The following is a 115,343-nucleotide window of genomic DNA, read 5'->3' as shown; positions in this document are numbered from 1 at the left end:
GAAACGACACCGGATACGTCGTTCGCCGTTGTCGAATGCCTCGGTATCGGGAGAATGCCGGACCCGGAACTGTGCGCCGACCGCGCTGTCGAGTTGATTGCCCAGGCGGGTAGTTAAGGAACTCGTCGCGCGGCGCGCAATCAAGCGGGCATAAGATCGAGCGCGAGTTTCGCACGCCCGACGAAAGAGAGCCCGACATGGACCCGGTGAACAGGCCTGCCGGTCAGCTGGCTCTCGAGAACGAACCGGACGGCAGGGCGACTTTGCGGGCGCGTCAGACGCCCCGCAGTGAGCGTCGCAAAATCGGGAAGGGCCTGCGCAAGCGAGTAGCACGATCGTCGCTCGGTGATTGGACGCCCCCGCCCAACCGACGCGATCCGGTCGATCAGGTCAACACGGCACACGAGGGAAGACTCGACTGGTTGGTTCCGATTCGTGTGGGACGCATGGTCGCTTCACCGTACGGTTTCCTGCGCGGTACCGCCGGCTTGATGGCAGAGGACATGGCGCAGCTCCCGTCCACCGGCATCACTCCCGTCATCTGCGGGGATGCGCACGTCGGAAACTTCGGGTTCTACGGGTCCCCGGAACGTGAACTTGTCATAGACCTCAACGATTTCGACGAAGCACATCCGGGCCCCTGGGAATGGGACCTGAGAAGGTTGGCTGCGAGCATCTGGGTGGCCGGGCGGCAGAACGGTCTCACCGAAGCTCAATGCGAAACAGCGACAACCTCGTGTGTGTCCGCATATCGCCTCCACTTGGCAAAGCTTTCCGAGCGTCCACTGTTCGATCGCTCCTTCGACCGGGTCGATCTCGACGGACTGACCGACCACGTCACTGATCCCGGGTTGCTGGCCGAGATCCGCCGCGCCGCGGAGCGGGCACGACGGCGTACGAGCGATCACGCGGTTCCTCGGTTCACTGTCGAGGATCACGGACGGCGCCAGTTGGTCGAAAACCCGCCGCTCACAACACGACTCACGCCGCAGGACACCGACTTCCTCCTGGAGGGTCTGGACGAGTATCTCGAAACCCTTGCACCACACTGGCGCCGAGTCGTCTCGGGATACAACGTCATCGACGTTGCGCACCGGGTTGTCGGAGTCGGAAGCGTCGCTCTGCGTGCGTATGTCGCCCTGTGCGAAGGGAGCATCCCGGACGACGTCATCTTCTTGCAGCTCAAGCAGGCTCGCCGATCCGTCGTTGCCCCCTTCGTGCACGGCGACTCGGCCTGGCACGACCATCAAGGACGACGCGTCGCGGAATACCAGCAGGCTCTCCAGACAGTCAGCGATCCACTGCTCGGGTGGTGCACCGTGGACGACCGCCAGTACTACGTCCGTCAGTTCCGGAACATGAAAGGTTCTGTGGACCTGAACAATATCGATGCAGCAGCCTTGACCGATTATGTCGCGATCTGCGGTCGCCTACTGGCCAAGGGACATGCACGAACCAGTGGCGCGTCACTGATTTCCGGTTACCTGGGAACCTCGGACACGGTCGACACCGCCCTCACTCGGTTTGCTCGGCTCTACGCCGATCAAACCGAACGTGACCACGACGCTCTGTGCCGGGCGGTATCGGCCGGTACGATCGCCGCGGAGCCGGGAATCTGATCCCTCACGCCGCGACGATCCTGCCCTGCTCGAACTTCACTCCACCCCAGATTCCGGTCTGACCAGTGGCAGAGGCGAATTCACGACACGATTCCGCAATCGGGCACCTGTTGCACACGTCGGTCGCGTAGTCGTATCCCTCGGACGGGAAGGGAAACCAGCGGTCCGGCTCGGGGTCTCCTCGACATTCCGCCTGCCACCAGGTTCGGTCGTCCGAGATCGGCAGAAGCTCAGCCAGATTCGAGATTTCGTCAGCGCACATCACTTACTCCTTTCGACCGTCACGTCCGACTCAATTCACGCCAGATCTTCTGCTGCACTTTCTCGATGCGTCGAGGTGCCTTCGGTTCCCACAGCAGCCGCATGCCGGCCTCAGCCGGTGTGCGATCCGCTTTGCGCTGATTGCAGGAACTGCAGCACGCCACCAGATTCCCCCACGTATTGGGCCCGTTGCGGCTTCGCGGCTGGACGTGGTCGATGGTCGTTGCTCTGGCGGCGCAGTACGCACATTGACGACCGTCCCGGTCGAAGATGCCGGCGAAGGTCGCTCGGCTGGAATCGGTGACCGTAACCCGGTGGGCGACATACACGTACTCGGCAAGCAGGATCGTCCGAGGCAGTGGGATCTCGACGTGCTTGGAGCGCACCGGAAATATCGGGATCACGTCTTCGGTGGACTGCGCAGAACCGGTGGCGATCAGGACGACCGCACGATCGGCGCTCACTTCACCGAGGTACTCGTACGTTGCGTTGAGTACCCGGACGGACCGGTTCATCCAGCTGTGAGAAGCGGCGGTAGATGCGCGGTTCGGGTTCCGCATGAGACGTCTCAGTTCATGTCGAGGAGTGGAACTCCTGGACACGAGGACGGGTCAGGAGCAAATACAAGAAACAGGGAACGGCATATATCCAGCGCCACTCTGTTCCCCGAATGCAGGAAGGGAAATGCCGCGGGGTGAGTGCCCGCGCAGGTGCAACGCTTGCTTCGAGTCGCGCATGCCTGTCCCCTTCCACTTCTTGTTCTCTTCACCGACGATTGCCGGCGCCCATCATCACACGGAAGGCATCCTCAGCGATATTGATTTATCAGGCCGGAATAGCCGTCCAGCAAAGGCCGCGGTTTGACGCCGGAACACGCGGCTTGATCGAATGAGCCATGACTTCGTCGTACATCGACCTACGCTCGGACACCGTCACCAAGCCTGATGCGGAGATGCGGAAGGCGATGGCTGACGCCGAGGTCGGTGACGACGTCCTCGATCACGACCCGACCATGGCGGCGCTCGAGGAAGAGGTCGCACATACTCTGGGCTTTCCGGCGGCCATGTGGGTACCGAGCGGATCGATGGGCAACCTGATTGCGCTGATGCTGCACCTTCGCCGCGGCGATCAGTTCCTCGCACCGGAACACTCTCACGTCTTGGGGTCAGAGTTGGGCACCGCTGCTTGGCTCGCACAGGGAATGCCGATGGCGCTGCCGCACGACGGCGGACCCGGACGTCCCAGTCCCGAGACCGTCGTGAAGGCGGCGGGCTCCCCCGGCCCGTACTTCACGTTGAACACCACGCTGCTCTGTCTCGAGAACACCCACAATTTCGCCGGCGGCGCCGTCATGAATCCGACGGAGTGGACGAAACTGGTCGACGCGGCGAGATCACGCGGCTTGAAGATTCACCTCGACGGCGCCCGCCTCTGGAATGCCGCTGCTGCACTCGATGTTTCGCCCACCGAATTGACTTCCGGCGCCGATACCGTCCAGGTGTGCCTGAGCAAGGGACTCGGTGCGCCGGTCGGCTCGATTCTGGCCGCATCACCTGAATTGATCACCGAAGCCCGAAGGATCCGTAAGATGCTCGGCGGCGGCGTTCGTCAGGGCGGGGTGCTTGCCGCAGCCGGCATCGTCGCGCTTCGCTCACAAGCTCGCCTGTCCGACGATCACGACAATGCGCAACGCCTGGCGTCGGGCCTTCGTGAACGCGGTTGGGCTGTCGACGAACCCGCAACCAACATCGTTCTCGCCGCCACAGCCGATCCGTCGGCCACCGTTGCTCAGCTCGCCGCTGTCGACGTCGGTGCAGTCACCGTCGCCGGGAAGGTTCGGTTCGTGACACATCGAGACGTGAGCACTGCCGACATCGACGAAGTTCTGTCCCGACTAGCCGCCTGAGCTACACCATCAGCGGTTGAACCTCCTGCGCGACAAGGCGAATGAACTCGCGAACGTCCGGCTCGTCAACGGTCGGTTGGAGTACCACGGTGGTTGCACCCGCGTCCACCCATCGCACTGCTGCGGCCGCAACGTCGGCCGCGGTCCCCACGGCAATCGCTTCCTCCGGCGACTCGCACCCTGACGCTGCGGCCTCGGCAAGGGCGCGCTCACGACCGCTGGAACCAAATGCACAGATGACGTAAACGACCACCTCGAGATCCTGCGCTCCGATATGAGCGATCGCCCGGCGAACGCCTTCCGGGGTCGTCCCACCCGAGAGCACGGTGCCCTGCGCCAACTCACCACTGAGCGCCAAAGTCTTTGGCCCCGTGGCACCGACGAGCAACTGCGGCACCTTCTCGGGCGGCCACGCCAGCTTGACGTCCGTGAGATTCACGTATCGACCGGATACCGTCACCGACTCACCGCGCAGTAATCGCTCGAGTGCTCCGAACTGCTCCCGGAGGAGGGTCAACGGCGATTCGACCTTGGCGCCGATCTGCCGCATCCAACTCTGAACGCCGTGACCGAAGCCAACCCGCAGTCGATCCGGATGAACTCTGGCCAGCGCCGAAATCTCCATCGCCGTGATCGCGGTGTTGCGCATCGGAGTCGGCAGCACACCGATCGCTACTCCCAGGCGCGTGGTTTCGGCCAATACAGTTGCAGCAGTGGCTATTCCTCCGCCGAAGAAGCAGTCCTCCCACAGCCAGACCTCGTCGATACCGACTTCGTCGGCATACCCCGCATGCCGAACCAGATCTTCCGGGGATTGCTCCGGGCGCAGGACCACGGCAATCCGTGCGGCGCTCATGCCGTCACCAGAAACGCAGCGATCTCGTCAGCTGTTCGGCGACCCTGTTCGCGTCCCAGTTCGGCTGCCGGGCGCCTTGTCGCCGGCGAGAGAGAGTTGGTTCCGATCGCTTCCACGACGGCGTCGTCGGCGAAGATCGCCAGTACCCGTGACTGCGTCATCGCGTCGATTTCCTCTCGTAGGCTGCCGCCCAGCAGATTCGGGGCGGGATCGGCAGCAGGTGAAAGAACCACGACCACATCGCAGTCGGCAGCCAAATGAACATTCGAGCCACTTGCCATTCCGCCGTCCATGTACCGGTCGCCCTCGATCATGACTACCGGCCACACCCCTGGTACGGCGCAACTTGCTCCGACTGCGTCGATCAGTTCTACGCCGTCAGCACTGCCGAACACCCTCACCTCACCGGTTTGTGCGTTGATCGCCGGGATGCGCAACTCCCGCTCGGGCCACAACCGATTGGGCAGCCTTGCCTCGATGACCGCACGACGCACGGCGGGTTCGACGGTGTCGGCGGCCATCGCTGCCTCGCCGAGCGCACGAAGTTGTTCGGACCGATCCGCGGAGCCCGCGATCGCGTCGACGAACATCTGACCGAGGACCTCGACATCTACCTCCGGATCGATCTCACCGGTCGCAGCGGCCGTTTGTGCGTCGAAAAGCTCCTGAAGTGTCGCGCCGCCCGCAATCTGAGCAGTCACGGTGGAACCTGCAGAAGTGCCGATCAATACGTCCGCTGCCAGCAGCGCTGCGGCAGCGTCCGGCGATTTGTCCTGAACGCCCAACAGAAAACCGGTTTCCCAGGCGATTCCCGCAACGCCGCCACCGGCAAGTACCAACCCCAATTTCACGCCGTCCACCTCTCGTCGATCACGATCCGTGCCCGAAGTCGACGTTAGACCTACTCTGAAGTGATGTTCATGCGCAGCGCAAAGACATTTGTTCCCGACGCACTCCGCGGGTTGATCGCATCCACCGACGACATCGCGTGGAACCCCGATCCCGGATACCTCACTCGTGCACAGCCCCTTCCACGCGGGCGAGTCGCGCTCGTCTCCGGCGGCGGCTCGGGTCACGAACCCATGCACGCCGGATTCATCGGCGAAGGAATGCTCACGGCCGTCTGTCCCGGGTTGATCTTCAGCTCACCCAACGCACTGCAGATCCATGAAGGATCCAAAGCTGCCGACGCCGGTGGCGGCGTCCTGCACATCGTGAAGAACTACACCGGCGACGTGATGAATTTCGGTATCGCACGGGAACTACTCCGCGAGGACAAGATCGACACGGACGTCGTCTTGGTCGACGACGACGTCGCGACCGAACGCGCAGACGGTAGCGGCCCGGGGCGACGCGGCACTGCGGCAACGATCGTGGTGGAGAAGGTCTGCGGCGCGTCGGCCGCCCGCGGTGACGACCTGGCCGAGGTGACCCGGATCGGACAACACGTCGCGCACTCGGCTCGCAGCATGGCCGTCGCTCTTCGCCCATGCACCTTGCCGGGGGCTGACGAGCCGTCGTTCGACCTACCGGACGGGCAGATGGAACTTGGTATCGGAATCCACGGCGAACGCGGCACAGAACGCGTGGACGCCCTGCCCGCACCGGAATTGGTGCGACGGCTGACGGATCCGATCATCGAGTCCCTGAGTCTCGCCGAAGGTGATCACGTCATTGCGGTCGTCAACGGGCTGGGAGCCACCCACCCAATGGAGCTGCAACTACTGTTCGCCGAACTCGGAGATTATCTGGCCGACCAGGGAATTCACATCGAGCGGACGCTGATCGGAACGTTCGTCACTGCATTGAACATGGCCGGAGCATCCATCACCCTTGTTCGCACAAACAAAGAAATCCTCGAATTATGGGACGCGCCAACAAAAGCGCCCGCCTGGCCGAATGCTATGGCACGTGAGTACAGCGGCATGGGCAAGCGTGAGTCATTCGGTCCCACATTCACACCCGACACCTCACGCACTGCCGAAAGCAGCTTCGTCGGCGGCTGGATTGCGGACTGGGCCGCGAAGGTACTGGAGCAGGAACCTGCCCTGACCGATCTCGACCGACGAGCAGGAGACGGCGACTTCGGGACCAACATGGTGGCCGCACTGGATCAGCTCGACATCTCGGCGATCCGTGACACCTATTCCACTGCAACGATATTCGATGCAGTCTCCCAGGCGTACCTCGGTCACGCCGGCGGTACGTCCGGCGCGTTGTTCGGCATCTGGTTCCGGCATTTCTTCCGCGTCGCCGCAGAATCAGCGGACTCCGAACTCGACCTCGGTGCGATCGCGACTGCAGCACGGGCGGGGCTCGACAACATCACCTCACTCGGCGGCGCACGCGTCGGCGACAAGACGATGGTCGACGCGATAGTTCCGGCGGTCGAGTCGTTGGAGCAATCCGTGAACTCGGGAGCCGATCGGGACGCCGCTCTGGCCAGCGCAGCGGCAGCGGCGGCGGCCGGCGCGGAGTCGACCGAAACCATGCTCGCGAACCGCGGACGTGCAAGTTATGTGGGCGAAGCCGCTCGCGGAGTGGTCGATCCGGGAGCGCTACTCATAGCGTGGTTCTTCGCTAGTGCAGTGGGTCACTAGCGAGCACTTCGCAGCTGTGACTAATCTGGCAGCCACAGCACATCGTTTGTGAGGGCCCGTGGGCAAAAGCACCGGTCTCACACACCACACAGGAGCAGCCCATGCTGAGCACCATGCAAGACGCCCCCCTCTCCATTGCTCAACTTCTCCGCCACGGTGCCTCCGTTCACGGCGCTTCCGAGGTTGTCACGTGGACCGAGTCCGGCCCGCGCCGTGTGTCATACGCAGACGTCGGCAAGCGCTGCGCACAGCTTGCGCACGCCCTGCGCGGACTCGGTGTCGAGGGTGACGAGCGAGTCGCCACGTTCATGTGGAACAACTCCGAGCACCTCGAGGCGTACCTGACGATCCCCTCGATGGGTGCTGTGCTCCACACGCTGAACATTCGCCTGTTCCCCGAGCAGTTGATCCACGTCGCCAATCACGCCGAGGACCGCGTGATCATCGTCGATCCGTCCCTGATTCCGCTTCTCTCTCCGCAGCTTCCGTCGCTGACAACCGTCAAGCACATCATCGTCACCGGTTCCTCCACTGCGGGACTCGAAGCTCCCGAGGGCGTGCAGGTTCACACATACGAGGGCTTGATCGCCGATCAGCCAACCGAGTTCGACTGGCCCGAGGTCGACGAACTCAGCGCTGCCGCAATGTGTTACACGTCCGGCACCACGGGCGACCCCAAGGGCGTCGTCTACTCCCACCGTTCGATCTACCTGCACTCCATGCAGGTCTGCATGAGCGACGGCCCCAACCTCGCGCAGGGCGATCGTGCACTCGCCGTAGTGCCTCAGTTCCACGCCATGTCGTGGGGACTTCCCTACGCCGCGTTCATGATCGGCGCCTCGCTGATCATGCCCGATCGCTTCCTCCAGCCTGCTCCGTTGGCTGCGATCATCGCCAGCGAGAAGCCGACGTTCGCCGCGGCCGTACCCACCATCTGGCAGGGCCTGCACCTCTACCTCGAGCAGAACCCACAGGACATCTCCTCGATGCGTGAGGTTCTGATCGGCGGCTCCGCGGTACCGCCCGCCCTCATGCACGCATTCGAAGCCGACCACAACGTCTCCGTCCTGCACGCCTGGGGCATGACCGAAACCTCCCCACTCGGATCCGTTGCCCGCCCGCCGGCCGGTGTCACCGGCGACGCGATGTGGAAGTACCGCTACTCTCAGGGCCGCTTCCCGGCATCCGTCGAGGCACGTCTCATCGACGATGACGGCAAAGTTGTTGCACACGACGGCGTTTCCGTCGGCGAGCTCGAAGTGCGCGGCCCCTGGATCACCGGGTCGTACTACGGCGTCGATGCGGAAGACAAGTTCAACGACGGCTGGCTCAAGACCGGTGACGTCGGATCCATCACGGCCGACGGCTTCCTGAGCCTGTCCGACCGCTCCAAGGACATCATCAAGTCCGGCGGCGAATGGATCTCATCGGTCGACCTCGAGAATGCCGTCATGGGTCACCCCGACGTCACCGAAGCTGCCGTCATCGGCGTGCCGGACGAGAAGTGGGACGAGCGCCCGTTGGTCGCGGTTGTTCTGCGCGCCGGTTCCGAGACCACGATGTCCGAACTCCAGCAATATCTTTCGGACAAGGTCGCCAAGTGGCAGCTCCCCGAGAACTGGGCTGTGGTTCAGGAAGTTCCGAAGACGAGCGTCGGCAAGTTCGACAAGAAGCGCCTGAGGGCCGACTACCACGAAGGCGGACTCGAAGTCACTCGCCTCTGACACGGAGTGAATGCTGAAGCATGAATACTGAAGGTGGGCAACAGGTTTTCACTCTGTTGCCCACCTTCGTTTAACGAGCAATGCACTTTACGGACGATAACCGACCGTGCGAAAAGCGATGTCGACGTACTTCTGCGCCAATTGCGTCGGCGACATCGGCCCGCCGGTCTGGAACCAACGCGGCAGTGACTGCGCCATACCGAGTATGGCCCGGACGGTCTCTTCGGTGTCGGTGACCGCGAAATCTCCCGATGCCACACCGTCGTCGACGATCCTGCGCATGAGCAACTCGAGCCGCTTACGACTGGCGGCGTATCGACTTCGGCTTTCCGGTGAGACATGCCGAATCTCGGTGTCCAACGCAGCATGCCGCGACCGGTGGGTCATGTAGAGAACAATCGCCTCCACCACCAAGGCGAAGCGTCGTACCGGATCTTCGCCGGCTTCCACCTCTGCCGCTTCGGTTCTGGTATTCAGCTCACTCATCGAGATCTCGAACAGAGCGACGAGGACTGCCTCTTTGTTCGCGTGGTGATAGTAGAGCGCGGGAACGGTTACCCCGACACGGTTGGCAATCTGCCGCACCGTCGTGCCGTGGTAACCGTTCTCGTCGAACAGCTCGAGCGAAGCCATCAGGATGTCGGTCATCACCAGCGGCGGGAAAGTCCTCCAGTCCACTGCCACCGAATTCACCGGCTCCACCTCGCGAGTCATGAATAGCCGAAATTACCGCGGTGCCATACGGATTGCACCGTCGAGGCGGATCGTCTCACCGTTGAGCATAGGGTTGGAGACGATATGCGCAGCAAGCGCGCCGTACTCGCTGGGATCGCCCAGGCGAGAGGGGTGAGGCACCTGCTGACCCAGCGACGCCTGAGCGGCTTCAGGCAGTCCGGCCAGCAACGGGGTCTTGAACAGGCCGGGAGCGATGGTGTTGACGCGGATCAGCAGCGACGCGAGGTCACGGGCGATGGGGAGCGTCATACCGACGACGCCACCCTTCGACGCGGAGTACGCAGCCTGCCCGATCTGACCGTCATAGGCTGCGACGGAGGCGGTGTTGATGATGACGCCGCGTTCACCGTCGATGGGTTCGGTCTTCGAAATACGTTCCGCAGCAAGACGAAGAACGTTGAAGGTGCCGATCAGGTTGACGTCGATGACCTTCTTGAATGCGTCGAGCGGGAAAGCACCCTTCTTGCTGACCGTCTTGACTGCGTTGCCGATTCCGGCGCAGTTGACTGCCACGCGCAGGGGTCCGAGGGACTCGGCCACGTCGAGTGCCGCGGTGACCGCAGCCTCGTCGGTGACGTCTGCAGCCGCGAAGCGGACCCGGTCGCCAAGTTCCTTGGCGATGGCTTCACCGTTGGACGACGGAAGGTCGATGATGACGACGCTGGCACCGTCGGCAAGAAGGGCTTTGGTCGTAGCTAGGCCGAGGCCGGATGCTCCACCGGTGACGACGGCGACGCTGTCGTTGACGATCATGAGAGTTCCTTTCGAAAGGTTATGTGTTTCAGATGCGTTCGATGATGGTGGCGTTGGCCATGCCGGCGCCCTCGCACATGGTCTGCAATCCGTAGCGTCCGCCGGTGGCCTCGAGGTGGTTGACCATCGTGGTCAACAGTCGAGTACCCGAGGACCCCAGGGCATGGCCGAGTGCAATCGCGCCGCCCCACGGGTTGAGCTTTGCCGGATCGGCGCCGAACTCATGAGCCCAGGCGAGTGGAACGGGAGCGAAGGCTTCGTTGACCTCGTAGGTGTCGATGTCGTCGATGCTCAAACCCGCGCGAGCGAGCACCTTGTGGGTGGCTGGGATGGGTGCGGTGAGCATGAAGATCGGGTCGTCGCCCGCAACGGAGAAGGAATGGAAACGAGCTCGCGGGGTCAGCCCCAGCTTCGACGCCATTTCTTCGCTCATGATCAGTGCTGCGGACGCGCCATCGGTGAGCGGCGACGAGTTACCGGGAGTGATCGACCACTGCGCTTCGGGGAAGCGCTGCGCGTACTTCTCCGAGTAGAACGACGGCTTCAAGCCGGCGAGTCCCTCGGCGGTAGTAGACGCGCGAACCGTCTCGTCGACGGTATGCGAGACGATCTCACCGGCGGCGTTGGTCACCGAGATCGGCAGAATCTCCTTGTCGAAGAGCCCCTGCGCCGCTGCCTCTGCTGCCCGCTGGTGGGACTGCGCAGCGAATGCGTCGAGAGCCTCGCGGTCAAGCTTCCACTTCGCGGTGATCAACTCCGCGGAGATGCCCTGATTGACCAGGCCTTCGGGGTAGCGAGCCGCGATGCCCGGACCGGAAGCATCCTTCCCCATCGTCGCGGTACCCATCGGGACACGACTCATGGATTCGACGCCTGCCGCGATAACGATGTCGTAGGCCCCGGCGATCACGCCTTGAGCCGCAAAGTGCGCAGCTTGCTGACTTGATCCGCACTGGCGATCGATCGTGGTGGCGGGTACCGACTCGGGGAACCCTGCCGACAGGACCGCGCTGCGGGTGATGTTGAGCGCCTGCTCACCGGCCTGGCCGACGCAACCGCCGATCACGTCGTCCACCAAGGCGGGGTCGAGGCCGTTTCGATCGACGATGGAACGTAGAACGTGCGCCATCAGTTCGACAGGGTGCGTCCCGGACAGTGCTCCGCCCGGCTTTCCCTTGCCAGACGCGATCCGGACTACATCGACGATCACTGCCTTGGTCATCTTCGTTCCCTTCGAGGACGTGCATTGCTGGGGCGGTCCGGCACCCGAGTTCGTGGCACCGGATGCCGAACCGAGATCGTGAGAGCACCCTGACTTAGCGCTCGCTAAACAATTACCACCGAGTCGGACCGTCCGTCAAGAGAGGGCTACCGAACTCGAAGCCGATGTGGGCAGATGAAAAGTTGGGCGATCAGGAACCCCTGACCCACGCCCTTCATTAGTACTTTCGAATGATAGGTTTTCAATCTTCGCCCGAAATGTCCGGAATCGGATAACCTTCCGCCACAAGCAATCCAAGCCACAGGGGATTCGGGGCGTGGCACCAATCGATGACAAACCGCAGGGGGACTGACCCGGAGGTAGAGCGTGGACCTGCGATACGTTGCATTCACACGTGCCGACTCGCATTTCTACGACCGAATCAGAACGGTCACTCGACCTGACGCACCGACTGACCAGCACTTTAAGCCTGCAAAGTCGGTGGACTGGTCACTCTGGCGACGCGGTCCCCAAAGCGGACCGTGGAACTACTTCCAACCGCCTGACAGCGTGCTGCCAGAACAGGGATGGAAGATTCACTGCTCCGCTACCCAAGCCAACGCGCAGGAGCTGCTCGATACCGTCTCCGCGTATTGCGGCCACAATCTGGTGCCTTTCAAATTTCTTCGGACGGCAGCAGACCTCATGTTCTCCAACAGCAAGCAGGCCAATCGAACATCCAGCGGAAAATTCATCACGATCTATCCGGCGGATAGCGTTGCCACACAACGTGTCATCACCGAACTGGACGAGCTTGTCACGGCTGCCGACGGGCCATACATCCTCAGCGATGTGCGATGGAACCGGGGACCACTGTACTTACGGTACGGCGCGTACCTGCCCATGCACACCAACGATTCATTCGGCGATCGCGTCCCGGCAATACGGCGCCCTGACGGATCGCTCGAACCCGATCTGCGCGGCACTTCCTTCAGAACTCCAGACTGGGCACAAATCCCGGACTTCGTTCGCGCGCAGCAAGACAAGCTGAAATCACGCGACGCCTTCCCCTATTCGATCACTGAAGCCCTGCACTTCAGCAACAGCGGGGGGATCTACTCCGCGCTGGACGACGCCGGCATCAATCTGGTCATCAAAGAGGGTCGGCCCTTCACCGCCCCGGACGCCAACGGCCGGTACGCAATCGACCGCATCCGCAACGAGTACGACACGCTGACTCACCTTGCCGACAACCCGTACTCACCTTCCGCGCTCAACTTGTTCGAGCGCGAAGGACACCACTTTCTTGTCACCGAGCGCGCTCCCGGCGCTCCCCTGAATCAGGAGATTGCGCTCCGCTATCCGCTGATACGCGCGGATCAGACACTCAGCTCCCGAACGGAATACAGAACCTGGGCGCTCGGTATTGCACAACAGCTGACTACCGCAGTCGAGAGCTTCCACAACGCCGGAATCGTTCATGCCGATCTTCACCCCGGCAACGTGATGTGCTCACCGTCGGGTATTCGGATCATCGATTTCGAGATGGCCCACAACATCGACGAGCAACCGCCCCGGTCCACCGGGGCTCCCGGGTACACCGCACCGCAACAGTTGACAGGAATCGAGGCAGATCGATACTCCTTGGGATGCATCGAGCTGGGACTCTTTGTCCCACTTACTACATTGCTCCCCCTCGACCGCAACAAGATTCCCGAACTCATCGGCTACGCGGTGTCTCGATTCGATCTTCCTCGTGCCTTCTGTGCCTCGCTCTATTCGATGCTCGACGCACAGCCGCCGGAACCGGAGGATCACCCGCATCGTTGGGACACGTCGTCGAGGGAAACCTTGCAACGTATGGACGCTCGATTGCGCTGCGGCATCCTCACCACACTTGATCTCTCCCGCGCTGATCGACTCTTTCCCGGTGACATCGCCCAGTTCGAAGTGAACGGTTACGGCATTGCTCACGGCTCGTGCGGAAACCTACTCGCCGATGATCTTCCCACCGACACCTTGGAGACAGTTCTGGAATGGACTGAACATCAAGTTGATTCGGATACGCAACCACGGTTCGGTTTCTTCGACGGGCTCGCGGGTGCGGTGCATACCTTTCGGCAACTAGGACGACACTCGACTGCCGACAGGTGGGCCGAGACTTTGCGTCGAGCCCCACTCGACGATCTCGACTCCAGCCTCTTCGGCGGCCTTTCCGGAATCGGGTGCCTTCTACTCGAGGAATTGGAGTCGTGTCCGGCGGCATCGTCAACTCTCGCTCTCGTCACCGAAACTCTGCGGGATCGCCTTCCGGCTGCTCGCGCACACGTCCGCTTCACCGACGGAACATCTTGGGCGACAACGGGTCGCGGAGGCTTGATGAGAGGGCCGAGCGGGCAAGCGCTGTTCTGGACTCGCCACTACGAACGGACCGGTGATCCTCGATCGCTGGAACACGCGCGACAGCTTGTCGACATCGACCTGTCCGTGATGCAGATGTGCCCTGACGGTTCGATGCAGCTGAGAGAGGAGCGCCGGACAATGCCGTACCTCGGATCGGGATCCGTCGGCGTGGGCCTGGTACTTCTTCAACTTGTTCGACATGTCGACGAGCCGCGCTACGCGTCTGCGCTACTTGCCATATCCCGCGCTGCCGCCGTCGAATTCACTGCCCAAGCCGGACTACTAAACGGGCGAGCCGGGCTGATTCTCTTCCTCGGCGAACTCTCCAAGAGTCCATATGCCGGCGCCGATTGTGAGCAGACGCTTGCCCAGCAGTTGCAGCTTCTGGGCTTACACAGCCTCAATCACGCAGGAGGACTGCACTTTCCAGGTGAACTGAACCTGAGACTCTCGACAGACTGGGCAACCGGATCTGCAGGAATACTGGCGTTGCTCCGACATACCGGATCGGCAACTGCCCGACAGTCGTTTCCACTGATGTGCGCGTCGAACTGCCACATCGCCTAATTGTTCGGAAGTTATCACCCACGGCAGATTGGAGCACAGAAGTACCAGGCGAAAAACCTGGAATGAAATCAACACCGCAAGCAAACTCGATCGATCAAATCCATCGGCAAGAACGCCGATCAACAAAGGAAATGACAATGGACGCTATTCTCTCCCTTCAAGATCTGTCAGTCGCCGCCGGCAACGTCGGAGACGCAGGCCAGCTCGAGCAGAACGCGGCAATCAGTTCGCTCAGTTTCTTCTGCCTCTGACCTCAGGCCGATACCTCGGAGAAGGTCCGGGGTATCGGCTTTGGGAATCCGTGCGGATCACCAGACGAACAGTATTGTTTCATCATGAGACGCATCCGCACTTCACCGAGCTGTATTTGCCGATGATGTGCGCGACCTGGCGGCAATGCCGAGGGCAGATCGGGCGGCCAGCGGCGGTGATATTCCTCCTGATCCTGACAGCCGCGTTTTCAGGTTGGTTCGTTCAGCGTTCGGCGAGAGTTGGGACTTCGGGGACATCTGCTCACGCTGGTACGACGGAGGTGGCAGTTGCCGCACCGACACCGCCTTGACCTTCACGACGCTTTTCGTACTCCTACTTCCCTTCGCCTCCGGAATGCTGGTCGGGTGGTTTGAGTTTCAATAGCTGTCAACGACAAGATGAGGGAATCGGTACCATCCGCCCCCGATGTCTTCCAACTGGAGCTGATTGAAGGTCTTGTCGGACACGCCATCGGGTGCGTACACCCAGCCTGGATTGTCCAAGATGTCCAATCCATCTCGTGCGTCATAGAAATAGACGTGGCCTTCACTGCTGACGTTGGCATAGGAGATATCGAATCTGCCGATTCGTAGATCACGATGATACCCATCGGAATAGGGATCGTCAGGTTCTTGAAGTAGTTGCTGTGCAACGGTTTCGAAGTCTGCCCGATACTGATCGAAATGTGGCTGCCCCGCGGCCGCGATCCCGAGCGCGATCACCACGAGAACCGGAACAGCGACAACGGACCACAACCATCGGCGTCGCTGCCACCAGCACACTCCGAGCAGCACGATTGCAACAGTCGCGGTGAGGACCCAGAGAACGATCGCACCGGCGATCGAGAGTGCACTATCCCCAGGTTCGGGCCAGGTGAGATGGCATTTCGCTGCGACATACATCGCCGACGCCGACGCTGCGATAAGTGCGTTTACCAAACCAACCCAACGAAGAGCACCGGACCTTCTCGTTGCCTGCGAGTTCGACACTGCCTGATCCATTCGATGAGAATAGCGAGCTGTTTGTCGCGGACTAGCAGTAACCACTTCCCCGATCTCACGATCGATTGTTTCTCGGCACGGAGAAAGTGTCCACGGTGCTATCTTTGCTGACTATGGGAGGCAGGGCTGCGAGGATGGTCGATTTGAACTACCGATGTCAGGAGAGTTCGGCGACTCCCAAAGTCGACAGGTCAATTTTGAGCACGGCCGGATTCGGTGGATCGCAGCAACGAACACCATCGTCACCTCATGATGACGTGACTGTTGGGGGAAAGTCGTGAAAATGCGATTATTACGAGTGAGTCAAGCGGCTATGGCGGTATCACTGATCGCAGTAGCCATTGTCTACTTGTTGGACGTATTTTCTTTGCGACTCCAACATCAACCCAGTTGGTGCATCGATCATTATGGAATCCCGTCACGATTCAATTATCTCCTTCCTGAGCGTGCAGAGAGGGTGGGGGTAGGAATTACAGACTTCTGGGGATGGTTCCCTCCAGGTATGAGCTGTACATTCACCGACGGAGTGACCAAAGAAAGCGAAACGGTAGCGCCGGCCGCGGACAGGTCGTACATCGTCGTCGTTCTTGTGGTGCTGATCGTCATCTCGGCTGCCGGCATATTTTTCGGCCGCCGGAAGCGCTGAACACTGGCGCTGACTCGGGACAACAGCGGCGCACTCGACACCAGACCGACGAGTAACAAATCGGTGTCCGTCGTGTCCGGCGCTTCCACTACTCGTCGATCTTCGCGAATCCACCGGCCGTGTTCGAGGGTATTTCTTGCGGGTCCTGGTGGTCTTCGTTCCCATCACGCTGGCGATGACACTCCTGGGCCTGGTGCTCGGCTGGACCCATACGCTTGCCGGGGACAGGCGGCAACATGATCGACGCCGATTACACAATGTGCTGGGGCTCAGACAATTCCGACGTGATGCTGTTGTGCTCCGGGTTGATGGTGGCGCTCGCACTCGTCGGCGCACGTGGACTACGTCGGCGACCCGCCTATAACCGACTGTCCGAAATGTCGAAATCGATTTGATAGCAGCAATTTTCGATCCACATTCTCTTGTGTTCGAAACTTTGTTCGATTAAGCTTTCGGCATGGACAGTCGGGATGCGTGGCAACTGGATGGCGAGGGCCTCAAGAGTGAGGTTCTGGATCTGGTGCGTGCCCGACACGAGTTGCAGTCGCGGATGGTGTTGCTGATCGTCGAAATGTTTTCCCGTGACGTTCTCGGGGGGAAGGGTTTTCGGGCGATCGCACAGTGGTTGCACGGTTCGACGAATCTGGAGATCGGCGAGTGCAGTCTGCTGGTCGGGTTGGCGCGGTTGTTGATGCTCGAACCCGTTGTGGGCGATGCGTTTCACCGGGGTGATGTGGATGCGTTGAAAGCCCGGCAGGTGGCGTCGTTTTGTCAGCATCCACCGAAGAACATGACCCCGGCGGAGGTGGACAAGGCCCGCGGGATCTTGTTGTCGTTGGCGGTGAAGAACATTGCCGATTGTGATGCGGTGCGGGCAGCGATTCGGCGGATCGAGAAGCAGTACGGAAAACGCGAGGATGGCGTCCCGGTCGGCGAGGATTCCGAACGCAACGAGTTCTACGCCTCGAAAGGCTTGTACGGGCGTGTCACGGTGAAGGGCGATTTAGATGCTGTGAACGGGGACCGTCTGATCACCTTGTTGTCGAGGCTGTCGGCGCCGACGCCGGAGAAGGACGGTGTCAAGGACACGCGTACTCCGGCACTACGACGTGCGGACGGGTTCTGCGAACTGTTGCGCCGGTATGAGCGGGCGGGGTTGGGTCCGATCGAGGGCGGGGTGAAACCACACATCACGGTCACCGCGTCGGCCAAGGACATGACGGACCTGAAAGCTTTGAAAGACCTCCTGCCGTCGACCGATGAACTGGGGTTCGCGTGGACGGATTGGGTGGGCCCGATCAGTATCGACACTGCCCGGATGCTGGCGTGCGACTGCACCGTGACGCGGATCTTGTTGGATGAGAATGGTGTTCCGCTCGAGTGCGGTAAGGAAGCGAGAACAGCGACGGTGCCGCAGCGGCGGGCGTTGGCGGTTCGGGATGGTGGGTGTGCGTTTCCGGGGTGCGGGACTCCGTCGGGGTGGTGCGATGCTCACCATATTGTTCACTGGAATGATGGTGGCCCAACGGATCTCGACAATCTGATCTTGTTGTGCGGTCATCATCATCGGACGCTGCACCACACCGAATGGCGGGTCGAGATCGGCCCGGATCGGAAGACGGTGTTCTATCCACCGATGTCGATCGATCCGTATCAACAGCCGATCGGCGGGAACAGCCCACCCACAGCGGCGTGAATCGCGACAATCGAATACATCAGCACCGGGGACGAACCATGCCCCGGTGCTGGCGCACGTTTCTGGTCAGATCCCAACCCCTCAAATCCCAGCCCCTCAGATCCCAGCCCCTCAGATCCCGGCCCTTCGCACGAGAGCGTCAGTGGCAGAAGGGGATACAACGTCAATCGCTCGTAACAGCCCCGCGTACCGCGGATACAGCTCGACGGGACGCGTATTGATCGCCCTCAAGATCCACGATGCAGCTTGATCGGCCGTCAGCGCCGGCTGGCTCACGTAATCCGCCGTCGGCGCGATCATCGGTGTTCGTATGAGTGGGAATTGCACTGTGGTGACATCGACACCGGTGCCGTGACATTCCGCGCCGAGGCTTCGGCCGAAGGCACTGAGAGCAGACTTCGACGCGTGGTAGGCACTGAACCTCGGCATCACGCCGGCAGTGACTCCCCAGGTTCCGACGTTGATGATGTGTCCGGACTTCGCCTCGAGCATCGCGGGCAGCAGACGCAACGTCAGTCGTGTAGGTCCGAAGTAGTTGAGTGCCATGGTGCGCTCGTAGTCGTGGTATCGGTCGACCGAATCCAACGCGGTACGCCGGATCGAGCGACCCGCATTGTTGACGAGGATGTCGACCGACCCGAATCGATCCGCGATCGTCTCCGCGAGTTCGTCGACGGCTTCACCGCGGGAGAGGTCCGCAGGCACGATGTGCGCCCACCCTCCCCTGCGGTGGATCTCGTCCCGTACGTGTTCGAGGTTTTCCTCACCGCGCGCGATCAGGATCATCTCGGCTCCCCGACGAGCCAAGAGATGAGCTGTCGCCTCGCCGATCCCCGAGGAAGCTCCTGTCAGAACGATCGTCTTGTCGGAGAGCGTGACACCGCGTGACGGAACAAGAGAGCGCAGTCGCGTCGGCGGGCTCAAGGCAATATTGCTGAGCAGCGTTCTGATCACATCGGCCTCGGTTCGATCTTCGCGTGCGTTTCGGTGCGAACCCATCCCTGAACAGCCAACTTCGAGCGCACCGCGGAAATTACTCAAAAGTAAGTTATGGCGCCGTTTCGACCGTGTCAAGAATTCGTCGAGATCCAGGAGTATCTGCCACTAGCTTTTCCTGATACCTCGGGTTACATTAAACCCAGACCGAGTGCCAGCGATCACACAACCGGCCCTCGATTCCACCGAACACCGCGAGAAATACCAGCGGTGACCGAAACGAAGAGGAGACGCCATGACGCTCACATCGCCGCTCGACAAGCGCGGAGAAGCATCCGACGACTCGTACAACGAGACGCTTCGACTCCTGTCCGAGGGCTCGGTGCACAAGCACTTCGACCCGTACCTCGACATCGACTGGGACTCCCCCGAGTTTGCCGTCGTCCCGAACGATCGCCGCTGGATCCTCCCGGCCGAGACAGATCCGCTGGGTGCTCACCCGTGGTACCAGTCGCAGTCCGAGGCCAGGCAGATCGAAATCGGCATGTGGCGCCAGGCCAATGTCGCGAAGGTCGGTCTCCAGTTCGAGAACATTCTGATCCGCGGCATGATGCAGTACGTCTTCTCGCTGCCCAACGATTCGGCCGAGGCGCGCTACTGCACGCACGAGTCGGTCGAAGAGTGCAACCACACGATGATGTTCCAGGAGATGGTCAACCGCATCGGTGCCGACGCTCCCGGCATGAGCCGTCCGATGAAGATGCTTGCACCCTTCATCCCCCTCGCTGCGGGTCCGTTCCCCGAACTGTTCTTTGTCGGTGTCCTCGCCGGTGAAGAGCCGATCGACCACATTCAGAAGAGCATCCTGCGCGCCGGCGGCCAGATCCACCCGATCATGCAGTCGGTCATGGCCATCCACGTAGCCGAGGAAGCGCGTCACATCTCGTTCGCGCACAAGCTTCTGAGCCGTCGCATCCCGCTGATGTCACGCCCGAACCGGTTCGTCCTCTCGCTGCTGTTCCCGATCGTCATGCGCATTCTCTGTGACGCCATCGTCATCCCGCCGAAGTCCTTCTGGAAGCAGTTCGACATCCCGAAGTCCGTGAAGAAGGACCTGTTCTGGGATCTGCCCGAGTCGCGCCAGACCCTGCGCAACTACTTCGGTGACGTCCGCATGCTGGCCACCGACACCGGCCTGATGAACCGTGCCTCGCGCCTGGTGTGGAAGGCCTGCAAGATGGACGGCCGCGCATCACGCTTCCGTAGCGAACCTCACCGCAGCTCGCACAACGCCGCCGCGTAGCTCCCGGACAGTCGAGATCGGACTCATAGCGCCATGCCACACGTAGTCACGCAGTCCTGTTGCAGCGACGCCTCGTGCGTCTACGCCTGCCCGGTCAACTGCATCCATCCGACGCCGGACGAGCCGGACTTCCTCACCGCCGAGATGCTGCACATCGATCCGCAGGCCTGCGTCGACTGCGGCGCATGTGTCTCGGCCTGCCCGGTCGACGCCATCGTCCCCGAGTCGAAGCTGACCGACCCGCAGCGAGTCTTCCTGTCCATCAATGCGGACTTCTACAAGGAAGAGCGGCCCAGGCCGCTTCTCGCCAAGGTCATCCCGGCAGCCCACGTCGACAAGGGCCGACCGCCGTTGCGCGTTGCGATCGTCGGTTCCGGACCGTCGGCGATGTACGCCGCGGACGAGTTACTGACTCAGCCTGACGTGCAGGTCAACGTCTTCGATCGCCTTCCTGTGCCTTACGGCTTGGTTCGCGCCGGCGTTGCTCCGGACCATCAGAAGACCAAGCAGGTCACTCGCTTGTTCGACAAGATCGCCGCACAAAAGGGTTTCGAGTTCTACCTCAACGTCGAGATCGGCAAGCACATCTCGCACAGCGAACTGCTCGAAAATCACCATGCGGTGCTCTACGCAGTCGGCGCTTCGTCCGACCGTGGTCTCGGCATTCCGGGTGCTGATCTGCCTGGCACGGCATCGGCCACCGACTTCGTGGCCTGGTACAACGGCCACCCCGATCACGCCGACGACGTCTTCGACCTCTCGCATCGCCGCGCGGTCATCATCGGAAACGGAAACGTCGCGCTCGACGTCGCTCGCATTCTCACGGCCGATCCCGAGAAGTTGGCGGGCACTGACATCTCCGCTCACGCACTCGCCGCTCTGCGGAAGAGTCGCGTCGAAGAAGTTGTCATCGTGGGTCGACGCGGAATCGCGCAGTCCGCGTTCACAGTCCCCGAGTTCACCGGCCTGATGGCACTGCCGGACATCGAACTCTCTGTCGGACCCGACGACATGGTTCTCGACTCGGCCACCGAAGAACTGGCAAAACGCGGCGAGCTTCCGCATGCCGTCGAGCAGAAGTTGCGTCTACTCGAAGCCCTGAAGAACCGCGATCACGTCGACGTCGGCAACAAGCGCATCACGTTGCGCTACCTGCTCACGCCGACGTCGATCACCGGCGACGATCAGGTCAGTGGAATCGAGTTCGCTCGCAACGCCCTGGTCGACGCCAACGGAACCGTGCAGATCGAGGCGACGGGCGATACCGAGACCATCGATGCCGGCTTGGTCCTCACCTCGATCGGCTACCGCGGAGTGCCCATCACCGGCGTCCCGTTCGACGAGCGTGCTTCGGTCATTCCGAATGAGAACGGCCGCGTCCTCGAGGCTCCGAACGGCGATCCCGCAACCGGCGTCTACGTGACCGGTTGGATCAAGCGCGGACCGAGTGGGTTCATCGGCACCAACAAGTCCTGCGCGCAGGAAACGATCAGGATGCTCGTCGACGACTTCAACGACGGACGTCTGACCAACCCGGTCGCCGACGACTCCGCAGTCGATCGTCTGGTCCGGGCGCGACAGTCCGACGTAGTCGACCGCGAGGGCTGGCACGCCATCGACAAGGCGGAACTGGAACGCGGCGCTGCGCACGACCGTGTCCGCGAAAAGGTTCTGGATCAGGTCGAGATCACCTCCATCCTCGACGCTGCGGCCCGGGTGAAACCGGCGCGTCGATTCGGTCGACCCGTTCGCGCTCGCTGATCCGCTACAGGTAAACAGCTACTTTCACGCACACGGCCCCGCCTGCAGACTCGTCTGCCCGGCGGGGCCGTCTGCGTTCCGGCAGCGTCCCACTCAGCGAAAATTTTTGCCCGTCAGCGGCCGAAATCGTGTAATACTGCAACCTGTTCCAGTAAGCGGCACAGCGGGCCCACGATCCCCCGGATCAGGCTCGCCAACCAGATGAGGATTGCATGAGCGAGACTGCAACGCCGGCGCCGAACGGGAGTGTGACACCTGCAGTAGAGGGTTGGTTCACCACCGGCGACGAACCTGCTCTGATCGGCACGAAGTGCCAATCCTGCGGCACCATTTCCTTCCCTCGTGAGGCGACGTTCTGCAAGAACCCGAGCTGCTTCAGCGAGGAGTTCGACGACGTGGAACTCTCCCGCCGCGGCACTGTCTGGTCGTACACCGACGCGCAGTACCAGCCCCCGCCGCCGTACATCCCGCGCTCGGATCCGTACGAACCTTTTGCTCTTGCAGCAGTCGAACTGCCCGAGGGGATCGTCATCCTCGGCCAGGTGGCCGACGGATTCGGCGTCGACGATCTCAAGGTCGGCAATACCGTCGAATTGGTTGTCGAGCCGCTGTACACCGACGAAACCGGAGTACGTACGACGTGGCGCTGGAAGCCTGTCGCCGCAGCTGATCAGGAGTCGCAGTCATGAGCAAGGACGTCGCAGTACTCGGTGTCGGTATGCACCCCTGGGGCAAGTGGGGCCAGTCGTTCGTGAAATACGGCGTTGCCGCCGCTCGCGCCGCGCTCGCCGATTCGGGCGTGAATTGGCAGGACGTCGACTTCATCGTCGGCGGCGAGACAGTCCGCAACGGTTACGGCGGATACGTCGCCGGAGCCACCTTCGCACAGGCACTCGGCTGGAACGGCGCTCGCGTCGCCACGTCGTACGCAGCGTGCGCGACGGGAGCCCAGGCACTCGACACCGCTCGCGCACGAATCCTGGCCGGCCTCAGCGAAGTTGCCCTGGTCGTCGGCGCGGACACCACCCCCAAGGGTTTCCTCGCTCCCGTCGCAGGTGAGCGTTGGGACGACCCGGACTGGCTGCGCTTCCGCCTCATGGGTATGACCAACCCGGCGTACTTCGCGCTCAACGCGCGTCGTCGCATCGACCTCTACGGCGCCACCGCGGAGGACTTCGCCAACGTGAAGGTCAAGAACGCCAAGCACGGGCTCAATAATCCGAATGCGCGCTACCGCAAGGAAGTCACCGTCGAGAACGTGTTGGCATCCCCCGTGGTGTCCAATCCCCTGCATTTGCTCGACATCTGCGCGACGTCCGACGGCGGCGCCGCAATCTTGCTGACGTCGATGGAATACGCCCGCAAGATGGGCATCGCGGAACCTGTTCGCATCAAGGCTATTTCGACGGTCACGCCGACGTTCCCGCAGACGATCATGGATATGCCGAACTTCTCCACCGATTCCAGCTCCGCCGTCCCGGCTCCGGAGCGCACGTTCAAGGAATCCATCGGCTACGCCGCGTACGAGGAAGCCGGGATCTCTCCCGAAGACGTCGACGTCGCCGAGGTCTACGACCTCGCTACCTCGGTGGAACTGGACTGGATCGAAGACCTCGCGCTGTGCAAGCGGGGCGAGGCCGAGCACCTTCTGCGTGCGGGTGACACCAGCATCGGGGGCCGCATCCCGGTCAATCCGTCCGGCGGTCTCGCGTGCTTCGGCGAAGCCGTTCCCGCACAGGCACTTGCGCAGGTGTGCGAGCTCACCTGGCAGCTGCGCGGACAAGCCGAAGGCCGTCAGGTCGAAGGAGCTCGCATCGGTATCACCGCCAACCAAGGTCTGTTCGGACACGGCTCCTCGGTAATCGTTTCCGCCTGACCCCGTTCTACTTTCGTGGCGGTCGCACACTCACCCGTGAGCGGCCGCCACGATCACGTCTGCCACTGCCCCTGGCTGTGAAACCAGCGAGGCATGGGAGGTCGGGAGTTCGCTGGTGTTCGCGCCCATCCGGTTTGCCATGAACCGCTGCGCCGAAGCTGGGATCACGCGATCCTCACCGGCGACCAGATACCAGCTCGGTGTGTTCGCCCACGACGGCGGCCCGCCGAGTTCGAGGTTCGCCCACAAAGCGGCGGACTTCTGATGAGCCAACATCGTTGCCGCCGTCTCGTCGGAAACGTCCTGAGCGAAGACGGAATGGAAATACTCGTCCGTGACGTAGCCGTCGACGTTCTTCCCGCCGATCGCGTGAGGATCGTCGACGATCTTCAATCCCAGAGCGGGAGGAAGCAATTGGCTGCCAGGGAATCGAATCGGGTCGATCGTGATCTGTACCGGCTCACCCTCCACCGGACCGAACGCCGCGATGTAGACCAGCGACTGGACTTTCGGATCGTGGACATTGGTGATCACCGCGCCGCCGTACGAGTGCCCGACGAGAACGACGGGGCCGTCGATGTCCGCAACCGTCTTCTCGATCACGGACGCGTCGTAAGCCGGCCCGCGCAAAGGATTGTCCGGCGTCACGACGCGATAGCCACGCGAGCGTAGGTCGGCGGCAACTCCGTCCCAACTGGTGGCGTCGGCAAAGGCGCCGTGAACCAGAACGACAGTTGGCTTGGGGCTTGCCACCGCAGCACCGGAACCGAAGATCAGTCCGGCCGCGACTGTCATGAGCATTGCCAGAACTGCTGTGAATACACGTGAGATCTTCATGCGTTTCCTTCACTCTCGTAGGCAAGCGAGAAACTGCGGTAGGCCGGGACACGCCCGTTTCGATCCTAGAAATACCTGCTGCGACGGACGTGACTGTCCGTGCAGACTTCTGGGCTCACGGTGCACAAATTCTGGTTGAGCGTCCACATCCCGGGGTATCAAGGCTGCATGGCTTTGCTCCTGGATACTTCCGTGCTGGAGCCTGAGCAACGCACGGACGCCTTCGTCGACGCGATGGGACGCGCATCGGTTCCCTGTGCGATCCACTTGGAGGATCCGGCGGGCGTGAGCGCCCGGATGAACGTGTGGAATCTGGGCGCAGCATCACTGTTCCGCTCCGAGTCGACGGGGATGCGATTGACCAGAACACCGCGGCACGTGCGATCAGCGTCGATGCCGGTTCTCGCGATTGCCCTGCAGGAGAGCGGAATCGGCCATCTAGATCAGCACGATGAGCAACGCAGAGTCCCGGCCGGTGAACTACTCATGACGGACCTGACGTCGACCTACGATTTTTCCTGGACGGGAACGGGTGCTTCCCAGTGCCTCTACGTTCCGATGGATCGGCTGGGACTACCGATCGACACCGTGCGAGACGCTGCCACGCGACCTCACCACAGCAACCTGTACCCCTTGATGATCGCGCACGTTCGTGAATTGTTCCGCAGCGCCGATCAGTTGGAGACCGATCCTGCCGCCGAACAATTGGGCGAGGCCTCGATCGAACTGGCGCGCGCTTTGGTCGCTTCGATCACGCATGCAAATCCCGACGCCTCCGCTCCGATATCGGCACTCACGTTGACATCGGTCCGCCGATACATCCGCGAACACCTTCACGATCCGGCGCTACATCCTGCACGAATTGCCCACGCCCACAGCATCTCACTGCGTCAGCTGTACAAGATCTGTTCGGACAACGAATTCCGGCTCGAGCAGTGGATCATCACCCAGCGCCTGCAGAAGGCTCGGGATGAACTGACTCGACCGGCTACCGTCGACCTGCCGATCGCCACCATTGCGCGCCGTGCGGGATTTGTCGACGCCGGACACTTCAGCCGACGGTTTCGGCAGGCCTACGGAGTCAGCCCGACTCGTTGGCGTCAGCTCCGCGATTGCAGCAGCGCCACAACGTCTGACTGACCACGGCTTTCGGCATTGTCCAATGCGGTCTTTCCCGACGCATCCCGGATCGAGGGATCTGCCCCGGCGTCGAGAAGCTGAGTGATCACGTCGACGTAGCGCGCCGAGCCGTCACCGTACACAACGGCCTCGAGAAGCGCCGTCCACCCCGGATCATTGACGTGATTGACCGGTACCCCGGCAGCAATCAGCATCCGGACGGTCTCGACATGCGCGTGTTCACTCGCGGGAATCAGAGCCGTACCGCCGTAACGGTTCACGCTGTCGACATCCGCGCCATGGCTGAGCGTCAATGCCAGAATCTCGTTCAATCCCTCGGCTCCGGAATACAGGAAGGCCGAATCCTGCATGGAATCCTTCGCGTTCACGTCAGCTCCGGCAAGAATCAACGTAGAAGCCGCAGCGACGGCGTTGTTCTTGGTGGCCTCGACGAGTGGAGTCCGTTCGCCCTCGCCGCGCGCTTCGATGTTCGCGCCGGCAGTCAGGGCAGCGGTAACAGCTGCGGGATCATTGCGGTCCACAGCATCGAAGAGCGTGCGTTCGGATTCCGGCGTCGACGATGGCTTTACACCCGCAGGTGGTACAGCTGCCGTTGTTGTCGCTGACGCCGCGGTTGTCGGCGTCAGCGGGGTGTCGGACGAACTGCAGCCGGCCAACGCTCCGGTCACCGATGCCGCGAAGATTGCGCAGGCGAGGACAGACCTGCGCGGCCGCGCCGTCACAGCGAATCACTTTCTTGGACAAGTGTTTCGAGCGTCATCCTGACGGCGTCCAGGTGTTCGGCCATCGCCCTGGAGGCGTGGTCGTAACTCCCGGATGCAATTCCTTCGACTATTCGTTCGTGTTCCTCGTTCGACTTCTCCTGGCGACCGGCAACAAGATTGAGTGTCTCGGATTGCCTTGTCAGCGCTTCACGGATATCGACGATTACCGACTCGAAGACACGATTCCTACTGGCTTTTGCTATCAGTCCGTGAAATTGGGCGTCGAGTGCAACCCATACGAGCGGATCGTCCTCGTCACGCATGTGCTGAACCAGTCCGCGGAGTGCTGCCAGTTCCTCCGCGGTGTGCCGTTGCGCAGCCCATCCCGCGGCCGGAATTTCGACATGAGGCCGTGCTTCGACCAATTCGTTGGCCGCGTAACTGCCGAAATCGAGGTCTCGCGCTATCGAATCACTGACGACAAACGTGCCGAGCCCGGATTTTGTCTCGGTGAGCCCGAGAGCGTGGCACGAGCGCAGGGCTTCACGGATGACCGATCGACTGACCCCGTGCCTTTCGGCCAGGGACGCTTCGGACGGGAGACGCTCTCCGACTGCCAGATCGCCGGAGGCTATTGCGGCACGAAGGTCTGCGAGGACTGCCTCGGCAGCACTCACCCGCGCGGCGACTGGTCGCCTGGTGGCCCAGCTGTCTGACAGGTTCATGCCGTCATTGTTGCGACTGCCGAAGTCCCGCGTCAAACATCGCACCTGGTGACGGGTTGACGTGCAGGAGTGAGCGAGGTAACAATTAGACCTGTCAGACAGCCTGATAGCCCGATAGCTGGGCGGGTCTACTACTTGTCCGTCAGCGCTGCGATCCCGAAATACACCCACCGCGCAGAGTGATGCTTGCGCGAAGAGACACGAGGAATTGATCAAGTGCTCGAAACGCGAACAGAACACGATCTGCTCGGCGATCGCGAAGTTCCAGCCGATTCGTACTGGGGAATCCACACCTTGCGCGCGATGGAGAACTTCCCGATCACTGGTCGAACAATTGCCACGAACCCGCATCTGATCCGCGGCATCGCTTACGTCAAATGGGCCGCAGCCAGCGCAAACGAGAAGCTGGGCATCCTCGACGGCCCGCGAGCCGAGGCCATCTCACAGGCATGCAAGGAAATCGTGGACGGCCGGTGGCACGAACAGTTCGTAGTGGACGTCATCCAGGGTGGTGCCGGAACGTCGACGAACATGAATGCCAACGAGGTAATCGCCAATCGCGCATTGGAAATCCTCGGCCACCAGCGCGGCGACTACGAACGACTTCACCCCAATGAGCACGTGAACCTGAGCCAATCGACCAACGACGTCTACCCCACGGCCGTCAACATCTCGACGATCTTCGCGATCGAGGACCTGCTGGATGCACTTCGTGTACTCCAGAATGCGTTCACGACCAAGTCTCTCGAGTTCGCCGACACAGTGAAGATGGGACGCACCCAACTGCAGGACGCCGTGCCGATGACGCTGGGTCAGGAATTCGGCACCTACGCGGTCATGATCGAGGAGGATCGAGCGCGCCTGGCTGAGGCCGCTCTTCTCGTTCACGAGATCAACCTCGGCGCCACTGCTATCGGCACCGGTCTCAACGCACCTGCCGGCTACGCCGAGGTGGCCTGTTCCGACCTGGGCGCACTAACCGGGCTGCCGCTGGTGTTGGCAACGGATCTGGTCGAAGCAACCCAAGACGTGGGCCAGTTCGTCCACCTCTCCGGCGTACTCAAGCGGGTCGCTGTGAAGTTGTCCAAGGTGTGCAACGATCTTCGGCTGCTCTCTTCTGGTCCGCGAGCCGGATTGAACGAGATCAATCTGCCTCCGGTGCAGGCAGGTTCGTCGATCATGCCGGGCAAGGTCAATCCGGTAATTCCCGAGGTCCTCAATCAGGTCGCGTACGAAGTCATCGGCAATGACGTGACGATTACGATGGCTGCGGAATCCGGGCAACTCCAACTCAACGCTTTCGAGCCGATCATCGTGCACTCACTGTCCGAAGGAATGCGACACCTCGGTGCGGCTTGCCGCATTCTGGCGGACCGGTGCGTACTCGGTATCACGGCCAACACCGAACTGTTGCGCGCGCGAGTCGAAGACTCCATCGGCCTCGTCACCGCGCTCAACCCCTACATCGGATATACCGCGTCCACCCGGATTGCGCAGGAGGCGTTGATTTCCGGGCGTCGCGTCGCCGATCTCGTGATCGAAGCGGGCCTACTCGACCGCGAGGAACTCGATCGGTTGCTCAGCCCCGAACATCTCGCCAATCTCCGCGTTGCGGGCGAGAAGCCTCATGCTACCGCCGTTGCGGAGGAGGTTTGATGACCGTCGAACGGGAAGAGACACCCCACGCCGAGGTTGCCGCTGAAGAGGATCTCGGGTATCAGAAGGCGCTCGGCCCCAGACAGATTCAGATGATCGCGATCGGTGGTGCGATCGGAACAGGCCTTTTCATGGGTGCGGGAGGGCGACTCCAACAGGCGGGCCCGGCCTTGGTTCTCGTGTACGCGCTGTGCGGGTTCTTCGCGTTCCTGATCCTGAGGGCACTCGGCGAACTGGTGATGCACCGACCGACTTCGGGATCCTTCGTTTCCTACGCACGCGAATTCTTCGGCGAGAAGATGGCTTTCGCCGCGGGTTGGCTGTACTGGATGAACTGGGCAATGACTGCCGTGGTCGATGTCACGGCTGTGGCGTTGTACATGAACTTCTTCAAGAAGTACTGGGCGCCACTGGGGCACATCGATCAGTGGATGTTCGCTCTGATCGCGGTGGTGTTGGTTCTCGGACTGAATCTGGTGTCCGTGAAAGTCTTCGGAGAGCTGGAGTTCTGGTTCGCGTTGATCAAGGTCGTTGCGTTGACCGCGTTCCTCGGGTTCGGTGTCTATTTCGTACTCTTCGGCACGCCCATCGAAGGGCATTCCTCCGGATTCAGCCTGATCACCGACAATGGTGGGCTGTTCCCCAACGGAATACTGCCGGCAGTCGTGGTGATTCAAGGCGTCGTGTTCGCTTACGCTTCAATTGAACTCGTGGGAACCACGGCCGGAGAGACCGAAAATCCCCGGAGGGTGATACCCAAGGCAATCAACACAGTGATCATTCGGATCCTCGTCTTCTACGTGGGATCGGTACTACTGCTCTCGCTGTTGCTCCCGTACACGGAGTACCACGCCGGTGAAAGTCCATTCGTCACATTCTTCGGTTCGATCAACATCCAAGGCGCGGATGCGATCATGAATCTGGTCGTTCTCACGGCAGCCTTGTCTTCCCTCAACGCCGGATTGTATTCGACCGGACGAATACTCCATTCGATGGCGATGGCAGGCTCGGCGCCTGCCTTCGCTGCCAAAATGAACAAAGCCGGAGTGCCGTACGGGGGAATCGCACTCACCGGCGTGGTCATCCTGTTCGGCGTCGGGCTCAATGCTGTTGTCCCAGCGCAAGCCTTCGAAATAGTCCTCAATCTTGCGGCCCTCGGCATCATCAGTGCGTGGGCAGTCATAGTGTTGTGCCAGTTGAAGCTCTGGCAACTTGCGAAACAAGGCAAAGTCACCCGCCCTCCCTTCCGCATATTCGGCGCACCGTACACCGGGATCGCGACACTGGTTTTTCTTGCGGTCGTTATCGTATTGATGGCATTCGACAACCCTGTTGGAACATGGACCGTCGGCTCCATCGCGATCATCGCACCGCTGTTGATGATTGGTTGGTACGGCGCCAGGAATCGCATTCGCGAGTTGGCCATCCATCGCCCCACAGCTTGACGTGAAAGGACCTCAGTGTCGAAAGTCGCAGTCGTCACCACTGGTGGCACCATCGCCAGCACCCGAGATGCGCACGGAATCAGTCGGCCCGCAATCACCGGTGCAGATCTGCTCGGCAATGAGCAGACCGACATCGATCTTCGAGTCGTGGACGTGATGTCGAAGGACAGCTCGAGCATGACCTTCGCGGACATGGATCGTGTTCGCGACGCCGTAGCCGACGAATTGAAGGATCCTGGACTCGACGCGGTGGTCGTGCTTCACGGCACCGACACGATGGAGGAAACTGCGTTCTTGTTGGACCTGCACCACGACGACCGACGTCCGGTGGTCTTCACCGGGGCGCAGCGCACTTTCGACCATCCCGAGTCCGACGCTCGTTCGAATCTGGCCGCGGCGATCGCGGCCGGACTCGACATCTCGTCGCAGGGGCGTGGTGTCCTCATCGCCTTCGGCGGTTCGGTCCACCCGGCCGCAGGTACGCGAAAGGCCGACACGACGGCACTTGATGCCTTCCGCTCCTTGCGCATCGATCCGGCCCTGCTGCGTACTCCCGAACCATTGCCGTGGCATCCGATTTCGAACACCCGCGTCGACATCATCGCCGTGTATCCCGGGGCAGACCGCGTACAGATCGACGCTTGCGTGAGCGCCGGGGCAAATGGACTTGTTCTCGACGGACTCGGTTCGGGAAATGCCAATCCGACGATCGTCGAGGCCGTCCGAGACTGCGTAGGCGCTCACATTCCGGTGGTCGTGACAACTCGTGTGCCCTCGGGGCCAATCTCCCCGGTTTACGGTGGTGGCGGCGGCGGCCACGACTTGATCGCCGCAGGCGCTGTATTTTCCACCGATCTTCGGGCCGGGCAGGCACGTGTACTTCTGGCGGCCTTGTTGTCAGATCCGGATCTCGTGGGCCTGGAAAAGGCATTCGACCGATATTCGAGGTTTGCTCGCACCCCGCCGTTCAGGCGGTAGCACTGGCGACGCCGTTCGTAGTTCGAACGCACCCCTTGCCAAATCAGGGACTTTGGTCCGAATCTTTTGATTTGGACGCTTAACAAGTGTCCGAATTGGGTAGTTTCACATCATCTAACTCGTTACGCATGTCGATCCAGCGGTCACGTCCAGTGCAGCCAGTCGAACAGGAGTCGGATGAGCAGCCCATTTCGTGATGCCGCTGCAGTGACGCTCGACGCGTGTCACCGCGTCGGGCACACTCACGCGTCGGACGTGCCTGTCAGCGGGCGCTTTCACCCGCCCTCTGCAATCAAGGGACTGGTTCCACGTCCCCGGTTGCACCAGAAACTCACCGCGTCCACCACTACCGAGGGCTCGGGACCCGGGTCCGTCGGGCTGCTTTCTGCACCGGCCGGAGCGGGAAAGACCCTGCTGCTGGCGAATTGGGCTCGTGAGTATTCGCGGGCGTCCCCTGACGTGGACCTGGCCTGGCTGACGTTGGCCGAGCGCGACAACAACGTGTCGGTGCTGTGCGAATCCCTCGCCGAGGCCATCTCGACGCCTCTCGACCCGGCCGGTCGCGCGCCCACCGGCCAAGGGTTCCCGGCACAGGCGGGATCGAGACGACCCGTCGAACAGTGGCTCGCGCACTTCGCGGAAACCGTCGAAGCTCACGATCGCCGAACGACGCTGATCCTCGACGACGTTCACACACTTCACGATCCGATGTCGATCGGTCTTCTCGACCAGATACTCACGCACACCCCGGACAATCTGTCGATCATCGTCGCTGCTCGATACGAACCTCCGCTCACCTGGCATCGTCTCGCTCTCGATGGCCGACTCACTCGCTTCGCATCCACCGATCTCGCCTTCGACCGCACCGAGATCACTGCGATGTTCGGCGAATACGACATCGCCCTCGGCGACGACGAGCTCGCAATCGTCGAGAACTTCACCAAGGGGTGGGGCGCTGTTGTTCGCCTGACCGCAGCGTTCCTGGCAGGCCGGAGCGACATCGGTGATGCATTGAACGAGTTCACCCATACGCCCCGCCCGATCGCCGACTTCCTCGTCGACGAGGTCCTGACATCCTTGCCCGAGCATGTCACGACATTCATGTTGCGGACATCCGTCGTCGATTCGTTCTCTGCTCAACTCGCAGAAACGTTGACCGATTCGAATGCTCGGTCCGAGATCGACGCTCTGATTCAATACAACTTCCCCGTGACGCGGACCGACTCCGCTGACCACACCACGTGGTTCAGCTACCACCCCCTTCTCCTCGAACACCTCCGCGCAGAGTTCCGTCGGGTCGATCACGAGGAGAGAAATCGCGCGCACCTTCGAGCAGCAACCTGGTTCGAGAGTCATCACTTCGAACTCGAGGCGCTCGAACTCGAGGTGTCGATCGGCGACCCGTGCCGCATCCTCGCTTTTCTCGAGCGCTGCGGACTGGGCCTCGTACTCGACGGGCACAGCGGAGACGTCGTCCGAGTGCTCGAATCCGCACCGACGCAGGTCTCCGAATCTCCGATCACCCGCCTGGTCCTGGCTGCGGCCGCCCTCCATTCCGGTGACATGACCTCTGCGACAACGTGCCTCGATCTCCTCGAGGCAACTCATCCGCCTATTGCGGACGAGCCACTGTTCCTGGCGATGAGTCTGGAAATCTCCTGTGCTTCGCCAACTTCCGACAACAAACCATTGGTTTCGCGCCTGGTGCGGCGCCAGAACAGCACTCACTCGGACGTCGAAGCCTACGCTCACCTCGAGATAGCGACGGCCCTCCTACTCAAACGCGAGTTCGACAGGGCAACTGTCGAATACACCCAGGCGGTCGCGCTCGGAACACTACGAGGCAGGTCGCGATTCGTACTGAAGGCACTGACCGGGCTGGGATTTGTCGCCTCACTCAGCGGGGACATCGAGGCGATGAGGGCACACTCCACCTACGCCATCGACTACGCGGTCGAACACCGAATCACAACGACGGCGGAGTACGAGTTGTCCGCGTCCGTGGTGGCCTTCGCTGCATATCTCTGCGCCACCAGCGAACTTCCGTACCGCATACCGACTATCGGAAACTACCGGAGCACAGATGTTCTCGGCGCCAGCGTCCCGGCATTCGGGTGGCACACCGTCGTCACGTTCGGGCTCCACAGTCTCGGCGACGCGGCCGATCGACGGTCGACCGCTGCCGACGTCCGCGATGCGATGCTCAGCGCGATCGCACTGCGCACCTTCTCATTGGCGACTCTTGCCCTACTCCCACCGGTCGTGAACGCATGCCTGTCGGTCGGCGAAGTGGAATGGGCCGGCCGACTCGTGCGCGATGCGGCTGATCAGTTCGGCGTGACTTCCGAGATACACCTGGCGCGAGCTGCCGTGGCTTTCTCGTCCAACAAGTTCGCAGAAGCACTCGTCGAGGTTTCCGAAGCCCTCGGATCCACCGAAGAGCCTGTGCTCGCCCACACCGTCTACGCCTGGACACTCGAGGCTGGGATCCACGCTGCCACCGGTCACGAGCGCAAGTCGTTTCGTTCGCTGCAGAAAGCCCTGCGAGCCGCAGAAACCGGTGGGCTGTTGCGACCTTTCCTCGACTACGGCGCGTCACTGCGTCCGATCTTCGACGAGTTCAGTGGGCACTTCGGCGATCAGGAGGCTTTTGCCGAACAGGTACGCAACCGCATTCGTCCACAAGAGCTGGTGAGTGCACCGATCCTCACACCGGGCGAATACACCGTGCTGCGCGAACTGGCCTCGGGAGACACCACCGAGTCGATCGCCGACACGATGTTCCTGTCCGTCAACACCATCAAGACGCATCTACGCGGGATCTATCGGAAGTTGGAAGTAAGTAACCGACGCGACGCACTCAAGGCTGCGCGTCGCGGCGGACTCATCTGAGCAAGACTGCTTCCATGCCCCCGAAGCTGTACTCCGATACGCGCGATCGAATGACCGTCTGGGCGAGACGCACACCAAGCCGACGGTTGGCTACCGACGCGACGATCGACGTCTTCGAAGTCGGACTCGTCGACAGCGCCATGACTTTGGCAGCCCAGGCGTTCACGTCCTTGCTGCCGGTGATGATCGCAGCGTCCACCCTGGAAAAGCTGAAGCCCTTGGCCGATGTCGCCAGAGACGACCTCGGGGTGCAGCTTCCCGACGCCGTGATGACCGACACCTCCACTGCGGCCGCGTTCGGCATTGTCGGCTTGCTCATGCTGTTGATCAGTTCCACGTCCTACGCTCGCGCCCTTGGCCGGATGTACGGACGAATCTGGAGTGTGCCGACAGCGACACTTCGCCAGGCATGGCGGTGGATCGCGGTCGTGTTCGTCGTCGCCGCGTCAGTGGTCGGTGCTGCGCTGTGCCGCGAACTGAATGCCGTTCCGAGAGTGGGCAGTCTCCTGGAATTTGTTGCGGTCTACGCAGTGTGGGCACTGGTCTGGACTGCCGTGCCCATGCTGTTGACCGCCAATCGCATGACCACTCGTATGTGTGTCGGGTCCGGCTTGCTCACTGCGACGGGTCTGACCGGACTGCACGTGGCCGGCACTCTTTTCCTGCCGCGGATGACCAAGACGTCTCAGGACGAGTTCGGCCTTCTCGGCGTGATGTTCACCGTGATCGGGTGGCTGTTCATCTTCTCCGCCATCGTGGTGGTCGCGTCGTCGATCGTCGGATCGGTCGCAAAAGACGCGGGACCACTGGGAATCTGGCTGCGGACGTCACGCTGAAGTGTTGTCCCGGCCCTCGAGTGCCTGCGAGACGGTCGGATAGACGTCGACCTTCAGCGCACCCTCGTCAGCCCCGGACAAGACATCGCGGAACTGACCGATGTCGCGGGCCACCCGGAAGCTCACATTCTTGCGAGCCAACGAATCTCGAAGCTGAGCCAACATCTGGGCCGCGCTGACGTCGATGAACGGTGAAGTCTCGGCGTCGAGAATGACCGTTGTGGTCCCGGTAGTCACCATGCCGGTGATCTGATCACGCACGTGATCGGCATTCGCGAAGAAGAGTCCGGATTCGACCCTGACCACCACGACGCCGTCGAGTGTCCTCAGATCAGGATGGCTGCTGGTGTCGACCCAGCGCGTGCCGTCCTTGGCCAGAGCGGCCACGTGCGGTTTGGAGACTCGATACAGGAGCAGCAGCATCGAGACGACAATTCCGATGATCAGACCGGGCAAGGTATCGAACAGGAGAACTCCGAACATCGCCGCGACAGCGGCGGCGAAATCGGCCCGAGCGGCGTGCCCGTAGATGCTGCCCAATCGCTTCGTCCAGACCCGGTAGAGCGCTGTGAGAGAAGAGAAATCCACTAGTTCGATCACTGCGGCGATCACCACCGCCGATAGTGTCGCTTCCGGTAGTTTCTCGAACAACCCAGTCAGGAACAGCAGTGTCAGCAGCGTCAATGCGGCGACCACCAACCCGCTGACCTGTGATTTGGCACCCGCTCCCCCGTTGACAGCCGTCTTCGAGAGGCTGCCGTTGACCACCATTCCCGAGCAGATGCCCGATCCGAGATTGGCGGCCCCCAGACCTACCAGTTCCCGATTGGCGTCGATCGTGTATCCGGCCTTCGCCGCGTATGTCTTTGCAGCGCCGAGACCTTCGGCGAAACCGATGAGTAGAACACCGACGGCCGGCCCCACGAGGTCGAGGTAGTCCTCGGCTCCTACTCCACTCGGCAGGCCCATAGTCGGCAAGCCCGAATCGATGTGTCCGACGATGTCGATGCCACGGTCATCGAGTCCGAACAGCGCCACTGCGGTAATCCCCAGTAACACAACCAGAAGCGAACCTGGCACGAGCGGGAGCCATCGCTTGACTCCCAGAACCATTGCCAAGCTGAGTAATCCGATGACCACCGTCGGACCGTCGACCTCGCCAAGTTCCTTGATCACCGTCCACGCCTGGACGAAGAAGTTCCCCTCGCCCTTGTCCACGCCCAGGAGTTTGGGTACTTGACCGATGATGATCGTGAGCGCCAAACCGACTATGAATCCCTTGAGAACCGGCTCGGAGATGAAGGATGCGATGAATCCGAGGCGCATGAATCCTGCGAGCAATCCGACGAGTCCGGTCACGATCGCGAGCCCAACCGACAACGCGACAAATCTGGTGTCGTCTCCCGACGCCAGTGGCGCGATCATCGCCGCGGACAACGCGGCAGTGGCCGACATCGGTCCGACGATCAGATGCCGCGAACTACCTGCTGCTGCATACAGAATCAGTGACGGAACTGCAGCATAGAGCCCGACCACCGGCGGAACTCCGGCGATGGTGGCGTACGCGAGCGCTTCCGGGACAAGGACAGCCCACACCGTGAGGCCCGCGATGATGTCTGGGCGAAGCCAGCCTCGCTGATAGTCGGACAGTGATCCGAAGACCCACCACGTCCGTGTGTGCGGAGCACTCATAGCCCTTGCACCCCTTTACTGATCTGCATCGCCGCGATCAGGACGAGGAGCCCGACGTTCAGCAAGTGCGTGTTGGTGGCTATCCAGGTACGGATCTTCTGCAGCGGTTCGGTGGCCTCCTCCTTCTTGATCAGGAGAAGGGCGACAGGCACGGCGACCGAGGTCACGGACACCAGAGAAAAGATCACGGCCGAGACGATCTGCGACGTCGGCGCCACGGTGCTGAGGCGAAAGTTCATGGCAGCGGCAATCGCACAGGACATGTCGATGGGATTGAGAACGAACAGCGCGAACCCGAGCACACCCGATCGCATCGGCTGGAAGTGTTCTACCGACTGGAGCATTTCCGGCAGTTGAGGGGCCGCCGCGACAACATCTCCCGGAGCCACTGCAGCCGCCATCGCCTGTACTCCGCGCCGACTACGCGTGTAGACGAACCAGGCACCCGCGAGCAACGTCACGCCGAGAACGAGGTGGAGGATGGGCACCCACAGGGGTGGGTGTGTTCTCTGATGAACTTGGAGTGCGGTCAAGATGATGTACGACCCGGCCAGGGCGACAACTATTCCGAGATACCACCCGATCAGATACGCGATGCTGTTGAGACGCGCTCGTTCGGAAAAGAGCACGGCGACAACGGCGACAACCGCCAGCGGGCTCATGATGATACCGAGTGCCAGCGGGATCTGTTGCAGTAGCAGCGATCCCATAACTACCTCCCGTTGTCAGAGACCGCCGATGCCCTTACCGATGAGAACAACACCGATAACCAGGATCAACACACTCATCACAGTGGCGTTGTTGTCCTGCAACCACACCTTCAGCTTGGCCAGCGGACCGCGCAGTCGCTCCGCGGCAACGAGGTAACCGATCACGGGCACGCACACTGTCGAGGCAGCGATGACGGTGAAAACCAGAACCGCGACGACTACTTCGCCGGAGCCCAATGACGCAGAGCCGATCGAGATTCCAGCCGCGATACACATCATCAGATTCTTCGGATTGATCGCTGCCAGCGCGAAGCCCAAGCCGAGGCCCTTGGCAGCGGTCATGTCGTCGATAGCTTGCATCCACTTCGGGGTTTCATGCTCGCCAGCGCGCCCACGCCATTGCTTCACTCCGAACGCAAGCAGCAACACACCCAACGCCAGCTTGATCCACGACACCGTCGCAGAGGGATCGCCTTCGGAGTCGCCGAGCTTGCTGGACAGGAGCACGAAGATCACTGTGGCGACAACTATTCCGAGTATCCAGCCCAGGGCGAAGCCGACGCTGGTGCTACCGGCTCGCTTGGACAACAACATCAAGATCGCCGCGATGATCGGGATGGGCGATACCGCAACACCGACCGCTAAGGGTAGAAGATCCCCGATGACAGATCCCATGCCGACCTCTTCTCTCTCCCGGTCGACACTAGGGGTGACGTTCCTTCGCAGCCTCACACAAAAGGGATGAACGGAGCCGCGATGACATTCACCCGTTGGGGATGACGCCTCGGGAGCGTGTGGGAGCAAGACTGGATCTCACGGATACGGAGTCCTGGATCGAGCGGCGACACCGATTGCCCCTGACGACACGTGATTTCGAGGCTCGACGCGGTACTGACCGAACCTCATGGCCCTACGAAATGGAGCGGACACTGATGAATGCTCCCACTCGGTATCAATTCCTCATCGACGGCGAAGTGTCGGACCGCGTCAAAGCGGCGTTTCCCGAACTCAGCGTTGCCAGTGCCGCCGGCGGATTCACCAGTTTGTACGGGCCCGTCGCGGATCACACTGCTATGCGAAGCATCATGGCTCGCCTCGATTCCCTCGGCTTGACCGTAGCCGAACTACGAAGGCTCCCAGACTGATCCGAGCCGACTGATCCGAGCCGGCCCTCCGTCGGGTCGTCCCCCGCGCACGAGCGATGGTCCCGACCGAGTCGATTCGGTCGGGACCAACTGCTCTCGAGTTGTTCGGCGCCTAGACTCTGTCTGTGTCCCAGGTCGCGACGGCCCAGATCACAACGACGTCGAGCGCGATGACCAGGATCGACCACAGCGGGTAGTACGGCATCCACAAGAAGTTGGCGATGATCGAGAGCGACGCAATAACTATTGCCGCCGCCCTGGCCCACACTGCACCGGTGAAGAGGCCGAGAGCCACCACGATTCCGATGATGCCCAAGATGATGTGGATCCAGCCCCACGTCGTGATGTCGAACTTGTACGTGTAGTTGATACCCACGACAAACAGATTGTTGTCGGCGACCGCCGCAATGCCCTGAAGCAGAGCGACAATGCCTGCGGTGAGCAGCAGAATTGCTGCTGCAAACGTCGTACCTACCGCGAAACCCTGCCGGACAGGGTGATTCGCGGGTTCCCGCGGTGGAGCAGTCATCAGCGTTCCTTTCGACAGAATGCACTTCCCATACTCAGTCTCGAGGGGCTGGGAAGCGAAAACATCACCCGTCGCGGATGAACCGCAGGTCACCGACCCGTACCCGCTTGCCGGCATCGCAAACCAACATTGGCAGACTGGCACTGTGCAACACACCGTGGTCGTGATCACCGATATCTACGCTCCACCGGCAGTGATCTTCGATCTCGAACTCGACATGGACGAACACTCCGCCTCGCTCCACGCAACAGATGAGGTGGCAGTCACGAGTATGGGTAGATCGACGCTGGGAGAGGGCGACGAGGTGTCGTTCACTGCTCGGCATTTCGGGTGGAGATTCTCGATGACAAGCCGAATCACGCAGTACAACCGTCCATACTCGTTCACAGACGAGCAGGTCCGCGGCCCGTTTGCCGCAATGCAACATGAGCACGTCTTCGACGATCAGCCGGGTGGGTGGACGCGGATGCATGACCGCTTCACGGTTACGGCCCCTTTCGGCGTGCTCGGACACCTGGCACTGAGGTTGGCTGTCGGCCCGTATCTGCGCCGTCTTCTCGAGCAACGCGCCGCGCACATCAAGACCCGCGCAGAAGGTGGCACCCCTTTCATCGAGTGAGCACCCTCTCCGACGCGCTGCAGACGGTGTTCACTCAACTGAACCTGTGCTCACTCAGCAGCAGTCGCACTCGTCACCGCTCTCGGGCACCGCCACAACCGGGCAGCACGGATCACCCTTCCACGCGTTGATGCCTTCCTTCACGGCGATGACGGCGATCACCAGTGCCGCAATCGGGTCCGCCCACGACCAGCCGAGCACCGAGTTGAGCAGCAAACCGACCAGCAAGACCGCAGAAAGGTAGGTGCAGAGCAGCGTCTGCTTCGAATCCGCGACCGCCGAAAGCGAACCCAACTCCCGACCTGCTCGGCGTTGCGCATAGGACAGAGCCGGCATGATCGCCAAACTCACTGCAGCCAATACTATTCCGACGCTCGTGTGCTGCGCTTCACCCAGACCGAACAGCGACCGAATCGCGTCGAACGAGACGTACGCAGCGAGCCCGAAGAACGAGAATGCGATCACTCGCAGTGCCGTCTTCTCACGGCTCGTCGGATCCGGGGCGGAGAACTGCCAGGCAACCGCTGCCGCCGAGGACACTTCGATCACGGAATCGAGGCCGAAACCGAACAGTGCTGCGGACGACACCCGTGTGCCCTCCGCCAGCGCGATGATCGCTTCGACGACGTTGTAGCTGATCGTGATCGCCACGAAGATGCGAATTCGTCTCGACAAGAGCGCACGCCGGGCAGTCGAGAGGCCGCCACCGTCAACGGGCGCAACCATCAGCAGCATCCTTCTGATTCACTGTCCGGGCAGTACGACGGATCCACCGCGAGTACGACCCCGAGCAGGTCGTCGAGGGCCTGACCGATATGTGCGTCGGCGAGTTCGTATCTGGTCCGGCGCCCTTCCGGGACGGCCACTACCAAGCCACAACCGCGCAGACAAGCCAGATGATTGGACAGCTTCTGCCTGGTCACAGCCAGTGTCTCAGCGAGGTCGGACGGGTACCGAGGGGCGGTTTTCAGTTCGAGCAGTATCCGTGTCCGAGTCTCGTCGGACAAGGCATGCCCGAACCTCGCAAGCACCGCCACGTTGGTCACCACATCTACGCCCTCGACATCCATACGTACGACAGTACATCGAAATCTGTATTCAGAAAACACTGAACTTAGATGGTTCAAGATCCCTCCATCGGGTAACGCAAGCGTGAAGCCACCCGACCGGATAAGCGAACACCGGGAGTCCACATCCGATGAACCGTACAAAAGTCGACGATCACGTAGCGATGGCCGAACTACCGACAACCGGCAGCATCTTCCAGGTCTCCTGGCCGGTGCGTACGGGCGACATCCACACCGACAAGCAACTGCGCCTCGACGCGATCGCGCGCTACCTCCAAGACGCGGGCTTCGACAATCTCGTCGACCGCGGCGCCATGGATACACACCCGCTGTGGATGGTGCGAAGGACGGTGATCGACGTACTCGAACCCGTCGTCTGGCCGGATCGAGTTCATCTGCAGCGCTGGTGTTCCGGACTCTCCAGCAAGTGGTGTTCGATGCGGGTTCGGATCAGGTCCGACAGCGGTGGATTGATCGAGACCGAGGCATTCTGGATCAACATCGACCCGAAAACCGGAATGCCGGCAACCATCAGTGAAAAGTTCACCGCTGCCCTGGCATCGACGGCCGTGGACGAGCATCTTCACTGGCGTCGGTGGATCGACCCCGACACCGACGATTACGCGGATTCTCCATTCCCGTTGCGCTCGAGCGATTTCGACCCTTTCGATCACGTGAACAACGCAATCTACTGGCAACCCGTGGAAGATGCACTGCCCGAAAAATTACGAAGCGAACCCTTTCGCGCGATCCTCGAGTACACCCAGCCCATCAAGAGAGGTGAGCAGGTGAGCGTGCGAACCGGCACGAACACGCTGCACATCGACGCCGGCGGCGAGGCACGTGCATGCGCTCGATGGTTTGCCCTGACCTCGAACCACAGCGATCAGGGGTGAAGTTTTCCGAACCCCACGACGGCGGAGTCGGATTGCCAGTGAAGATCATGGACTCGCACCTTGCCGAACTCGTTGCCGCCGACCGTGATCGCCGAGTCACCGTCCACTGCCACAACGATGTTGGTGTGCTGACCTACCCATCTCGAACTGTCGTAGATCACCACATCACCCACGCTCGGGATGTACCCGCTGCCGTTCTCGGCGTACGCGCCGATCCCCTGGTAGTACTCCTGCAAGGTGTACACCCCCGGGATACGCCAGCTTCCGGAGTTCGGGTTCGACAACGGTCGACCCGCTTCCCTCATTATCCAGCTGACAAAATCGGCGCACCATTCTTCGTCGATACCGTCGGAATAGAAAGTGCCCGGACGGTCCCGCTCATGCTCGGATTGCAGCAGTTCGAGCACTCGAGTCTGGTCCGCAGTCACCGAACTGGCGTCGACCGTCGGGAACTCGGCAGTGTCCCAGGGCAGATACCGCGAAGGCGCGACCGCGACGACAACCGCCCCGACCACGATCACGACGCCGAGCACCCCGGCAATCCAGAGCAAGATACGGCGGCGACGGTTGGGTTCGGCAGGACTCACCCTTACGAGTGTGCCAGCCTGCCGAGAATCGAAGCGCCAACCACCCCGATGACCTGGCACTTCTCATCAAACTCACACGAATGTGCCACCAAACTATTGCTATGGCACCAAAGTGGTGCCATAGTGGTGCCATGGACTTGACACCGTACGTAGACAACCTTCGCCACGAACTCGCGGTGGCGGCCGAAGCAGGCGGAGAAGACGCAAAGGCCCTCGCCGATCGTTTGACCGCACCGCTGGAATCAGCAGTGCGACTCACCCTTCTCGACGCATTGTCTGCGGCAGCCGCCGAGATCACGCGTGACCTCGCCCCAGGCTCGGTGGACCTGCGCCTACGGGGACGCGAACCCGAATTCGTGGTGGCACCAGCCATCAGCGAACCGGCTCCGGCCCCCGCCGAAGAGGAACCGACTCCGGCTCCGCGCCCCGTCACGGAGTCCGACGACGCCTCGATGACTCGAATCAACCTGAGGCTGGGGCAAGACCTCAAAGACCGGATCGAGGCGGCGGCCAAGGAAGCCGGGATCTCCGTGAACGCGTGGCTGGTTCGCTCGGCTGCAACTGCGCTGGAAGGCGGCATGAGCAGAAGCACTCCGAGACAGCGCACGTCCCAAGGCTCCGAAAGCTTCAGCGGCTGGGTGCACTGACACCGGCTTCACCTTTCGCACGACCCTCTATCACCAACCGAGACAACCTCATCGGGAGTATCGCCATGCCTACATTCAGCACACCTGACCCCATCACCTTGAACTTCGACGTGGCAGTCGGACACATCCGGATCGCTGCGAGCAGCCGCAACGACACTGTCGTGGAAGTGTTGCCCAGCAACTCGTCTCGCGAGGTAGACGTTCGAGTCGCCGAACAAACGCGCGTCGAATTCGCAGGTGGCCGGCTACAGATCAAGACTCCGAAACAGCGCGGTCTCGGCATTTTCGGGAAGACAGGATCTGTCGACATCGCCGTTCAGCTTCCCTCCGGCTCGGGACTCGAAGGCACTGCCGCAGTTGTCAGCCTGCGCGCCGAAGGCACTCTCGGACGCTCACGCGTGAAGGTCTCGGCCGGAGATTGCACACTGGACACCACCGGACCGCTCAACGTCAGCACCGGCGCCGGAGCGATCATCGTCGAGCATGTGGCCGGTGACATCGACACGAGCACCGGGTCCGGAAGCATCCGCATCGGCCGCGTCGACGGCAACGCGGAGGTCAAGAATTCCAACGGCGACATCAACATCGGCACGATCACCGGCGCGCTGAAGGCGAAGACCGCCAACGGAAGCGTCGCCGTCGAACACGCCGAATCCGACGCGAGCGCCGCAACCGCCAACGGCGACATCCGTTTCGAGACCATCGAGAGTGGAGTCGTATCCGCCAAGACGGCCGCCGGGCGAATCCATATCGGCGTTCGATCCGGAACCGCCGCACGATTCGACGCTCATACGTCCTTCGGCCGTGTCGACAACCAGATGAATGCCACGCACGGTCCGGCTTCCACCGAACGCCGGGTAGACGTCCGGGCACAAACCAGTTACGGCGACATCGTCATTCGACGTTCGGAGCCCCGAGAAGAATCCAACAAGAAGATCTAGCGAAAGGAACGCTGATGTCCCGTAAACCAGCCATCACCGCGACGGGTCTGAAGAAGGCCTACGACGACAAGACGGTACTGGACGGAATCGACATCTCTGTCGACCGCGGAACCGTCTTTGCACTCCTCGGCCCCAACGGCGCCGGCAAGACCACCATCGTGGAAATCCTCTCGACCCTCGTTCCCGCAGACGGCGGCGACATCCGCATCGCCGGGTACAACCCTTCCGACGATCCTGACGCGGTGCGTTCGCGCATCGGTGTCACCGGACAATTCTCGGCGGTAGACGACTACCTGTCCGGCGAGGAAAACCTTCTCCTCATGGCCGATCTTCACCACCTCGGCAAGGACGAACGCCGCACTCGCACTGACGAACTCCTGGAGATGTTCGATCTGCAGGGCTCCGCGGACAAACTCGCGTCGACGTACTCGGGCGGAATGCGCCGACGGCTCGACCTGGCAATGACGTTGATCGGACGACCGGAGATCATCTTCCTGGACGAGCCCACCACCGGCCTCGATCCCCGGAGTCGACGCACCATGTGGCAGATCATCCGGGAGTTGGTCAAGGGCGGTGTCACCATCTTCCTCACGACGCAGTACCTCGAGGAAGCCGATCAACTGGCCGACCACATCGCCGTCCTCGATCAGGGACGGATAGTCGCCCAAGGTACGGCAGCGGAACTCAAACGACGCATTCCCGGCGGCCACATTCGTCTTCACTTCATCGATCGAGACCAACTCGACTCTGCTGCTGCTGTTTTCGACGAGTCTACCCGTGACGATGCCGCCTATGTCCTGCAGGTTCCCAGCGACGGCGGTGTCCGCTCGCTGCGCTCGCTTCTCGACCAACTCGACGCTCACTCGATCGACGTCAAGGAACTCTCCGTGCACACACCGGACCTGGACGACGTGTTCCTGACTCTGACCGCCACCGAAAGGACCGACGCGCGATGACCACCATGACGCTTGCCTATCAGGACTCGAAAACCATGCTGCGTCGCAGCATTCGACACATCCTTCGATATCCGTCGATGACGGTGATGCTTGTCGGGATGCCAGTCGTCTTCCTACTGCTGTTCGTCTACGTGCTCGGCGGAACGCTCGGGAACGGCCTCGGCCCAGGCGGTGGCGGCCGAGCCGAGTATGTCAATTACGTTGCACCGGCGATTATTCTGATGACTGTGGCATCAGCGGCACAAGGTACTGCCATCTCCGTCGCAACCGATATGACCGCGGGGATCATTGCACGATTCCGCACGATGGCGATCACGCGCACGTCCGTCCTGACCGGTCACGTTCTCGGCAGTCTCCTTCAGACGGTCGTGAGCCTCGTTGTAGTCATCGCCGTGGCGATAGCCGTCGGCTTCCGGCCTACTGCAGGCTTCGTGGAGTGGGTTGCCGCGTTTGCTCTCCTCATCCTGGTCTCCATCGCGATGATCTGGTTGTCCGTTGCCTTCGGCCTCGTCAGCAAGAGCGTCGAGACCGCCAGTAATCTTCCAATGGTGTTGATCCTCTTGCCTTTCCTGGGAAGCGGATTTGTCCCCACCGACTCGATGCCGACCGTGTTGCGATGGTTTGCCGAGTATCAGCCGTTCACTCCGATCATCGAGACTCTTCGAGGACTTCTTCTCGGCGAAGCGATCGGGAACAACGCCATACTCGCGATCGGATGGTGCGTCGCAATCACCTTCCTCTCCTACCTCTGGGCGCGGAGTTTGTTCAATCGACGCCCGGTGCGCTGACCTCGAAACACACGATCTTCGAGAACAGGTACGGTGTCGCTGTCGTCGAGTTCCGAGGCGATGGCGACGTCGTGTGGAAACCCCATGACGATCAACTCGCGTCCTGAGGCACAGTCCCGCAGGCGGTCCTCGTACGAATCCGACACCGCTGTCCAGGCATCCGCCGCCATCTGCGCCTCGGGCGACAGGGAACCTTCCCAACCAGCCGCGGTCAACGCCGTGACAACCCCGCCGGCTCCCCACAGATCCTCCACTGCCGGGCGCAACTCTCCACCGGGCCACTTCTCCCCGGATGCGACTATCGCAAACCGCGATCCCGGACCATGTTCGTGCACAATCCAATCAGCGACGGCGGAAGCGTTCCTCAATGAAGCGCCGACACACACCGCAACCTCGGACGCCAACGCAAACGCGATGGTCGACCCGTTCGGCGACGGCAGTACCAGCCGACTCGGCACCTCGGCCTCGCGAATCATCTTGGGAGACAGACTGATCTGTCCCTCCCTGGCCACACTTCGTCGTACTGCAAGAACCGCATCGGCATCACGCGCGTAATCGACCGCACTCTCGTCGTTCCAGGAATAGGGAAGTACGTCGATTCCCGCGTCGGCGGCGACGCTCAGCGTCGTCGTGAACGAGAGAACGTCTACCACCACTGCCACATCGACGCCGACAGCAATTGCTTCGGCGCCGCGCAGGCCCCAGTCGAATCGAAGTCCGTACTCGAGTTGGCGATGCTCCGGATTCATCGCACCAGCATCTCAGAAACGAATCAGGTTGTCCGGCACGCACAAATCCTCGTGCTCGTACAGCCCTCGCACGGCAACTGGATCGTCGCCGGCGCACACCTCGGCGATATCGTCGAGCAGTAGGTCGTAGTCGGCGCCGGTCTTTCCGTCGTAGGCGTCCGTCATACGACCCCACTCGTCCCACGGCAGGGTTTCGACCTTGTTCATCGCGGCAAGATCCTTCACTGCGTTGCCGCGGATCTCGGCCGGCCCCCAGTTCTGGGTGCCGTACACCCCGAACTGGGACCCGTCGATCTCGCCGCGTCGATACGCCAGCCACGCCTCACCACCACTGAGGAATTCTCCCGGCTGCAGGTTATGGGCGTGAGGAAGGACGTTCTGTCCGAGGATCTCCGAGTCGATGCGGATCCACCGCTTGCCGGCGTCGTCCCAGTACTCGGTGATCCAGTGGTCCACGCCCTGTCCCGGTTGAAAGTAGGTGGCAAAACCACAGCGGACGCGAGCGGAAATTCCGCGATAGCGCAGAAACGCACAACTCAAAACAGCAAAGTGCCGACAGGTTCCGACGAGCCGCTTGTCGGGTTCTCGGGCGGAGGTCACCGGTGCCGGATCGAGCGCAAGCAAGCGTTGGAGCAGAACGCTTGCCGGCCGGATCTGGTTTTCGTCGAATCGGTCGGTGGGCAGATTCAGCGACCGCGCATCGGTGGGTTGGACCACCAGGTATGGCACTACCCGGCATATTTGCACGGGGTCGGTGGGGAGCGACTCGAGGGCGAGCGGGTCCACTCCGTCGATGCGGGTGAACGGTCCTGCTGATGTGTAGTCGAGAACCGCCGTCATGGGCGGAGACTAACAAACACTGCCGACACTGCCGCTCCACTATGGTTAGGGTCCCATAACCATGAAACCCGAGGTTGCTGTGAACCCAATGTTGAGCCGCCGTGCCATGCTGTCCGTCACCTTCGCCACAGCAGCAGGTTTTGCCCTTGCTGCCTGCGGCGACAGCGCGAAGGACGAATCCACTCCCGGCACCGAAGGTGCTCACGCCGAGGCCAACGCCTTCCCGGTGACGATCGACCACAAGTTCGGCTCCACCACCATCGGGCAGGCACCCAGCCGCATCGCAGCGGTCGGCATCGGCGACGCAGACGTTCTGCTTTCCCTCGGTCTGACGCCCGTCCTGGTCCCGGTGTGGAAGGGATCGACCGACGACGGAATCGGAGTCTGGGCCGACTCGGCAGTCCAGGGCGCCGAGCCGACACCATTGGCCAACGCCACCACCGATTTCGACATCGAAACGATCGTGGCAGCAGCGCCTGACCTGATCATCGCCGTCAACAACGCGATCGACGAGGATCTGTACAAGCAGCTCAGCGCCATCGCGCCGACTGTGCTTCACGCCGCCGATCAGACGGATTGGGTGCTGCCCTGGCAGGAAGTCACGACCCGCATCGGTACGGCTGTGGGCGTTCCCGCGCAGGCAAAGCAGGAGGTCCAGGAAGTCGAAGACCTCATCGTTCGCACCCGCGCGGAGAACCCCCAGTTCGAAGGCAAGACAGCAGCTCTCGTCATTCGCTGGAGCGATGGAAATCTGCGGGCGTTCAGCCCTGAGGCAGCGCGCGCTCAGTTGCTCACGCAATTGGGATTCACGGCTCCTGCCGCACTGAAGGATCGGTTCGCGGGCAAGCTGAACTACGAGATCTCCGCCGAGAACTACGACCTCCTCGAGTGCGACTACCTGCTCTTCGACAACTACGAAAAGGCTCGCCCCGAGATGGAGACGCAGCCGGCGTTCACCAATCTGAACGTGGTCAAGACCGGCGGCCTGATCAGCTTGGACCCCATCGTCAGTGACGCGGTGTCCATGCCGAACCCGCTCACCATTCCGTTTGTGCTGGAAGATTTTGTAGCAAAGATCAATCAGACGATCGCGGGTCGATAACCTTCGTTCGACCGGACCACACCCACAACACCACAGCCGACACGGCCACGCAGACCGAAACGATCACCCATGGTGACGCCGGCGCTGCGTGGCCGTTGTCGACTAGGTCGTACACGAATCCGACTCCCACGGTTCCCAGGAGCGCGAGCAGACCGCCGATCGTGTTGAGCATGCCGAAGTGCGCTCCGAGGTTGCTTTCACGACCGAGGATGGCAATGGTGTCTCGCATCGGCGGCACCATCAACATCTGTCCCAGGTGCAGCAGCCCGATCCACACCGCCAGACCGACTATCTGCGTCGACGCCGAAGCTGCGGATTCGACGCCGGTGACCAGCGGAACCAGGAACGACACCGAAATGAGCACAAGCCCGAAGGTGATCGCGCGTCGATGCCCGATGCGGTGGGCAACCGCGACCGTCGGCCCCTGCCCGACGATCACCAACACCGCTGCGCCCACGTAGAACCATCCCAGCGCCGACTGCGAACCGATTCCGCGCTCGAGCTGTTCCGGAAGCATCAGGTACAGCTGGCTGTACGCAACCAGCTGAAAACTGCAGAGCGTCGCGAAGAGCAGAAAGTTGTTGTTGGTCAAGACGCTTCGCCAGACGTCGCGCAGCGTATAGGTCGACACCGGGCCGTCGTGGGCATCGCCCGGCCGCGGGAACCAGATGAAGAACCCGACCCACATGATCGCGAACAGCAACGCCGCGCTCGACGCCGTCCACGAGAACGGAAACATCAACAGAGCAGCACCCAACGCCGGACCGATCACGGTTCCCAGACGACTGCACATTTGTTCCACTGCAAATAGATCCGTACGACGCATGACTCCTGAGGTTTCGAGTTCGCGTCCGTATTCGGCGTTGGCCGACTCCACTGCGGGTGCGAACAGAGCCGCGGCGAACCCGACCAGAAGCACACCGACGATCACCGCCGCTATACTCTCGGCCAATCCGAGCATCAGGAAACCGACCACGCGAACTGCGATGCCCAGCAGAATGATCGGACGCTTGCCGAACCTGTCGGCGAGGCTTCCACCGATGAAGAACATGCCCTGCTGACTGAACATCCGGAGTCCGAGGACCAGGCCGACAATCCAGGCCGCGAATCCGAGGTCCTCCGAAAGGTGCACCGCGAGAAAGGGGACAACCAGATAGAACCCGATGTTGAACAGCACCATCGAAAGAAGGAGCAACTTCACCACCGGCGGCAGGACACGAACCTTCGCGAAGGTCTTGTTACCGGGGAAACGCTCACTGAGTACCACGACCAAAAGACTATTGCCCGCGCGGTGTTCTGTGGAAATCTGCCATTTTGCAATTGGTTAACTGTCCGTTTAGGTAGCGATGGTAATCATCTTCCGGGGGTTCGAGCACACGACAACGAGAGCCGGGATTTGATGAATGGATTGACGCGCCGTCAGATGGTCAAGACGATGGCGGTAGCCGCAGGGACAGTCACCGCAAGCGCATTTACCTTGGGTGCCAATACCTCCGTCGCGGGGGCGAACCCCGCGCAGGAGATCAAAGTGCTCTCCCTCAATACCTGGCACGGCGGAACCAAGATCAACGGTGGCCTGCAGCTGATCGCCGACATGATCATCTCGACCCAGGCGTCGATAGTTCTCCTGTCGGAAGCCGGCACTGCGACAACTGTATTGGCCGACATGCTGACCAAATCAGGAACCACCTTCTACGGAGCAGCGTCCTCCGACGTGGGGATTCTCTCCAAGTTTCCGATCGAGGAAAAAGCCGACCTGAACTCGATGATCAAGGCAGTCGTGACGGTCGACGGCAAACAAATCGCTGCTTACTCGGCACATCTGGCCTACACGTCCTACGCAACCTATCTACCGCGCGGATACGGCGCGGGTGTTCCCACGCCTGGAGAGTTCTCCGAGTTCGGCTGGAACAAGATGCCGTCCGGTCCGGTCACGGACCCCGGGACGGTTCAGCGTGTGAACGTCAATTCGGGACGACCCCTGGCAATTTCGACGTTCATCGACGATGCAGCCGCAGAACGGGCGAAGGGCAGATCCGTCATCCTCGGCGGCGATTTCAACGAACCGTCGGCCCTGGACTGGACCGACGGCACGCGAAATCTGTTCGACCACAACGGTGTCGTCATTCCGTGGGAATCCACCCGTCTGCTCGACCAAGCCGGATTTGTCGATGCATACCGCAGCAAGTACCCGAACCCGGCTACACACCCGGGCTTCACCTGGCCGTCCGACAATCCCGACGTCGACACCTCACAGCTCACCTGGGCACCCGAGGCAGACGAACGCGATCGGATCGACTACATCTTCGCCGACCGCGCTTCCGACCTGAAGTTGGGATCTGTGGGAATCATCGGACCCCGAAAGACGATCGTGCACAACAAAAGAGTGGAGGAGAACTCCCAGGACAACTTCATCGCTTCACCGACGCCGTGGCCGACCGATCACAAGGCCGTTCTTGCGACGTATCGTTTTGCCAGCTTCGGCGGCGGATCATCTACCGGTTCGTGGAGCGGTTCCTGACAGGGCATCTCGTAGCCAGTCGATCATCATCGGCGTCAGCTCGGGCAGCTTGGTCACTGCGCAGTGCCCCGCATCCGGGATGACGTGTACCTGCGTGTTCGGGCGCTCTTCGAAGAGTGTTGTGTCCGAGAGCGGGATGTGAACGTCGTCGGCCCCGTTGACCACAAGCATCGGGGTCCGGCCGTCGTCGGCGGTCATCAAGACACTGCGATCGAACGCACGGAGACCCTGTACCAGCGCCTCTTTGGTTGCCGGGGCATCGAAACCCAGTGCGTTTCCGACGATGTCGCCCATGCCGTAGACCAGGCGCTCGGCGTTCGCGGTCTCGAACGCACCCTTGACCGGGGCACCGATGTTGATCACCGCATCGACGGCGCCGGTCAACCCCGAGCGCACGGCGAAGTTTCCACCGAAGGAGACTCCCAGGTGCGCCACCTGCCCGTTGCCGAGAGCGCGAGCCGTCGATACGAGCCCGTCGATCACCTCGTCGCCGAAAGCATCGAGAGGAACGGGTGATTCACCAGTTCCCGGCTGATCGAAAGCGACAACCGTCACCCCGGCGTTCTTCGCGAACGCGCTGGCCAACGGATGCATGTCCATCTTCCAGCCGTCGACGCCGCCGCTGAGCAACAGGACGGGTGCGTCTTCGTACCGTCCGTCCGCCGAGAGGATGTGTACCGGTAGCTCGATCTCGCCGTTTCGGTAGGGCAGGGAGAGGATTCGACGCTCGAACTCGAGCCCGAATCCTGGTGCTGCCTTGACGTATTCGTCCACCTGATTGCGCAGAGCCCGTCGACGGGATTCGTTGGCCAGCACCGGGAACTTGGCGATTCCGTAGATCATCGCTGCCAGGGAATGATTGCCGGCCGCGGAGTACTTCGCCGCCAGCGCCGACCACTCGTACGACCAACCACCCGGCGCGTCGGCCCAGGTCGAGTTGATGGACGCGCGCAGTTCCTCGAGATCCGAGACGGGGAGCCCGAAGCTCAGAAACTGTCCTGTGCGCTCTTCGAAGAGGCCTCGGTGATCGACAGGAAATTCGTATGACATAGGAAAACACCCCTCAATACATCTCTAACGCAACGATCAGTTGCATTAGCTCAGTGAACCACGTGTCTCCAGCTAACACAACACCTTGTTGCGATAAGGTTGACCCATGACCTCGACACCACAACGGCCCGGAGGGCGTAGCGCCAGGGTGCGCGAGGCCGTCCTGGCGGCCACCGCGGCCGAACTGTCCGAACGCGGATTTGCAGCGATGACCATCGAGGACATAGCCGCCCGTTCCGGAGTCCACAAGACCACGATCTACCGGCGATGGAGCACGCTGTCCCAACTGGTGGCCGACGCGGCCGTCGAGGTATCGGCAACCACCGTCCCCATCCCGGATACCGGTTCCATCGAATCCGACCTGCGCGAGATGGCCAGATCGATAGTCGCACTGGTGACAAGCGAGTCGGGCGGCGCGTTGGTGGCTGCACTGTTCTCGGACGCGGTTCGTACGCCAGAAGTGGCAAGACTCAAGCGCGAGTTCTATTCCGCACGTTACGAACTGGCCGACATCGTGGTCCGCCGAGCAGTCGAACGCGGGGAAATCTCCGAGAAGGTCTCAGCTGCTGATCTTCTGGCGGCCGTCGCCGCGCCCATCTACTATCGCCTGTTGGTCGCCGATCTACCTGTCGATCAGTCGGTTGCCGATCGCGCTGCTGCCGGCGCGCTCGCTGCGGCGCACGCCGGAGCACTCGATCAGACCGAATGAGCCAGTGAATTCAGCGCTTCCACGATTGCCTCGTTGAATCCACCCCCGCCATGCCCGGCGTCGTCGAGCACCACCAACTCACTGCCCGGCCAACGCTGGTGGATCGCCCAGGCAGTGTCGAGTGGTCCGGAAATGTCATACCGGCCGTGCACGAGAATCGCGGGAATCTCGGCGAGACGGTCCATTCCGTCCAGGATCTGATTCGGCGCGAGGAAGCAATCGTTGGCCCAGTAGTGCGTGACCAGCCTGGTCATCACCCGACGGAAGTCCGGATTCTGGTATCGAACACTCGGAGTCCACCCCGGCATCAGCGACACATGTACGTCTTCCCAGCGGCACCACTGCAGCGCAGCATTTTCCCGCACAACAGGATCCGGATCGGCGAGCAGTCGCGCGTATGCCGCCGGGAGATTCCCGTCACGCTCTTCCACCGGCAGCGGCGCGACGAACTCTTCCCATTCACGCGGAAATATCCTGCCCATGGCACGGGTGATCCATTCGATTTCCACTCTCGTCCCGCCGGTGATCGCGCCCAAAGCCATCGCGATCACCCGCTCGGGAAACGCTTGGGCGTACACCAGACCCAAACTGACGCCCCAAGAAAGGCCGGAAACGATCCATCGTTCGATACCGAGATGTTCACGAAGACGCTCGATGTCGTCGAGGATGTGCGCCGTCGTGTTCACGGTGAGATCGACGTCCGGGCTACTCGCGAGAGGAAGGCTGCGCCCACAGCCTCGTTGATCGAACAGAACTGCGCGAAAGGTTTCGGGATCGAAAAAACGCCTGGCGCCGACAGTGCATCCCGCACCGGGACCGCCGTGGAGATAGAGAACCGGGACACCGGCCGGGTTACCGACGGTCTCCCAGTAGAGGCTCTGACCATCGGGCACTTCCAACAGTCCCGACTCGTACGGTTCGACGGGCGGGTACAGGACAGCGCTCATGGGCGGTAATTCTTCCATCAACCGACGTGTCCGGTAAGCAGCACGCGTCCGGGCTATGGCCTAGCGTGGACAGGACACCTCTGCGACGGGAGTACACCAGATGCGTGATGGGTTCAGGTTGCCGGGGTACGGCGGCGCCGCGGTATTCCTTCGCAGTCATGCGGTACCCGCCGCTGTCTTCGAATCCGACGTACCCACACTCGTTTTCGACGTAGGCCTGCTCAGCCCCGATCGGTTCAATCAGTATCTCAGCAGACACACCGACGAAGGATTTGTCGAACGGCTGGCGGCGTTCTTCTTTCACGCGGCCGCAGACTTTCATCCCGAGAAATCGCTTCCGGCGTTCACCGACGAACGACTCGGGCTGATGATCTCGGTCTGTTCCAGCACCGATCGAGAGGTGGAACTCGACTTCTCACTCGCCGAGGATCCCGAATCGGAGGACACCGAACGCGACGAGATGACCTTCGAGACAAGCCGAGTCGTCCTCGCGACCTCGGCTCAAACGGTTTCTCGACTCACCGGTGGAGTAACCACCCACTTCGACGGAGAGTGGTGACGACATGGGATTCCTCTTCGAGGTTCTCGATTTTCCCGACGGCAGTCGGATGACCGACCTGTGGAACAACACGTGGGCCGAGCCGGCAACCGGAGAGGAGATCGCGTCCGGCCACTTCATTCACCTCGGAGACGATCAGCACGTCGACGTGGAGACAGATTTTCTCAGTAGCCACCTCCCCTTCAACGTGGCAGGCTTCGGCGGAGTCTTTCCCGACGGCAAACCCTGGATGTTCGTCATGCAGAAGGCACCGGCCGACCTCGCGACCAGGCTGCGCGGTGAGGACGATCCACACTCGCTTCTGCGCGGATCACTCGACCGCGCCATGTCTTTCAATCCCGATGCACTGGTGGCCGAGGAATTGTCCTGGAGGCATGACGATCTGGTGAAGGTGTACGAGGAAGAGGGGATCCCAGCAGCATCCATCGCCGGCTGGTCGGCCGCGGACCTCCTGCGCGGCCTCTTGGCGCAGTGTTGTAATGCCGAACTTGCCGCCGTCGTCGCCGGATACCCCGAATGTGCCTACCCCGAATCGGCGCATGCGTGCGAAGCAGACGTGTTCTCCGACGTGTTCGCCGGTTGGGTCAGCGGACTGCGGTGATGTGACGGAGGAGACCCCACCCTCTCAATATTTCGGAGTAGACTCATTTATGAGCGTGATCCGAAATGAGACGAGGTGAGCGGGACGACGAAATCGAACCGAGAGTTGGGTCGTCGTGAACGCAACAAACTCGAGAAGCAGACACGCATCTTCGACGCCGCGGCCGAACTGTTCGCGGAAAAGGGCTACAGCGCAGTCACAACTCAAGAAATTGCCGATCGCGCCGATGTAGCCGGTGGCACCCTCTTTCGTTACGCCGCAAGCAAAGCCGAGCTACTGCTCATGGTGTACAACGCGGAGTACCGCAAGCAAATCGAACTGGGAGAAGAGCGTGAGGCCAAATCGACGGGCACAGAAGATCGTGTGCTCGAGCTGGTTTCACCCCTGCTGATCGCGAGTCGCCGAAACGACGAGAACACCGGCATCTACCAACGCGAAGTGTTGTTCGGCGAGCCCAGCGAGTGTTTCCGGGCCGAAGGTCTGGAACTCTCGCAGCGCCTGCAAACGCGGATTGCGCAAATCTTGCTCGAGGGGCACCCCAACCACACCACCCGAACCATCACTGCAGCGCGAACGATTTCCAACGTGCTGCACTTCGAAATAGCCCGCGCGGCATTGGACCGGATCACGGCTGACGAACTCACGAACATCGTTGCCGCACAAGTTCGATTGACGCTTGCCGGACTACCCACCGAAAAGGATTGAGGATCGAAAATGACTGAACTGAAGCAGATCACCGTTCTGGGTACCGGAGTTCTCGGCTCGCAGATCGTCTATCAGACCGTCTATCACGGATTCGACGTCGTCGCGTACGACATCAACGCCGAGGTCATCGAAAAGGCCAAGGCTCGGTTCGACTCGTTGGCCGCGGCCTACAAGGCCGAAAACGTCGAGGGCGCCAAGGAAGGCAAGGCCGACGAAGCGCTACAACGTATTACGTACTCGTACGATCTCGCCGAAGCCGTGACCAAGGCCGATCTTGTCATCGAGGCAATTCCCGAGGACATCGCCATCAAGCGCGACACCTACGAGAAGCTCGCCGCAGTAGCTCCGGAGCACACGGTGTTCGCAACCAACTCCTCGACGCTTCTGCCGAGCGACCTCAAGGAGTTCACCGGCCGCCCCGAGAAGTTCCTCGCACTGCACTTCGCAAATCACGTGTGGGTCAACAACACTGCCGAGGTCATGGGCACCGAGTCCACCGACCCCGCCGTGTACCGCGAGGTCGTCGAATTCGCGAAGAACATCGGCATGGTGCCGATCGAACTCAAGAAGGAGAAGGCGGGCTACGTACTCAACTCGCTCCTGGTCCCGCTCCTCAATGCAGCATCCGACCTGCTGATCGACGGCATCGCCGATCCCGACATGGTCGACAAGACGTGGCGTATCGGCACCGGAGCCCCGTTCGGCCCCTTCCAGATCATGGATGTCGTCGGGTTGACCACTGTCTACAACATCTCCTCCCAGGGCGGCGAGAAGCAGCGCGCGTTCGCCGACTACATCAAGAAGAACTACATCGACGAAGGCAAGCTCGGCGTCGCTGTCGGCGAGGGCTTCTACAACTACAAAGGCTGATCAACTGCAGGGCTGATCAACCAACAGGCTCACCGCGCGGTGGCTACGACGTGAATTCACGTGGTAGCCACCGCGCGGACGTCTGTTGTCAGTAAGTCCGAAACCACCCTGAGCGATTGTGACGCAAGCTTCTTCACGTGCGAACCCATCCTCAGGAGAGATCCCCACATGCGTCGTTCCGCCATCTCGGCACTCACAACACTGGTACTGCTCGGCGCCGGAACACTGGTCAGCACAGCCGCTGTCGCCGCTCCCCTCGCGTGTGACGGAATCTCCACCGGTTCGTTCTCAGGCTCCGCCGGCGGCTCGGAGTACCTGTGCGCCAAAGAAGGTGACCTTCTGGACGTGCGCATCGGCGACGTTCATGCGACGCAGCCTTCCCTCGGCTACGACGAGGTGTACTACAAGCTCGGGCGATACACGCTCGGAAAAGACACGATCAACAAGAAGTTCGACGACTGGTGCGAGGCGAACGGCCAGATCCAGGCTGCGACCGCTACTCCCGCCTCGACGCTGAAGGACCCGTCGTCCTTCACCTGCCAGATTCCAGTGGGTCAGGAAACCGCCGAGAGCATCGCGCCCATGAAGACCGTGGTCGTCGGACCCCGCGGCGATCTCTACCTGACCGACGGTCACCACACCCTCACGTCCTTCATCGAGACGGCCGACGGAGGCCCCGACCTGCACGTGCGACTGCGGGTTCTCGGCAACCTCAGCGGCCTGAGTGAAGGCGCCTTCTGGACCGAGATGGAAAAGAACAAGTGGGTCTGGTCGCGTGACGTGGACGGAAACCAGGTACCGGTCCAGTCCCTGCCGAAGAGCGTCGGCCTGGCCAACTTCGCCGACGACAAGTACCGCAGCCTGATGTACTTCTCCCGCGACATCGGATTCGCCGCCGGTACGATCCCGTTCCAGGAGTTCTACTGGGGTGCGTGGGTCCGCGACGCCGCGCCCGTCGACCTCACCAACTGGAATCGCGACGACCTCTCCAGCTACCTGGCCACCGTGAAGTCGGTGACCAAAGCACAGACCGCGTTGGCGGGCGATGCCGTCGTCGACAGCGGGTTCACGGCTACCGATCTCGGAGTCCTGCCGGCCTGGAACGACGGCAAAGCGGAGTCAAAGGGCGAGTTCGGAAAGCTGTCGAAGCCGTACACAGACGACAAGCCGGGCAAGATCGCCTACGCACTTGCCTACAAAGCAACCCTCTGACCTGCTCGGATCCAAGTCACACCCAGCAAACTTGACTAAGGTAAGCCTCTACTCAGTAGTCTGATCCCATTCGGGTGCCGCTTCATCGAAGCAGCGACGCCCTGCCCTGACGGAAACCATGCCGTCGTATCTGCCCGGTCGATCAATCTCCGGGCAACCAGGACAGGGAGAAGGTTGCTGCAGTGAGCACGTCCATCGTCGGTTTGTACGACCCCGCAGATGACAAGAGCAGTTGCGGGGTCGGGTTCATCACGCGCAAGGACGGCGTGCAGACCCACGATGTCCTGATCAAGGGCAGCGAAGCGCTCTGCTCGGTTCCGCACCGCGGCGGTATGTCCTCCGAGGGCGTCGGCGACGGCGGCGGCGTCTCGGTGGACCTCTCCCTCCGGTTCTTCCGCAAGGTAACCGGGCGCCCCGACCTTCGCGCCGGACGCTTCTGCGTCGGCAACTTCTTCCTTCCGGACGACGACGCCCAGCATGCACGCGCTGCCGCCCTGGTCGAACGTGAACTTCTCGATCGCGGTTTCACCACTCTCGCAGTGCGCGACGTCCCGGTCGACAACTCGGCGATTCGGCCGGCCGCGATCGCGCATCAACTTCCGGTCAGGCAGTGGATTTTCGAGGTCCCCACTCCGCGTCCCGAGCCTGCGGTAGTCGATCGCCTCGTGCACGAGGCCCTGCTCGCCATCGAGGCAATCGCGTACAACACGCCTGCACTACGCGGTTTGTACCCACTGTCCCTCAGCGCGAGGACTCAGGTTCTCAAGGGCCGCTTGAACTCCGACGAAGTGATCCCGTACTTCCGCGACCTGGTCGACCCCGATCACGCTGTCCACACGATGTACTTCCACACGCGATTCTCGACCAACACGGACCCGCATCCCACGATGGCGCAGCCGTTCCGATTCATGGCTCACAACGGAGAACTGAACACCGACAAGAAGAATCGGCTCTCCGAAGCAGCGGTGGCAAGCGCAAAACGACGTGCGATCGTCCGTCCGCCCGGTCAGTCCGACAGTTGCCGACTCGATCAGACTCTGGAAGCACGCGTCATCGAGGACAGCGTCGATTTGGTGACAGCTGTGGTCTCGATGATGCCCCCTGCCTGGGAAAACGACACCACTCTCTCCCCCGCAGTGCGTGCGATGTTCGAGTACTTCTCGCTGTACGAGGAGAAGAACGACGGACCGGCAGCGCTGGTGTTCGGCGACGGCACCATCATCGGCGCCCGACTGGACCGCCTCGGCCTGCGTCCACTTCGCACGATCGAGACACACGACTACGTGTGCGCATTCTCCGAAGCCGGACAGATCGCGTTCGCACCCGAGACGGTGATTCACCGTGGACGCGTCGAGGCCGGCGGAATGCTGTACTTCGATCATCGCGATCGCCATACCTACACTGCCCGTGAAGCTCTGGAAAAGATCGCCGCACAGCGTGACTACCAGTCTCTGCTGGAGCAGTCCCGAATCCTGATCGAAGACATCCCCGCTGTACCTGCGGAGAAGGTCAGCTCACCGACGCGCTACAACGGAATGTTCGAGGTTCATCAGCGCTACATGGCGTACTCCCTGGATCAGGAGAGTTTCAAATTCCTGATGGATCCGATGCTCACGCACGGAGCCGAGAAGGTATCGGCCATGGGTTACGGCAACGCCATCAACGCGTTTTCCGATCGTGAAGGCGGTGTGGCACGCTACTTCTCGCAGCGATTCGCGCAGGTCACCAACCCTCCGCTGGACAGCATCCGGGAAGCGGATGGCATGACCCTCCGGGTTGCGTTGGGCGCGAAGATGACCGCCGGACAGGGCAAGCAGATCGTCATCTCGTCGCCGATCCTCGGGCATCTGGACATGCTCAAGATCCGCGAACAGAAGCACACCCCGCATCGCCGATTCGAAATGCTCTACCCCGCCGCGGGTGACGCGCAGGCGATGGTTGACGCGATGACCGCGCTCGGCGACGCGGTTGTCGCCTTCGCGGCCGAACAGGGCGGAATCGCAGTCCTGACCGACCGGCACGTATCTCATGAGCGCGCAACGCTTCCCGCGATCATGGTCGTCGGAGCACTGAACCAACGCCTCATCGACGCAGGCCTGCGATTGCGTGTCTCTCTCATCGTGGAGAGTGGCCAGATCGAGTCCTCGCACCACGTTGCCGCTGCGCTCGGATTCGGTGCTTCCGCTGTCTACCCCTTGTCCGTTCAGTTGCGAGCCGAGGAGAAGTTCGCTGCCGACCCGGATGCCGCCTTCCGACGCTTCGCGAAGGCTGCCGAGAAGTCCCTCATGAAGACGATGGGACGCGTCGGCCTGTGCACCGTCGAGAGCTACATCGGCGGAGAATTCTTCGAACCCAACTTCCTCGATACGTCCGACCCTGTTCTGCGCCAGTGGTTCCCCAACATGAAGTCACCGGTGGGTGGCGTCGGTTTCGACACCGTCGCGGTGACCTCGAAGCAGTGGCACGAGCGTGCAAGTGAAGTCGAGGGTGAAAAGGACCTGCCACTGCTCGGCCTGTTCAAGGAGCGCGCAGACGGCGCGGGGCATTCGTTCGGTACCACCGCAGTCCGCAAGTACGTCGAACTCACCGAAGAGAAGATCGCGTTCGACAGTCCCTCAGGTACCGAACAATTCGATGCTCTACGCCTGCTTCCGCTCGGGCGACTCGACGATGCATTCCGCCTCGATGCCGGGGCCTACCGGGCAACGAGTTTCGACCGGTTGACCACCGAACAGATCGACGACTTCGACATCACTGCCGGGTACCGTGATTTTTCGACTGTGATGGCCGCGGAACGATCGCGTCGGCCCGCAGCGTTGCGCGACGTCATCTCTGTTCCCGGCGACGTCACGTTTGCGGTCACGACAGCCGAGTTCGCCGAGCAGATCAGCCGATTCTCGGTGCACGGCAACACAACGATCGTGATGCGCGGAGTCCAGTGTGAATCCGCCGCAGACGACCGGTACACGCTTAGCCTGGACGGTCCACTGGCCGGTGACAGCGCGCGAGCAAAAGCGCTCGGCGACGCTCTCTGCGCCACCTTTGCCGCCGATATCACCATTGAAGCCATCACACGTGATCTTGCGCTGAGGGCAACCGGCATCGGGGCAGAGTTCCTGTCCAAGCTGAGGGTCGCACCGGCAGGTGTTCCTCTCTCCGAGGTACAGAGCGCCAGCGACATCACCCCGAAGTTGGCGTCGGGTGCCATGAGTCATGGCGCACTGAACGCTCCGGCGCACGAAGCCGTCGCACACGGCACGAACATGGTCGGCGCGATGTCCAACAGCGGCGAAGGCGGCGAACACCTTTCGCGCTACAACACGATTCGTGCGTCGCGCATCAAGCAGTTTGCATCCGGACGCTTCGGAATCTGGGCGGGATACCTCGCCGACCCGATGCTCGAAGAGATCGAGATCAAACTCGGCCAGGGCGCAAAACCCGGTGAGGGCGGGCAGCTTCCGGCCGCCAAGGTCACCGTCGACATTGCTGCTGCCCGCGGCGGAACGCCCGGCGTCGAACTGGTATCGCCGCCGCCGCACCACGACACCTACTCCATCGAGGACCTCGCTCAGCTCATCCACGACTGCAAGGCAGCGCGCATCCGGGTGATCGTGAAGTTGGTGTCCTCGGAAGGAATCGGCACCATCGCCGTCGGTGTCGCCAAGGCCGGCGCCGACGTCATCAACGTCGCCGGAAACACCGGTGGCACCGGCGCCGCTTCGGTGACCAGCCTCAAGTACGCGGGTCGTGCGGCCGAGGTCGGTATCGCGGAGGTCCATCAAGCTTTGTGTGCCAACGGGCTTCGCCAGAAAGTCGTTCTGCGATGCTCGGGCGCGCATCAGACCGGCAGCGACATCATCACTTCCGCGCTACTGGGCGCAGACAGCTTCGAGTTCGGTACGTCTGCGCTGATGATGATGGGCTGCGTCATGGCCAAGAACTGCAACATCAAGTGTCCGGCCGGTCTGACCACCAACCCGGAACTGTTCGACGGCGATCCCCGCGCCATGGCGCAGTACCTTCTCAACATCGCTCACGAAACTCGGGAACTGCTCGCGAATCTGGGAATGCGATCCCTTCAGGAAGCGCGGGGTCGAACTGATCTCCTGCATCTGCTCGATCACCCGTCCATCGTCGGCAATCTGAAACTGGACGCGATGTTCGAGTCCGCCCCGAACATCACCGTCGACAATCCCGTGTACCTCGAGCGTGAGTACGCGCTCGACGAGAAGATCATGGACGAGGTTCGCACGGTGCTCTTCAACCGTGGCGAGGCCTCGGTCGCCGTGTCCGGACCTGAATTCGCCGAAGGTGCACTGCACCTGGGTAACCGGAACAAGAGCGTCGGTGGGCAGTTGGCGATCGACCTCGAACGCGAACTCAACTACGGAGCGGCCGGCCTTCTCGCTCCGGGGGTACTGACTGACGAGCGTGGGCGACGATATCTGGCTCCGGGCAGCGTGCGCGTCCTGACGACCGGATCTGCTGGCCTGTCGTTCGGCGCATTCTGCAACGACGGCATGCACCTGGAACACACCGGGACATGTAACGACGGTGTGGGAAAGAGCATGAGCGGCGGCGTGATTGCCGTGCGCAGCCCAGGCGGCGGCTCCAGTGACGCCGGCGGAAACGTGTTGATCGGCAACTTCGCGCTCTTCGGCGCCACCGGCGGACGAGTGTTCGTCGAAGGTGAAGCAGGCGATCGCTTTGCAGTTCGCAACTCCGGCGCCAGTGCTGTCGTCGAAGGTGTCGGCGACTTCGCCGGCGAGTACATGACCAACGGTGCTGTCGTGAATCTCGGCGAGTTCGGCAAGGGTGTCGGCAACGGCATGAGCGGCGGGTTCTTCTACCAGTACGACCCTCGCGGCGAACTGGCACTGCGAGCAAGTACCGATTCCGTACTGCTCGGTTCGATCACCGCTGCGACCGATCCTCTAGCCGCCGTCCACAACCACGCGGTACAACTCCTGCTCGAACTGCATGTGGAAGCAACGGGATCCGCACTCGGAACCCGACTGCTCGAGAACTGGGAAGTCGAACAGCACTCGTTCGTCTACGCCATGCCCAAGGCATTGATGCTTTACCAGGACAGCGATGCAATCCTGGCTGCGAAGTCGCACAAAGAGCTTCTCGAAGAATTGGCGTCCGCCATCGCAGCACGTCAGGTCCGCACGTTCAAACTCGCAGTGCGCGACGGGCGCCCCGCACTGAACGGAGCAGTCCCTGCCTACGGCGAGACCGATACCTCGACGATGTATGCGTTGCTCAGTGCGTACACCGTGCTTCACTTCGCACAACAACTCGCCGCCGCCCGCACGCCGGGTGCGTCCGGACCCGACGATCCAGCAGTGCAGAAGGCGGCCCGAAACCTGGTGCTGACCGAGGACTTCGCCCTCGTCCAGCACTTGGTCAAGTACTCGAAAGAGATTCTGGCCGGCTACGGCGACGAACAGTTGGCTGCGCTGATTGCAGCCAAGCGGGTCGACGACTACAAACAGGCGCTGAGCCTGCGCAACGTGTTGGCCATGGACAGCCCGGCGACGTACGGCTGGATTCTGTTTCAAGACAACAAGAATCGGGACAAGCTCGGATCACTGCCGAACTTCGACGAACTGTTCGCTTCGCGCACGATCCCCGACCTCGTGTCCTGACCTCCTCCCCCGAACGTAGGTGAGCTTCAAAATGGAAATCCCGTACATCCCCGAATACGCACCGTTCAACGGCGACCAACGCGCGTGGCTTTCCGGATTCCTGGCCGGTCTACACTCACGAACTGTCATGCCCGGCCAAACCGGTGCTGCAACAGCGACAGTGGAGAGAACTGCCGGCGCAGCAGTGCACATCCTCTACGGAAGCCAGACCGGCAACGCGGAGTCCGTGGCCGAAGACGCGGCCGCAGCTGCTCGTGCCCACGGTCTCGAACCACTTGTCGCGGGTCTGGACACCGTGGATATCAATGCACTTTCCGCCATGCGCCGGGTGCTCGTCATCACCTCCACCTACGGCGAGGGCGAGATGCCTGACAACGCGCAGCTGTTCTGGGATGCAGTCGAATCCGAGAGTGCGCCCCGGCTGGAGGGTCTCTACTTCGGAGTACTCGCACTCGGTGACACCAGCTACGACGGCTACTGCCAGTCGGGAAAGAACATCGACGCCCGATTCGAAGCACTCGGCGGGTCCCGGGTTGTCGACCGCACCGATTGCGACGTCGACTACGAGGATCCGGCGGCCGAGTGGATCGTTCGGGCGGTCGCTGCGGTAGCCGGTGTCGACGGTGATGCGGGGGCCGCTGCCTCGCCGGTTGCGTCCACTCCGACGAAGACCAAGTCCCAGTGGACTCGCAAGAACCCTTATCCTGCAACCGTCCTCGCCAACCGACTGTTGTCCGGCGAGGACTCCGCCAAGGAAGTCCGCCACTTCACCTTTGCGCTCGGCGAGGACGGTCTGGACTACGAGGCCGGAGATGGATTGGGCATCCGCCCGATCAACGACCCCGCTCTGGTCGAGGCGATCATCCTTCAGCTCGGTGCGAGCAGTGACTACGTCGTCACCGCGAAAGACGGCTCGTCCGCACCGTTGGACCAGGTGTTGACCAGCGACTACGAGATCTCGATTCCCTCGCGCGATTTGATCGAAGACATCGCCCGACGCAGCGGCGACGCCGAACTGCAGCACATTCTCGACACGGAAGATCGGGAAGCGCTCGATGCGTGGCTGTGGGGCAAGGACGTTCTCGATCTCCTGCAGTTGGACAACAGCATTCGATTGAATCCCGAAGATCTGCTTGCACTTCTGCGCCCGCTGCAACATCGGGTCTATTCGATCTCCTCCAGCCCGCTGGCCCACGACGGCACCGTGCATCTGACGGTAGCGAGTGTGCGCTACCGCTCGGGCGAGCGGGACCGCGGCGGCGTCTGCTCGACGTACCTGGCGGACCGCGTCGGCGAGGGAGATCGGGTCGGAGTTTTTGTCTCCAAGAACAATTCGTTCCGCCTACCTGCCGATGACACTGCTCCCGTCGTGATGATCGGACCCGGCACCGGTATCGCACCCTTCCGTGCTTTCCTGCACGAGCGTCGCGCACGCAACGCGTCGGGGCAGAATTGGCTTTTCTTCGGCGATCAGCATCAGTCGAGTGACTTCATCTACGAGGACGAGTTGAACCGTCTGACCCGTGACGGTGTCCTGACGCGTCTCGATCTGGCATTCTCGCGTGATCAGTCCGAGAAGGTCTACGTCCAGACTCGTATGCGCGAGCATGGCCGAGACTTGTTCGACTGGCTCGAAAACGGTGCGCACGTGTACGTCTGCGGCGACGCGACCCGGATGGCAAAGGACGTCGACGACGCGTTGCACGAGGTGGTCGCCGAGCACGGTGGGTTGGATGCGGACGCCGCCGAGGATTACGTCAACAACCTCAAACGATCGAAGCGGTATCTACGGGATGTCTACTGAGATGTGCCCGCACCGTGGCGAATGCCGTTGCGCAACTTTGGCGCGCATGTCGGACCTGGACGCACTGCTTGCGCGTCCAGGGTTCCGCGGCGGACTGATCGACACCACACCTGAGGTAGTCGGCAAAATGTTGCCGCTCTTGGACGACGCCGTAGCGATCACCGTTGCAGGTCCGGTGGCTGTCAACGACTCGGGCAAGTACGCCGTTCCAACAGTTCCCGGCGATCCGCTGGTCTGCACGCCGGGACTTGTCTCCCTACGTTTGAACCCTTCTACCCTCGGTTCGGTGGTGACCACTGACGCAGAACAGCACCTGCCCCCGACGCTTCGGATGTTCGATACCCACGGATCGAGTTCACACACTACGTATTTGACCCCGACCTCGGATCGTCTCGCCTTCGAAGCGATGCGAACTGCACCGAGCACTGTGAGGGAAACAAGCCCTCCCGCCCAGACATCGAATACTCCCGCCTTTTGGGCCGAGGCCGATCAGCTGACACAGCTCGACTTCATCCTCGCGGACAGCGGCAGCGAACGTCGTAGCGGCTTGGTCGCTCTGGGTGCCCTCGGCTACCGGAGAATCGATCCTCACCTCATGGCTGCCGGGATGGAGCACCTGTCCTACCATCAACTACCCGTCACGACAGTCGTCGCCGGCAACGGCTGCCTGCAGATTCACCGCGGTCACCTCGACGCCGCAGCCATGTTCGGCGGGACATTGACTCTAGCCTCGGACACCTGCCGAACGATGATCGATCTGAACGGCGTCTCGGAGTGTTGGCTGACCCGCACCCACGGAGTGCACGGTTTGACGACGTCTGTCGAGGTGTACGACTTCCGCCGCAAGTGCGTAGCCGTGTTCACTCAGACTGGCCCAACCGAATCCGCGGTCATGGCCGTATGGGAAGACGTCATGAGTTCCATTTCGGCCGCATCCTGAAGACCGAAGTACGACCCATTCGGGTGTAAGAAATCGGCGCATCGCGATAACTGGACGTGACGACCGAAGCCTAGCCTTGGGTTTCGGTCATTTGTCGTGTCTGCACCCGGACGCTGATTCAAGGAGTTATCCATGCCCCGCCCTCTCGTCGAACCGTCGCTGGTCCCGGCTTTGCGCCCGGCGCTGCCTGCATTGGCCGCCGGGGTGCTCGCGGCGGCAGCGTCAGGGGTCGCGATGCTCGGTGCGCTCTGGAGCGTCGTGCAACTCATCGGTGAACCGTCGATGACTTGGGCCGGGTGGGCATGTGGGCTGTGGCTCACCGGGGTAACGCTCGCGGCCACGTCGTCGTGGCTCTCGCATCACGCCGAGTCGCTCTTCGAGGCCAGGCTTCGACGCCAGCTCGCAGCTCATCTCGTTCGACTGCCCGCAAGCACGCTGTCCCGCTACAGCGGAGACGCACTGAGGAGGCTCGTTTCGGCCGACATCTCGGCGCTGCACCATATGACTGCGCACCTACCGGCCGAGTTCGCCACACTCATCGTGGTCCCGGCGGTCACGATCGCGGTGCTGGTCGCCTCAGCCGGCCCCGTGGCGCTACTCGCTCTGGCTCCCGGCATCGTGGCAGCACTGTTCTACTTGTTCGTGATCCCCAGAATGGCCGCTCGGCACAGCGCCGAAAGTGCGGATGTCATGGGCGACATCGTGACCGCTGTCGACGACTATGCCCGCGGTATCCACGTCTGCCGGATCTACGGCGCGCAGACCGGCGCTGCCGCCGACTATGCAGAATCGACAGCACGGTTCACCCGGGGAATGCAGGAGCGCGTTCGACTCGTGGCTACCCCCGCGGCCGTCGCGGTTGCCCTCATGCAGGCGACGGCGACGTTCGCGATCGCCTATGCCGTCGGATATCGCTGGGATGCAACGACGTTGGCCGCCACTATTCTCTTCAGCCTCGCAATCGTGACACCGGCCCTGCGGCTCGGGCACGGCCTCGACTACGTCACGGCTGGACGCGCTGCTGCAGTCCGGCTCGCCGCTGCCCTGGACGAGCCCACCCTCCCTGCCGGTGAAGCACTCACCGTTCCGGCGTCGAGTCCCTCCGACCGGCTGGAGATCGTCGACCTGACTGTCATGATCGCGGACCGCAGAGTCGTCGACGGCGTCACGCATGCATTCCGCCCAGCCGCGATCACTGCGATCACGGGACCGAGTGGAGCGGGCAAGTCGACGCTCCTGAAAGCACTGGCCGGCTTCGAGATCCCGGAACTCGGTACCGTCCGCTACGCGGGCCAGAGCGTCCTCACGATCGACGAGAACCTGCGGCCACAGTCCATTCTGCTCACACCCCAGGGCGCAGACGTGTTGCCGGCCACGGTGCGCGAGAACATCGCACTGGCCGCCCCCGATACAACGGACGCGGAATACAACGCCGCACTACGCCGGGCACAGATCGACATCAGCCTCGACACCGACGCCACTTCACTCTCCGGCGGAGAACGTCAGCGAGTCGGGCTCGCTCGGGTATTCCTCTCACCCGCAGCAGTACTGCTGCTCGACGAGCCGACCAGTGCGCTCGACGATCGGACAGCGGCCGAACTGCTGAAGGAACTGCGCCACTTCGCGCACGCTGAAGGGAAGACGATCGTGATCGTCACCCACGACCCTGCTCTTGCAGACGACGCCGACGATCGACTCGACCTCGACAGTCCCAACTCGCACAACGCCGCCACGCGTAATGCCGCCCTGACTGGAGCCGAATAATGAACAGCGCCAATGCAGCCCGTCGCCGCTTGATCACCATCGGATTCGGTTGGGTATCCGTTGCTGTCCTCGAGGCGATCGCGTACACCACCCTCGCCCTCTCGATCGCTGATCACCGGTCGCCGGTTCTCGTGCTGGCCACGGCCGCAATCGCTCTCTTCGTGACCGTCCTGGTCTCGCGGGGTGGTTACTTCACCGGGGCTCGACTCGTCGGCGATCTCTACGATGCGCTCGGCGACGCCTTCGCCCGCACCAAGCTGTCGTGGTTCACCGACGACAACCGGGCGCTGCTCGCCACCGTCGCCGGGCGCGGAATCCCGTCACTGATGAGCGTTCCCGCGCACCAACTTCAGACCTTCCTCGTTACGCCGCTGATACCGCTGCTCCTACTTCCTGGAGTCGCGGTCGTCGCGGGGCTAGGCGTCATGCTGCTGGTCGGCGGACTGCTCGCAGTGTCGCTCGCGGCTCAGACGCTCGCCCAACGCGCTCTCAGCCAAGCGGACGCGCGCCGGCACGAGGCCGAACTCGCAGCAACGCAGTCGACTCTCGAGCTCACCGATCATCTCGAATTACTGCGCACGGCAGCCGGTCCCACACGTTCCGTCGAACGTATCGAGAGAAGTTGGCGGGATCAGGAAACCGCGCTTGCACGGACCAATCTCGCCGCGGCACCAGCGACATTCATCTCGGCGATCGCCACTATTGTGCCGCTGGCAGGCGCAGTGATCTTCCTCGCCGCCACCGGATTCGACGATCCCGCAGCCGCTCTAGCGCTCGTCATCCTCACCGCCCGCGCCGCTGCCCCGCTCGACGAACTCGCTCTGGCCGGAATCGGAGTCAATGAACTGCGTGCAACGGTTCGCGATTATCGCGCCGCGACTTCGGCTCCCGCACTACCCGAGCCCGCACCCCAGGACGCCGCTCGCCCTGTTGGAACTGACATCAAGGTCGTCGGAGTGGACCACGCTCCGGTTCTGCGCGGCATCAACGCGGAGATCCCCGCCGGGGAGCGTGTTCTCGTCGCAGGGCGCTCGGGTACGGGGAAGAGCACCCTTCTCGGGCTGCTCATGCGCTTCGACGACCCGGACGAAGGCAGCGTCACTCTCGGCGGAGTTTCATTGCGCGACTTGCCATACGACGACCTGGCTGCTCACATCGGCTACGTGCCACAAGATCCACTCGTGTTCTCGGGCACGCTCGGCGAGAACATCGGACTGGGAAGACCGGGCGCTACCGAAACCCAGATCGAGGACGCCGCAAGGCGCGCTGCCCTCGGCGCCGTTCTCGACCGCTCGACGCTCGGCATTCATCAGGACATCGGTCACCAAGGATCCGCTCTCTCCGGTGGCGAACGTCAGCGGGTGGCGATCGCTCGTGCCTTCCTCAAAGACGCTCCCGTCCTGGTGCTCGACGAGGCTACTTCGGCTCTCGACGAGGGCACCGAGCGCCGCATCGCCGGCGCCGTGCGGGAAGTGGCGGCTACCGTCTTCGTCGTCACCCACCGCGACCCCGCCATCTGGGAGCCCACCCGCACGATCACGCTCTGACATCGCAAGCCCTAGTGCTCGCGTTGCAGTCCTTCTACTTCGGCAGGTGTACGACGGACAACCCTTGCAGGCGATCCAGCAGCAACGACGTGATCGGGAATGTCATGCAAAACCACACTTCCGGCACCGATCACGGCGTTATGACCGATCGAAACTCCTGCACCGACGGTGACGGAGGCACCGAGCCACGTGTTCTCGCCGATGACGATCGGAGCGGCTCGCTCCCATCCCTCGCGGCGCCGTCGATGATCATCGACAGGGTGCAACGCTGTCATCAGCTGGGCTCCAGGCCCGATCCTCACGTCCGCACCGATCGTGATCAGCGCATCATCCATGAAGAACCCGTTCGCGTTGACGAATGCGTTGGCTCCAAGCCGAATGTTGTGTCCGTAGCTGCATTGGAACCGCGGCACCACCAAAGCTCCGTCACCTACCTCACCAAAAAGGCTGGCGAGAGCCCGTGAGCGGACAGCATCGTCGTCCGCCGCAGCCCCATTGAACGAGTCGAGCCGACGCCAACACTCGAGCCGCCGTTCCCGCAGCTCGTCATCATCGAGATACCACTCGCCACGAGCAAGCCGATCCGCCTGTTCTCCCACCCGCGGATCGTCGCACACCGCGCCACCGCACTCCGACTGGGCACACCGCACCCCATCGAGCGCTATAACAGGGCGGCTCCAATGCAGCCCGGACGGCGAACGAGATCGCACACCTTTACCGCCGGACCGATCACCCCAGGTTGCGCGACTTTTTTCGTCCATCGGTGACCCCAACCCGGGATACCTTCTGTTCGAACAACCCGTCGCCACACAATCATGTGGCGACGGGTGGGTGCTTTCCGTTCTCCAGTTGTACGCCTACAGCTTCGCGCTGACGAGCGGCACGATATGTTCAGCCGCCCACATCGTTCCGATCGGACCACCACTCGTGATTGCCCACAGAACGTCGCCGCCGTCGGCGGTGCGAGGAGGCAGGCCAACCCAATGACCGGAGGACACAGCGCCGAGTGCTTGGAAGAGCTTCCCGCCGGTCAGCTTGTCGAAATCCTCTTCGCTGCCTGCGGCACTGCGACCGATCAGCAGGAAATCCGCATCGATGTTCTCGAGAAGTTCCTCTCCGACCGTGCTCTGGGTGACGAACTCCTTCGCACGCGGATTCTCGGCGAAACCAAGCTCACCCAGGAATGTTGCCGGCGCCGAACCTGGCGCTGAAAGATACTGCAGCCCATTGCCGGTGCCGTAGAAGATCGCCCAAGTCGCAGTCAGACCCGCGAGTTGCGGGTTCTCCTCACGCACTTTGGCGAAGTACTGATCATGCTCTGCCACAACCTTTTCAGCCGCATTCGAGAGATCGAGGGTCTCGCCCAGAACACGGATCGACTCCTTCCACGGCACGAGCATCCGCGACTTCGTGTCGGGGCTCGTCACAACCGGTGCGATGGAGGACAAACGCTCGTAGTAGTCGCCCATGGACAAACCACCCAGGCCGTCAGCCCAGCCGACGGCGACGATGAGGTCCGGTTCGCTCGCGGCGATCGCTTCGACGGGAAGTGTTCCGCCCATCGCGAACTCGAAGGTGTCGAGATTCTCTGCGTCGTAAGGCAACAAGTACGACTGGGAAGCCGATTCCTTCACCATCGACGAGGAGAGGACAGGTTTGACGCCGAGCGCGAGGAGCATTTCCGTGTCGACGGCGTTGGGCACGATGGCGGCGATCCGCTCCGGTCGCTTCTCGAGAATACTTGTACCGTATGGCGATTCCAGGGTCAGCGGGTAGGTGGTCGTTCCTTCCGCAGCGGGCAGGGCGTTCCCCTCCGAACCGGGAGAGGATGCCGTTTTCGAGTCTTCGGCCGAGGCCGAGCACCCGGCTACGAGGAGCGCTGCGGCGAGCGCGGCCCCGATCAGTCCGGTGATCCGTGATCGTCTGGTGCGCAGGACTGTCATTTCTGCCTTTCGGTGTTATCGAGCACTTTCGGTGTTGCTGAGGTGAAGGGTGTTGGGTGAGCGATGGAGCCAGGTCAGGAATCTGCCCGAACGGCCCCGCCGCGTTTCCAGTAGCCGGTGAAATCGATGTGGGTCTTCGCAATTCCTCGATCACGAATCAAATGACGCCGAAGCGAGCGAACCGTCGCCTGTTCGCCTGCAAGCCAAGCGAATACGCGTCCGTCAGGCCATTCGGCAGCACTGACCGCGTCGAGCAACAAAGTAGTAGCGCCGGGCTCGACCCCCTCGCGCGGCAACCACGTGACACTCACCCCGGACAACTCGCGCACCGATTGGATGTGAGCCGAGTCCGCAATTTCGACGAACACATGCCCCCTGGCATCGGCGGGCAATTCCTCGAGCAGACGTGCGATCGCCGGCAACGCGGTCTCGTCACCGACGGCCAGCAGATACTCGTAATCTTCCGGGAGTCCCTGCGATACAGAGGGGCCCGCGATGTGCATTCGGTCGCCCGGGCTGGCGTCCCGCGCCCAGGTGGTAGCCACTCCGTCGCCGTGAACAACGAAATCGACGTCGAGTTCCCTTGTTTGCGGATCGTAGCGGCGCACGGTGTATGCGCGGGCAAGCGGACGGCGCCCCGCAGCGAAAGTCACACTGCCGTCGACCATTACCGGCAGGACCGGGTCGGTTTCGCCGGGGTAGGTGAACAGCAACCGGATGTCGTCGTCGAAGCCCGTACTCGCGAAGGCGGGTTCGGCAATTCCGTCGGCGTTGGTGAAGGTGTCGAGTTGGGCTCCGGTGAGCGTCACTCTCCGCATGCCCGGCGTCACCTCTGTCACCCGATGTACCTCGAGTTCACGCAAGGTAACGGGGTACGCCGTTGTCGGACGGGTGTTTCGGGGCACGGAAAGTCTCCTCGGAAGCGCACAGACGGGGGTCCGGCCCACGTTCGATCACGACGGGAGGGCCAATAAATAAAGCTAGCCTGCCCTAATCAGTTAGGGTTATCCGTGCGTGCCGACTTCTTACACTCATCGGTCGGCTGGAAGAGAATGCATCGACGTCGGGAGGGCATCGTGGGACCACGGTTGGTGTTCCCCGCAGGCGAAGTCCCCGAGATCCCCGCTGCTCGGCTCGCCTCGACCGCGAATGAACGCGAGCCACTGCTGTTCTGGGTACATACCGGGCGCGCAGAATTGCAGATCAGCGGCCGTACCCGCAGTGTGACTGCGGGGGCGGCAATCTGGGTACCGGCGGGAATCGCGTACAGCATCCGGGTCGATCCGGGCGCGGTCGCATTTCCCATCCCACTGCCCGCGGCCGACCTGCCGCCCGCGTTGAACCGGGTCATCGACTTCGAGATCCCAGCAGACTGGCAGGACTGGCTCGTCCACCAATTCGCGCACAACTTGGGATTTCTTCGGGGTGAGACGGCAGCGGGAGCCGGACTGATCGAGCTTGTCGCGGGTGTTCACTCCGACGGGGACGACAACTCCCCGTCATACTCGCCACCGCGCTTGCCACGCTCGGCCGAAACCCTCGAGATCGCACGCACGCTGCTGCGGACGCCATCCGACGACACCGAACTTTCCCGGTTCGCCCAGCAACTCAAGATCGGTGTCCGCACCCTGCAGCGCCGATTCACCGAGGAAACGGGATTGTCATTCGTGCGCTGGCGTACTTCGGCCCGGATCGCGGCAGCGACCTCATATCTGGCCGCCGGCCGCGAAATCGGCTGGACGGGTAGCCAGGTCGGATTCGCGACACCCGCGGGCTTCACCCGCGCCTTCCGAGAACACACCGGCATGACACCCACCGATTACGCACGCGCCAACCGGCGCCCGACGCCGCCCCGTGAAGACGAGACCCTGGCACAGGGCGTTGCATTGTTGTCCGAAGAAGGCGCCCGGTCAGGATCGGCACCAGCACCCCCGACGATCCCCGCAAGTGGAACGTGGGCACGGGTCAACGACTTTCACGTCGTTGTCTGGATCTACCGAGGCTCCGCCCGGGTCACTTTCGGCGACCGAACCTGGAATCTGAGACGGGGTGACGCGATGTGGCTTCCCGCTGGAGTGCGCAACAGCGTCGAGATCGCCGAAGGCTCTTTGTTACTCCCCCTCGGATCCCAGCCGGGTGCCTCTCCCGTCACCGCACCGCCCCCACGTGTGCTGCACTTCACGCGCGAAGCGCAGGCGTATCTGCTGCACACGGTGGTCGCCAATTACACCCACCTGCGCCCCGAGATCCACGACCCCGCCCGGATCGCGAGGCTGATTCGAAGTGCCGCGGCAGCACCCCTACCCAGCGGCGATCAGGCCGATCCAGTCGAAACGATCCTTGCCGCACTCCGGAAGAACCCCGCCGATTCGCGCACGCTGCCGGATTGGAGCGCTCGGCTCGGCGTCGACGAGGACATGCTCCTCAAAGACTTCGTAGCGGCCACCGGCCAGAGCTTCCCGCGCTGGCGCGGTCAGTTGCGGATGACCCTCGCCCGCGCTTATCTCGAGGAGGGCCTCTCGGCCGGGGAGGCTGCCCGTCGACTCGGCTACGCGCACGCGTCCGGATTCACCAAGGTCTTCATCGCGGCTCACGGCATGTCGCCCCGGGACTACCAGCGCCGCGGATGGCGAGGAACGGTCGAAGGACTCATCGACCCGTGAACCTCCGTCGGATTCACATCTACCGCTCGTCGCCGCCCTTGGATTCCGGCGACAGGGCCGGGAACCAGATGTCGGTCAGAACCTCGGCCGCCTGCACCCGAGTCACGTCGATCGTCCCCTGCACGGCCCAGCGTGTGAAGAATCGCTCCAGCTGGCTCACGAGCAATTCGACGCGCAACCTCGCCTCGTCATGCTGTTCCACCGGCCACCGACCCAGATACTTGGGCATGGCATTCGGTAGTTCGGTCATACCGTCTCGCGCCGTCTCGCGGAACTCCGGTTCGAGTGCCACGGCCTCGTCCCACGCCGGCAGCAGGCGCTTGTTCTCGTCGAACCAGTCGAAGGCACGCTCCAGCCACGCAGTGAACTCCACGCGAGAGTTCGTGTCGAGGACCCGATCGAGATCGATGTAAAAAGCGAACGCACTCGCCGCCATCCCGGCCGCGCCGATCGTCTTCAGCATCTCCACCTTGCTGGCGAAATGCACGTAGAACGTGGCTCTACTGCATCCGACGACCGAGGAGATGTCGTCGACCGTGACAGCCGCGTATCCCCGTTCCTCGAACAGAGTGCGTGCGGCGTCCACGAGTTTGGCCCGCGTCGCTCGTTTCTGCTCGTCGCGAAGGGTTCCCCGCCTGTTCTTCGGGCCATCGGTAGTCGTGCTCACGTCGCCCACCTTGCTCGCATTTCGACTTCCTGGCAAATCACCGACTCACCGTCACCAAAAAACATTGCGTCATTCATTGACACATCGTCAGCGAATGGCGCACTATGACTCAAGTCACTTCTCGGGCTTCGATTCTTCTTCGCGCACGCCCGAGACAGAACAGAAAGCGATGGCGAATGAGCCCCTCCCCCTTGCCGAGCGTCTGCATCATCGGCGCCGGGCCTACCGGAATCACGACGGCCAAGCGAATGAAGGAATTCGGAATACCCTTCGACTGCTACGAAGCGTCCGACGAGGTCGGCGGAAACTGGTACTACAAGAACCCCAACGGAATGTCGGCCTGCTACCAGAGCCTGCATATCGACACGTCGAAGTGGCGCTTGGCATTCGAGGACTTCCCGGTCTCTGCCGACCTTCCCGATTTCCCCCACCATTCCGAACTCTTCCAGTACTTCAAGGACTACGTCGAGCATTTCGGCCTGCGTGAGTCGATCATCTTCAACACCAGTGTTGTTGCCGCAGAGCGTGATGCAAACGGACTGTGGACTATCACGCGCTCGGACGGCGAAGTCCGTACCTACGACGTCCTGATGGTCTGCAATGGTCACCACTGGGATCCCAACATCCCGGATTACCCAGGCGAGTTCGACGGCGTCCTCATGCACAGCCACAGCTACAACGACCCGTTCGATCCGATCGACATGCGCGGCAAGAAAGTAGTCGTGGTCGGAATGGGGAACTCCGGCTTGGACATTGCTTCCGAACTGGGGCAGAGATACCTCGCCGACAAGCTCATCGTCTCGGCGCGCCGCGGCGTGTGGGTGTTGCCGAAATACCTGGGCGGCGTGCCGGGAGACAAACTGATCACCCCGCCCTGGATGCCTCGGGGGCTGCGCCTGTTCCTGAGTCGTCGATTCCTCGGCAAGAACCTGGGAACCATGGAGGGCTACGGACTACCCAAGCCAGATCACCGCCCCTTCGAGGCACATCCGTCAGCCAGTGGCGAGTTCTTGGGACGCGCCGGGTCCGGCGACATCACCTTCAAGCCGGCGATCACCAAACTCGACGGAAAGCAGGTTCATTTCGCCGACGGCACCGCCGAGGACGTCGACGTGGTCGTCTGCGCCACCGGCTACAACATCAGCTTCCCCTTCTTCGACGACCCGAACCTGCTGCCGGACAAAGACAACCGATTCCCACTCTTCAAACGCATGATGAAGCCCGGAATCGACAACCTCTTCTTCATGGGACTCGCTCAGCCCATGCCGACGCTCGTAAACTTCGCCGAGCAGCAGAGCAAGCTCGTCGCGGCCTACCTCACCGGTAAATACCAGCTGCCGTCCGCGAACGAGATGCAGGAGATCACCAAGGCCGACGAGGCGTACTTCCTCGCCCCCTATTACAAGTCACCGCGCCACACCATTCAGCTCGAGTTCGACCCGTACGTCCGCAACATGAACAAGGAAATTGCCAAGGGCACCAAGCGTGCCGCGGCCTCGGGGAACAAACTACCTGTTGCGGCGCGTGCAGCAGCACACGAACTCGAGAAGGCGGATCGCGCATGAGCACGGTGAACGGTCACTGCAACAACGAGTTCGAAGCCGTCCGCACCGCCTTCGAGGCGCAACTCGAATCCGGTGAGGAGTTGGGTGGCTCCATCGCCATCACCGTCGACGGAGAAGCCGTAGTAGACATCTGGGGCGGATACGCCGACGAATCCCGTACCACTCCTTGGGGCCCGGACACCATCGTCAACACCTTCTCCATCACCAAGACCATGACGGCTCTGTGTGCGCTCCTGCTGGTCGAACGCGGCCAATTGGACGTGTACCAGAAGGTTGCTCACTACTGGCCCGAATTTGCGGTAAACGGCAAGGAGGACATCGAAGTTCGCCACCTCCTGTCGCATACGTCTGGCGTCTCCGGTTGGGAGCGCCGGATCGAACTGACGGACATCTACGACCTCGAGACGTCCACCGCTCGCCTCGCTACCCAGAAGCCTTGGTGGACCCCGGGTACGGCGTCGGGCTATCACGCGATCAACTACGGCCATCTCGTCGGTGAGGTCATTCGTCGCATCGACGGTCGGACCCTCGGCAGGTTCTTTGCCGAAGAGCTTGCCGGTCCACTGGGAGCCGACTTCCACATCGGCACGTCCGCAGAGCATTTCGGTCGAATAGCCACCATGGTTCCGCCGCCCGCGTTGGAGTTCGACCTGTCCACGCTCGACCAGGACAGCATCTTCATCAAGACCCTGACCTGCCCACTGCTCGACTACCCCGAGGTCAACACCGCGCCCTGGCGGGAGGCCGAGATCGGCGCAGTCAACGGCCACGGTAACGCACGTTCTATCGCTCGGGTTCAATCCGTGATCTCGAACGGTGGTGTGCTCGACGGCCAGAAGCTGCTCTCGCAGAGCACCATCGACCTGATCTTCGAGATCCAAGCCGACGGTATCGACCTCGGGATCATGACTCCGCTCAAGTTCGGCATCGGATACGGACTGCCGCACCCGGATACCGCACCCCTGGTTCCCGACGGACGCGCCTGCTGGTGGGCCGGTATCGGCGGCTCGATGCTGGTCAACGATCTGGACCGTCGGATGACTTTCGCCTACGTCATGAACAAGATGGCACCGGGTCTGATCGGATCCGACCGCAGCAACGCGTACCTCAGCGCCGCGTACAACTCCGAGATCAGCGAGGCCAGTTCATGAAGGCAGCTCAGCTCATGGGGCCTGGTCTCCTCGAGATCAACGACGTGCCGATCCCCGAGATCAGTCCATCGGAACTGCTGATTCGGGTGGGCGCAGCGGGAATCTGCCACTCCGATCTGCACCTCCTGCACTTTCCGTACAAGATGCGCGAAGAACCGCTGACCATCGGCCACGAAATTGCCGGAACGATCGAAGCCGTCGGGAGTGGCGTCGACGGCCGTTCCGTCGGAGAGCGTGGCGTCGTCTACCTCTGTTGGTCGTGTGGCCAGTGCCGAGAATGCATGAGCGGCAACGAGAACATGTGCCTCGCCGCTGGACGCACCGCGATGCCGCCCTGCCCCGGGCTCGGTCCCGAAGGCGGAATGGCCGAGTACGTCAAGATCCCGGCTCGCTCCTTCGTACCCATCGGAGACCTCGACTTCCTGCAGGCCGCACCACTCGCCGATGCAGCACTGACGAGCTACCACGCCATTCGCGGCGCACGAGAACATCTCCAGCCCGGTGCCACCGCCGTCGTGATCGGCGTCGGCGGACTCGGTCACGTTGCAGTACAGATACTTCGGGCAATCAGTGCCGTGCGCATCATCGCCGTCGACGTCGGACAGGATCAACTCGATCTCGCCAAACGTTGCGGCGCCGACATCACGCTCGAATCGGGACCGGACACCGCGCAGCACATCCTCGACCTCACGTCGGCCAGAGGCGCAGAAGTCATCTTCGACTTCGTCGGTATCGACGCAACTGCACAGATGTCCGTTCAAGCGGTTGCGCCGAACGGCGCGTATCGCATGGTAGGTCTCGGAGGCGGAAACCCCGGAATCACTGCCGAAGCTGCCGGCGGACCTGGCTGGCCGTGGGGCGCATCGGTCCGGAAGTCCTATGGCGGCACCAGAAACGACCTCGTCGATTCCATCGCCCTGGCACAGGCCGGTCTGGTAACGGTAGAAGTAGCCCGCTTCGACCTCGCTGATGCCCGCGACGCACTCGACCGTCTCGAACACGGCAAGGTCACCGGACGCGCAGTGCTCGTACCCTAATCTTCGAAAGGCACTTCACGTGACTACTTCCGCTGATACACAAGCATTCATCGCGTCCGTCATGGCTGGGCTGACCGGCCCTGGTGGTCCTTTCGAGATGCAAGTCGAGGATGTACTCGGCAGCTCGATGCCCGTCATGAAGAACCGTGACAAGGCACTCGGCGACGTGCTCGCTGCATCCTTCGATTACGGATCACGCGACTACCTGGTGACCAAGGACCGACGCTTCAGCTACCTCGAGCACGGCGAGGCCGTAGCAGCATTGGCCACTGCGCTGCGCGAGCGTTACGGCGTTCGCAAGGGCGATCGGGTGGGCATCCTCGCCGCCAATACGCCGGAATGGGTGATGACCTTCTGGGCGGCTCAGTCGCTTGGCGCCATCGCCGTCGGGTTCAACTCGTGGTGGGTGGCCCGTGAAGTGCAATACGGCATCGATCACACCACTCCCACCGTGGTGATCGCCGACGCCAAACGCGCACAAGTTCTTTCCGAAGTGAACACCGATGTTCCCGTGCTCACGATGGAAGAAGATCTACCGGCCTTGATGGAGAAGTATTCGGGTTCGGCACTGCCCAGCACGTCCGTCGACGAGGACGATCCGGCCGTCATTCTTTACACGAGCGGAACCAGCGGCCGCCCCAAGGGAGCTGTTCACACTCATCGAAACGTGTTGGCCGTCATCGACTACCACCGCTACAGCGATCGCCTCGCTGCGGCGTTCACCGGCCGACCCAGTGACGGCCGACCCAGTGACTTGCGGTATCTGCTGACCGCGCCGCTGTTTCACATTGCAAGCCTGCATAACCTGGCGATCCCACGACTCGCGACGGGCGGAGCCGTGGTCATCCATCAGGGCGCCTTCGACGTCGACGAAGTCCTTTCCCTTGTCGAACGCGAGAAGGTCACCAACTGGGCGGTGGTCCCCACCATGGCAACCCGTCTCCTCGAACATGGCAGATTCGAGAAGTACGACCTGACCTCACTGAGCGCCTTTGCACTCGCGTCTGCGCCGTCATCTCCGGCCTTGCAGGACCGCCTGCGCGCACGACTGCCTTTTGCGCAGCACACCTTGGTCGACAGTTACGGGCTCACCGAATCCTCCACCGGCATTTCGGTTGCCACGCCACCAGAACTCGCCGCGTTCCCCGGAACTCTCGGACGGCCCATCATCGGTGTGAGTGTGGAGGTCCGTGATCCATTCGGTGTTGCGGTTCCCGACGGCGAGGAGGGCGAAATCTGCGCTCGCAGTCCGTATGTGATGTCGGGATACTGGAACGACGAGACTGCAACTGCTGCCGCCATCGGTCCCGACCGATGGCTCCGAACCGGCGACTTCGGAGTTCTCGAAGACGGCCGACTCCGCCTGACGGGCCGCCGGTCCGATCTGATCCTGCGCGGCGGCGAGAACGTCTACCCTCTCGAAATCGAGCAGACTATCGACGAGCATCCCGCGGTACTCGAATGCGCTGTGATCGGCATTGATTCGGCAGACCTCGGCCAAGAAGTGGCGGCCGTTGTCGTTCTTCGCAGCGAGCGAGCGGCGACCGAAGAAGAACTACGCGACTATGTCGCCGAACGACTGGCCTACTTCAAGGTGCCGGTGAAGTGGAAACTGAGCACAACTCCTCTGCCTCGCAATGCAACCGGGAAGACGATACGCGCAAAGGTGGCTATCTCATGACCTACGACGCCGTGATCAACAACGGTCTGTGGTTCGACGGCACCGGGGCGAAACCAGCTGTCCGCAATCTGGGTATCAGCGGCGGGCTGGTCACTGCCATCTCCCTCGATCCACTCGACGAAACCGACTGTCCCCGTGTCATCGACGCGCGGCGCAAGTGGGTGATCCCGGGCATCGTGGACATCCACACTCACTACGACGTCGAGATCCTCGAAGGCCCGGCGCTGAGCGAATCTCTCAGACACGGGGTCACGTCGATCTTTGTCGGATCGTGTTCCCTGTCCACCATTCACGCCAGCCCGTCGGACGCCGGCGACCTTTTCGGCCGCGTCGAAGCTATTCCACGCAAGCACGTCGTCGAAGCACTCACGCGGGCCAAGACCTGGAACTCCGCGAGAGAGTATGTTGCTGCGCTCGAGGCGCTTCCGCTAGGTCCCAACATTGCAGCCTTCATCGGACACTCCGACATGCGAGCCGCCGAGATGGGACTGGATCGTGCTACCCGGAAGGACGTGCACCCCACCGACACCGAACTCGCGTCGATGGAAGCACAGTTGACCGAAGCTCTCGACGCAGGATTCGTCGGGATGTCCAGTCAGCAATTGTTGTTCGACAAACTCGACGGTGAGACCTGCCGCTCACGCACGCTGCCGTCGACGTATGCAACCACGAAAGAACGACGCCGACTCAATGCGATCCTGCGCCGCCGAGGACGGGTATTTCAGGCCGGACCTGACCTCTCCAACCCGATGAGTACCGGAGCTATGGCGTTCTCCAGCGCGGGTATCTGGCGTAAGCGACTCAAGACGAGCATGCTTTCGGCGGCCGACATCAAGTCCAACAAGTTGGCCGTGGTGATCCTCGGCCCACTGGCACACTTGGTCAATCGACTCGGCGGCGACCTGCGCTGGCAGCACCTGCCAGTTCCCTTCGAGGTATATGCCGACGGCATCGACCTGGTTGTCTTCGAGGAGTTCGGATCCGGCGCTGCAGCACTGCATCTGACCGACGAGATGGAACGCAACGTCCTGATGCAGAGTGAGAAGTACCGTCGACAGTTCCGCAAGGACTACGATCAAAAATTCGGCGTCAAAGTCTGGCACCGCGACTTCTTCGACGCCGAAATCGTTTCCTGCCCCGATGGATCCCTTGTCGGCAAGAGCTTCGGGCAGGTCGGCGTCGAACGAGGCGGCCTCCACCCTGTCGATGCATTCCTGGATCTGGTCCTCGAACACGGCACGAAAGTGCGTTGGCGCACAACCATCTCGAACCACCGGCCGGAGATTCTGGACAAGTTCGCCCAGGACAACGGCGTCCAACTCGGGTTCTCCGACGCCGGAGCGCATTTGCGCAACATGGCGTTCTACAACTTCGGCTTACGACTACTACGACGTGTCTACGATGCCCAAAAGGTCGGCCGTCCCTTCATGACCGTCGAGGCAGCGGTGCATCGCCTCACCGGCGAACTCGCCGAGTGGTACGACGTCGATGCCGGGCACCTTCGATTAGGTGACCGCGCCGATCTGGTTGTGATCGATCCCGCCCATCTCGACGATTCACTCGAGACGTACGCCGAAAGTCCGGTCGCGGAGTACGACAACCTCTCCCGCATGGTCAATCGCAACGATCAGACCGTCACCGCAGTGTTCGTCGGCGGCGAGTACGTCTTCGGCGACGGAGAAGCAGCACCCGTTCTCGGCAACCGCCGAACCGGAAAGTTCTTGAAAGCAGGTGCCCATTAACACGTCCAGATTTGCCGGCAAAACCGCGGTTGTCACCGGCGCAGCATCAGGTATCGGTGCAGCCATCGCACTACGACTTATCGGCGAAGGCGCACAGGTAGCCGGAATAGACATCGATGCAGAGGGTTTGAAGGAGATAGCCTCCCAGCACAGCGCGTCTTTCCTCGCCGTTCCCGCTGACGTCACCAAGGAATCCGATGTTGCCGAGGCTATTGCCGCTGCGGCAGCGGAATTCGGCGGTATCGATCTGGCTTTCAACGTTGCCGGGGCGTCGCGGGTGGGGCAGATCGTCGACCTCGACGAGGCCGACTGGGACTTCACCATCGACCTGGTGCAGAAGGGCGTCTTCCTCTGCACCAAACATGAAGCGCGGCATATCCGAGAGCATGGTCGCGGTGGTGCGATAGTCAACGTGTCCTCATTGAACGCGCACGTGCCGAGCCCCTACGGGAGCGCGTACGCGACAGGCAAAGCCGGGGTCGAGATGTTCAGCAAGAATGCCGCGATCGAACTCGCTGCGTCGGGGATCCGGGTCAATGCCGTTCTACCCGGCCTGGTCGACACGCCACTGGTCGCGCCGGTCATGAACTACGAACCCGCCCGCGACATGTTTCTCAGCCGAATCCCCATGTCCCGAGCGGCAACTCCCGACGAGATCGCGGGCCCCTGCCTCTATCTCGCCAGCGACGACGCCTCGTACATCACCGGAACCAGTCTGGTCGTCGACGGCGGCTGGGAGGTCTCGAACTACCCGGATCTGACGACGCTGGGCAACTAGGTTCAGTTGCCGGGCAACACACATTGAGTGTCGAGGCCGAGGACGTGGTTGAGCCGGCCGAAAGCCAACCACGATCCGAGGCACATGCTCAACTCGACGATTTCTCGCTGGGAGTAGTGAGCTGTCATGCGTTCCCAGAACTCGTCGTCGAGCCCGTGGTGGTCGAGGGCGTATCTCTCGGCGTATTCGGCAGCGAGGCGTGTCCTGTCGTCGAAGGCATCTGTGGTGCGCCAGTCGGTGACAGCCTGATCGAATGTCGACTCCACAGTCTCGCCGTCACGCTCGGTGCGCCAGTCCTGACAGAAGATGCACCCGTTGATCTGAGCGATCCGAAGCCTGGCCGCCTCGAACTCGCGGAGTCCGAGAGTGCCGTCCGTGTAAACCTTTTGGGAGAACCCGGCGGCCGCGGGCCCGATGCCGGGGACCATCTCTCCCCACACGTAGCCGATCGGGTTCTTACCTTCGGGTATGTCGATATTCATGTGAGTACCTCCGAGTTTCGGGCACCGAGCTTGCCGACGCCGGGTGTGAGCGGAACGTCCAGCGCGTCGTAGAGGCCGGGTTCGGCCTGACGTAGCCACGGAATTGCGTTGACGAGACGTCCTACGGCCGTGGCATTTCCACCGGCCGCGCGGTTTCCACCTTCATCGGTGGCTTCGACGTTGATCTCGATTCGTGGTCGCCCTTCGACGATCACCTTGTGCGCGCCGTCGCCTCCGTCGGGCGGGAGCGGCCAGTCGCGGGCACAGGACGGATGAATACGCGTGACGTGTTCGATCACGATCAAGGGTTCCCCGCCGACGATTCCCTGAACCTCGAATCGCAGTGCGCCTTGGGTGCCGGCCGCGAACTCCCCCATATGTTCGGTCGACACGGTTTCCTCGAGCGGGCGGCGCAGCAAGGTCTCGCGGATCTCGTCGAGTTCCACCCCGAGCGCTCGGGCGATGAGTCGAATCTGCCCGCCCCAGACCATGGTGGGAACACTGGGCCCGACCATCGGAGGTTCGTAGTCCATCGGCTGACCCATCCCGATCAGGTAGCGGACAGAATCCGGCTGTTCGTAGGTCGTGTAGTCGAAGATTTCCTGACACCGGATCTGGTCGATTGTCCCCGCGAGCCCGCTGACGAGAATCGGCAGGATGTCGTTGCCCCAACCTGGGTCGATACCGGAGACGAACAGAGCGCCGCCGCCCGCCTTGGCAGCAGCTTCAACGGGATCACGAAGTTCGGGAGGCGCAGATTTCGGGTCGTACAGCGCATATACCGACGGCGTGACCACTACAGCTCCGGCGGCCAGCGCCCGCGTGATGTCGGCAACCGCGTCGTCGGGCCGAATGTCGCCGGACGCCGCGTAGACCACCGCGCCGGGGGACGCTGCGAGCACGGCATCGGCGTCGTCGGTAGCCGCGACGCCCAGGTGCACTCCCAGATCCGCGAGGTCACCGGCGTCTCGCCCGACCTTTGCAGGGTTGGCAACGATGACGCCGACAAGTTCGAGGGCAGGATTGGCTGTCACAGCGCGAATCGATGCACGCCCGACGTTGCCGGTACCCCACACGACAGTCGGAATCTTGGACTCGGCTTCATTCGAAACTGCACCCATCAATCGGACATTACCCAGCTCAGCGCGTCAGGTCAGCAGAACTGCAAGAATTCGTTTCACTTCATCCGGTCAAAAATGCCATTGCCTGCGCAGTCAGTGCACCGTCACCCCGCCTCCGGTACGTCTCGGCGGGTCGGCCGTTACCTGGCCTGCTCATCTCGCCGGTACTTTCGAGCGCGTCGAACACCTGCCGGCGGAAGCTGTCCTTCTGGAACGGACGATCGAAGATCACCTCGTACAGTCCCCGAAGTTCGGCGACGGTGAACGTCCCGCCCGACAATCCGTCCGGATCCACGTACGACGCATACCTCGTGCGTAGGTCCGTGACCGCGAGTCGCACCATGTCGGCGTGATCGAATGCGAGTCCGCTCACTGCCTCGTCGTCGTACACATCGACGAGAAGCGCCGAATCGGGCAGCGCCGATTCCGGTAGGCAAGCCGTGTGTGCGACCGACAAAACCCATCCACGGTCGTCGCGGTCCGGTCGGTCGAAGATCGCCAACTGGTGAAAGCTCGTCTGGGCCAACTCGGCCTTGACCGACAGGGCACGATCGGCTGCGGCCGTGAGCAATTCGCGTTCGTGCAGAAACGTTCCCGGTAGCGCCAGCGCACCGAGACGGTGCCGAACCACCAGAACTTTCAGAGATCCACCGCTGTACGTCAGCACCGCGACGTCCACTGCCACAGACGGACGCGGATAGTCCGTCAATCCCTTGCCACTCGTGTCTGTCCATTTATTCACCCTTGCATGTTATCTCAAACATGATCTATAGTTAGCGCAAAGTTGATCAAACGATCATCGCGAACCGAAGAGGTGGCTATGAAACTCACCGCACAGCAGTCCGATCGAGCGGCCGGCGTTCTGCTCGGCACCGCAGCAGGAGACGCACTCGGCGCCGGCTACGAATTCACCTACCCGAAGGCCGAGGTCACGATCGACATGATCGGTGGCGGCCCGTTCGACTGGGCGCCGGGAGAATGGACCGACGACACCTCGATGGCAGTTGCGATCGCCGAGGTGGCCGCGACCGGAATCGACATCGGAAGCTCTGACGGCCTCGATGCCATTGCAGCACAGTTCATCCGGTGGTACGACTCGAAGCCCGCGGACATCGGCAACCAGACGCGAGCAGTGTTGTCCGTCCGCTCCGAAAGCGCAGCGGCGATGGCGGATCGTGCGCGGGCGATCAGCGGCCGCAAGGCCGGCAACGGCTCGCTCATGCGGACTGCTCCCGTCGCCCTCTCCTACTTGGACGATGCAGAAGGTGCCAGGTCGGCAGCGCACCGGATCAGTTCACTCACGCACGACGACCCGCGTGCCGGACAGGCGTGCGAGTTGTGGACCCATGCCATCCGCCATGCCGTTGTCGCCGGCAACTTCGACGGTGTTCGCAGCTTCCTCTCCGTTGCCGATCAGGACGTCGCCGAATACTGGGGCCCGCTGCTCGATCAGGCCGAAACCGGGAACCCGCAGGACTTCTCCAAGAACGGTTGGGTGGTGCATGCACTTCAGACTGCTTGGTGGGCCATCACTTCCACGGACAATGCCGACGCTCGCCACCTCCAGTACGCATTGGAAGCAGCCGTACGAGCCGGCGGGGACACCGACACGACGGCGGCCATCGCGGGTGGCCTTCTCGGCGCCCGTTGGGGAGCGTCGGCGATTCCCGCCCGCTGGCGCCGAATCATGCACGGCTGGCCGGGATACCGTTCCTCCGATCTGGTTCGCCTGGCGATCAAGACTGCTCGCGGCGGTACCGACGACAAGAACGGATGGCCGTCGACGGCAGAACTCGATTACTCGAAATTCCGCGGAACCCACCACCTGACCACGCATCCGCATGACGACGGCGTGATGCTCGGCGGCGTCGATGCAGTGTCCACTGCGGACTACGACGCCGTGGTCAGCCTGTGCCGCATGGGAACACGGCGGGTCAGCTCCGATCACGTCGAGTTCTGGTTGGTCGATGACGGTCACGATTCCAACGCCAACCTCGAGTTCGTTCTCGACGACGCAGCGCGCACCGTCCAGGCGTTGCGGGCCGAGGGAAAGCGCGTACTCCTTCATTGCGTTCAGGCGCACAGTCGCACACCGTCGGTTGCGGCGCGATACTCGATGTTGATCGGACGTGATCCCTACGACGTACGCTCGGCTATGCCGTGGGCTCGCCCGAAGCGTGAACTCTGGAACACGGCAGTCGGAAACACAGCCGTCGGAAACACAGGAGGATCCATGCCCGCTATTACCGTCGTCGAAGGTGACATCACGACGCTGACCGTCGACGCCATCGTCAATGCGGCCAACTCCAGGCTCCTCGGCGGTGGCGGTGTCGACGGCGCGATCCACCGAGCCGGAGGACCGGAGATCCTGAAGGCCTGCGAGGTATTGCGCAACACCAGCCTTCCCGACGGCCTCCCGGTGGGTGCGGCCGTGGCCACCACCGCGGGAAAGCTCCACGCCAAGGCCGTGATTCACACCGTCGGCCCGAGGTATTCGCGCTCCGAGGACCGATCCGGATTGCTTCGGTCGGCGTACACCCGCAGTCTCGCCGTTGCCGACTCGATCGGCGCACGAACCGTCGCCTTTCCGTTGATCTCGGCAGGGGTTTACGGCTGGCCGAAGGAAGATGCGGTCCGACAGGCCGTTTCAGCGATTCGCGCGGCGAAGACCGAGGTCGAGACGGTCACACTGGTCGCATTCAACAAGGAGACGGCAGAACTGATGCGCCGCGCGATCGCCTGACCGTTTACCGGGCCCACTTCACGCCACGTCAAAGCAGTGCAGAGCGGTCAGAGAAGTGGAGAAATTTCGCCGGTTGGACGTTTGTCCAACAATTTGTCCGAATCGCATATTTCGCGGCTCGCTCTGTGTTCTACTCCTCTCCAGGGTTTGAGCTGGTGGTGAGCAAACGACGAAGACGTATTCGCTTCTCTGTCAGCTCGAGGCCGGTTCCCGGACCCGGCTTCAAGCCGAGAGCTCGATCTTTTCGAGCGCTACTCAAGGAGAATGTGAATGGTGTCGACGTTGATGCGCCGAGGAGTAGGGGTGGCCGCATCCTTGACCGGATGCGTTGCCCTGGTCGTCGGCGGAGCGGGAGTTTCATCCGCCGCTGATGTGAACCTTCCGTTCACGGCATCGTGTCACGGGTGGCAGTTCCCCGGTCCGATCACACACAACGAGACGCGTGATTCCGGCGTCACGATCAGTGCCCCGACCGTGGTTCCGCCGAACTCGACCTTCACCTACCGACTCGCCCCCAAGCCGATGACGGTGCCCAATGACGGCTACGACCTCAGGTCCGTCGTGAACTGGACGCGTCTCAAGTTCGATTTCGACATCCCTGCAGGCACCTCCTACGTGGGGGCGCAGATCGTGGCCGGCACCAGCTCGAATCTGGGTGGGGTCGCCCCGACGATCACGCGGGTGAACGATGCCGGTTCACCCGATCCGAATGGGACGCATCTTCGTATCTCCGGCAACAACATCACGGCGGGCAACGGACCCAACACCGACGACAACGGCGGCGGCGGAATCGAGGTCGGTGGAGGAAAGACGTTCCAGCTCCCGGCAGTCGACGTCACCGTCACGTCAGGGGCTGTGGGAACCCAGATCAAGCCCATGCTCCGCGTTTCCGACACCAACTCCGGTTCCTACGACAGTGCCGCCAACTACCTGACTTTCCTGCAACAGGAGACACTGCTCGGTGGCGTCAAATACTGGCTGACCACCAATTGCTCACCACGCGACAATCGTTCGGCCGGATTGAACGCAGGCGGCCAGCCGCTCGCCGTGATCAATGTCGACTCCAGCCTCGCTCAGACACAGACGCGAATCGACGCACCCGGTAAAGCTGTCGTCGGTGACTCCGTGGAGCTGACGGCAACGGTCACTCCGTGGCCGTCGGGAGGAACAGTGCAGTTCCGTGACGGAGGGGTCGACCTCGGCGCTCCGGTGGCCGTCGTCAACGGCGTCGCGAAGGCCAACCGCACGATGACAACAGCGGGCGACCACAACATCACGGCGTACTACACGGGATCTGCCGGTTTCATGGAATCGATGTCGGGCGCCGTGACGATCAACGTGGTCGAACCGTCCGAGCCCGAGCCTGGCACCGGTAGCCTCGGCAGCCTTGGTACCCCCGGATTCGGGTCGTGAAAACTGTGAACAGAAACCAGGATTCGTCGATGAACTCGAAACTCCTACGCGGCTCTGCGATTGCAACCGTCTCGGTACTGGCAGGCGGGTTGTTCTCCATCGTCGGCGGCGGGACCGCCTCTGCTGCCCCCGAGACCAAGAGTGTGGCCTTCACAACTGCATGCCATGTGCGCGAGATGGACGGTGCGGCAAGTCCGATCACATTCAACGAGACGCTCGGCTCGGGGGTCACCATCACCGCACCGACCACCGCGGCACCAGGTGAGACCGTCACCTACCGCGTGCAGCCGAACGAGATGAAGGCAAACAGCGGCGGCCATGCCAGCCGTGGAGTCGTGCATTGGGCCCGGATCAAGTACGACTTCGACATCCCGTCGGGCGTCGAATTCGTGAGTTCCCAGCTTGTGGCGGACAGTGCGTACGGCCTCGGATCCGACAGTGCCACTCCAACAGTCACACAGATCGACGACGGCGGTAATCCATCGGCATCCGGTACGCACCTGCGTATCTCCGGATCGAATCGGACCATCGGAAACGGTCCGTCCTCCGCGGTTCGATCGAGTGACGGTATCATCGTCGGTGCCAACACCAAGTTCCGACTCCCCGCAGTCGACGTCACAGTCAAAGCCGGTGCGGCTGGTAGCGAGATCAAGCCTTCGCTGCGAGTTTCCGATCCCGGCTCCGCCAACTACGACGACGACCGAAATGCGCTCACATTCGTCCAGCGCGAGAAGGATGTCTTCACAGTCAACTACTGGGAGCGCTACAACTGCTCCCCGCGGGACAACAGGAACTCCGGCCTCAACGCCGGTGGGCAGGCCCTGACCACCATCTACGTCAGCCAACCGACAACCACCACAATCCAGATGCCCGACTCGATCCAAGCCAGCACACCGACAGAGCTTGTCGCAAAGGTGGATCCGGCTCCGGTCAACGGAAACGTGCAGTTCAGGGTGGACGGCGCTGACGTCGGTACACCTGTCACGCCCGGTGCCGACGGCACTGCCCGGCTACCGCATACCTTCTTCACCGCCGGAACCGCGCGGGTCTCCGCAACGTTCCAGGGAGTCAACGGATTCCAGAGTTCCAACTCGACAGAGGCGATGGTCACGGTGACTGCCGCACCTGTCGTCAAGCAGACCGACACTGCCGTGAACGTTCCTACCGATGCAAAGACGGGCGTATCGGTGTCGCTGAGGGCGCAGGTCACGCCGACCCCCACTGGTGGCACTCTCCAGTTCAAGGATGGCGCTGCAAATATCGGTGCCCCGATCCCGGTGGGCGCTGACGGAAAAGCCACTCTGGAACACGCATTCACCTCGGCCGGATCTCATGCAGTGTCGGCCTACTACTCCGGCGCAACAGGATTCATGCCGTCGATGGCATCGGCCCAAACGGTCACCGTGTCTGATCCTGCGCCGTCCGATGTCACCACCTCGACCTCACTGGCAGCTCCCGCGACGGCCAAGCAGAATGTCGCGGCAGAACTTTCCGCAACGGTCAGTCCTAATCCGGGCGGGGGTTCGGTTCAGTTCTTCGACGGTGACCAACCCATCGGACAACCCGTTGTCGTCGGAGTCGATGGTGTGGCGCGACTGACGCACACTTTCGCATCGACGGGCGACCATCCGATCAAGGCGGCATACGCCGGGCGAAGCGGATTCACGCAGTCTGCGTCGGACGAATCCGTCGTAAAGGTTTCTGCTGCGCCTGATGATGGCGGAAACGGCGGCTCGGGCAGCCTCGGTTCGCTGGGCGGTCTCTTCGGTTCCTGATCGCATTTCTCTCGACACTGTTGCCGCTGCACCGATTCGGAGCAGCGGCAACAGCATGTCGCGGCCGTAGCCATAGCACTGATTGATTGATCGATGGAGCACAAGTGTCCAGGAATTCCTTTTCTCGACGGTCGTTTCTCGCCGCCGGGGTCGGTGCGACTGCAGTCGCCGCCGCTTCCCTTCTGCCGCCGTCGCTTCAACGTGCACTGGCGACACCCGCAAACTCCGGCGGGCTCGATTCGATCGAGCATGTTGTCCTCGTCATGCAGGAGAACAGATCTTTCGACCACTACTACGGCGCTCTGAGGGGTGTTCGCGGCTTCGGGGATCCGAATGCGTTGCGTCTACGCAGCGGCCAAAGCGTCTTCGAACAACCCGGACCTACCGGTCCGGTGCTCCCCTTCCCCATCCGCGATTCCGCTGCGGCACAAAGCATGGACACCCAGAACGTCACCGGGCTGGATCACAGCTGGGCGGGCGGACATGCCGCACTCGCCGACGGCTGGCACGACGGTTGGATTGCGGCAAAGACCGGTACGACGATGGCGTACTACGACCGGCAAGACATTCCCTTTCATTACGAACTGGCGGACTCGTTCACGATCTGCGACGCCTACCACTGCTCCGTTCCGACGTCGACGAGCCCCAACCGGAACTATTGGGTCTCTGGATACACCGGATACGAGCCACTTTCGCCGAATCCAACCGAGTCCGTCCTGCCTTCGGATCCGCCCGGCCCCGAGGGAAGAGCTGTAACCAATGCGGCCTACAACCCCTGGCACGCCGGCTACGGATGGACGACGGTTCCCGAGCGGTTGCAGTCCGCCGGCATTTCCTGGAAGACCTACCAAGAGTGGGACAACTTCGGAGACAACAACCTCGAATACTTCACTGCCTTCAAGAAAGTGGCGGCAGGGCTGCTTGGTCGGCCAAGCCTGCTCCCCTACGAACTGCAGACCTTGGCCGGGTTCTATCTCGCCCTGCCGTCGATGCCGGCGCCGGTCCAGGACGCAGCGGTACTGGCCCTCGAGAATGCTGCAGACCAACTGTCGCCTGCTGATCGCCAACTCTACGATCGCGCACTGTACCGATCCCGGCCCGGCACACTGGCCGCCGAGTTCAGGAAAGACGTCGAGTCGGGCCGACTGCCGCAAGTCAGTTATCTCGTTCCGTCCGAAGTGGATTCAGAGCACCCATCGGGATCGTCACCTGCGGCGAGCGCAACACTGCTCTATCAAGTGCTCGACGCCGTCGCCTCCGATCCCGATCTGTGGGCGAAGACGGCCGTGATCGTCAACTTCGACGAGAACGACGGGTACTTCGACCATGTACCGCCACCTCGACCGCCGCGCTCGGTCGAAACCGAATGGGTCGGCAATCAGCCGCTCGGCCTCGGCCCGAGGGTGCCGATGACGATCATCTCGCCGTGGACTGTTGGCGGTTTCGTTTGTTCACAAGTGTTCGACCACACGTCCGTCACGCAATTCCTGGAGAAGCGGTTCGGAATCACGCAGCCGGAAATCGACCCGTGGCGACGCACGGTGAGTGGCGACCTGACGTCGGCGTTCGACTTCGCCAACCCGCGTAGCCGACCGACTTTGGCGCGCCCGCAGCCCACTCCGCCTCTGGAACCGCGGTGGACACCGACCCCACCCACCGAACAGAGAATGCCCCTGCAGGAAAGCGGCACTCGACCAGCACGGGCCCTTCCCTATCAGCCCGACGCCTACACGACGGTGAACCCGGAAACCGGCTCGTTGACGGTCCATCTGGTCAATGCCGGTGCCGCATCAACTCACCTGGCCTTGTACCCGTACGCAGGTGAGTTCGACGAGCCACGGCATTACGACCTCCTGGGCGAGATCGATGACACCGTTGCGCTCAGTGATCGCGTCTACAGCCTGACCCTGTTGGGTCCCAATGGTTTCAGGCGCGAGTTCAGTGGAGCTACAGACAGTGCGGCAGCCTCGCTCGACGTCTCGACAACCATCGACGCAGGGTCGCGCGCGCTTGTACTGACCGCGAACAATTCCGGAAGTCGTGCACTCTCCGTCGACGTCGACGGGGACCGACGGAAGCTCGCTGCCGGCGCACGCGGCCGGTGGGCGGTGGCGTCGGCGGACGGCTGGTATCAGGCCACCGTGACGGTCGACGAAGATCCTGAATTCAAGCGCGTGCTCGTCGGACACATCGAAAACGGGCGTACCAGCGTAAGCCAACCGACGTGAATCGACACCGAGTGATCAAGACCAGATCTGAATCCCCAGTCGGACAAGCCAATCCATCCACACATCCAGGAGGAGTTTCCGTGCGCCGTATCCCGCTCTCAGCACTGATAGTCGCGGGCTCACTGATACTGGGCGGCGGCATTGCCGCGGCTCAGGGCAGCCTGCCCACGTCGGGGAGCGCCGGTGGCACTTCGATGTCGCCGTCGTACCTGACCGACGACGCCGGCCGCTCCTTGATCCTGCGAGGGTTCAACACGGCGTCGAGCGCAAAAAGCGCACCCGACGGCATGCCGAAGTTCACCGAAGCCGACCTCGAGCGCGAACATGCCGACATGGGAACAAATTTCGTGCGGTTCCTGATCTCCTGGCGTTCGGTCGAACCGGAACCAGGACAGTACGACCAGGAGTATCTCGACCGCGTCGAGGACCGGGTCAGCTGGTATGCCGAGCGCGGATACAAGGTCATGCTCGACATGCATCAAGACGTCTATTCCGGCGCGATCACACCAGAGGGCAACAGCGGCAACGGCGCCGGCAACATCGGCAACGGCGCACCGGCCTGGGCGACATACATGGACGGCCTTCCGGTCAGCCCTCAAGACCGCTGGGAGCTGTACTACATCCAACCCGGCGTGATGCGCGCATTCGACAACTTCTGGAACACCACCGGCCAACACCCCGAACTGGTCGAGCACTACGCGAACGCATGGCAGGCGGTGGCCGAACGTTTCGCAGGCAATGACACCGTCGTGGCATACGACCTGATGAACGAGCCGTGGGGCGGTTCCCTCCAAGGCCCCGCATTCGAAGGTGGGCCCCTCGCTGCCCTGTATCAGCGAACCACCAACGCCATCAGGGAAGTTGATCAGGACAGCTGGGTGTGCGTGGCCCCGCAGGCCGTCGGCGTCAACCAAGGTGTCCCCAGCGGACTGACGAAGATCAACGACCCGCGAGCCGGCGAACAGCGAATCGCCTACTGCCCACACCTGTACCCACTGCCCCTCGACCTCGGTGACGGATACTCCGGCCTCTCACGCACACTCACCGACGCGACCATCGACACCTGGCGCGACAGCGTCGAACACATCGCCGGAAACGTACTCGGCGGCGTCCCGGTCATTCTCGGCGAATTCGGGCTCGACACAACACTGCCCGGCGCAACCGACTACATCGACCGCGTCTACACGACCGCCCGAGAACTCGGCGCGGGCGTCTCGTACTGGTCCAGTGATCCCGGGCCTTGGGGCCCGTACCTGCCGGACGGAACACAGACACTCCTCGTCGACACCCTGAACAAGCCGTATCCGCGTGCCGTCGCGGGCACACCCACCGAATGGTCCTCGAGCGTCGACCGCCTTCAGTTGACGTTCACCCCGAACCCCGCGGTGACGGCACCGACCGAGATCTACCTACCCGAGAGCGGCTTTCCCGGCGGCGTCGACGTCGCAGGCGCCGACATCGTGAACTGGAACCCCCAAAGCCGGCTTCTCACAGTGGAAACCGCGGACGACGCGGGCCCCGTCACAGTCACGGTGACGCCGGCAAGCTGATCGCGAGCGTCGAAGTTCCTGGATATTTGTCCAGTTCTTTCGTAACGTACAAGCGACGGGTGATCAGCCGACGGAAGGCGAGTATGTCCACGGAGAAGATGTCTGTCCAAGATCGTGTTGCGCGGGTGGTGCTCGATGTCGTTGGCGCCTTACCGACCGGCGCGCAGCGCATTCTCGGTGGCAAGCCGAAGGAGATCGACGGACAGACTCTGCACCCCGAGATCCAGCTTGCACTGCGATTGCTCTCGGCAGTGGAAGGTACGAGCTTCGAGCATCTTCCGGTCGAAGAGGGACGAGCTCAGATCGACGCCGAATCGCGACTGTTCGGCGGTACGCCCATCGACATCGAAACGGTTCGCGACCTCGAGATCCCGGCCGGAGACCACGCGATTTCCGCTCGGCTGTATCGCCCGGCCGGGGTCTCTACGCCCGCTCCACTTTTGGTGTACTTCCACGGCGGCGGGTTCGTCCTCGGCAGCCTCGAGAGCGGCGACAGTGTGTGCCGCTTCCTGGCCCGCCACGGTGAGGTCAGTGTGCTGTCGGTGGACTACCGGCTGGCACCGGAGTTCCCCTTTCCCGCCGGGATCGACGACGCCGTCGCCGCATTCCGGTACTGCGTCGAACATGCCGCGGAACTGGGCGCCGATCCGAAATCCATTGCAGTGGGCGGAGACAGCGCCGGCGGGAACCTGGCTGCCGTCGTCGCGCAGTCCACGACCGAAGACGACGTCAAACCCGCATTCCAACTGCTCTTCTTTCCCTGGGTGGACCTTTCGTCGAAGCGCCCGTCGCACAAGATGTTCGGCACCGACTTCTTTCTCACCGACGCCCAACTCGACTGGTATGCAGCCCATTACCTGTCGGGCGGCACTTCGGCTCTCGACCCGCGAGTCTCACCGCTGCTCGCTCCGGACCTGGCCGGCCTACCGCCCGCGTACGTTGCGGTCGCCGGTTTCGACCCACTACGCGACGAGGGCGAAGCGTATGCGAACCGGCTGCGAGAGGCCGGAGTCCCGGTCGCACTGAGGCGCCACAGCGGTTTGATCCATGCCTTCGTCAACACCACCGGCGTCGGCCACACCGGACAAGACGCGATGTTCGAGGCCTGTGGCGCTCTGCGAGTTGGACTTTCGGGCCCGCACTGAGGGCACGTCAGGAAACGGGGAGTGCCAGATCCGCCCACTCGACCATCGCTTCGAGCACGGAGCGCAGTTCCATCCCCGTCGCGGTGAGTTCGTACTCCACTCGCGGCGGCACCTCGGCGTAAGCAGTCCGGGTCACCAGATCGAACTCCTCGAAACGTTTGAGCCTGGCCGACAGTGTCCTTGGACTGATGCCGGGCAAAGCGCGTCGTAGTTCCGTGAAGCGCATGGGGCCGTGCGTGAGCTCACGAACGATCAGCGTTGCCCACGGCCCGTCCAGGACCAGCAGGAAGCGCGCGACGCCGCACTCCGGAAGCACGTGACCTGATTCACTCATCGATTCCCCATTAGTTCACTTGAAGTAACTGGTTCCCGATGTGAACTATAGGCGTCATGACTTACACAGTGCATGGCGCCACCGGCGCACAGGGCTCTCCCGTTCTCGCAGGATTGGTCGCGGCTCTCGCCGGATCGGCAGGGGCCGAAGTCCGAGCAATTACCCGTAACCCTGACCAGACGTTCAAGGGTGCGAACACCGTCGTCGCGGACAATGCGTCAGTCGACTCTCTCGCCGACGCTTATCGCGGGGCGGACGGGGTGTTCTTTCACCTGCCACTCGCCGGAGACACCGAGACGCTAGCTGGTTATGCCCACAACGTTCTGGCTGCAGCGAGAGCGGCGCGCCCTTCGCGGTTCGTGATCTCTACCAGCGGCACGGTGATCGGCGACGCTACTTCGCCGCTTGCCGGTCCCAACACACCCGTTCTCTCCGAGCTCGTCGACGGACTTCGCGCCGAAGGCATCGCGGTGACCGTTCTGACCCCACGTTTGTTCCTCGAGAATCTTCTTCTGCCCACTGTGCTGTCGGGAGTGAAAGACGAAGGCGTCCTGCGTTACCCACTGCGTGCCGATCTCGCGGTCGCATGGAGTTCACATCTCGACGTCGCTGATGCAGCCGTCGCGGCCCTGACTCTCGACGTAGCACCGGACGCGGTCGACATCGGACAGATTCCGGCGATCACCGGTATCGAATTGGCCGAGGCATTCGCCGAACACTTCTCGCGCGCGGTAACTTTCGAAGCCGTGACACCCGATGCCTTCGGTGCATCGATTGCGCCGATCATCGGAGCGGGTGCAGCAGCCGGGGTTTCCCAGCTCTACACGGGACTCGAATCTGCCGACAGCGTCGCGTTCGACTCCGCGACGGGTTCTACTGCTGCCTTGGGTATCACTGCCCGCAGCACGCGGGCCTGGCTGGCAGACCTCGGGGTGAACTGACCGGACAACGCAAAAGGCCGGCTCCGCGAAGTATCGCGTGGAGTCGGCCGATTTCCGGGGTTACCGGTGCGTGCGGGTCTTCAACTGGCGGTTCAGCTGCCGACTCCCGAAGTCCAGACCGGCACCGTCACTGGTGGCCAGCACAGTGAGTCCAGCGGCGACCAGCAACGAAATAAGCACAACGCTCATGGTGAGTCACCTTTCTTCCTGTCGTGAAACGGTTTTGCGCCTCCGGGAAATGCCGACATATCCGGCACCCCACTTCAGCTGACCTCAAAGTATCTGTAACTATGGGTTACGCGCAATGTGTGGTCCCTCACCTGAAAGCGCAGGGTGATGCGCAGATCACGCTGCATTCGATGGCGGACTTACCTGGCCAGAACCATGCTCACGAACTCGTCGGCGAGCGCGTGAGCGTCCGCACCGCTGCCAGGAACCACATCTGGCGCACTGTGCACCAATTGCATCTGCCCCAGGTACATCGAATAGGCAAGTACGCCACGATGTTCCGCTTTCTGCCTGTCCATCCCCAGATCGACCAACAACGTCACGATGTAGGCGACTCGACGCTCGGTGACACGTCGAACCGCCGCCGAAACCACAGGATGGTCGATCCCGGCAAGCAGTTCCAACTCCGCACGGCGACCGGCCAGTCCGGTTGTGACCGCGTCGACCAGGCGACGCAACCTCACCTCTGCCGGTTCGCCGGAGGCCTCGACGGAAGAGATCAGTCGCTCGGTTGCCAGAACCTCCCATCGATCGAGCGCAGCCTGCAGCAATTCGTCACGGTTCGCAAAATGCCAATAGAAGGAACCCTTGGTCGACCCCAGCGTGCGTGCCACCTTCTCCACAGCGACGGAACCTGGTCCGTGGCTGGTCAGAGCCTCGAAAGCAGCATCGATCCACTGATCGCGGGAGAGTCGGGCGCGGGCATTCGTCACCTCCGTACGGTACCGTATGGGTAAGTTCCATACGGCACCGTACGGAGGATGAAATGACACTCGCATTCAAGGCAATGCCTGCACCGGACTGGGCAGAAGCCACCACGATCACCATCCCGTCTGTTCCGACCCATACTTCCGAAGAGTGGGCGCAGGCCGTCTTCGACGTCAGGAATGTCCCCGCACCAGTCCTCGCGATGTTCTGGCTCAGGGAGCGGGTAGTCGGACTGCTCGGCATCGCCAAGGGACGCCCGGACACCTTTACCGTCGACAAGATCGCCGACGGCGAAGCCCTCATCGAGGCGGACGAGAAACACCTACGATTCGTCGCCTCGGTTCAGTCCGACAACGACGCCGGTCTCCTGCACGTCGTCACTGCCGTGGAGCTGAAGAACCGCGCGGGCCGAATCTACTTCGCACCAGTTCAGGTACTGCACGGCGTGATCACGCGGGCAATGATGACGTCTGCTCGAAAGAGACTGTGCACGTGATCAACCGTCCGGACCGCCCTTGAGTTCGAGGCTGATCTGATCGGCGTCCAGCGCGGCCAGTGCCGATCCGAGCATCCGTGCGTCGAACAGGCCGTCGTCCCGCGCGTCGAGTAGCGCTTGGCGCTGCGCGTCGATCACGTCGAGCCGGGTCTTCTTCTTCGACTGCCCCTCGGGTGGAACGAAACTCGCAGAAGCATCCTCGAGTAGAGCGAGCAAACGTCGATGTTCGTCGAGTTCGGAATCGGTGAGGTCCTGCGCTGCCGGACCGACCGCCACTACGATGCGCTTCAACGTCCCACCCTGAAGGATCAACGAGCCGGCTGCGACCAGGAACGCCACCAAGATCAGAAGCGATCGACTCGGAGTGTCTTCCGGAAGAGTCTGCGCGGCAGCCAGAGTGACCGCTCCGCGCATACCGGCCCAGATGACGATCGTCCCTTCACGCCATCCCAACGGCGCGGTAAGGTAGTAATCGATATCGGCAACCGTCCGACGCACCCGAATCTTGAACCGTTCCATCTGATTCGCCGAAGGCGCCCGGCGCCTACTACGCCGCCCTTCGTCCGGTGGGTAATCCTCTGGGTTGTCGAGACGATTCGCGATGTCGGAGAGTCTGGGTTTCATGCGTTCGCGAAAGTTCGCCCGCGCCTGGAGTGCTCGCAGTAGGGGCGCGACGTACAGAGCCCGAACCAAGATCGTGAGGAACAGTGCACCCGCAGCGACGAAGACTGCGGTGGTGATTCCCTCGTGGTCGACCCGGACATCGTCGACTATCGACGAGAGTTCGAGGCCCATCACCAGGAAGATCGCACCTTCGAGGACCAGTTCGACTGTGCGCCAGTTCTGGGAGTCCGACAACCGATGACGCGGCGAAAGCTTCCGAGGAGCGTCGTAGCCGGTGACGAGCCCAGCCACGACGGCAGCAACCAACCCCGATGCACCCAACTCTTCGGCGGGGATCGCGGCCAGAAACGGCACCGTGAACGAGATGACCGTGTTGACCGTCGAGTCGGTGACACGGGCACGAACCATCAGGTTGACCTTGCCGACGACAACACCGATGACCGCGGCCACGACGACGGCAAAAGCGAACTTGCCCAACACACTCCACAGCGATACCGACGCGGCCGCTCCGGCGATGGCAGTACGCAACAGGACCAGAGCGGTAGCGTCGTTGAGCAGGCTTTCGCCTTCGAGGATCGACACCACCCGCGGCGAGACCGGGAGTTTCTTGACGATGGACGTCGCGACGGCATCCGTCGGGCTCACGATCGCGCCGAGTGCAATGCCCCACCAGATGCCGAGTCCTGGTATCACCCACGAGAAGAACACACCGAGAACCAGCGCACTCACCACGACGAGGAGAACTGAGAGCCCACCGATAGCACCGAATTCACGCCGAAACTCCATCGACGGCATCGAGACCGAAGCTGAGTACAGCAGCGGCGGAAGCACACCCGCGAGAATCCATTCCGGATCGATGTCCACTGCTGGGACAAAGGGGAGGAGGCTGACAACGATCCCGGCCATCACCAGAATCAGCGGCGCCGCGACTCCGATCCGCGCCCCGAGCGTCGAGGCGGCGACGATTCCGAGTAGTCCCAGCACAACGATGATCAGAGCATCCACAGTTCCCCCGCACTCCGGCTTGTGTACCCCGCTCTTTTTACACCTGTGCCGGTGCCGGGGGCGAGACCCGCCACGCGACGGCGATCAGAAGAACCGTGAATGCCGAAGCAGGCCACAGAGCGTGAAGGCCGATCCACCGATGAACGAGCGCACCGACTACCGCGCCCGCGATCAACCCCGCGCACATCCCGAAGTGCTGCAGCCACGCCCACTTCGGGCCGCCCAGAAAGGCTCCGGTGAGACGCTGGCCCATCTTGACCAGCGCACCGGTCATGTACGTGACACCGATCGTCACCTCACCGTCGCGTTGGAACACCGAGTTGACGGCTCCCATCGCCAGGGCCATCGCCGAAATCGCGCCTGGGGTGACGTCGAGGCTGCTCATCACCGAACCGATGGCCAGCAGTCCAGCCACAACCGCAAGCACTGTGACCTTGCGGGTCCGGACGGAGTACCGCTCCGTGAAGTGGGTGACGACGGTTCCCAGCGCGATTCCCAGGAGGAAGAGCACGATGATGCCGCCTGCCACCCGCGCGGTCGACCACACCCCGTCGGCAAATGCGACGCTCGCCTGCGTCATGTTGCCGCTCATGAACGAAACGAAAGGCCCACCGAGCGTGATGAATCCGAGCGCGTCGACGTAACCGGCCAACCCGGCGAGCGCTGTCGCCAGGCCGATCAGCGACCTGCTGTATCCCGTCACCCGACGAGCTCGGTTCAGCTCAGCTTGCTGGTGCGCAGCTCGTGGCCCTTGGACGTCTTGCAGCGGCCGGTCTCGAGATCCCACTGCCAGCCGTGCAGATCGCAGGTGAGGTTGGTGCCGTCGACGACACCGAACTTCGACAGGTCAGCCTTGAGGTGGGGGCAACGACGCTGAATCTCGTAGCCACCCAACTCGATAGACGCGCTGTCGTCGTGCGCCTCGGCGAACCAGCCGTCGGCGTATGCGATGCGCTCGTCGGTGAGGCACTTGAAGAACGTGTAGAGGAACTCGTTGTACCCACCGATGCGCCACGCCGTGAAGCGTGTCGACAGGAAAATGGTGTTGACCCAGTCTGGCTCGTCGTCACGCAGAACGGTGCGAACCAGTTCGGGCGCAATGCGGAAGCCGTAGCGGTACTTACCTTCTCCGTCGATGGGCTCGCGAACGATCCGCTTCGGGAAGTCGAGGACGACAGTCTCCTCTCCCATCACGAGTCCGACGGGGTAGCCGATTCCGTCGCAGATCAGATCGGACTGCGCCATGATCGGCTCGAACTTGGCCTTCAGACCGTCGAGCAGCGGCTCGCCTTCGGCCGGAGCCCACGTAGCCTTCTGCGCGGCGATGACCGGTGCCATCTTCTGCGCCATCTTCTCGATGTACTCGGCCTTGTTCGAGAAGATCTTGTCGACGTCCGCGTCCGGGATGGGATGCGTCAGGGCAACCTTCTCGCTTCCCCGAAGTTCGACGGCCGAGCCGGGGATCATCAGCAGACCACGATCGTTGCCGTTGATGCGCATCTGCTCGAGGAACGTGATCTGGTCGGGGAAGATGTTTCCCTCGTCGCCGTGATCGTCGTTGAGGTAACGCAGGTCGTCGTCGAGGAAGACCGGCGGGCCGGCCGACGGGACAACCCAGGCAGCGTCGACCTGGGAGATGTAGTTGCGGCAGCGGTCCATGCCGCGCTGACGCTTCTGCTTGCCGAAGTTGCGCTTGGTGCCCTTCGGGATGTCGTAGACCATCGGGTACCAGATCGCGCCCGAGTACTGCAGCAGATGGATGTCGACCTTCCCGAAGGCGTCGGTCAGCGGGTCGAGGTCGACGGGCCTGGCGTCGTTCATGTTGAAACAGGTGGTCTCCCCGTCCGAGACGACCAGGCCTGAGTCACCGATCGGACCGTCCGCCGGAGCGCGCAAAGCGATGATCATGATGTCGAGATCGCCCTTGGGACCGCTGACGGTGTGCTTGACGGAGTCTTCCGTCTCGAAGAACTTGTGGAAGCCGAGCTTCTCGAGCTCACGCTTGAGGTCCGGCACCGGGTAATCGGGGAGCAGGACGGTGGCGTCCTTGTTGACGTGCGCGATCAGGTTCTTCGGATCGAAGTGGTCCTTGTGCAGGTGCGAGACGTAGAGGTAGTCGCAATTGCCCAGCGCGTCCCAGTCCAGCTCGGTGTTGTCGGGGAACGGCACCCAGGACGCGAAATACGTCGGGGTCACCCATGGATCACACAGGATGGATCCGGCCTCGGTCTGGATGTGAAATCCTGCGTGGCCGACGCTGGTGATCTGCATTGCAACCTCCGAAATCGTACTGCTGGTGCACCCAGCATAGTCGGCGCCATCAGGGCCAAATCGCGATCGAGGAGGCGGCCGGTTGTGACGTCATGCACGTCAAAGGTCGAAAGTGGGTTGTGATTCAGGCGGGCCGGTGACGCCGACAACACTCTGCGCGCTGGCGTGTTCGCCGTATTTCTTGGCGCTCATGGGAGCTGTTTCGCCATTCCCGAAGGCAGCCCCTAAGGCTAACCTAACAAATATGACTCGACTTCTTTCTCCCTCCACGACCGATCGCGACTACTGGGCGATCGTGGACAACCTGACGCGTCGCGGTTTCTTCGGCGTCGGCGCGGGTGTCGCTGCGGCCGCGTTTCTCGCCGCCTGCAGCAGCACGGAAAGTTCGACGCCCGATAACGCGGAGACCTTCGAGTTCACACGCGGCGACGAGAAGCTGATCATTCCGACGGACCCCCAGAACGTCGTTGCGCTCGATCCGCGGGACGGCCTCGAATTGTCGATCCTTGCGGGGTACCCGGTGACCGCCTACCCGACCGGCGCCGCCGAACACCTGCGCCGCGAGGTCCCGGATGCCACCGGTGTCGAGATCTTCGCCGAAGGTGCTTCGGATCCCAACTTCGAATACATCTCGACCCTCGGCGCGGACCTTCTCGTCCTCAGCGCCGGCTGGTGGGACAACGGGTCGTACGGCAACGACCGGATGCAGCAGATCGCACCGGTCCTGCCCGTCGGCAAGGACTTCACCCCGGAATGGCGGAAGGTCATGTCGGACTTCCTCACCGGCATCGGGCGCAGCGATCGCGCCGAAGAAGTACTCGCCGAGTACGACGCCCATGTAGCTCAGGTCCGCCCGACCGTCGAACCGCTGATGGCCGGCAAGAAGGTTGCCTTCGTTGCCGCCGCCGAGGATCAGATCGCGTGGTTCCAGAACGATTTCCGCACCGCCGTCGCCGAGGACCTCGGGTTCGAGGTGCTCCGTGAAGGCCCCGACCTTCGCGTGATGCTCGGGTCGGAGCAGTTCAACCGTCTCGAAGAAGCCGACGTCATCTTCGCCTTGGATCGCAGCGCCTCCGGCAGCGCGTACACCTCGCCGACGTGGCAGCGCCTGCCCGCCGCACAGGCCGGTCGCGTGATTCCGTTCGACTACTACAAGGCCGCAGGATACGCCTTGACCGCCAAGGTTCTCGTCGACGACTTGGCGGCCGGGGTCAAGCGGTAGAACCCGACCTTCGTCAACCCGACGGGGCCCCGATCATTCGGCACCGGCGGCTCGTCCTGTCACGCGGTCCCGAAACTCGCGGAACGCTTGGAAACCACCGGTGAGCGCCCGCGCCAGTTCCTCGGCGCTTTCGACGCAGACGACGTCCTCCAACTCGGAAACGTCGTCGGGCTCGTGATTGCGCTGGGGAACGAGAAACGTCGGGTCACCCTGAGGGTTGACGATCAGGAACCCAGCGGCCGCGCAGAGGTCGTAGACGAACGCGCACTCGGCAGGCGACAGCGTCGCGTGGAAGATTCCACCACTGAGTGGATCGCTCTGCTCGAGCGAGTCGAGATGAAGGTCGGAGAAGGCCCCGTCGATCGTCAATGCCCTGTCGTCACGGTCGACGATCTCGCCTCCGTACGGGCTCTCGACCACGCGCAGCCCGTGCTGATCGAGGAAAGCGGCGACCGCCGCCCGATCAACATCGAGTTGCACGTCCTTCGTCATACGCATGAAGTGCAGCGAGAAACCCATCGATCCCCCTCGTCCATTCGCGACGCACGTGATGCGCTCGCCAGTACCTCGACAGCCGAGAAGCGTCAAAACTACCTCTCGAGTAGGGTCCGGATCGCCTCGACCACTTCGGCAGGCGCCTCTTCCGCCATGAAGTGACCTGCGGACAGCGTGCGGTGCTCGAGATCGGGCGCCCACGCTTTCCACAGGGCCTCGGCGTCGTAGCCGAGCATCGAACCCCAGTCCTGCTGAATGACCGTGACGGGCATGTGCAGTTGGTTGCCAGCATCGCGATCGGCCTGATCGTGTTCGACGTCGATGCCTGCCGACGCCCGGTAATCGGCAACGATCGACGGCACCGCCTCCCGTGAGGCGCGCAGGTATTCCGCCCGCACGTCTACCGGAATCGCTTCGCGGTTCTGCGTCCACACGTCGAGAAAGTAGTCGAAGAACGCGTCGGCGCTGGCGCTGATCATCTGCTCGGGAAGACCGGGTGGCTGAGCCATGAGATAGAGATGGAACGCCACAGCAGCATTCGATCCGTGCAGGATGTCCCACATATCCAATGTCGGGAGCACGTCCAGCGAACCGAGCTGTGTGATCACATCCGGGTGGTCCAGCCCAGCTCTGACGGCAACCAGTGCGCCACGATCGTGGCCGACGAGGGCGAACTTCTCGTGTCCCAGCTTCTTCGCCACCTCGACAATGTCGGCAGCCATTGTTCTTTTGGAGTAGGTGTCCGGGTTTTCCTCGACCGGTTTGTCGCTGGCTCCGTATCCGCGGAGATCCGGGCAGATGACGGTGTGATCCGACGCCAACGCAGTGGCGACGTGACGCCACATGAGGTGCGTCTGGGGGAAACCGTGAAGAAGGACGAGTGGTGTTCCGTTTCCGCCGACCGCGACGTTGAGCCGCACCCCGTCTGTTGTGGAAATCTGCTGATAGTCGAAGCCTGGAATGGTGATCGTCATCGGTCGCTCTCGTTCGTCGGGGTGATGGCAATCAGCCTCGCCGTAGTCGATGAGCATTCGATGAGCGCGATAACGTGGGGAAATGCGAGACCACACATTTTTCGGAGTTCTCGGACCCGTGGTCGCGTGGAACAATTCGTCAGGGTTGATCGATCTGAAAGGTCCACGACACCGAGCGGTCCTCGCTCGTCTCGTCGTCGCCCGCGGACGTGTTGTTCCCGTGGACGTGATTGTCGACGACTTCTGGGTCGATCCTCCGGCCGGGGCGACCAGTGCAATACGTACGTTCGTTTCCGCACTGAGGCGCGCGCTCGAACCGGATCGTGCCCCGCGAACGAAGCCGAAAGTCATTGTCACCGAAGGCCCTGGCTACGCCTTTCGTGCTGCACCCGACGCGGTCGACGCTTGGGAATTCGAAAGACTGGTACGTGAAGCCGCCGATTCGACGCCGGCAAAATCACTCGAACTGCTCCGAACCGCGCTGCAGCTGTGGAGAGGGCCGGCCTACGCGGAGTTCGCCGAAGAACCGTGGGCTCGATCGGAGCGGTCACGCCTCGAGGAACTGCGTCTGACTGCCGTCGAGCGCTTCGCATCCGCGCAACTCGATCTCGGGCGAACTGCCGAAGCGATTCCCGATCTGGACGCCCACGTCACGGAACACCCTTGGCGCGAGGACGGTTGGCGACTACTCGCTCTCGCGCTGTACCGGTCCAACCGTCAAGGCGATGCTCTGGCAGTCCTACGTCGCGCACGCGAGCTACTCGCCGAAGAGTTGGGCATCGACCCCGGGCCACGACTGACCGACCTCGAGTCCGACATTCTCCGCCGCGAAAACCACCTGGATCCTGTAGCGGCAGAACAGATCTTCACTCAGGTTTCGGCAGCGTACGACCGGACCGTAGCGGCAGGATCGAAATCGAGATTGGAGTCAACCGTCGGCCTGCTCCGAAGTTTGGCAGTTACGGGCGGAAGCGGACTCGAGACTGCCCGAAACCAACGACTGACAATCATCGGTGCCGCTGAACAATTGGACGATGTCGAACTCACCGCACGGATCATCGGCAACTACGACGTGCCCGGAATCTGGACACGATCCGACGATCCTCGGCAGGCTGCACAGATCGTCGCGGCCGCTCAGCGCACCCTCGATCGACTTCCGGTCGGCAACGAACCCGCTCGGGCCAGACTGTTGGCGACAATTGCACTCGAATCGCGCGGACTGTCCGGTCAGCGCGGGCTCGAATGTGCCCGCGCTGCAGTGCAGATCAGTCGCGCTCTCGACGATCCAGGTCTCCTGGCTTTCGCTCTGAACGGATTGTTCATGCAGACGTTCTGGACTACCGGTCTGACCTCCGAGCGCGACGGCATCGGCCGTGAACTGGTCGACCTATCCGCTCGACACGGACTGTCCACCTTCGAGATTCTCGGCCATCTCATCCGTATGCAAGCGCTCGGCGCACTGGGGCAATTCGACGCAGCCGAGCTACACGCCGAGACAGTTGATCGATTGGCCGGACGTCACGAACGGCCGTTGGCAGCGGTGTTCACCACCTGGTTTCGCGCTATGCGAACGGCCACTACCGGCGCAGAAGCGGCGCACTGCGAGAAGCTGTACGAAGCTGCGGCGGTGAACCTTTCCGGTTCCGGTATGCCGGGTCTCGAGGACAGCATACTCCCTCTCGCAATTCTCGCCCTCCGCGTGTGGCGGGGACTGCCGGCAATTTTCGACCCGGCTACGCAGTGGGGCCCGTACGAACCCTGGGCCCGGCCACACCTGCTCATCGCACAGGGGCAGGCGAACGAAGCCGCGAAGGCCGTCGAGGCATTGCCGGACCCGCCCAAAGACCTACTCTCCGAGGCACTGTGGTGCCTGACTGCCGCGGCGGCAACTGCAGTCGGCGACAGTCGAGTCAAGGAGCGTGCTCGAGCGGCGCTCTTACCTGCCGCCGCCGAAATTGCCGGCGCCGGAAGCGGAATGCTCACTGCGGGACCCGTCTCGCACTATCTCGCCACACTGCAGTAGACCGAAACCATCAGGTGAACGCAATCACCGTGTCGCCCCACGCCTCCCGGATTTCGCAATCCAGATCAGCGACGACGGCATCGTGCTTGTCGATCAACAGTGTCGAGCGTGTATCGGTGTCGTAAGTCGGCCATCCCGGGTCCGCACCCAGTTCACGATCGGCCCCGGTGCCGTAATCACCTGCAGCTCTGGCGAAATCCAGCCACCTCGCCTGCATACGCTCCGATACATAACGCGCCGTGCTCAGCCCGCCCAGTTTGTAGGTGATGTCCCGCGCTCCGTGATTGATGTTGCCGAAGACGTAGGCAAGTTCGGTCCCGTGGGTCGCACCAATTTTCAGCGCCTTGAGCATCGGCGGCGCGTAGTCGAATCGGTACAACCAGGTCGGTGCCATCTTGCTGTGCGCCTCGGCAATCCACAGCGTGGGCAAACGAAATCCGAAGTCACGGGTCAGCCCGAGACCAGCGCCCAGCTTGGACAGCCCCGAATACGCACCTTCGATCTGAGAATGATCGGGTAGCTCGAGCCCAGGGTGCTCGTCGGCGATCTCCGCGAACATCGACGTGATCACGACGGGATCGATCGGCATCAACGGCGATTTCATCATCCGGAAGAGCGAAGATTCGTCTTTGTTGGTTCCGATGATCAGCGGAATCGGGTGTGCACTGCCGTGACGGAACGCGCGCACCGGGTAATCAGGGAGCAGATCACCGTCGACGATCGGCGCGAACGCCAAAGTGCCGGGCGTCTCCTGAGGGATGCGAGCAAACAGTTCGTCTGACGGCCCGATCAAGTCTTCGGCAGACGTGGACCGCAGTAGACCCAGATCGCCACCGCCGCTGAAGATCTCCAGAAACAGCTTCGCGACGATCTCGCCACGTTCACTCCCGTACACCGAAGTGGCGGGGGAACTCTCGGCGATAGCGCGATGAAACAGGCCACGGGCGGACGGCACGGTCATCAGCGTCGTCACAGCGCCGCCACCTGCCGACTCGCCGAACAACGTCACCCGATTCGGATCACCACCGAAGGCCGCGATGTTGCCTTGAACCCATTGCAGCGCTGCAATCATGTCGCGGAGAGCGGCATTGGGCTCGAAGGTATGTTCTTCCGAGTTGAAGGACGAGAAATCGACGAAGCCGAACACACCGATGCGGTAGTTGATCGAGACGACGACAACGTCACCATTTTCAGCCAATGTGGTTGCGTCGAACAGTGGTTGGCTGGATGCTCCGCGAAAGTACGCACCGCCGTGAATCCAGACCATAACCGGTTTACCCGGCGCATCAGAGCCGACGGGGCCCGGCGCCCATACGTTGAGAAACAGGCAGTCTTCATCCATCGGAATGTTCTCACCGAGCGGGATCATCGCAAGTCGACTTTGCGGTTCACACGGACCGAATTCTGTTGCGTCTTGAATCTCGGTCCACGGCTGCGGCGGAACGGGTGCGCGGAAACGTAACGGCCCGACCGGAGGTGCCGCGTAGCGGATCCCCTTCCAACTCGATACCGCACCTTTCGTGGATCCACGAACCGGCCCGTACGTTGTCTCGACTACCGGCGCTTCGCTGGGTGTGATCGTCATTCGATTGCTCCTCGAGGATCCGTACCGGCCCTCAATGCTGCCAGCATCCGGTGCAAATCGGACATGTTTGCCGGATTCACTCTGCTGGCAGTCATGCAAGGCTATCGCCAGGTCATGCGCCGGATTTCGTGAACTTAGCCAACTCTCGCAATCGGACCAGATCCCAGGCATGCCTGGGCCTACGGACGCCCGGCCGGTCTCGGGGGACCCTGACTCTCAGTGCCTGCGGGCTGACCGTGCACCTGACGGGAGTCGGCATCACCAGAGCCTCACCGTCGACGCCGACCGGAATCTCGTCGGTGTCGGCGTCGATGATCACCTCGAATCCGGTGCCCTGAGCCAGGCCTCGTTGATGCGCCCGATGGAGTAACCCGACGGCCTGACGGGCGCTGCCGACGGAGATCGCCACGATCCCGAGAGTGCCCCGGTCCAATCGCGGGCGATGACCGAGCCCCGCCAGGTCGTTCATCTCGTACGGTCCGTTGCTGACCAGAACCGCCTGTGGACCCACCGCGGACACGCTCGGGGAGCGCGCGGTCAGCACCGCTCCGGCGCGTCCGGCGAGCAGATCCGGGAGTTTCTGCAGGAAGGTGCTGGTCTTGGCGTCGCGGTACTCCGGACTCTGGACAACTTCGGCGTATGCCCCGAACGATGCGTTGTTGACGAAGGTTCGACCGCCGACATTACCCAGATCCACCGTCACCTCGACGCCGTCGACAAGAGCGTCGAGGCACCGTGACGGATCGTCGAGGTCGAGACCCAGATCCGCGGCGAAGTGATTGCGCGTCCCAGCGCTGACGACCAGGAAGGGCAGGTCGTGTTCGGCCGCGACAGCGGCAACCAACGCCTGAGTTCCGTCGCCACCGGCAACACCGAGTAGGTCGGCGCCGTCCGCGACCGCCTGCCTGGCCAAGGCCGTCACGTCGATCTTCTCGGGTCCCTCGAGCAGTGCGACCGTGGCCCCCCGTTCCTCGGCCTTGCGTTTCAAGTCGAACTTCTCGACCTTGCCACCGCCGGAGTTCGGATTCATCACGAAGAACGGTTTGGCGGGCGGCGGCGCCGGTCGCTCGACCACCGGCAGTTCCTTCTCCTCCCCCTCCAAAGCGGCGCGGGCGCAGATACCGGCTATGACGAACAATCCGATCGAGAGCAGCACCACCCACAAGAGGCGTTCTCGGATCAGGAAGGCGAGCACCACGATCGGCGTCAGAACCGCCACAGCCAACGAGATCCAGCGGAGGAATCCGCGGGTGGTCAGAAACCAGTACACCGCTACGACGCACACGACCACCCCACCGATCCCCAGGATCAGCATGGTCAAGGTTTTCAGTCCGGCGAAAATCAGGAGCACCACGACGGCAAGAACCAGCGCAGCAAATGCCGCGCGCGCCAACCAACTCTGTTTCGACGAGGGCCGATCCGTGCGGACAGGGGTCGTCATCGAGCCACCTCCCGCAGTTCGCCTCGTCGGATATTCAACTGTTGATATTGCCGTGTCTGTCTCCTCAGGACTAGCCAATTACCTACCCTCGGAAACCCACTTTTCCAGCGCTGATACTTTATGACGACACCTCGTCATAAAAAGGAGAAGGCCCGTGACAACACCGACGTCCGCAGCATGGGGATCTTCGGAGGAGCCTCTGACCGTGGTGCGGAAAGCCGGTCTTCACGGACTGCGGTGGACGGCCTGGCTGGCCGGCGCGACAGGCCTCGCACAATTGGTGTCGATCGGGCTGAACCTAACCGACACCGTCCACGGAATCGTCCCAACCACGTACCCGCCTGTAGACGTGGCCTGCAGCGTTGTCGCGCTCGTTCTCCTGGTCAGCCTGCTTGTCGGCCGACCCAACGGCCCCGCGATGTTGTCGGGTCTCGCCCTCCTCATGGCCATGCTGATGGCGCCGACCCTCCACAAACATGCACCCGAGTCGCTCTGGCTGGCGGCGTCACACGCCGTTTCGGTCGTCGCCGTCATCATGCTGTCCGTGATGACTTCGAGGTTCTCCAGTGCCGAGTTGGATCGGCCGTGACACCGGATTCACCTCTCTCACTTGCGGCCGAAGAATGGATCACCGATCTGACTGCCGCGGAGATGGAGCGGTTGCGCAAACGCACGACGCTCACCGCCGCCGAAGCGCAGGAAGTCTGCCGATCCGTACGCTCGATCGCGCAGCAGATGATGCTTGTACCCGTCTCGATGTGGCAGGGTGATCCACGCCTTGTTGCGGATCTGTTCGACCTCCCCGTGACCATGAATCAGACACAGGAGGATCGACCATGCCGAAGCTGACCGGTGGCGCGACAACCGCAGAACACAAGATCGCGACCCGAGAAGCCATGTTGGACGCGTTCATTCGCGAACTTCACGAGCAGGGCTGGCAAAACGTGAAGCTGCAGACTGTGGCCCAGGCAGCCGGCGTCTCACGGACCGCGGTGTACAACTACTTCCCCGACAAATCTGCGTTACTGCTTGCCTGGTCCACCCGCGAGATGGACAGATTCCTACTCCTGGCCGAGCGTGAACTCGCGGATCGCGAGAATCCTGTCGACCGAATCGAAATCCTCGTCAAACTGACGCTCGTCGAGTTCTCACTGCAGCGATTCACGGGAATCGCGTTGGTCGAATTGCTGTCCGCGCCGGATCGCGAAAGTTTCCTCGAACATATTGTCCCACTGTCGGTTCTGGTAGAACAGCTCGTCCAGGAAGGTGTCGACGCCGGCGTCTTTGTCGATTCCGATGCTGCCGCGTCCGCGCAGCTCATCCTCGCCTGCGTGGAAAGCCGTCGCCCGATGCTCATGGCCGGCGACCGAGTGGACACCGTCGTGGCGACCACCGTCCCGTTCATCATGCGCGCGTTGGGCGTCTCGTGGCCGACTTCCCCCACCGCCGATCCCACCGATCGGCCTGCTCACGATCGGTAGGATCGCAGGTATGCACTTCGACCTCCCGCCCATCGATCAGCAGGCCGAGCGATTGATCGAACTCGGGGTACACGAGATGGCCGGGCTTTCTGCCGGCGACGTCAGGGCAGCCGCCGCAGCCGGAAAAGGTGAGGCGGGACTGCTTACCGTGCACGAAAAACTCGCTCCAGCTTCCATTTTGACTCCCCTGCTCGAGCACAAGAACAAGAGGGGCTTCGTTGTCGTCGACATGGCCGACGTCGATCTGTTCGCTCCTACCGAGCCGGCCGCGTTGCCTGACGCCGCGATGTATCTGCTCGGTGAAGTCGACCGCGGGGATCACCTGGCCAATTGGAGCCCGGACGAAGCACTTCCCGCGATCGTTGATGCCGACCGTACGCCGCTGACCCTCACCGAAGGCATTCACTGGCTGTTGCAGCGCCCCGACGTCCTCGAACGCGGAAAGTGCTTCATGACGATCGGCTCCCGATTGCGTAAGCCTGACGGATCTTTCGACACCAGAACCCCGGCTGTGTGGATCAGCAACGGAACCGGCCGGGACGGCAAAGACAACCGCAACGCCCCGAAAGTCGGGTGGTGTTGGTGGGGTAACCGCCACACGTGGTTGGGGTTTGCATCGGCCGGCGGGCGGACGTCGCTCCCGGGTTAGAGCACGGTTGCGCGGTCGAATCGGTATCGATCCTTCCACGGCATCGCGTTCTCCAGCATTGCAGCGGCAGAGAGCAATTCTGCGTCGCAACCCCATTTCGCCGAGATCATCACGCCGAGTGGAACACCGTCTTCCGTCCACCCGAGTGGCAAGCTGATCGACGGGAATCCAGTTGCGTTGGCGACGATGGTGTTTCCCGTGAAAGCGACCATGTCGATCAGTTCGGTCGCGGGGTCTTCGTCATTACGTAGCTCACCGACTGCCAACGGCGGTGTTGTCACCGTCGGGGTGACAACAAGATCGGCGTCGGCGTAATCCAGGCTCCACCGCCGCGCCCATGCCTGAACAACTCCGATTGCCGCGGCCAGATCGCCCGACGGCACTTCGTTCGCTCGAACACGTAAGTGCTGCACTATCGGACGGAGAAGGTGTTCGTACTCTTCGGGAATGGGCTTGGTGCCGGCCAAGGACGAGAACATCGTGGTGAAGGCATCGACGAAGGCGTCGTCTCGGACCTGAGGTCGTTCGAACACGTTGTGTCCCAGGCTCTCGAGAACGACGCCCACCCTCGATACCGCCTCGGAGACTCGTGGGTCCACCGTGCCGCCGGATACCGAGCCATGAGCGAGGGCGACGGTCAGGGGGCGAGAGTGCGATCCTTCTGCCTGGACGACAAACTCTTCGAACGACTTCGGCCGGGGCGGGTGAATCGTCCCGGCGCCAGGCCGCGTCGCCAGAACATCCAGCAGTGCAGCGGTATCGCGAACCGTTCGGGCGATCGGCCCCTTGCTCGCAAAACCGAAGTTGTCGTGACCTGCCACCCCCATCGTGATCAGACCGCGACTCGGCTTGAGGCCCACGACTCCGCACGTACTTGCCGGTGAACGCAACGACCCGGCGGTGTCACTTCCCTGAGCAAACGGCACCAGACCAGCGCCGACCGCGGCCGCGGCGCCACCACTGCTACCGGCAGCACTTCGTGTGCGATCGAACGGACTGCGGGCGGGCGGAGCAACTTCCGGCTCGGTGTAACACGCCGCCCCGAACTCGGGCACCGTCGTCTTGCCGATGTCGATCAGCCCACCTTCTCGGATCGCCTCGACGATCTCGTCATCGGCGTCCGGCACGAAGTCCCGAAAGAGCGCCGATCCGAAGGTCGTACGGATGCCGCGAGTCGCGTCGAGGTCCTTGATGGCCGTCGGGACGCCGAACAGGCGCGGAAGCGGTCCGGCGTCCCGCTCGTCCAACCTTCGCTGGGCCTGCTCGGCGAGTTCGATCGCATGTTCCCCGGCGATCGTCGTGAATGCACCCACGTCATCGGAAGTGGTCGCACGATCGACGAAGTACCGGGCCACCTCGGGGATCGAGACCTGCTTCGCGGCGATCACACCGGCGAGTTCGACAGCGGACAATTGATGGAGATCAGTCATCGGGCAGCACTCCTTGTAGGTCAATCGACACTTGTAATTTCGATACGCGTATCGCTATTGTTGTCAGCATGGTATCCGAATCCGCCGGCTCTGCAAGGGCCGGTCGACCAAAAGCATTGAGTCACAGACAGATACTCGATGCTGCGGCCGAGATCGCCGATACGGACGGCCTGGACGCGGTCTCATTTCGAGTGCTCGCCGAGCGACTGGGCATATCGCCGATGTCCGTCCACCGCACTACCGGCGGCATCGACGCGTTGAGGCGAGACCTGATTTCCACCCTCGTGGGAGAAGCCGTCTCGTCGATCGACTGGCCGACCGACTGGCGCGGGGTTGCCCGCACGTTCGCCTACGGTCTACATGACCTTCTGATGAGGCATCCTCTCGTTCTGGAAGCCCATCGGCAGGCATCACTGGAAGCACCCGGTGCCGACGATACCGCCCACCGAGTCGTGCGAGCGCTTTCGCAGGCCGGCCTCGATGACGAACAGGCCACTTACGCGTACGGCGCCGTGCATGATTTCGTGACCGGACACGCCGCAATTCAATTGGGACGCGGAGCTTTCGACAGTGCACCCGCCGATCGACGCGAGGCATCGGTGTTCGCGCTTCATCACGATCCCGCCCGAAGGTTCGAATTCGGAGTCACGCTCATTCTGGATGGCGTGGCGTCGATCGCGCAGCGAGGAAGCACAAAATGACAAGTAGCGTGGCGACAACCGAAATTCGTGGCACCTCGGGGCGCCGTATCGCGTTCTGCGAGTACGGCGATCCGACTGGCCGGCCGGTAGTCGTGGTTCATGGATCACCTGGCAGCCGATACGAGGGGCTCTCACTCGACAACGCGGCTGCGACGGCGGGTCTACGGCTGATCGTCCCCGATCGTCCCGGTTTCGGGCGCACAGATCCACACGCGGACAGGGGATTTCATTCCTGGGACGACGACTACGTCACTCTGATCGATCATCTCGAGTTGGACTCGGCCACACTGATGGGTTTCTCCGGAGGCGGCGGTTACGCGCTCGCAGTCGCTGCGGCCGTACCCGAACGAGTCTCGAAATTGGTGCTGGCGTGCGCCATGATTCCCGGAGCCCCACGAGATACTTTGCGGCGCAGGATAAAACTGGTATCCGCGCTGTACTTTGCCGCCAACTGGGCTCCCCGCATGGCTGGTGCAATGCTTGCGGGAACCGGAGTGTTCTCCAAGTTGCGCAGCGACTCCGTCTCGATCTGGCCGGCCGCCGATCAGGCCGTCATGACCGACGAGTCGCATCGCCCTGCTCTCCAACTGGATTCATCCGAAGGGATCGCACAGGGCGGATCCGCAGGGGTTGTCGACTTGGCGAGGTATCGCCACGAGATGCCAGGGTTGCTTCAATCCATCTCGGTACCAACGGTTTTCCTGCACGGAACCGACGACAGGAACGTACCCATCGAAGTTGCCCGCTGGGCCCACTCGATGATCCCCCACTCTCGCTTCGAAGAGGTCAGCGGGGGCGGTCATCTGTTCGTAGTCGCAGACCCCACTCCACTCATTCGCGCCCTCACATAACCTCTTGACTCGAACTGATGTTCGAGTATTGTTGGGGATGGGGATCGGGGGATTCAATGAGTGTTCTGTTGTCGGATGTGGTGTCTGGTTCTGCGATGGGGTTGCGCGGACGTCTGTGGCGGTTGTCTGCTTCTGAGTTGCGTGCTGCCGCTATCGAGGCGAGTGCGGAGATTCTTCGCCTCGAGGCTGTTCGAGTGGCCGTGGTGGACGAGTTGTCGATGCGTCCCGATGATCAGGTAATTGCCAGCCGCGGGGTGGGGTGCTGGTTGGCGGCGAACACGATGCTGCAAATCCGGGACGGGAAGAAGATCGCCGCCCTCGGTGCAGCGCTACGACCGTTTCCCGCGGTGGCGGCACGGTTCGATGACGGGGACTGCTCGTTCGAGCATGCCGTGTTGATCGTGGCGTTCTGCGAATCACCACCGAAGGGGATGCCGGAGGAAGCGCTACCGAAGTGCATCGATTTGTTGTTGGCTGCTGCTTCGGGCGTGGAGTCGACGACCACGAAAGTCCGGAGTGTTATCGCGACCTTGGAGCGAATCTTCGAATCCGATGAGATTCCACCCGCCGAAGACATCGACCGCAACGAGTTGCGGATCGCATCGACACTGAACGGTCGGGTGGTGGTGCGCGGGGATTTCGATGCTCTCACCGGGGAAATGTTGCTGTCGGCGTTGTCGAATCTGACGATGCCGACCCCGGCACCGGATGGAACTCCGGATTCTCGGTCGGCGGCGAAGCGG

General features: G+C 62.2%; 104 protein-coding genes (1 of these 104 running past the window's edge). 62 read left to right on the top strand and 42 right to left on the bottom strand.

What is annotated here, in order from left to right; genetic code table 11:
• Positions 1-117: the end of a DUF6292 family protein gene (locus AC2ETI_RS24735; protein WP_019745820.1), read on the top strand. 207 nt of this gene lie to the left of the window's left edge; only the last 117 of its 324 coding nucleotides appear in the window; its start codon lies off the left edge, out of view; the stop codon is at positions 115-117.
• A gap of 80 nt (positions 118-197) precedes the next feature.
• Entirely contained in the window at positions 198-1,619 is a 1,422-nt protein-coding gene (locus tag AC2ETI_RS24730; protein ID WP_019745821.1) for a DUF2252 domain-containing protein, read from the top strand.
• Between the two features lie 4 nt (positions 1,620-1,623).
• On the opposite strand, the gene AC2ETI_RS24725 is transcribed toward AC2ETI_RS24730, so the two are convergent.
• Entirely contained in the window at positions 1,624-1,881 is a 258-nt protein-coding gene (locus AC2ETI_RS24725) for a WhiB family transcriptional regulator (RefSeq protein ID WP_003943196.1), read from the bottom strand.
• Positions 1,882-1,900: 19 nt separating this feature from the next.
• On the bottom strand, positions 1,901-2,440 hold the full coding sequence (locus tag AC2ETI_RS24720; RefSeq protein WP_031333862.1) for an HNH endonuclease: 540 nt from the start codon (positions 2,438-2,440) through the stop codon (positions 1,901-1,903).
• A 335-nt stretch (positions 2,441-2,775) separates the two neighbouring features.
• Here AC2ETI_RS24720 and AC2ETI_RS24715 point away from each other — a divergent pair, with 335 nt between their 5' ends.
• Positions 2,776-3,786 (top strand): threonine aldolase family protein, encoded by a 1,011-nt coding sequence (locus AC2ETI_RS24715; RefSeq protein ID WP_021345907.1) that lies wholly within the window; start codon positions 2,776-2,778, stop codon positions 3,784-3,786.
• Between the two features lies 1 nt (position 3,787).
• Here the strand turns inward: AC2ETI_RS24715 and AC2ETI_RS24710 are convergent, their stop codons facing one another.
• On the bottom strand, positions 3,788-4,642 hold the full coding sequence (locus tag AC2ETI_RS24710; protein WP_020971177.1) for an LLM class flavin-dependent oxidoreductase: 855 nt from the start codon (positions 4,640-4,642) through the stop codon (positions 3,788-3,790).
• Positions 4,639-5,502, bottom strand: a complete 864-nt coding sequence (locus AC2ETI_RS24705; RefSeq protein WP_283307916.1) for a patatin-like phospholipase family protein — start codon at positions 5,500-5,502, stop codon at positions 4,639-4,641. The genes AC2ETI_RS24710 and AC2ETI_RS24705 overlap by 4 nt, the downstream gene beginning before the upstream one ends.
• A 54-nt stretch (positions 5,503-5,556) precedes the next feature.
• Here AC2ETI_RS24705 and AC2ETI_RS24700 point away from each other — a divergent pair, with 54 nt between their 5' ends.
• On the top strand, positions 5,557-7,242 hold the full coding sequence (locus tag AC2ETI_RS24700) for a dihydroxyacetone kinase family protein (RefSeq protein ID WP_021345909.1): 1,686 nt from the start codon (positions 5,557-5,559) through the stop codon (positions 7,240-7,242).
• A gap of 101 nt (positions 7,243-7,343) precedes the next feature.
• Positions 7,344-8,966: a long-chain fatty acid--CoA ligase gene (locus AC2ETI_RS24695; RefSeq protein WP_019745828.1), complete on the top strand. Its 1,623-nt coding sequence runs from the start codon at positions 7,344-7,346 to the stop codon at positions 8,964-8,966.
• A gap of 87 nt (positions 8,967-9,053) precedes the next feature.
• On the opposite strand, the gene AC2ETI_RS24690 is transcribed toward AC2ETI_RS24695, so the two are convergent.
• From AC2ETI_RS24690 to AC2ETI_RS24680, 3 genes are read right to left on the bottom strand one after another with little or no spacing between them, the layout of a single operon-like run.
• Positions 9,054-9,680, bottom strand: coding sequence for a TetR/AcrR family transcriptional regulator (locus AC2ETI_RS24690; protein ID WP_483634540.1), 627 nt, complete (start codon positions 9,678-9,680; stop codon positions 9,054-9,056).
• A 12-nt stretch (positions 9,681-9,692) separates the two neighbouring features.
• Positions 9,693-10,454, bottom strand: a complete 762-nt coding sequence (locus tag AC2ETI_RS24685) for a 3-hydroxyacyl-CoA dehydrogenase (RefSeq protein WP_003942978.1) — start codon at positions 10,452-10,454, stop codon at positions 9,693-9,695.
• Positions 10,455-10,482: 28 nt separating this feature from the next.
• A complete protein-coding gene (locus AC2ETI_RS24680; RefSeq protein WP_141488212.1) occupies positions 10,483-11,676 on the bottom strand; it encodes a thiolase family protein in 1,194 nt (397 codons plus the stop codon).
• A gap of 366 nt (positions 11,677-12,042) precedes the next feature.
• Here AC2ETI_RS24680 and lanKC point away from each other — a divergent pair, with 366 nt between their 5' ends.
• A complete protein-coding gene (gene lanKC, locus AC2ETI_RS24675) occupies positions 12,043-14,625 on the top strand; it encodes a class III lanthionine synthetase LanKC (protein ID WP_483634539.1) in 2,583 nt (860 codons plus the stop codon).
• Between the two features lie 629 nt (positions 14,626-15,254).
• Here lanKC and AC2ETI_RS24670 read toward each other — a convergent pair.
• Complete coding sequence (locus AC2ETI_RS24670) at positions 15,255-15,878, bottom strand: hypothetical protein (RefSeq protein WP_080910316.1); 624 nt, start codon at positions 15,876-15,878, stop codon at positions 15,255-15,257.
• A 502-nt stretch (positions 15,879-16,380) separates the two neighbouring features.
• On the opposite strand from AC2ETI_RS24670, the gene AC2ETI_RS24665 reads away from it, so the two are divergent.
• Both AC2ETI_RS24665 and AC2ETI_RS24660 read left to right on the top strand, forming a co-directional pair.
• Entirely contained in the window at positions 16,381-16,524 is a 144-nt protein-coding gene (locus tag AC2ETI_RS24665) for a hypothetical protein (RefSeq protein ID WP_483634538.1), read from the top strand.
• 457 nt (positions 16,525-16,981) lie between these two features.
• Positions 16,982-18,220 carry an HNH endonuclease signature motif containing protein gene (locus tag AC2ETI_RS24660; protein WP_483634537.1) on the top strand — a complete coding sequence of 413 codons (1,239 nt, stop codon included), beginning with the start codon at positions 16,982-16,984 and terminating at the stop codon, positions 18,218-18,220.
• 111 nt (positions 18,221-18,331) lie between these two features.
• Here AC2ETI_RS24660 and AC2ETI_RS24655 read toward each other — a convergent pair whose 3' ends face one another.
• A complete protein-coding gene (locus AC2ETI_RS24655) occupies positions 18,332-19,219 on the bottom strand; it encodes an SDR family oxidoreductase (RefSeq protein WP_483634536.1) in 888 nt (295 codons plus the stop codon).
• A 232-nt stretch (positions 19,220-19,451) separates the two neighbouring features.
• On the opposite strand from AC2ETI_RS24655, the gene AC2ETI_RS24650 reads away from it, so the two are divergent.
• The 4 genes from AC2ETI_RS24650 (at position 19,452) to AC2ETI_RS24635 (ending at position 24,096) form a co-directional block, all read left to right on the top strand.
• The gene (locus tag AC2ETI_RS24650) at positions 19,452-20,459 is read left to right on the top strand and encodes an AurF N-oxygenase family protein (RefSeq protein WP_003943163.1); all 1,008 of its coding nucleotides are present in this window, start codon (positions 19,452-19,454) and stop codon (positions 20,457-20,459) included.
• Positions 20,460-20,492: 33 nt separating this feature from the next.
• Positions 20,493-22,220 carry an FAD-dependent oxidoreductase gene (locus AC2ETI_RS24645; protein WP_211918515.1) on the top strand — a complete coding sequence of 576 codons (1,728 nt, stop codon included), beginning with the start codon at positions 20,493-20,495 and terminating at the stop codon, positions 22,218-22,220.
• Positions 22,221-22,432: 212 nt separating this feature from the next.
• A complete protein-coding gene (locus tag AC2ETI_RS24640; RefSeq protein WP_019745839.1) occupies positions 22,433-22,909 on the top strand; it encodes a Zn-ribbon domain-containing OB-fold protein in 477 nt (158 codons plus the stop codon).
• Positions 22,906-24,096: a lipid-transfer protein gene (locus AC2ETI_RS24635; protein WP_020909545.1), complete on the top strand. Its 1,191-nt coding sequence runs from the start codon at positions 22,906-22,908 to the stop codon at positions 24,094-24,096. Before AC2ETI_RS24640 ends, AC2ETI_RS24635 begins: the two co-directional genes overlap by 4 nt.
• A 30-nt stretch (positions 24,097-24,126) precedes the next feature.
• On the opposite strand, the gene AC2ETI_RS24630 is transcribed toward AC2ETI_RS24635, so the two are convergent.
• Positions 24,127-24,933 carry an alpha/beta hydrolase gene (locus AC2ETI_RS24630; RefSeq protein WP_080910312.1) on the bottom strand — a complete coding sequence of 269 codons (807 nt, stop codon included), beginning with the start codon at positions 24,931-24,933 and terminating at the stop codon, positions 24,127-24,129.
• A 168-nt stretch (positions 24,934-25,101) separates the two neighbouring features.
• Here AC2ETI_RS24630 and AC2ETI_RS24625 point away from each other — a divergent pair, with 168 nt between their 5' ends.
• The gene (locus AC2ETI_RS24625) at positions 25,102-26,073 is read left to right on the top strand and encodes a helix-turn-helix domain-containing protein (protein ID WP_483634535.1); all 972 of its coding nucleotides are present in this window, start codon (positions 25,102-25,104) and stop codon (positions 26,071-26,073) included.
• Here the strand turns inward: AC2ETI_RS24625 and AC2ETI_RS24620 are convergent.
• Both AC2ETI_RS24620 and AC2ETI_RS24615 read right to left on the bottom strand, forming a co-directional pair.
• Complete coding sequence (locus AC2ETI_RS24620) at positions 26,034-26,795, bottom strand: ankyrin repeat domain-containing protein (protein ID WP_428689575.1); 762 nt, start codon at positions 26,793-26,795, stop codon at positions 26,034-26,036. The two genes, AC2ETI_RS24625 and AC2ETI_RS24620, sit on opposite strands and share 40 nt — an antisense overlap.
• Positions 26,792-27,502: a FadR/GntR family transcriptional regulator gene (locus tag AC2ETI_RS24615; protein WP_483634534.1), complete on the bottom strand. Its 711-nt coding sequence runs from the start codon at positions 27,500-27,502 to the stop codon at positions 26,792-26,794. Before AC2ETI_RS24615 ends, AC2ETI_RS24620 begins: the two co-directional genes overlap by 4 nt.
• 216 nt (positions 27,503-27,718) lie before the next feature.
• Between AC2ETI_RS24615 and AC2ETI_RS24610 the strand changes: the two genes are divergently transcribed.
• From AC2ETI_RS24610 to AC2ETI_RS24590, 5 genes are all read left to right on the top strand, one after another.
• A complete protein-coding gene (locus AC2ETI_RS24610) occupies positions 27,719-29,158 on the top strand; it encodes an aspartate ammonia-lyase (RefSeq protein WP_021333371.1) in 1,440 nt (479 codons plus the stop codon).
• The gene (locus AC2ETI_RS24605; RefSeq protein WP_483634533.1) at positions 29,158-30,603 is read left to right on the top strand and encodes an amino acid permease; all 1,446 of its coding nucleotides are present in this window, start codon (positions 29,158-29,160) and stop codon (positions 30,601-30,603) included. The genes AC2ETI_RS24610 and AC2ETI_RS24605 overlap by 1 nt, the downstream gene beginning before the upstream one ends.
• A 15-nt stretch (positions 30,604-30,618) precedes the next feature.
• Complete coding sequence (locus AC2ETI_RS24600) at positions 30,619-31,581, top strand: asparaginase (RefSeq protein ID WP_283567258.1); 963 nt, start codon at positions 30,619-30,621, stop codon at positions 31,579-31,581.
• A gap of 177 nt (positions 31,582-31,758) precedes the next feature.
• On the top strand, positions 31,759-34,473 hold the full coding sequence (locus tag AC2ETI_RS24595) for a helix-turn-helix transcriptional regulator (protein ID WP_483634532.1): 2,715 nt from the start codon (positions 31,759-31,761) through the stop codon (positions 34,471-34,473).
• Positions 34,474-34,487: 14 nt separating this feature from the next.
• Positions 34,488-35,309, top strand: coding sequence for a hypothetical protein (locus tag AC2ETI_RS24590; protein WP_020909552.1), 822 nt, complete (start codon positions 34,488-34,490; stop codon positions 35,307-35,309).
• On the opposite strand, the gene AC2ETI_RS24585 is transcribed toward AC2ETI_RS24590, so the two are convergent.
• From AC2ETI_RS24585 to AC2ETI_RS24575, 3 genes are read right to left on the bottom strand one after another with little or no spacing between them, the layout of a single operon-like run.
• Entirely contained in the window at positions 35,301-37,001 is a 1,701-nt protein-coding gene (locus AC2ETI_RS24585) for a SulP family inorganic anion transporter (protein WP_483634531.1), read from the bottom strand. The genes AC2ETI_RS24590 and AC2ETI_RS24585 overlap by 9 nt on opposite strands.
• Entirely contained in the window at positions 36,998-37,711 is a 714-nt protein-coding gene (locus AC2ETI_RS24580; RefSeq protein WP_483634530.1) for a GAP family protein, read from the bottom strand. Before AC2ETI_RS24580 ends, AC2ETI_RS24585 begins: the two co-directional genes overlap by 4 nt.
• Before the next feature lie 15 nt (positions 37,712-37,726).
• Positions 37,727-38,386, bottom strand: coding sequence for a GAP family protein (locus AC2ETI_RS24575; RefSeq protein WP_483634529.1), 660 nt, complete (start codon positions 38,384-38,386; stop codon positions 37,727-37,729).
• 257 nt (positions 38,387-38,643) lie between these two features.
• Here AC2ETI_RS24575 and AC2ETI_RS24570 point away from each other — a divergent pair, with 257 nt between their 5' ends.
• Entirely contained in the window at positions 38,644-38,856 is a 213-nt protein-coding gene (locus AC2ETI_RS24570) for a hypothetical protein (RefSeq protein WP_078377385.1), read from the top strand.
• A gap of 112 nt (positions 38,857-38,968) precedes the next feature.
• Here AC2ETI_RS24570 and AC2ETI_RS24565 read toward each other — a convergent pair whose 3' ends face one another.
• Entirely contained in the window at positions 38,969-39,385 is a 417-nt protein-coding gene (locus AC2ETI_RS24565; RefSeq protein ID WP_020909554.1) for a DUF7144 family membrane protein, read from the bottom strand.
• A gap of 145 nt (positions 39,386-39,530) precedes the next feature.
• Here AC2ETI_RS24565 and AC2ETI_RS24560 point away from each other — a divergent pair, with 145 nt between their 5' ends.
• On the top strand, positions 39,531-40,004 hold the full coding sequence (locus AC2ETI_RS24560; protein WP_483634528.1) for an SRPBCC family protein: 474 nt from the start codon (positions 39,531-39,533) through the stop codon (positions 40,002-40,004).
• 54 nt (positions 40,005-40,058) lie between these two features.
• Here AC2ETI_RS24560 and AC2ETI_RS24555 read toward each other — a convergent pair whose 3' ends face one another.
• Together AC2ETI_RS24555 and AC2ETI_RS24550 are read right to left on the bottom strand one after the other, a co-directional pair.
• Positions 40,059-40,739, bottom strand: a complete 681-nt coding sequence (locus tag AC2ETI_RS24555; RefSeq protein WP_021345930.1) for a cation efflux transmembrane domain-containing protein — start codon at positions 40,737-40,739, stop codon at positions 40,059-40,061.
• On the bottom strand, positions 40,730-41,074 hold the full coding sequence (locus tag AC2ETI_RS24550) for an ArsR/SmtB family transcription factor (RefSeq protein WP_020909557.1): 345 nt from the start codon (positions 41,072-41,074) through the stop codon (positions 40,730-40,732). Before AC2ETI_RS24550 ends, AC2ETI_RS24555 begins: the two co-directional genes overlap by 10 nt.
• Positions 41,075-41,202: 128 nt before the next feature.
• Here AC2ETI_RS24550 and AC2ETI_RS24545 point away from each other — a divergent pair, with 128 nt between their 5' ends.
• A complete protein-coding gene (locus tag AC2ETI_RS24545; RefSeq protein WP_483634527.1) occupies positions 41,203-41,967 on the top strand; it encodes an acyl-[acyl-carrier-protein] thioesterase in 765 nt (254 codons plus the stop codon).
• On the opposite strand, the gene AC2ETI_RS24540 is transcribed toward AC2ETI_RS24545, so the two are convergent.
• Positions 41,958-42,554 (bottom strand): CHAP domain-containing protein, encoded by a 597-nt coding sequence (locus tag AC2ETI_RS24540; RefSeq protein ID WP_172933191.1) that lies wholly within the window; start codon positions 42,552-42,554, stop codon positions 41,958-41,960. The two genes, AC2ETI_RS24545 and AC2ETI_RS24540, sit on opposite strands and share 10 nt — an antisense overlap.
• Before the next feature lie 131 nt (positions 42,555-42,685).
• On the opposite strand from AC2ETI_RS24540, the gene AC2ETI_RS24535 reads away from it, so the two are divergent.
• From AC2ETI_RS24535 to AC2ETI_RS24520, 4 genes are all read left to right on the top strand, one after another.
• Positions 42,686-43,201, top strand: a complete 516-nt coding sequence (locus AC2ETI_RS24535; RefSeq protein ID WP_029256566.1) for a toxin-antitoxin system HicB family antitoxin — start codon at positions 42,686-42,688, stop codon at positions 43,199-43,201.
• Positions 43,202-43,266: 65 nt separating this feature from the next.
• Complete coding sequence (locus AC2ETI_RS24530) at positions 43,267-44,142, top strand: DUF4097 family beta strand repeat-containing protein (RefSeq protein WP_317830286.1); 876 nt, start codon at positions 43,267-43,269, stop codon at positions 44,140-44,142.
• Between the two features lie 14 nt (positions 44,143-44,156).
• On the top strand, positions 44,157-45,098 hold the full coding sequence (locus tag AC2ETI_RS24525; RefSeq protein ID WP_020971200.1) for a daunorubicin resistance protein DrrA family ABC transporter ATP-binding protein: 942 nt from the start codon (positions 44,157-44,159) through the stop codon (positions 45,096-45,098).
• The gene (locus tag AC2ETI_RS24520) at positions 45,095-45,886 is read left to right on the top strand and encodes an ABC transporter permease (protein ID WP_080910301.1); all 792 of its coding nucleotides are present in this window, start codon (positions 45,095-45,097) and stop codon (positions 45,884-45,886) included. The genes AC2ETI_RS24525 and AC2ETI_RS24520 overlap by 4 nt, the downstream gene beginning before the upstream one ends.
• Here AC2ETI_RS24520 and AC2ETI_RS24515 read toward each other — a convergent pair.
• On the bottom strand, positions 45,841-46,635 hold the full coding sequence (locus AC2ETI_RS24515; protein WP_483634526.1) for a 2-phosphosulfolactate phosphatase: 795 nt from the start codon (positions 46,633-46,635) through the stop codon (positions 45,841-45,843). The two genes, AC2ETI_RS24520 and AC2ETI_RS24515, sit on opposite strands and share 46 nt — an antisense overlap.
• A gap of 12 nt (positions 46,636-46,647) precedes the next feature.
• The gene (locus AC2ETI_RS24510; RefSeq protein WP_483634525.1) at positions 46,648-47,475 is read right to left on the bottom strand and encodes a transglutaminase domain-containing protein; all 828 of its coding nucleotides are present in this window, start codon (positions 47,473-47,475) and stop codon (positions 46,648-46,650) included.
• 88 nt (positions 47,476-47,563) lie between these two features.
• Between AC2ETI_RS24510 and AC2ETI_RS24505 the strand changes: the two genes are divergently transcribed.
• Positions 47,564-48,577: an ABC transporter substrate-binding protein gene (locus AC2ETI_RS24505; protein WP_225989364.1), complete on the top strand. Its 1,014-nt coding sequence runs from the start codon at positions 47,564-47,566 to the stop codon at positions 48,575-48,577.
• On the opposite strand, the gene AC2ETI_RS24500 is transcribed toward AC2ETI_RS24505, so the two are convergent.
• Complete coding sequence (locus AC2ETI_RS24500; protein WP_483634524.1) at positions 48,552-49,844, bottom strand: MFS transporter; 1,293 nt, start codon at positions 49,842-49,844, stop codon at positions 48,552-48,554. The two genes, AC2ETI_RS24505 and AC2ETI_RS24500, sit on opposite strands and share 26 nt — an antisense overlap.
• 132 nt (positions 49,845-49,976) lie before the next feature.
• Here AC2ETI_RS24500 and AC2ETI_RS24495 point away from each other — a divergent pair, with 132 nt between their 5' ends.
• Positions 49,977-51,098: an endonuclease/exonuclease/phosphatase family protein gene (locus tag AC2ETI_RS24495; protein WP_483634523.1), complete on the top strand. Its 1,122-nt coding sequence runs from the start codon at positions 49,977-49,979 to the stop codon at positions 51,096-51,098.
• Here AC2ETI_RS24495 and AC2ETI_RS24490 read toward each other — a convergent pair.
• Positions 51,069-52,148: an alpha/beta fold hydrolase gene (locus tag AC2ETI_RS24490; RefSeq protein WP_133727307.1), complete on the bottom strand. Its 1,080-nt coding sequence runs from the start codon at positions 52,146-52,148 to the stop codon at positions 51,069-51,071. The two genes, AC2ETI_RS24495 and AC2ETI_RS24490, sit on opposite strands and share 30 nt — an antisense overlap.
• A 106-nt stretch (positions 52,149-52,254) precedes the next feature.
• On the opposite strand from AC2ETI_RS24490, the gene AC2ETI_RS24485 reads away from it, so the two are divergent.
• Positions 52,255-52,857, top strand: a complete 603-nt coding sequence (locus tag AC2ETI_RS24485) for a TetR/AcrR family transcriptional regulator (protein ID WP_020971207.1) — start codon at positions 52,255-52,257, stop codon at positions 52,855-52,857.
• Here AC2ETI_RS24485 and pip read toward each other — a convergent pair.
• Positions 52,845-53,804, bottom strand: a complete 960-nt coding sequence (gene pip, locus AC2ETI_RS24480; protein WP_069145367.1) for a prolyl aminopeptidase — start codon at positions 53,802-53,804, stop codon at positions 52,845-52,847. The genes AC2ETI_RS24485 and pip overlap by 13 nt on opposite strands.
• Before the next feature lie 100 nt (positions 53,805-53,904).
• Here pip and AC2ETI_RS24475 point away from each other — a divergent pair, with 100 nt between their 5' ends.
• From AC2ETI_RS24475 to AC2ETI_RS24430, 10 genes are all read left to right on the top strand, one after another.
• A complete protein-coding gene (locus tag AC2ETI_RS24475; RefSeq protein WP_019745870.1) occupies positions 53,905-54,363 on the top strand; it encodes a hypothetical protein in 459 nt (152 codons plus the stop codon).
• Positions 54,364-54,367: 4 nt separating this feature from the next.
• Positions 54,368-54,964, top strand: coding sequence for a hypothetical protein (locus tag AC2ETI_RS24470; protein WP_020909569.1), 597 nt, complete (start codon positions 54,368-54,370; stop codon positions 54,962-54,964).
• Positions 54,965-55,039: 75 nt separating this feature from the next.
• On the top strand, positions 55,040-55,669 hold the full coding sequence (locus AC2ETI_RS24465; RefSeq protein WP_483634522.1) for a TetR/AcrR family transcriptional regulator: 630 nt from the start codon (positions 55,040-55,042) through the stop codon (positions 55,667-55,669).
• 9 nt (positions 55,670-55,678) lie between these two features.
• On the top strand, positions 55,679-56,539 hold the full coding sequence (locus AC2ETI_RS24460; protein ID WP_483634521.1) for a 3-hydroxyacyl-CoA dehydrogenase: 861 nt from the start codon (positions 55,679-55,681) through the stop codon (positions 56,537-56,539).
• A 168-nt stretch (positions 56,540-56,707) separates the two neighbouring features.
• Entirely contained in the window at positions 56,708-57,751 is a 1,044-nt protein-coding gene (locus tag AC2ETI_RS24455) for a ParB/Srx family N-terminal domain-containing protein (protein WP_283307890.1), read from the top strand.
• A gap of 182 nt (positions 57,752-57,933) precedes the next feature.
• On the top strand, positions 57,934-63,402 hold the full coding sequence (locus tag AC2ETI_RS24450; RefSeq protein WP_483634520.1) for a glutamate synthase-related protein: 5,469 nt from the start codon (positions 57,934-57,936) through the stop codon (positions 63,400-63,402).
• Positions 63,403-63,433: 31 nt separating this feature from the next.
• A complete protein-coding gene (locus AC2ETI_RS24445; protein WP_483634519.1) occupies positions 63,434-65,206 on the top strand; it encodes a sulfite reductase subunit alpha in 1,773 nt (590 codons plus the stop codon).
• A gap of 46 nt (positions 65,207-65,252) precedes the next feature.
• A complete protein-coding gene (locus AC2ETI_RS24440) occupies positions 65,253-66,146 on the top strand; it encodes a ChuX/HutX family heme-like substrate-binding protein (RefSeq protein ID WP_483634518.1) in 894 nt (297 codons plus the stop codon).
• A 132-nt stretch (positions 66,147-66,278) separates the two neighbouring features.
• Positions 66,279-67,910, top strand: a complete 1,632-nt coding sequence (locus tag AC2ETI_RS24435) for an ATP-binding cassette domain-containing protein (RefSeq protein ID WP_483634517.1) — start codon at positions 66,279-66,281, stop codon at positions 67,908-67,910.
• A complete protein-coding gene (locus tag AC2ETI_RS24430; protein ID WP_483634516.1) occupies positions 67,910-69,457 on the top strand; it encodes an ABC transporter ATP-binding protein in 1,548 nt (515 codons plus the stop codon). Before AC2ETI_RS24435 ends, AC2ETI_RS24430 begins: the two co-directional genes overlap by 1 nt.
• 11 nt (positions 69,458-69,468) lie before the next feature.
• On the opposite strand, the gene AC2ETI_RS24425 is transcribed toward AC2ETI_RS24430, so the two are convergent.
• From AC2ETI_RS24425 to AC2ETI_RS24415, 3 genes are all read right to left on the bottom strand, one after another.
• Positions 69,469-70,056 (bottom strand): sugar O-acetyltransferase, encoded by a 588-nt coding sequence (locus AC2ETI_RS24425; protein ID WP_037137108.1) that lies wholly within the window; start codon positions 70,054-70,056, stop codon positions 69,469-69,471.
• A gap of 258 nt (positions 70,057-70,314) precedes the next feature.
• Entirely contained in the window at positions 70,315-71,400 is a 1,086-nt protein-coding gene (locus AC2ETI_RS24420) for an ABC transporter substrate-binding protein (protein WP_483634515.1), read from the bottom strand.
• A gap of 74 nt (positions 71,401-71,474) precedes the next feature.
• Entirely contained in the window at positions 71,475-72,305 is an 831-nt protein-coding gene (locus AC2ETI_RS24415) for a siderophore-interacting protein (RefSeq protein ID WP_020971219.1), read from the bottom strand.
• A 171-nt stretch (positions 72,306-72,476) separates the two neighbouring features.
• On the opposite strand from AC2ETI_RS24415, the gene AC2ETI_RS24410 reads away from it, so the two are divergent.
• The gene (locus tag AC2ETI_RS24410) at positions 72,477-74,063 is read left to right on the top strand and encodes a helix-turn-helix domain-containing protein (protein ID WP_483634514.1); all 1,587 of its coding nucleotides are present in this window, start codon (positions 72,477-72,479) and stop codon (positions 74,061-74,063) included.
• Between the two features lie 19 nt (positions 74,064-74,082).
• Here the strand turns inward: AC2ETI_RS24410 and AC2ETI_RS24405 are convergent, their stop codons facing one another.
• The gene (locus AC2ETI_RS24405) at positions 74,083-74,739 is read right to left on the bottom strand and encodes a TetR/AcrR family transcriptional regulator (protein WP_019745884.1); all 657 of its coding nucleotides are present in this window, start codon (positions 74,737-74,739) and stop codon (positions 74,083-74,085) included.
• A gap of 167 nt (positions 74,740-74,906) precedes the next feature.
• Here AC2ETI_RS24405 and AC2ETI_RS24400 point away from each other — a divergent pair, with 167 nt between their 5' ends.
• From AC2ETI_RS24400 to AC2ETI_RS24375, 6 genes are read left to right on the top strand one after another with little or no spacing between them, the layout of a single operon-like run.
• Entirely contained in the window at positions 74,907-76,295 is a 1,389-nt protein-coding gene (locus tag AC2ETI_RS24400) for a flavin-containing monooxygenase (RefSeq protein ID WP_175470368.1), read from the top strand.
• Positions 76,292-77,446, top strand: coding sequence for a serine hydrolase domain-containing protein (locus tag AC2ETI_RS24395; RefSeq protein ID WP_483634513.1), 1,155 nt, complete (start codon positions 76,292-76,294; stop codon positions 77,444-77,446). The genes AC2ETI_RS24400 and AC2ETI_RS24395 overlap by 4 nt, the downstream gene beginning before the upstream one ends.
• Entirely contained in the window at positions 77,443-78,483 is a 1,041-nt protein-coding gene (locus tag AC2ETI_RS24390) for an NAD(P)-dependent alcohol dehydrogenase (protein ID WP_046379541.1), read from the top strand. Before AC2ETI_RS24395 ends, AC2ETI_RS24390 begins: the two co-directional genes overlap by 4 nt.
• Positions 78,484-78,502: 19 nt before the next feature.
• On the top strand, positions 78,503-80,164 hold the full coding sequence (gene casG, locus AC2ETI_RS24385) for a steroid-24-oyl-CoA synthetase (RefSeq protein WP_483634512.1): 1,662 nt from the start codon (positions 78,503-78,505) through the stop codon (positions 80,162-80,164).
• Positions 80,161-81,906, top strand: a complete 1,746-nt coding sequence (locus tag AC2ETI_RS24380; protein ID WP_483634511.1) for an N-acyl-D-amino-acid deacylase family protein — start codon at positions 80,161-80,163, stop codon at positions 81,904-81,906. Before casG ends, AC2ETI_RS24380 begins: the two co-directional genes overlap by 4 nt.
• Complete coding sequence (locus AC2ETI_RS24375; protein WP_020971227.1) at positions 81,896-82,684, top strand: SDR family NAD(P)-dependent oxidoreductase; 789 nt, start codon at positions 81,896-81,898, stop codon at positions 82,682-82,684. Before AC2ETI_RS24380 ends, AC2ETI_RS24375 begins: the two co-directional genes overlap by 11 nt.
• 2 nt (positions 82,685-82,686) lie before the next feature.
• Here AC2ETI_RS24375 and AC2ETI_RS24370 read toward each other — a convergent pair whose 3' ends face one another.
• The 3 genes from AC2ETI_RS24370 to AC2ETI_RS24360 form a co-directional block, all read right to left on the bottom strand.
• Positions 82,687-83,166 carry a carboxymuconolactone decarboxylase family protein gene (locus AC2ETI_RS24370; protein ID WP_019745891.1) on the bottom strand — a complete coding sequence of 160 codons (480 nt, stop codon included), beginning with the start codon at positions 83,164-83,166 and terminating at the stop codon, positions 82,687-82,689.
• Positions 83,163-84,287 carry an NAD(P)H-dependent amine dehydrogenase family protein gene (locus AC2ETI_RS24365; protein WP_483634510.1) on the bottom strand — a complete coding sequence of 375 codons (1,125 nt, stop codon included), beginning with the start codon at positions 84,285-84,287 and terminating at the stop codon, positions 83,163-83,165. Before AC2ETI_RS24365 ends, AC2ETI_RS24370 begins: the two co-directional genes overlap by 4 nt.
• A gap of 61 nt (positions 84,288-84,348) precedes the next feature.
• Positions 84,349-85,029: an NUDIX hydrolase gene (locus AC2ETI_RS24360; protein WP_003943269.1), complete on the bottom strand. Its 681-nt coding sequence runs from the start codon at positions 85,027-85,029 to the stop codon at positions 84,349-84,351.
• A 78-nt stretch (positions 85,030-85,107) separates the two neighbouring features.
• Between AC2ETI_RS24360 and AC2ETI_RS24355 the strand changes: the two genes are divergently transcribed.
• The 6 genes from AC2ETI_RS24355 (at position 85,108) to AC2ETI_RS24330 (ending at position 95,141) form a co-directional block, all read left to right on the top strand.
• Positions 85,108-87,030, top strand: coding sequence for an O-acetyl-ADP-ribose deacetylase (locus AC2ETI_RS24355; RefSeq protein ID WP_483634509.1), 1,923 nt, complete (start codon positions 85,108-85,110; stop codon positions 87,028-87,030).
• Between the two features lie 270 nt (positions 87,031-87,300).
• On the top strand, positions 87,301-88,443 hold the full coding sequence (locus AC2ETI_RS24350; protein WP_020909591.1) for an Ig-like domain-containing protein: 1,143 nt from the start codon (positions 87,301-87,303) through the stop codon (positions 88,441-88,443).
• A 29-nt stretch (positions 88,444-88,472) separates the two neighbouring features.
• A complete protein-coding gene (locus tag AC2ETI_RS24345) occupies positions 88,473-90,218 on the top strand; it encodes an Ig-like domain-containing protein (protein ID WP_483634508.1) in 1,746 nt (581 codons plus the stop codon).
• Positions 90,219-90,322: 104 nt separating this feature from the next.
• A complete protein-coding gene (locus AC2ETI_RS24340; RefSeq protein ID WP_483634507.1) occupies positions 90,323-92,446 on the top strand; it encodes a phosphocholine-specific phospholipase C in 2,124 nt (707 codons plus the stop codon).
• A gap of 80 nt (positions 92,447-92,526) precedes the next feature.
• Positions 92,527-93,996: a cellulase family glycosylhydrolase gene (locus AC2ETI_RS24335; RefSeq protein ID WP_069145755.1), complete on the top strand. Its 1,470-nt coding sequence runs from the start codon at positions 92,527-92,529 to the stop codon at positions 93,994-93,996.
• An 83-nt stretch (positions 93,997-94,079) separates the two neighbouring features.
• Positions 94,080-95,141: an alpha/beta hydrolase gene (locus AC2ETI_RS24330; protein ID WP_483634506.1), complete on the top strand. Its 1,062-nt coding sequence runs from the start codon at positions 94,080-94,082 to the stop codon at positions 95,139-95,141.
• Between the two features lie 7 nt (positions 95,142-95,148).
• Here the strand turns inward: AC2ETI_RS24330 and AC2ETI_RS24325 are convergent, their stop codons facing one another.
• On the bottom strand, positions 95,149-95,475 hold the full coding sequence (locus AC2ETI_RS24325) for a winged helix-turn-helix transcriptional regulator (RefSeq protein WP_019745900.1): 327 nt from the start codon (positions 95,473-95,475) through the stop codon (positions 95,149-95,151).
• Between the two features lie 56 nt (positions 95,476-95,531).
• On the opposite strand from AC2ETI_RS24325, the gene AC2ETI_RS24320 reads away from it, so the two are divergent.
• Positions 95,532-96,416: an NmrA family NAD(P)-binding protein gene (locus tag AC2ETI_RS24320; protein ID WP_021333327.1), complete on the top strand. Its 885-nt coding sequence runs from the start codon at positions 95,532-95,534 to the stop codon at positions 96,414-96,416.
• A gap of 60 nt (positions 96,417-96,476) precedes the next feature.
• Here the strand turns inward: AC2ETI_RS24320 and AC2ETI_RS24315 are convergent, their stop codons facing one another.
• Both AC2ETI_RS24315 and AC2ETI_RS24310 read right to left on the bottom strand, forming a co-directional pair.
• Positions 96,477-96,605, bottom strand: coding sequence for a hypothetical protein (locus tag AC2ETI_RS24315; protein WP_003943237.1), 129 nt, complete (start codon positions 96,603-96,605; stop codon positions 96,477-96,479).
• Positions 96,606-96,784: 179 nt separating this feature from the next.
• Positions 96,785-97,357 carry a TetR/AcrR family transcriptional regulator gene (locus AC2ETI_RS24310; RefSeq protein WP_483634505.1) on the bottom strand — a complete coding sequence of 191 codons (573 nt, stop codon included), beginning with the start codon at positions 97,355-97,357 and terminating at the stop codon, positions 96,785-96,787.
• 53 nt (positions 97,358-97,410) lie between these two features.
• Here AC2ETI_RS24310 and AC2ETI_RS24305 point away from each other — a divergent pair, with 53 nt between their 5' ends.
• Positions 97,411-97,848 carry a DUF2867 domain-containing protein gene (locus AC2ETI_RS24305; RefSeq protein ID WP_483634504.1) on the top strand — a complete coding sequence of 146 codons (438 nt, stop codon included), beginning with the start codon at positions 97,411-97,413 and terminating at the stop codon, positions 97,846-97,848.
• On the opposite strand, the gene AC2ETI_RS24300 is transcribed toward AC2ETI_RS24305, so the two are convergent.
• The 3 genes from AC2ETI_RS24300 to AC2ETI_RS24290 are packed head-to-tail and all read right to left on the bottom strand — an operon-like array spanning position 97,849 to position 101,748.
• Positions 97,849-99,477, bottom strand: a complete 1,629-nt coding sequence (locus AC2ETI_RS24300) for a cation:proton antiporter (RefSeq protein WP_483634503.1) — start codon at positions 99,475-99,477, stop codon at positions 97,849-97,851. It lies immediately after the preceding gene.
• A 37-nt stretch (positions 99,478-99,514) separates the two neighbouring features.
• Positions 99,515-100,180 (bottom strand): YoaK family protein, encoded by a 666-nt coding sequence (locus AC2ETI_RS24295; protein ID WP_019745905.1) that lies wholly within the window; start codon positions 100,178-100,180, stop codon positions 99,515-99,517.
• 14 nt (positions 100,181-100,194) lie between these two features.
• The gene (locus tag AC2ETI_RS24290; RefSeq protein WP_003942885.1) at positions 100,195-101,748 is read right to left on the bottom strand and encodes an MBL fold metallo-hydrolase; all 1,554 of its coding nucleotides are present in this window, start codon (positions 101,746-101,748) and stop codon (positions 100,195-100,197) included.
• Between the two features lie 244 nt (positions 101,749-101,992).
• Here AC2ETI_RS24290 and AC2ETI_RS24285 point away from each other — a divergent pair, with 244 nt between their 5' ends.
• Complete coding sequence (locus AC2ETI_RS24285) at positions 101,993-102,970, top strand: ABC transporter substrate-binding protein (RefSeq protein ID WP_029256598.1); 978 nt, start codon at positions 101,993-101,995, stop codon at positions 102,968-102,970.
• Positions 102,971-103,003: 33 nt separating this feature from the next.
• Here AC2ETI_RS24285 and AC2ETI_RS24280 read toward each other — a convergent pair whose 3' ends face one another.
• Both AC2ETI_RS24280 and AC2ETI_RS24275 read right to left on the bottom strand, forming a co-directional pair.
• On the bottom strand, positions 103,004-103,489 hold the full coding sequence (locus AC2ETI_RS24280) for a hypothetical protein (protein WP_483634502.1): 486 nt from the start codon (positions 103,487-103,489) through the stop codon (positions 103,004-103,006).
• A gap of 71 nt (positions 103,490-103,560) precedes the next feature.
• Positions 103,561-104,439: an alpha/beta fold hydrolase gene (locus tag AC2ETI_RS24275; protein ID WP_483634501.1), complete on the bottom strand. Its 879-nt coding sequence runs from the start codon at positions 104,437-104,439 to the stop codon at positions 103,561-103,563.
• An 82-nt stretch (positions 104,440-104,521) separates the two neighbouring features.
• On the opposite strand from AC2ETI_RS24275, the gene AC2ETI_RS24270 reads away from it, so the two are divergent.
• On the top strand, positions 104,522-106,462 hold the full coding sequence (locus AC2ETI_RS24270; RefSeq protein WP_483634500.1) for an AfsR/SARP family transcriptional regulator: 1,941 nt from the start codon (positions 104,522-104,524) through the stop codon (positions 106,460-106,462).
• Between the two features lie 10 nt (positions 106,463-106,472).
• Here the strand turns inward: AC2ETI_RS24270 and AC2ETI_RS24265 are convergent, their stop codons facing one another.
• Both AC2ETI_RS24265 and AC2ETI_RS24260 read right to left on the bottom strand, forming a co-directional pair.
• Complete coding sequence (locus AC2ETI_RS24265) at positions 106,473-108,047, bottom strand: carboxylesterase/lipase family protein (protein ID WP_483634499.1); 1,575 nt, start codon at positions 108,045-108,047, stop codon at positions 106,473-106,475.
• Between the two features lie 112 nt (positions 108,048-108,159).
• Positions 108,160-109,488 (bottom strand): diacylglycerol/lipid kinase family protein, encoded by a 1,329-nt coding sequence (locus AC2ETI_RS24260; RefSeq protein WP_020971243.1) that lies wholly within the window; start codon positions 109,486-109,488, stop codon positions 108,160-108,162.
• 154 nt (positions 109,489-109,642) lie between these two features.
• Between AC2ETI_RS24260 and AC2ETI_RS24255 the strand changes: the two genes are divergently transcribed.
• Genes AC2ETI_RS24255 through AC2ETI_RS24240 form a run of 4 tightly spaced genes read left to right on the top strand, consistent with a single transcriptional unit; the run spans position 109,643 to position 111,618 of the window.
• Positions 109,643-110,077: a hypothetical protein gene (locus AC2ETI_RS24255; RefSeq protein WP_483634498.1), complete on the top strand. Its 435-nt coding sequence runs from the start codon at positions 109,643-109,645 to the stop codon at positions 110,075-110,077.
• Complete coding sequence (locus tag AC2ETI_RS24250) at positions 110,074-110,337, top strand: hypothetical protein (RefSeq protein ID WP_019745914.1); 264 nt, start codon at positions 110,074-110,076, stop codon at positions 110,335-110,337. Before AC2ETI_RS24255 ends, AC2ETI_RS24250 begins: the two co-directional genes overlap by 4 nt.
• Positions 110,325-110,969 carry a TetR/AcrR family transcriptional regulator gene (locus tag AC2ETI_RS24245; protein ID WP_042953280.1) on the top strand — a complete coding sequence of 215 codons (645 nt, stop codon included), beginning with the start codon at positions 110,325-110,327 and terminating at the stop codon, positions 110,967-110,969. The genes AC2ETI_RS24250 and AC2ETI_RS24245 overlap by 13 nt, the downstream gene beginning before the upstream one ends.
• Positions 110,970-110,979: 10 nt before the next feature.
• On the top strand, positions 110,980-111,618 hold the full coding sequence (locus AC2ETI_RS24240) for a DUF5701 family protein (RefSeq protein ID WP_428690356.1): 639 nt from the start codon (positions 110,980-110,982) through the stop codon (positions 111,616-111,618).
• Here the strand turns inward: AC2ETI_RS24240 and AC2ETI_RS24235 are convergent.
• The gene (locus AC2ETI_RS24235) at positions 111,615-113,048 is read right to left on the bottom strand and encodes an amidase (RefSeq protein ID WP_070795461.1); all 1,434 of its coding nucleotides are present in this window, start codon (positions 113,046-113,048) and stop codon (positions 111,615-111,617) included. The genes AC2ETI_RS24240 and AC2ETI_RS24235 overlap by 4 nt on opposite strands.
• A gap of 68 nt (positions 113,049-113,116) precedes the next feature.
• On the opposite strand from AC2ETI_RS24235, the gene AC2ETI_RS24230 reads away from it, so the two are divergent.
• The 3 genes from AC2ETI_RS24230 to AC2ETI_RS24220 form a co-directional block, all read left to right on the top strand.
• Positions 113,117-113,749, top strand: a complete 633-nt coding sequence (locus AC2ETI_RS24230; protein ID WP_428690355.1) for a TetR/AcrR family transcriptional regulator — start codon at positions 113,117-113,119, stop codon at positions 113,747-113,749.
• Positions 113,746-114,600 (top strand): alpha/beta fold hydrolase, encoded by an 855-nt coding sequence (locus AC2ETI_RS24225; protein ID WP_031331450.1) that lies wholly within the window; start codon positions 113,746-113,748, stop codon positions 114,598-114,600. Before AC2ETI_RS24230 ends, AC2ETI_RS24225 begins: the two co-directional genes overlap by 4 nt.
• Before the next feature lie 56 nt (positions 114,601-114,656).
• On the top strand, positions 114,657-115,343 hold a 687-nt coding region (locus tag AC2ETI_RS24220; RefSeq protein ID WP_483634497.1), incomplete at its 3' end, for a DUF222 domain-containing protein.

It is taken from the genome of Rhodococcus sp. MurmanLake-1, assembly GCF_056945715.1.
The sequence above is the reverse complement of the archived record's forward strand: the minus strand, read 5'-3'. Positions and strand labels throughout refer to the sequence as shown.

Coding starts and splice junctions, on each gene's coding strand:
- AC2ETI_RS24730 (WP_019745821.1), top strand. CDS start 198: ATGGACCCGGTGAACAGGCCTGCCGGTCAGCTGGCTCTCGAGAACGAA.
- AC2ETI_RS24725 (WP_003943196.1), bottom strand. CDS start 1,881: ATGTGCGCTGACGAAATCTCGAATCTGGCTGAGCTTCTGCCGATCTCG.
- AC2ETI_RS24720 (WP_031333862.1), bottom strand. CDS start 2,440: ATGCGGAACCCGAACCGCGCATCTACCGCCGCTTCTCACAGCTGGATG.
- AC2ETI_RS24715 (WP_021345907.1), top strand. CDS start 2,776: ATGACTTCGTCGTACATCGACCTACGCTCGGACACCGTCACCAAGCCT.
- AC2ETI_RS24710 (WP_020971177.1), bottom strand. CDS start 4,642: ATGAGCGCCGCACGGATTGCCGTGGTCCTGCGCCCGGAGCAATCCCCG.
- AC2ETI_RS24700 (WP_021345909.1), top strand. CDS start 5,557: ATGTTCATGCGCAGCGCAAAGACATTTGTTCCCGACGCACTCCGCGGG.
- AC2ETI_RS24695 (WP_019745828.1), top strand. CDS start 7,344: ATGCTGAGCACCATGCAAGACGCCCCCCTCTCCATTGCTCAACTTCTC.
- AC2ETI_RS24690 (WP_483634540.1), bottom strand. CDS start 9,680: ATGACTCGCGAGGTGGAGCCGGTGAATTCGGTGGCAGTGGACTGGAGG.
- AC2ETI_RS24685 (WP_003942978.1), bottom strand. CDS start 10,454: ATGATCGTCAACGACAGCGTCGCCGTCGTCACCGGTGGAGCATCCGGC.
- AC2ETI_RS24680 (WP_141488212.1), bottom strand. CDS start 11,676: ATGACCAAGGCAGTGATCGTCGATGTAGTCCGGATCGCGTCTGGCAAG.
- AC2ETI_RS24670 (WP_080910316.1), bottom strand. CDS start 15,878: ATGGATCAGGCAGTGTCGAACTCGCAGGCAACGAGAAGGTCCGGTGCT.
- AC2ETI_RS24665 (WP_483634538.1), top strand. CDS start 16,381: ATGAGCTGTACATTCACCGACGGAGTGACCAAAGAAAGCGAAACGGTA.
- AC2ETI_RS24660 (WP_483634537.1), top strand. CDS start 16,982: ATGGACAGTCGGGATGCGTGGCAACTGGATGGCGAGGGCCTCAAGAGT.
- AC2ETI_RS24655 (WP_483634536.1), bottom strand. CDS start 19,219: ATGGGTTCGCACCGAAACGCACGCGAAGATCGAACCGAGGCCGATGTG.
- AC2ETI_RS24650 (WP_003943163.1), top strand. CDS start 19,452: ATGACGCTCACATCGCCGCTCGACAAGCGCGGAGAAGCATCCGACGAC.
- AC2ETI_RS24645 (WP_211918515.1), top strand. CDS start 20,493: ATGCCACACGTAGTCACGCAGTCCTGTTGCAGCGACGCCTCGTGCGTC.
- AC2ETI_RS24640 (WP_019745839.1), top strand. CDS start 22,433: ATGAGCGAGACTGCAACGCCGGCGCCGAACGGGAGTGTGACACCTGCA.
- AC2ETI_RS24635 (WP_020909545.1), top strand. CDS start 22,906: ATGAGCAAGGACGTCGCAGTACTCGGTGTCGGTATGCACCCCTGGGGC.
- AC2ETI_RS24630 (WP_080910312.1), bottom strand. CDS start 24,933: ATGAAGATCTCACGTGTATTCACAGCAGTTCTGGCAATGCTCATGACA.
- AC2ETI_RS24625 (WP_483634535.1), top strand. CDS start 25,102: ATGGCTTTGCTCCTGGATACTTCCGTGCTGGAGCCTGAGCAACGCACG.
- AC2ETI_RS24615 (WP_483634534.1), bottom strand. CDS start 27,502: ATGAACCTGTCAGACAGCTGGGCCACCAGGCGACCAGTCGCCGCGCGG.
- AC2ETI_RS24605 (WP_483634533.1), top strand. CDS start 29,158: ATGACCGTCGAACGGGAAGAGACACCCCACGCCGAGGTTGCCGCTGAA.
- AC2ETI_RS24595 (WP_483634532.1), top strand. CDS start 31,759: ATGAGCAGCCCATTTCGTGATGCCGCTGCAGTGACGCTCGACGCGTGT.
- AC2ETI_RS24590 (WP_020909552.1), top strand. CDS start 34,488: ATGCCCCCGAAGCTGTACTCCGATACGCGCGATCGAATGACCGTCTGG.
- AC2ETI_RS24585 (WP_483634531.1), bottom strand. CDS start 37,001: ATGAGTGCTCCGCACACACGGACGTGGTGGGTCTTCGGATCACTGTCC.
- AC2ETI_RS24580 (WP_483634530.1), bottom strand. CDS start 37,711: ATGGGATCGCTGCTACTGCAACAGATCCCGCTGGCACTCGGTATCATC.
- AC2ETI_RS24575 (WP_483634529.1), bottom strand. CDS start 38,386: ATGGGATCTGTCATCGGGGATCTTCTACCCTTAGCGGTCGGTGTTGCG.
- AC2ETI_RS24570 (WP_078377385.1), top strand. CDS start 38,644: ATGAATGCTCCCACTCGGTATCAATTCCTCATCGACGGCGAAGTGTCG.
- AC2ETI_RS24565 (WP_020909554.1), bottom strand. CDS start 39,385: ATGACTGCTCCACCGCGGGAACCCGCGAATCACCCTGTCCGGCAGGGT.
- AC2ETI_RS24555 (WP_021345930.1), bottom strand. CDS start 40,739: ATGCTGCTGATGGTTGCGCCCGTTGACGGTGGCGGCCTCTCGACTGCC.
- AC2ETI_RS24550 (WP_020909557.1), bottom strand. CDS start 41,074: ATGGATGTCGAGGGCGTAGATGTGGTGACCAACGTGGCGGTGCTTGCG.
- AC2ETI_RS24545 (WP_483634527.1), top strand. CDS start 41,203: ATGAACCGTACAAAAGTCGACGATCACGTAGCGATGGCCGAACTACCG.
- AC2ETI_RS24535 (WP_029256566.1), top strand. CDS start 42,686: ATGGACTTGACACCGTACGTAGACAACCTTCGCCACGAACTCGCGGTG.
- AC2ETI_RS24530 (WP_317830286.1), top strand. CDS start 43,267: ATGCCTACATTCAGCACACCTGACCCCATCACCTTGAACTTCGACGTG.
- AC2ETI_RS24525 (WP_020971200.1), top strand. CDS start 44,157: ATGTCCCGTAAACCAGCCATCACCGCGACGGGTCTGAAGAAGGCCTAC.
- AC2ETI_RS24520 (WP_080910301.1), top strand. CDS start 45,095: ATGACCACCATGACGCTTGCCTATCAGGACTCGAAAACCATGCTGCGT.
- AC2ETI_RS24515 (WP_483634526.1), bottom strand. CDS start 46,635: ATGAATCCGGAGCATCGCCAACTCGAGTACGGACTTCGATTCGACTGG.
- AC2ETI_RS24510 (WP_483634525.1), bottom strand. CDS start 47,475: ATGACGGCGGTTCTCGACTACACATCAGCAGGACCGTTCACCCGCATC.
- AC2ETI_RS24505 (WP_225989364.1), top strand. CDS start 47,564: ATGTTGAGCCGCCGTGCCATGCTGTCCGTCACCTTCGCCACAGCAGCA.
- AC2ETI_RS24495 (WP_483634523.1), top strand. CDS start 49,977: ATGAATGGATTGACGCGCCGTCAGATGGTCAAGACGATGGCGGTAGCC.
- AC2ETI_RS24490 (WP_133727307.1), bottom strand. CDS start 52,148: ATGTCATACGAATTTCCTGTCGATCACCGAGGCCTCTTCGAAGAGCGC.
- AC2ETI_RS24485 (WP_020971207.1), top strand. CDS start 52,255: ATGACCTCGACACCACAACGGCCCGGAGGGCGTAGCGCCAGGGTGCGC.
- pip (WP_069145367.1), bottom strand. CDS start 53,804: ATGAGCGCTGTCCTGTACCCGCCCGTCGAACCGTACGAGTCGGGACTG.
- AC2ETI_RS24475 (WP_019745870.1), top strand. CDS start 53,905: ATGCGTGATGGGTTCAGGTTGCCGGGGTACGGCGGCGCCGCGGTATTC.
- AC2ETI_RS24470 (WP_020909569.1), top strand. CDS start 54,368: ATGGGATTCCTCTTCGAGGTTCTCGATTTTCCCGACGGCAGTCGGATG.
- AC2ETI_RS24460 (WP_483634521.1), top strand. CDS start 55,679: ATGACTGAACTGAAGCAGATCACCGTTCTGGGTACCGGAGTTCTCGGC.
- AC2ETI_RS24455 (WP_283307890.1), top strand. CDS start 56,708: ATGCGTCGTTCCGCCATCTCGGCACTCACAACACTGGTACTGCTCGGC.
- AC2ETI_RS24445 (WP_483634519.1), top strand. CDS start 63,434: ATGGAAATCCCGTACATCCCCGAATACGCACCGTTCAACGGCGACCAA.
- AC2ETI_RS24440 (WP_483634518.1), top strand. CDS start 65,253: ATGTCGGACCTGGACGCACTGCTTGCGCGTCCAGGGTTCCGCGGCGGA.
- AC2ETI_RS24435 (WP_483634517.1), top strand. CDS start 66,279: ATGCCCCGCCCTCTCGTCGAACCGTCGCTGGTCCCGGCTTTGCGCCCG.
- AC2ETI_RS24430 (WP_483634516.1), top strand. CDS start 67,910: ATGAACAGCGCCAATGCAGCCCGTCGCCGCTTGATCACCATCGGATTC.
- AC2ETI_RS24420 (WP_483634515.1), bottom strand. CDS start 71,400: ATGACAGTCCTGCGCACCAGACGATCACGGATCACCGGACTGATCGGG.
- AC2ETI_RS24400 (WP_175470368.1), top strand. CDS start 74,907: ATGAGCCCCTCCCCCTTGCCGAGCGTCTGCATCATCGGCGCCGGGCCT.
- AC2ETI_RS24395 (WP_483634513.1), top strand. CDS start 76,292: ATGAGCACGGTGAACGGTCACTGCAACAACGAGTTCGAAGCCGTCCGC.
- AC2ETI_RS24390 (WP_046379541.1), top strand. CDS start 77,443: ATGAAGGCAGCTCAGCTCATGGGGCCTGGTCTCCTCGAGATCAACGAC.
- AC2ETI_RS24380 (WP_483634511.1), top strand. CDS start 80,161: ATGACCTACGACGCCGTGATCAACAACGGTCTGTGGTTCGACGGCACC.
- AC2ETI_RS24370 (WP_019745891.1), bottom strand. CDS start 83,166: ATGAATATCGACATACCCGAAGGTAAGAACCCGATCGGCTACGTGTGG.
- AC2ETI_RS24365 (WP_483634510.1), bottom strand. CDS start 84,287: ATGGGTGCAGTTTCGAATGAAGCCGAGTCCAAGATTCCGACTGTCGTG.
- AC2ETI_RS24355 (WP_483634509.1), top strand. CDS start 85,108: ATGAAACTCACCGCACAGCAGTCCGATCGAGCGGCCGGCGTTCTGCTC.
- AC2ETI_RS24350 (WP_020909591.1), top strand. CDS start 87,301: ATGGTGTCGACGTTGATGCGCCGAGGAGTAGGGGTGGCCGCATCCTTG.
- AC2ETI_RS24345 (WP_483634508.1), top strand. CDS start 88,473: ATGAACTCGAAACTCCTACGCGGCTCTGCGATTGCAACCGTCTCGGTA.
- AC2ETI_RS24330 (WP_483634506.1), top strand. CDS start 94,080: ATGTCCACGGAGAAGATGTCTGTCCAAGATCGTGTTGCGCGGGTGGTG.
- AC2ETI_RS24325 (WP_019745900.1), bottom strand. CDS start 95,475: ATGAGTGAATCAGGTCACGTGCTTCCGGAGTGCGGCGTCGCGCGCTTC.
- AC2ETI_RS24320 (WP_021333327.1), top strand. CDS start 95,532: ATGACTTACACAGTGCATGGCGCCACCGGCGCACAGGGCTCTCCCGTT.
- AC2ETI_RS24315 (WP_003943237.1), bottom strand. CDS start 96,605: ATGAGCGTTGTGCTTATTTCGTTGCTGGTCGCCGCTGGACTCACTGTG.
- AC2ETI_RS24305 (WP_483634504.1), top strand. CDS start 97,411: ATGACACTCGCATTCAAGGCAATGCCTGCACCGGACTGGGCAGAAGCC.
- AC2ETI_RS24290 (WP_003942885.1), bottom strand. CDS start 101,748: ATGCAGATCACCAGCGTCGGCCACGCAGGATTTCACATCCAGACCGAG.
- AC2ETI_RS24285 (WP_029256598.1), top strand. CDS start 101,993: ATGACTCGACTTCTTTCTCCCTCCACGACCGATCGCGACTACTGGGCG.
- AC2ETI_RS24280 (WP_483634502.1), bottom strand. CDS start 103,489: ATGGGTTTCTCGCTGCACTTCATGCGTATGACGAAGGACGTGCAACTC.
- AC2ETI_RS24275 (WP_483634501.1), bottom strand. CDS start 104,439: ATGACGATCACCATTCCAGGCTTCGACTATCAGCAGATTTCCACAACA.
- AC2ETI_RS24270 (WP_483634500.1), top strand. CDS start 104,522: ATGCGAGACCACACATTTTTCGGAGTTCTCGGACCCGTGGTCGCGTGG.
- AC2ETI_RS24265 (WP_483634499.1), bottom strand. CDS start 108,047: ATGACGATCACACCCAGCGAAGCGCCGGTAGTCGAGACAACGTACGGG.
- AC2ETI_RS24260 (WP_020971243.1), bottom strand. CDS start 109,488: ATGACGACCCCTGTCCGCACGGATCGGCCCTCGTCGAAACAGAGTTGG.
- AC2ETI_RS24245 (WP_042953280.1), top strand. CDS start 110,325: ATGCCGAAGCTGACCGGTGGCGCGACAACCGCAGAACACAAGATCGCG.
- AC2ETI_RS24240 (WP_428690356.1), top strand. CDS start 110,980: ATGCACTTCGACCTCCCGCCCATCGATCAGCAGGCCGAGCGATTGATC.
- AC2ETI_RS24235 (WP_070795461.1), bottom strand. CDS start 113,048: ATGACTGATCTCCATCAATTGTCCGCTGTCGAACTCGCCGGTGTGATC.
- AC2ETI_RS24230 (WP_428690355.1), top strand. CDS start 113,117: ATGGTATCCGAATCCGCCGGCTCTGCAAGGGCCGGTCGACCAAAAGCA.
- AC2ETI_RS24225 (WP_031331450.1), top strand. CDS start 113,746: ATGACAAGTAGCGTGGCGACAACCGAAATTCGTGGCACCTCGGGGCGC.